Source organism: unidentified bacterial endosymbiont (genome assembly GCF_918797525.1).
Lineage (GTDB): Bacteria > Pseudomonadota > Gammaproteobacteria > Enterobacterales > Enterobacteriaceae > Enterobacter.
Genome location: NZ_OU963893.1, coordinates 574901 through 685653 on the forward strand (window position 1 = coordinate 574901; position 110753 = coordinate 685653).

The following is a 110753-nucleotide window of genomic DNA, read 5'->3' on the forward strand; positions in this document are numbered from 1 at the left end:
GAACGCGAACCGGACAGCGGTATTTATCTGCAACGCGGCTTAATCACCTTTGCGCTAGTATGGCTAATTGCCGGATGGTTTGACGTGTTTGGTATGTCTATCGCTAATGGTGCCCACGTTACCGGACTGGCCGTGGGACTGGCGATGGCCTTTGCCGACACGCTTCATGCGCGAAAACGAACATAATTCCAGGGATATTTCATGAAACAAACACAACGTCATGACGCCATTATCGAACTGGTAAAACAACAGGGATACGTGAGCACAGAAGAGCTGGTGGAGCAGTTTTCCGTCAGCCCGCAGACCATTCGTCGTGACCTGAACGACCTGGCCGATCAAAACCGTATTCTTCGCCACCACGGCGGGGCTGCGCTACCGTCCAGTTCGGTCAATACGCCCTGGCACGACCGCAAAGCGACGCAAACGGCAGAGAAAGAGCGCATCGCCCGTAAAGTGGCGAGCCAAATCCCGAACGGCGCGACGCTGTTTATTGATATCGGCACCACGCCAGAAGCGGTTGCCCACGCCTTGCTGAGCCACGAGAACCTGCGCGTGGTGACCAATAACCTGAACGTGGCTAATACTTTGATGCAGAAAGAAGATTTCCGCATCATCCTGGCAGGCGGGGAACTTCGCAGTCGCGACGGCGGGATTATGGGAGAAGCGACGCTCGATTTTATCTCTCAGTTCCGCCTTGATTTCGGCATCCTGGGGATCAGCGGTATCGATAGCGATGGCTCGCTGCTGGAGTTTGATTACCACGAGGTACGCACCAAGCGCGCGATTATTGAAAACTCGCGCCACGTAATGCTGGTGGTGGATCACTCCAAGTTTGGTCGTAACGCCATGGTGAATATGGGCAGCATTAGCCTGGTGGATGCGGTCTATACCGACGGGATGCCGCCTGCGGGGGTGTTGCAGGTGATTAAGGATAATAATCTGCAGTTAGAGTTGTGCTGAGAAGCCTTCAATCGTTCTGAAACAACGTTATTGCTTCTGTTTAAGCATTACTGGGGATCCCTCAGCCCTGTGGGAGAGGGAGAAAGGCCGAAAAAAACTACACCCCGTACCCCATCATCTTCAATAGCTGCTGCGCATGCTGCACCGCATCCTGGCGGTGCGCCACGCCCAGCTTCTGATACAGATTGCGAATGTGCGTTTTGATGGTGGTTGCCGCTACCGCCAGTTCGCCCGCAATTTGTTCATTACTGTAGCCTGAATAGATTAGCCCCAGTACCTGCCATTCACGCTGGGTGAGCGGGCTGGTGCGGATAAGTTCTGGCACTTCCGGGTGGTTTAGCAAACGTTCCACAAAGTTCTCGTCAAAATGGGCAAACTTGTGGCGATGATGCTGGTTAATTTCGCGCAGGATACGCTGGGCGCGATGCTGATCCAGCTCCGGCAATGTGTTGAGTTGAATCAACTGACGCAGCTGTTGCGCCATCCCTTCACCTTCAATCACAAAGTGGCTGATGAAACCGGTGCGGTTCGCCAGCTGTAGCGCTTCAAGCAAGACGCGCTGGGCATCATTTTTACGACCTGCCTGCCAGTAAAGCTGATTAAGCAGCAGCAGATTGCGGTTTAGATCGCTCATCAAACGCAGGCTACGGGCATTTTCATTCAGCTCTTCCAGTACGATTTCGGCAGGTTCAAATTCGCCGAGAAGGATCTGGACGCGGGCAATGTTACGCCACTGGCTTTGCAGGAAGTGGTTGTTAGCAAATTCAGGCTTTGGCGTGTGGCGCAGCCAGTTGGCAGCGGATTTTTTGTCGCCAGTCATCTGCCAGTAAATCACCCGTACTTTATCGGCGTTAGATACCCAGTCGCTATGGTATTGACCATTACCGAGCAGATTCTCCAGGCGGTTGAGGTGGTTACGGGCGTTATCGAGATCGCCGCGTGCCAGCGAGCACTGCACCAGCAGGGCCAGACATTGCAGTTGCTGCTGCGGCTGGAAGCCTGAGAGCACATCCACGCCCTGGCGAGCACAGCTCTCTGCCTCATCCAGGCGTGACCATGCCCACATAAGCTGGGCGCGAATACGCAACAGGAACTCGTGCATCGGCAACTGTTCCAGGTGCTGTTCACGAATAAGCTGGAAGGCTTTTTCCTGATTTTCCCATGCGGCCTGCAGGAACCCCTGAGCAAATAAAATTTCGCTTTGCTGGATAAGGCTCCATAACGCGTAATGCCAGACATCGTGACGGCGCGCCATCTGTTCCGTTTGCTGCATCAGAGAGAGTGAACGGATGAGGTCGCCTTTACAGTGCAGGACCTCACCGTGCACCGACGTTGCTACAATGCGGCTGTAGAAGTTGGCGAGCGGCAGCTCATCCAGCGCGACCATCGCCAGGCGCTCCGCCTCATCCGGGTCGCCATCGTTGATCGCCACCTGGGCGCGCAGCGCGTTAAACTCGCCGTGCAGAGTAGCGTCCATTTCGTTTTCCATCTCCTGCTCGGCCCGCGCCAGCAGGGTATTCACTTCGCTGTAGCGATGCTGGCTTTGCATCAGCCAGGCCTGCAGTAGCACAAGACGCGGATTCTCCAGCAGGCTCTCCCATGGCAGGGCTTTTAACGACTCTTCAAGCAGGGTCAGTTCGCTGTGGTTAAACAGGCCCCACGCGTGGTTGAGCAGAATATCGCGCAACATGCTGGCATCACCTGCGGCAAGCGCGTGGTGGATAGCCTCGCCTGGAAAGCCTTGCGCCATCCAGCTTTCGGCGGCGGCGCGGTGGATAGCCGGCAGTTCAACAGCCAGCTCCCACTGGCAACGCTGGCGCAGGAAGTTGCCAAACAGCGGGTGGTAGCTGAACCATTCTCCGGGATCGTCCATGCGCGTCAGGAACAGGCCCTGACGTTCAATCTCTTCAAGCTGGAGCTGACCATTTTCGCTGCCAGTGACGCGCACAATCAACGCGTCGTTCATGGACCGCAGTAGAGCGCTTTTCAGCAGGAAATTACGGGTGGCGGTATCGACGCTGTTCAGCACTTCATCCACAAGATAATCAGACAGATGGCTGGCATTGATCCCCGAAAGGCGGCGCGCAGACTGCTGTGTCGGGCTGTTATTTTGACGAGCGGACAGGGCGATAAGCTGGAGTGCAGTGGCCCAGCCCGCGACATCATCACACAGGCGGCTACTTTCGGATGCATCAATCGGCGAGTTCAGACGACAGTCAAAAAACTGTTTGGCTTCCTGATGGGTGAAGGCCAACTGTTGGCTGCCGACCTCCAGAAGCTGATCTCGCACGCGCAGGTTGGCGATGCCCAACTGCGGCAGGTTGCGCGAGAGCACCACCAGGGTCAGGTTTTCCGGCTGATGGCGCAGGAAAAATCGCATCGACTCGTGGATCACCGGGTTGGTGACCAGATGGTAATCATCGATCACGACGTAAAGCGGGCGATGCCATTCCGCCAGCTCAATAAATATCTGTGAGAAAAGGGAAGATAAACTGGCGTACTGGCGCTTTTGCGCCATTACCTCGCTGGCGACGCAGTGTCCGTTCGTTGCCTGTTGAATGGCGGCAACCAGATAGCTGGCAAAACGTTCTTGTTGATTATCGCCTTCATCAAGCGAATACCAGCCAAGATCGCTCTTTCCCGCAGCCCATTGCGAAATGAGCGTTGTTTTTCCATAGCCTGCCGGGCTCGTAACCAGCGCCAGTCGGAAATTATGCGCGCCGGAAAGTTTAGCCAACAGACGCTCGCGAACCACCGTGTGGTCAAGACGAACCGGACGACTTAATTTAGATGGAATCAACATAGTTTTCACTTCACTGTGGGGAACGAGAAAGTTATTTTTTTTGCGCTTCGTAATTAATAGATATAAGTTCGGCCAATGGAACAACTATTGCAAGTTATGTCGACGTTTAGTGGCTATGAATTTGCACTCTGTCACAAAACATTCCAATAAAAATGGAACTTATCAAAAATGGCCTGCACACCGCGTGGAAGCTGGCTTGTGTTCATTTAATGCGGTTTCGATAAAACTCGTTTCAGGAAGGTATAATGACGTCAGCGGTAATAAAGTTCAGGTAAAGTTTAGCGAGCGTAATACCCAGTAAGAAAGTACGTATCTGCAAAAATATTATTGTACGTAAGCAATTATGTCTGCGTGAAATCATAACCTGCGAAACGGCGTTTTCTTTTTTTGACATGCTCCCCGGTTATGTTTCTACCCTGAGAGCACACTCACCCTACGCTCTCAGAGTGTCCTTGATCACATTTTTATGCTCATCCTCGCTACTCCTCCCTGTCTAATCCCCTTCAGGATGAGGAAGAGGCGCAGTGAGCCAGGCACACTAGCGCCAACATGTTTTCTCTCTCTACAGGATGCCGATTCCCTATGTCACAGCCTACCTTCAATAAAGCTCAATTCCAGGCTGCCCTGACGCGTCAGTGGCAGCGTTTTGGCCTACATGCTGCAAACGAGATGACCCCGCACCAGTGGTGGCAGGCGGTGAGCGGCGCCCTTGCCGAGCAACTGAATGCTCAACCGGCGGCGAAGCCGGTTAAAGGCCAGCGCCACGTGAACTATATCTCAATGGAATTTCTGATGGGTCGTCTGACCGGCAATAACCTGCTGAACCTCGGCTGGTATCAGGACGTGGGTGAAGTACTCAAAGAACACGACGTCAACCTGACCGACCTGCTGGAAGAAGAGACTGATCCGGCGCTGGGGAACGGCGGTCTGGGACGCCTGGCGGCCTGTTTCCTTGATTCGATGGCAACGGTAGGTCAGCCGGCGATGGGCTATGGTCTGAACTATCAGTACGGTCTGTTCCGCCAGTCGTTCGCCAAGGGTCACCAGATGGAAGCGCCGGATGACTGGCAGCGTAATACCTACCCGTGGTTCCGCCACAATGCGCGACTGGATGTGCAGGTGGGTATCGGCGGGAAAGTGACTAAACAGGGGATTTGGGAGCCTGCGTTTACGATTATCGGTGAGGCATGGGATCTGCCGGTGCTGGGCTACCGTAACGGTGTGACGCAGCCGCTGCGTCTGTGGCAGGCGAAGCACGCCCATCCGTTCAACCTGACCAAATTTAACGACGGCGACTTCCTGCGCGCCGAGCAGCAGGGTATCGACGCCGAGAAGCTGACCAAAGTCCTGTACCCGAACGACAACCACCTGGCGGGTAAAAAACTGCGTTTGATGCAGCAATATTTCCAGTGCGCCTGCTCCGTGGCGGACATCCTGCGTCGCCATCATCTGGCAGGCCGCAAGCTGGCGCAACTGCCGGACTTCGAAGTCATTCAACTGAACGATACGCACCCAACGATTGCGATCCCGGAACTGCTACGCGTGCTGATTGACGAGCATCAGCTAAGCTGGGATGACGCGTGGGCGATAACCAGCCGCACCTTTGCCTACACCAATCATACTTTGATGCCGGAAGCGCTGGAGTGCTGGGATGAAAAGCTGGTGAAAACGCTGCTGCCGCGTCACATGCAGATAGTTAACAAGATTAACGACCTGTTCAAGGTGCTGGTAGAGAAAACCTGGCCGGGCGACAAAGCGGTCTGGGCGAAGCTGGCGGTTGTGCATGATAAACAGGTGCGCATGGCCAACATGTGCGTGGTGAGTGGCTTTGCGGTAAACGGTGTGGCGGCGCTGCACTCCGACCTGGTAGTGAAAGATCTGTTCCCGGAATATCACCAATTGTGGCCAACCAAATTCCACAACGTGACCAACGGCATCACGCCACGTCGCTGGATCAAGCAGTGCAACCCGCTGCTGGCCGGTCTGCTGGACAAGACGCTGAAGAAAGAGTGGGCTAACGATCTCGACCAGCTTATCAACCTGGAGAAACAGGCTGACAACGCCAAATTCCGTGAGCAGTATCGCGCTATTAAGCTGGAGAACAAAGTTCGCCTGGCGGCGTTCGTTAACGTGCGTACCGGGATTGAGATCAACCCAAATGCCATTTTCGACATCCAGATTAAACGTCTGCACGAATACAAACGTCAGCATCTGAACCTGCTGCACATTCTGGCGCTGTACAAAGAGATCCGCGAGAACCCGAACGCCGATCGTGTTCCGCGCGTGTTCCTGTTTGGCGCAAAGGCGGCGCCGGGCTACTACCTGGCGAAAAACATCATTCTTGCCATCAATAAGGTAGCCGCTGCGATCAACAACGATCCGAAAGTGGGCGATAAACTGAAGGTGGTATTCTTGCCGGACTACTGTGTCTCCGCCGCTGAGCTGTTGATCCCGGCGGCGGATATCTCCGAGCAGATCTCCACCGCAGGCAAAGAGGCTTCCGGCACCGGCAATATGAAGCTGGCGCTGAATGGCGCACTGACCGTCGGGACGCTGGACGGCGCCAACGTTGAGATAGCTGAAAAAGTGGGCGAAGAGAACATTTTTATCTTCGGCCATACTGTTGAAGAAGTGAAGGCCATCAAAGCCAAAGGTTACGATCCGGTGAAGTGGCGTAAAAAAGACAAAGTGCTGGATGCAGTACTGAAAGAGCTGGAAAGCGGTAAATACAGCGACGGTGACAAACACGCGTTCGACCAGATGCTGCACAGCATGGGCAAACAGGGCGGTGACCCGTATCTGGTGATGGCGGATTTTACTGCGTATGTCGAAGCGCAAAAGCAGGTCGATGTGCTGTACCGCGACCAGGATGCCTGGACCCGTGCATGCATCCTGAACACCGCGCGCTGCGGCATGTTCAGCTCTGATCGCTCAATTCGTGATTATCAGGCCCGTATTTGGCAGGCAAAACGCTAAGGAAGCGCGATGGAGAGTAAACGTCTGGACAGTGCCGCACAGGCGGCGGGAATTAGCCTCAGTTACATTAATGCTCACGGCAAGCCGCAATCTATTGGTGCGGACACCAAAAGACGTTTGCTGGATGCTATGCATAAATCCGTCGCGAAAGCGTCGGTTGCGCCGGTACCTAACGTTAAAATTTTTACCGCCGGCAAAAAAATGTCGCTGGCGGTCGAAGGACGGGGTGAGTTTAGCTGGTTGCTGACCACTGAAGAGGGACAGCAGCACAAAGGCCACGCGACCGGCGGCAAAGCCCTTAACCTTCCGGCAAAACTGCCGGAGGGCTACCACACCTTAACGCTTACCCAGGACGATCGGCGTTTTCACTGCCGGGTGATCGTCGCCCCCAAACGCTGCTATGAACCGCAGGCGTTGCTGGAAGGTAAAAAGCTGTGGGGTGCCTGCGTGCAGCTCTACACGCTGCGTTCCGACAGCAACTGGGGGATTGGCGATTTCGGCGATCTGAAAAAGATGCTCGCAGAGGTCGGCGAGCGCGGCGGGGCATTTATCGGCCTCAACCCGATCCACGCGCTTTATCCGGCGAACCCGGAAAGCGCCAGCCCGTACAGCCCGTCTTCCCGCCGCTGGCTTAACATCATTTATATTGACGTGAATGCGTTAGAGGATTTCAAAAACAGCAAAGAGGCGCAGGCGTGGTGGAAGCTGGAGACCACGCAGCAGATGCTGAAGCAGGCCCGGGATGCGGACTGGGTGGACTACTCCGCCGTCACGTCTTTGAAAATGGCCGCGCTGCGTCTGGCATGGAAAGGTTTTGCGAAGCGTAAAGACGAGCAGATGTCGGCCTTCCGCCAGTTTGTGACGCGGGAGGGCGAGAGCCTCTACTGGCAGGCGGCGTTCGATGCGCTGCATGCGTATCAGGTGAAAGAGGATGAAATGCGCTGGGGCTGGCCGGTATGGCCTCAGGGGTATCAATCCATTGATACCCCTGAGGTGAAAGCCTTCTGTAAGAAATATGCTGATGAAGTGAATTTTTACCTGTGGCTGCAGTGGCTGGCGTATAGCCAGTTCGCCGCCTGCTGGCAGGTGAGCCAGGGATATAACATGCCGATCGGCCTGTATCGCGATCTGGCCGTTGGGGTGGCGGAAGGGGGGGCGGAAACCTGGTGTGACCGCGAACTCTATTGCCTGAAAGCCTCCGTCGGCGCGCCGCCGGACATTCTCGGCCCGCTTGGTCAGAACTGGGGCTTACCGCCAATGGATCCGCACGTGATGGCGGCGCGCGGTTACGAGCCGTTTATCGACCTGCTGCGCGCTAACATGCAGAACTGCGGAGCGCTGCGTATCGACCACGTGATGTCCGTGCTGCGTCTGTGGTGGATCCCGTATGGCGAAACGGCAGATCATGGCGCTTACGTGCAGTATCCGGTCGACGATCTGCTGTCGATCCTGGCGCTTGAGAGTCAGCGTCATCAGTGCATGGTGATCGGGGAAGATCTCGGCACCGTGCCGGTTGAAATTGTCAGTAAATTGCGCGACAGCGGGGTTTACTCCTACAAAGTGCTCTATTTTGAAAGCGATCATGAGAAAACCTTCCGTGCGCCGAAAGCGTATCCGGAACAATCAATGGCTGTCGCGACGACGCATGACCTTCCTGTACTGCGTGGCTATTGGGAAAGCGGCGATCTGACGCTCGGTAAAACGCTGGGCCTGTACCCGGATGAAGAGATGCTGCGCGGCCTGTATCTCGATCGTGAGCTGGCGAAGCAGGGGCTGCTGGATGCATTGCACAAGCAGGGCTGCCTGCCTAAGCGTGCCGGGCGCAAGGCCTCGCTGATGTCGATGACCTCGACGCTTAACCGTGGCCTGCAGCGCTATATTGCCGACAGCAACAGCGCTCTGCTAGGCCTGCAGCCGGAAGACTGGATTGGTATGGCGGAACCGGTGAACATTCCGGGTACCAGTTATCAGTACAAAAACTGGCGTCGCAAGCTATCTACAACGCTTGAGAAGATGTTTGCCGATGTCGGGGTGAACAGACTGATTAAGGATTTGGATAAGCGCAGAAGGGCGGTAGGTAAGAAGCGGTAGTGTAGGGGCGCGATCGGTATCCTCTCCCCTATGGGGAGAGGGTGAAGGATCAAATAACCCTATCCAACAGCAGAACCCCGATCAGGCCGCACACCGAAATAATCGTTTCCAGCACTGACCAGGATTTAATAGTTTCACCGATAGTCAGGTTGAAGTACTCCTTGAACAGCCAGAAGCCCGGGTCGTTCACGTGAGAGAAAATCACGCTACCGGAACCTACGGCTATAACCATCAGCTCAGGGCTTACGCCTGTGGTGGCAATCAGCGGCGCAACGATACCACCGGCAGTGATGGCCGCTACGGTTGCTGAACCCAGCGCGATGCGCAGAACGGCAGTGATAGACCAGGCCATAAAGAGCGGAGAGAGATTGGTTTCATGCATCATCGCGGCAATATATTTATCTACGCCGCTATCGACCAGAACCTGCTTGAACGCACCGCCCCCGCCGATAATCAACAGCATCATGGCAATGATTTTAATGGAGGAGGTCAGGGTGTCGTTGATCTGATCCATGGAACGACCGCGGTTCAACCCAAAGGTAAACATCGCAATCAGTACCGCAATCAGCGTTGCCATGACCGGGTCACCCAGGAATTCGGCAACCGACAAGAACGAATGACCTTTCGGCAGTACCATCTCTGCGACAGCGCGCATCGCCATCAGGATCACCGGCACCAGTGAGGTCCAGACGCTGACGCCAAAGCCTGGCATCTCTTCCTCGGTGAAGGTTTTCGCACTGTACAGGCCTTCCGGGATTGGCTTATCAATACCTTTCAGGAAACGGGCAAATACCGGCCCTGCCAGAATGACGGTCGGGATCGCCAGAATCGTACCGAACAGCAGGGTTTTCCCCATATCGGCGTGGAAAATGGTGGCGATAGCCGTTGGGCCGGGATGCGGCGGCAGGAAGCCATGCGTCACGGACAGCGCTGCCGCCATCGGCACACCGACGAACAGCAGAGGAATGTTTGCCGCGGCGGCGATGGTGAACACCAGCGGCAGCATCAGCACGAAGCCAACTTCATAGAACAGCGCAAAACCGACGGTAAAGCCGGTTAATACGACCGCCCACTGAATATGTTCCTTACCGAATTTGGCAATCAGCGTGGTGGCAATGCGCTGTGCGCCACCGCAATCCGCCAGCATTTTGCCGAGCATAGCACCGAATCCCATGATCAATGCCAGGCTGCCGAGCGTACCGCCGACGCCCGCTTTTATGGAGCTAATAACCTTAACCAGCGGCATCCCTTGCATCAGACCGACTGCAAGTGCCACCAGAACCAGAGCGATAAACCCGTTCAGTTTGAACCGGATCATCAAGAGCAGTAATAACACAACACCGATAGCGACGATGACTAATGGCATGATTTACCTGACCTGTAAATTGTTATGGGTAACGTCATTGTTTCAACGACACATTCCGATTGTCCCAACTGGGAACAGAGCGTTAATGGCACTAATACTGTTGCCGGTGAAACCATTAAGTTTAGTTGGCTGTGATGAGGGGGTTTAGTGCCCACGAGAATGATACGGGTAACATGATGGGGATGAGAATCACCCTGGCGGGCAAAATTTGAATTATGAGAGGCAGGTCAACATCTGGAGGAGGGAATAAGGGATGGTCGGCCCGGTAAGCGAAGCGCCACCGGGCGATACCGTCGCTCTTAGTAGTAAGAGTGTTCGCCGCGCTGGTGTTCCGTCAGATCGCGAACGCCTTTCAGTTCCGGGAATTCGTTCAGCAGCTGCTTCTCGATCCCTTCTTTTAGGGTAACGTCGACCATGGAACAACCGTTACAGCCGCCGCCAAACTGCAGGATCGCCAGTCCATCTTCCGTAATTTCCATCAGCGAAACGCGACCGCCGTGGCCTGCCAGCTGTGGGTTAATCTGCGATTGTAGCAGGTACTCTACGCGTTCCATCAGCGGCGCATCATCAGACACTTTGCGCATTTTTGCATTTGGCGCTTTCAGCGTCAGCTGAGAACCCAGCTGGTCTGTGACAAAGTCGATTTCAGCATCATCGAGATACGGCGCGCTCAGCTCATCAACGTAAGCCGTGAGCTGTTCAAATTTTAGGGCAGTGTCAGTTTCTTCCACAGCGTCCGGAGGACAATAAGAGACACCACATTCTGCATTTGGCGTGCCTGGATTGATCACAAACACGCGGATCTGCGTCCCTTCTTCCTGATTTGCCAGCAGTTTGGCAAAGTGCGATTGTGCAGAATCGGAAATACGGATCATAGCTTTGGCCTAATAGTTGACTAAATTACCTGGGTATAATAATACGCCCATTGAAGAAGGGCTACAAGGTGCGGCACAGACACCATACCTGAACCGACGCGGCACCGTTTCGCAAAAGTAGTCGGGAAAGTTCAGCAACGGTACTGCCCGTGGTGACGACATCATCCACGATGGCGATATGGAGGCCGTTGACCGCTAATTCAAGGAGGAAGGCGTTTTTAAGGTTTCTTTTGCGCTGTCGGGCGCTGAGCTGATGCTGAATGGCGGTGGCCTGCACACGCTTTAACGCGAAGCCTGGGTAACGACAGCCCAGCCATCGGGCGAGCGGGCGGCACAGCAGATCGCTCTGGTTGTAGCCACGTCGCCAGTGACGGCGTTGGTATAGCGGCACGTTCATCACCATGTCGACTTTCGGCAGTGCCCGGGTGCGCCGCGCCCGTAAAACCGCCAGCAATAACAAGCGGGCAAGGGGCGGCGCCAGCGCGGTCTGGCCGGAAAATTTCAGTTTATGGATAAGGCCGCTTAGCGGCGGAATATAGTCATCCACGGCGACCAGGGCATTCCACGGCGGCGATTTTTTCAGGCAGCGGCCGCAAGGGATAACCCGATTGACCGCCGGTAAACCGCACTGCGGACACCCGGCGAGACGTCCGTCCAGCGAGCGTGTACAGACGGAACAAACCCCCCACCCGCTCAGCGCAAGTGGCATTCGGCATAGCCAGCACAAGCCAGGCACTGTTAGCATGTACAACCTCCATGTAAAAAAAGAGAACAATAGCTGATGAATATGCTGTGGTGGCAGACCGTAGGCACGGGAAATTGCCATCTTGTGCTGCTGCACGGATGGGGACTGAACGCCGAAGTGTGGAATTGCGTTAGTGAGGAACTCGCCTCGCATTTTACACTGCACCTGGTCGATTTACCGGGTTATGGCCGTAGCCGCGCTTTTGGCGCGATGTCGCTTGCTGAGATGGCGCGGCAGGTTCTTGACGCCGCACCGCAAAAAGCCATCTGGCTGGGCTGGAGCCTGGGCGGGCTGGTGGCGAGCCACATAGCGCGTAATAACCCCGAGCGCGTGCAGGCGCTGGTTACAGTGGCATCGTCCCCGTGTTTTAGTGCCCGGGACGCCTGGCCAGGCATTAAACCTGAGGTGCTGGCCGGGTTCCAGCAGCAGCTAAGTGAAGATTTTCAGCGGACGGTGGAGCGCTTTCTGGCTCTGCAGACGATGGGAACCGAAACCGCGCGCCAGGATGCGCGAACGCTCAAGCAAACCGTGCTTTCCGTGCCAATGCCGACGGTTGAGGTGCTTAACGGCGGCCTGGAAATCCTGAAAACGGCCGATATGCGCGCGCCGCTTGTTACGCTGCCTGTGCCGCACCTGCGTATTTATGGCTATCTCGACGGACTGGTCCCACGTAAGGTGGTTCCCCTGCTTGATGCGCTATGGCCAGCAAGTGAATCGCGGGTTTTCGCCAAAGCCGCCCACGCGCCGTTTATCTCCCATCCCCAAGAATTTTGCCCGGCGCTCATCGCGTTAAGTCAACGTCTGGACTGATTATTTTCCATCCAACCTGGAAAAAGTAACACGCCGCAACCATACTCCAGATATCGTTGCGGTTGTTCTGCCGACGATAATCAAAACAACAAACCTATGGAGAGTCAGGTTATGAAACTTGTTACAGGAATTGTCACTTCTCTGGTTATTGGGTCACTGTCTTTTGGGGTGTTTGCAGCTAAAGAGCTGGAAAAAGATAAAGTTAAAGAGATGAATCTGACCAAAGTGGGTGAGATCTCGACGTCAGACACCACCGCGCCGATGGACGCGCGTGAAGAACTTTCGAAGAAAGCCGATGAGCTGGGCGGAACATACTTCGTTGTGACCAGTGCTAATAAAGATTCGAAGAACGTGCGTGCAACGGCGGACGTCTATAAGTAACACGAAAAAGCCGGGCGACGATGTCCGGCTTTTTCAGCGAAGCGCCCACCACTCTCTGAGGCAGGCTTTTCCTTGCGGGCAGCGTCTACAACTGCCGGCGAGGCAGCCGTCCGCGTCTTCCTGAATACGCACGGCTTTTCCCATCGCTTCCAGTCTTGCCAGCATGGCATCGATCATCGGTTGCGGCGTATCCAGGCTGTGGCTTAGCTGTTTCGCTTCCATTCGCCCCTGTAACGCCAGTAAATCACGAACCTGAATCAACGATGCCATTGCGTACTCCTTAGTGACAGTCGCCGGTTTGGCTGCTGCAGCAGCAGGTGGCGGCGGTTTTGCGCGTCGCCAGCAGGTTAATATTCACGCGGCTACGCGCCCGGCGCAGCAGGCCAATTACAATCAGGTTGAACAGAATAACCGCCAGGATGCAGACCAGGCTGTAGCGCGGGTGCTGGCTGAAATTCGCCGCCTGATAAAAGACCGTCGACAGTGAGTACGCGATGTTCAACCCCCACAGGACAGAGAACCCCATCCAGCCGCGGCTCGACTCACGAGCAATTGCCCCCATCACCGAGATGCACGGAATATAGAGCAGCACGAAGATCAGGTAACTGTAGGCCGCAGACGCACTGCCAAATTTCTCGCTCATCACGCCCATCGCGCCGGTTGCCATCTCACCGTCGCCTTTGCTGGCTTCGATGGGGTTTGCCAGCACACTCAGGCTGAAGGTCTCTTTCAGGCTCTGCCAGGTCTCATCGACCGCGCCGAGCAGCTCGTCACCGAGATTAAATTCCGCCGGGTTGAAATCTTGCTCCTGAATATTCTCAGCGGTGTAGAGTGTGTTCAGGGTACCAACAACCACCTCTTTTGCCATTGCGCCGGTGAACAGGCCAACGGTCGCCTGCCAGTTGTCTTCATGCACGCCAATGGGTTTGAAAATCGGCGTGATGACGCGGCTGACAGAGGCGAGCGCAGAGTCGTTAATGCTATCTGCCGCCTGGCCGCTCAGGGTGAAACTGTTCAGCGCGCTCAGGAAGATACTCACGATAACAATGACTTTACCGGCACGCAGCACAAAGCCTTTCAGGCGCTGCCAGGTCTGGATCACCAGGCTTTTAAGATGCGGCACGTGATACACCGGCAGCTCCATCACGAACGGTGACGCTTCGCCGCGCATGATGGTGTACTTGAGCATCAGGCCGGTCAGGATCGCCATGACAATCCCCAGCACGTACAGCGAGAACACCGCCAGCGCGCCCTCCTGTCCAAAGAAGGCCGCCGCGAAGACGGCGAAAATAGCCAGACGTGCGCCGCAGGACATAAAGGGCGCCATCATAATGGTCATCAGACGTTCGCGCGGGGCATCCAGCGTACGTGCGCCCATCACCGAGGGCACGTTACAGCCAAAGCCCACAATCAGCGGCACGAAGGATTTGCCCGGCAGCCCCAGCGACTGCATCAGGCGGTCCATGACGAATGCCGCGCGCGCCATGTAGCCGGAATCCTCAAGGAAGGAGAGGAACAGGTACATCATGCCGATTTGCGGTACCAGCGGCAGTACGGTGTTGATACCGCCGCCAATCCCCTGGGCGAGAAAGATGGTCAGCCACGCCGGGAAGTGAAGGGTGTAACCAACCCACTGGATCCCGTGCACGAAAATTGCCACGGACCCGGCGTCGAAAACAGGCTGGAGCGCGCCGCCGATATTAATCGCGAGCAGGAACATCAGGTACATTACCAGTAAAAAGACCGGCAGACCGAGAGCGCGGCTGAGCACAATTTTATCCACGGCGGCGGTAAAACGGCTCGGCTCAGCCGTCAGGGCATTGCTGACCACGTCGCAAATCGCGGCGATGGATTGATAACGCGCATCGGCGATGTGCAGCGCCGGGTCATCAAGTTCATCACTCAGACGGGCCAGCGCGGCGTCGAGTTTATCTGCGGCATCGCCAGCATAGGCCCGGCTGTAAATATCGCCTTCCAGCATTTGCAGCCCAAGCCACTGTCGTTGTCTGGCGGGCATGCTGTGGTCCATCTCCTGGGCCAGTTTGTCGGCTTCACGCAGCAGCGGTTGAGCATAGTGCACCAGCTCAACGGGGACATTGCCTGCGTGGCGGTCAATGGCCAGCTTCAGGGAATCGATGCCGCGGGCACGGGTAGAGACCAGCGGAACCACCGGGCAGCCAAGTCGCGCGGAGAGGGCATCAATATCAATACGTAACTTTTGCTTTTCCGCGATGTCGAGCATGTTGAGCGCCACGATGCAGGGAATACCCAGTTCCAGCAATTGCAGCGTCAGATAAAGATTGCGCTCCAGATTAGAGGCATCCACCACGTTGATGAGCAAATCAGCATCACCGCTCAGAATGTAGTGGCAGGCAATCTGCTCATCAAGGGAGGTTTGTGACGAGATAGTGGTTAACGAATAGGTGCCGGGCAGATCAACCAGGGTGACCTGATTATCTGTTGTGGTGAACTGACCTTCTTTGCGTTCAACCGTCACGCCTGCCCAGTTACCGACGCGCTGTCGTGCACCCGTTAACTGATTAAATAGCGTGGTCTTGCCGGAATTAGGATTGCCAATTAAGCCAATAGTTAACTTTTTCATTATAGGGGACTCACTGAAGCCGCGGGCTTGTTATCGGGATAACGCTTCGACTTCTATTAAGGCGAGGTCTTTCTTACGCAGTACCAGATTGACGCGTCGGGTTTCGATATGAACAGGATCGCCCAGCGGTGCAACGCGCACCACCTGGAATGAAGAGCCGGGGAGCATGCCCAGCGACAGCAGCTTTTGCCGATAGGCCGGGCTAATTTCACGGGTAAAACCGGTAATTTTCCACGCACTGTCTGGAGTGAATTGCATAATGCCTGATTCCACGGGAGGTTAAATAATCTACACTATGATGATAATGAGAATAGTTTCTATCAGCAATGATAATACTGTGAAGGAATAGGGTTAAGGGTATTAATTTGCGGTTTTATTGATCTGGCTCAATGTTTGCAGAATTACCAGGAAACCAATAAAAAAGGTATTTGTTAATAGGATGATAAATAATGGTTTAAATATATGTATGCAATCGGTTTCATATTTTTGATCTCTTTCACCAGCACGTCGGCCCGGTAGGCGAAGCGCCACCGGGCCTGTTGCATCAGCGTTTTTTACCCATCGCCGCCGCCAGCGCATCCATCATCGCACTGTTGCCCGCCGGTTGAGTGTCACGCCCGAGTGGCTTCGCCGCTTTTGCAGCCGGACGCTGCTGCTCGCGGGCGCTGCCAGTGCCGCCACGACGCGCAGAGGTTTCACCCGGCTGCTCGTCCAGACGCATGGTCAGAGCGATACGTTTGCGCTGGAGATCCACGTCCAGCACTTTCACCTTCACGATATCGCCCGCTTTGACCACGGTATGCGGGTCTTCAACGAACTTATCGGCGAGGGATGAAATATGGACCAGCCCATCCTGATGAACGCCGATATCGACAAACGCGCCAAAGTTGGTGACGTTAGTGACCGCACCTTCCAGCACCATGCCTGGCAGCAGGTCGTTCAGGGTCTCAACGCCGTCGGCAAAGGTGGCGGTTTTAAACTCAGGACGTGGGTCGCGGCCCGGTTTTTCCAGCTCTTTGATGATGTCGCTCACCGTCGGTACGCCAAACTGTTCGTCGGTGAAATCCACCGCTTTCAGGTTGCGCAGGGCGCTGTTATCGCCCATCAGATCTTTTAGCGCCTGCCGGGTCGCGGCCAGGATACGTTCCACCACCGGGTAGGCTTCCGGGTGAACGGTTGAGGCATCTAGCGGGTTATCGCCGTGGTTGATACGCAGGAAGCCCGCGCACTGCTCAAATGCTTTCGGCCCCAGTCGGCTTACCTTCAGCAGTTGCTGACGGTTCTGGAACTGACCGTTTTCATCACGCCAGGAGACGATATTCTGCGCCATCATGCGGGTCAGACCCGCCACGCGCGTCAGCAGGGGAACGGAGGCGGTGTTCAAATCAACGCCGACGGCGTTCACGCAATCTTCCACTACCGCATCCAGTTTACGCGCCAGCTGAGTCTGGCTAACGTCGTGCTGATACTGGCCCACACCGATGGATTTCGGGTCGATTTTTACCAGCTCCGCCAGCGGATCCTGCAGACGACGGGCAATGGAAACCGCGCCGCGCAGAGAAACGTCCAGCTCCGGGAACTCCAGTGCGGCCAGCTCAGAGGCGGAGTATACGGATGCGCCCGCTTCACTGACGATCACTTTCTGGGCGGTCACTTTCGGGAACTGCTTTTGCACGTCGAGGTAGAAACGCTCGGTTTCACGGGACGCCGTACCGTTACCGATGGCGACCAGCTCCACGTTGTACTTCTCGCACAGTGCGGCAACTGCGACCGCGGCTTTCGCTGCCTGACCGGTATGCGGATAAATGGTGTCGGTGGCGACCAGCTTGCCGGTGCCATCAACCACCGCCACTTTCACGCCGGTACGCAGACCCGGATCAAGACCCATGGTCGCGCGCAGGCCTGCAGGGGCCGCCATCAGCAGGTCGTGCAGGTTGCGAGCGAATACATTAATTGCTTCATCTTCGGCGCGCTCGCGTACGGTGCCCATCAGCTCGGTTTCAAGGTGCATCAGCACTTTGATGCGCCAGGTCCAGCTCACTACGCCTTTACGCCAGCCGTCCGCCGGAGCGTTGTTCAGGCGAAGATTGAGGTGGTCAGCGATGATCTGCTCGCCGTGGCTCTCTTTCGGCGGCTCATCAAATTGCGGGTCGGCGTTCAGGGAGAGCTGCAGCACACCTTCGTTGCGCCCGCGGAACATCGCCAGCGCGCGGTGGGAAGGGGTGGTTGACATGGGTTCGTGGTGATCGAAGTAGTCGCGGAACTTCGCCCCCTCTTCCTCTTTGCCAGCCACCACGGTGGACACGATGTGCGCGTTCTTCCACAGATAATCACGCACTTTGGACAGCAGGGCGGCGTCTTCAGCGAAGCGCTCCATCAGGATGTAGCGTGCGCCATCCAGCGCGGCTTTGGTATCGGCCACGCCTTTGTCGGCGTCGATAAATTTCGCCGCTTCGGTTTCCGGGTCGTGTGACGGTTCATTCCACAGCCGGTCGGCCAGCGGCTCGAGGCCAGCTTCAATCGCAATCTGTCCGCGCGTGCGGCGCTTCGGTTTGTACGGGAGATAGAGATCTTCTAACTCGGTTTTGCTCAGGGTGCCGTTAATGGCATTTTCCAGCTCGCTGGTCAATTTGCCCTGTTCGCCGACGGATTTAAGGATCGCCTGGCGTCGGTCTTCCAGCTCGCGCAGGTAGCCGAGACGCGTCTCCAGGTTACGCAGCTGTGTGTCATCCAGACCGCCGGTGACTTCCTTACGATAACGTGCAATAAACGGCACGGTGTTCCCTTCATCAAGCAGGCGAACGGCAGCTTCTACCTGTTCGGCTCTGGCCTGAATATCACCCGCAATAATGCGGCAGAGCGAATCTTTCATCATGGCTTTTTCATCTTGTGGGTCAAAAAACAGGGGATAGTTATACGGGCTGACACGGCAAAATGCCAGCCACGGAGGGCGCTCTCGGACTATTTAACGTACGCGATCTCGTTCACATACCAGCTTGCTTCGCCGCCAGGGGTCTGCACGACGGCGAGATCACCGACCTCCTTTTTCAGCAGCGCGCGGGCCATGGGCGAATCGATAGAGATATAATCCTTACGACCGAAAATTTCATCGTAACCGACGATGCGAAAACGCAGGGTATTGCCGTCATCGTTTTCGATCTCGACCCACGCGCCGAAGAATACCTTCCCCTCCTGCTGGGGGGAGTAATCGACAATTTTAAGGTTTTCAAGGCACTTAGTCAGATAGCGAACCCGCCTGTCGATTTCGCGCAGCCGCTTTTTGTTGTACTGGTAGTCAGCGTTCTCGCTACGATCGCCGAGGCTCGCCGCCCAGGTGACTTTTTTAGTCACTTCCGGGCGCTCTTCGCGCCACAGGTAATCCATCTCTTGTTTAAGTTTATCGTACCCTTCGCGGGTGATCAGGGGCGTTTTCATGGTGCAGCCTTCAATGCCGGTTCTCTGTTTTGCGCACAATACGTACCCTGCAGTGTAACAGACAGGATTAATAATGATTTATGTGATGAAATAAGCAGATAAGCTGCTGTTAAATATGCTTTGTAACAATTTCGACTAGAATTTATACCAGAATTAGCTGGTCGAAAACGTGCACTTTTTTAGAATACGCTGTTACAAAGACTATCCGAACCTTTGGGAGTACACATAATGCAAGAGAACTACAAAATTCTGGTCGTGGATGACGACATGCGCCTGCGCGCGCTGCTGGAGCGTTATCTGACCGAGCAGGGCTTCCAGGTTCGTAGCGTGGCCAACGCTGAGCAGATGGATCGTCTGCTAACCCGTGAATCCTTCCACCTGATGGTGCTCGACCTGATGCTGCCAGGGGAAGACGGGCTTTCCATTTGCCGCCGTCTGCGCAGCCAAAGCAACCCTATGCCTATCATTATGGTCACGGCGAAAGGGGAAGAGGTTGACCGTATCGTCGGCCTCGAAATTGGCGCGGATGACTATATTCCAAAACCATTCAATCCACGTGAACTGCTGGCGCGTATTCGCGCTGTACTGCGTCGTCAGGCTAACGAACTGCCCGGCGCACCGTCGCAGGAAGAAGCCGTTATCGCATTCGGTAAGTTCAAGCTGAACCTCGGTACGCGCGAGATGTTCCGTGAAGATGAGCCAATGCCGCTCACCAGCGGCGAGTTTGCGGTACTGAAAGCGCTGGTGAGCCACCCCCGTGAGCCGCTCTCCCGTGATAAGCTGATGAACCTGGCGCGTGGTCGCGAATACTCCGCAATGGAACGTTCCATCGACGTGCAGATCTCACGCCTGCGCCGGATGGTGGAAGAAGACCCGGCGCATCCTCGTTATATCCAGACCGTCTGGGGTCTTGGCTACGTGTTTGTCCCGGACGGCGCTAAAGCATGAGGCGAATGCGCTTCTCACCGCGAAGCTCGTTTGCCCGCACCCTGCTATTGATCGTCACCTTGCTGTTCGTCAGCCTGGTGACGACCTACCTGGTGGTGCTCAACTTTGCGATCCTGCCGAGCCTCCAGCAGTTTAATAAGGTGCTGGCCTACGAAGTCCGTATGCTAATGACCGATAAACTGCAGCTGGAGGATGGCACGCAGCTGGTTGTGCCCCCTGCGTTTCGTCGTGAAATCTACCGTGAGTTGGGCATTTCGCTCTACTCAAATGAAGCGGCGGAAGATGCGGGCCTGCGCTGGGCACAGCACTATGAATTTCTCAGCCATCAGATGGCGCAGCAGCTTGGCGGCCCGACGGAAGTGCGCGTTGAGGTCAACAAAAGCTCGCCGGTCGTGTGGCTCAAAACCTGGCTGTCACCCAATATCTGGGTGCGTGTTCCGCTCACTGAAATTCATCAGGGCGACTTCTCGCCGTTGTTCCGTTACACCCTTGCTATCATGCTGCTGGCGATAGGGGGCGCGTGGCTGTTTATCCGCATACAGAACCGACCGCTGGTCGACCTGGAGCATGCTGCGCTGCAGGTTGGTAAAGGGATTATTCCGCCGCCGCTGCGCGAGTATGGCGCATCGGAAGTGCGTTCTGTGACGCGAGCCTTCAACCATATGGCGGCTGGCGTAAAACAGCTGGCCGATGACCGTACGCTACTGATGGCGGGCGTCAGTCATGACCTGCGCACCCCGCTGACGCGTATTCGCCTGGCTACGGAAATGATGGGCGAAGAGGAAGGCTACCTCGCCGAGTCCATTAACAAGGATATCGAAGAGTGTAACGCCATTATCGAGCAGTTCATTGATTACCTGCGCACCGGACAAGAGATGCCGATGGAGATGGCAGAGCTAAACGCGGTGCTGGGTGAAGTGGTGGCGGCGGAAAGCGGCTATGAGCGTGAAATTGAAACCGACCTTCAGGCTGGTGACATTCAGGTACGTATGCATCCTCTTTCGATTAAGCGTGCACTGGCTAACATGGTGGTCAACGCGGCGCGATACGGCAACGGTTGGATCAAAGTCAGCAGCGGCTCAGAGCTTAACCGCGCCTGGTTCCAGGTGGAAGATGATGGTCCGGGCATCAAGCCTGAGCAGCGTAAACATCTGTTCCAGCCGTTTGTGCGCGGCGACAGCGCCCGCAGCACCAGCGGAACCGGCTTAGGTCTGGCGATTGTGCAGCGTATTGTTGATAACCATAACGGATTGCTGGAGATTAGTACCAGTGAACGGGGAGGGTTATGCATTCGTGCGTGGTTGCCAGTACCGGTTACGCGGGGGCAGGTAAAAGAGGGTTAAAAAAGGGTGCGATCTGATGCCCTCACCCACGGGGAGAGGGAGCAAACACTAAAAATGGCAACTTTCGTTGCCTTTTTGTTTTTACCTACAGCTTAGGTCCCGCACTCACCAGCGCAGCCCCCGCCGGAGTATCGGTATACTTCTCGAAGTTTTCAATAAACAGCTTCGCCAGTGATTCCGCCTTCTCACGCCACTGCTCTGGTGAACCGTAGGTACTGCGTGGGTCAAGGATTCGGGTATCCACGCCCGGCAGCGCCGTTGGGATCGCCAGATCAAACATCGGCAGGGTAAAGGTTTCAGCGTTATCGAGAGAACCATCCAGAATGGCATCAATAATGGCGCGCGTATCCTGAATTGAGATGCGTTTGCCCGTTCCATTCCAGCCGGTGTTCACCAGGTACGCCTGCGCACCGGATGCCTGCATGCGTTTGACCAGCACTTCTGCGTACTGGGTCGGGTGCAGCGACAGGAACGCCGCGCCAAAACAGGCGGAGAAGGTTGGCGTTGGCTCTGTCACGCCGCGCTCGGTACCGGCCAGTTTGGCGGTAAAACCAGACAGGAAATGGTACTGCGTCTGGTTGGCGGTCAGACGAGAAACCGGTGGTAACACGCCGAACGCATCTGCGGTGAGGAAAATCACCTTCGTTGCATGACCCGCCTTCGACACCGGTTTAACGACATTATCGATGTGATAGATAGGGTAGGACACGCGAGTATTTTCGGTTTTGGACGCGTCGTCAAAGTCAATGGTACCATCGGCTCGCACGGTGACGTTTTCCAGCAGCGCATCGCGACGAATGGCGTGGAAGATATCCGGCTCTGCCTCTTCAGACAGACGAATCGTTTTCGCGTAGCAGCCACCTTCAAAGTTAAACACACCGTCATCATCCCAGCCGTGCTCGTCATCGCCAATCAAACGACGCTTAGGATCGGTAGAGAGGGTCGTTTTGCCGGTGCCGGAGAGGCCAAAGAATACCGCGACATCTCCTTTCTCACCGACATTGGCTGAACAGTGCATGGAGGCGATTCCGCGCAGCGGCAGCAGGTAGTTCATCACTGAGAACATCCCTTTCTTCATCTCGCCGCCGTACCAGGTGCCGCCAATAAGCTGGATACGCTCGGTCAGGTTGAAGGCAATGAAGTTTTCAGAGTTCATGCCCTGCTCTTTCCACTGTGGGTTAGTGCATTTCGCACCGTTCATCACGATGAAATCAAGGGTGAAATCCTGTAGCTCTTCGTCGGTGGGACGAATAAACATGTTTTTCACGAAATGCGCCTGCCAGGCCACTTCGGTGATAAAACGCACGGAAAGCCGGGTGTCGGCGTTAGCGCCACAGAACGCATCAATAATAAACAGGCGCTTGCCGGAGAGTTGGTGGGTAACGAGATCTTTCAGATGCTGCCAGGTGTCTGGGGAGAGCGGTTTGTTATCGTTCTTCCCTTTGCCCTTATCCGCCCACCACAGCGTATCGCGGGTAGTATCATCCCGGACGATATACTTATCCTTGGGCGAACGACCGGTAAAAATACCGGTATCAACGGCGATAGCACCAAGGTTTGTCAGCACACCGCGCTCGTAACCTTCCAGTGCTGGATTTAGCTCTTCCTGATACAACGTATCGTAATCGGGGTTATAGATGACATCCTGGGCGTCTTGAATACCATAAGCCTTGAGATCTTGCGGGGTTAAACCAGTAACACGCATATCACTGCTCCTTAGCCAATATGTACTGCCTGAAATTGTAGGGTTTTTCTGTGGTTGTTAACCGCGACGGGGCTCATAGATTTACGTATCTGGTCAAAACCCTTACTAACGGAAAACGCTGCAACTCCAGTCGCAGGGCAGACGGATTATCGCAGGATTCGTATTTTGGTTGGGGAAAATGTTCCTAAAAGGTTAAGGGTTGGTGAATTTAACCGAAGGAATGTGAATGTAATCGCATACATGTAAGAAAATTACGTAAGAGTTACATCATGAAAACGATTCAGCATGAACACCCTCTCCCCAAACGGGAAAGAGGGCAGGGTGAAGAGCACTATTTTAGTGAACCAGCGGATCCGCCGGCGAAGCGTTGTTACGGATCTCGGCGATATCCATCGAATTAAACACGTAATGTGTGCCGCAGTAGTCACAATGCATATCGATTTCGCCGTCTTCCGCCATGATGCTATCGATCTCTTCATCCGGCAGGGTTTTCAGCGCGCCAGCGCAACGCTCGCGGGAGCAGGTACACTTAAATTCCACCGCCTGTGGATCGTAAACCGTCACCTCTTCTTCATGATACAGGCGCCACAGCACATCGGTCGCGGAGAGGGTGAACAACTCTTCCGCTTTGATGGTTTCTGTCAGGGTCGCCAGGTGCTCGAAGTCGTTGGTCTGTGCGTCCTGCGCAGGCAGAACCTGCAGCAGCATACCGCCTGCAGCAGGCTGACCATCCACTTCACCAGTACGGATGAACAGGCGGGTTGGCAACTGCTCCGAACGCATAAAGTAATCTTCCAGGCAGGCCGCGAGGGTATCACCTTCAAGTCCGACAACACCCTGATAACGCTCACCTTCTTCTGGCGCAATGGTAATGACCAGATAACCATTACCGACCAGCGTTTTCAGGTCTGCGTTTTCAGGAATATCCCCCTGAACGCGCGCCACACCGCGCATCTGCTGTTGGTTATTACCGTTAATCACCGCCAGCGTCATGGGGCCATCACCCTGTAGCTGCACGGTGATATCTCCGGCAAATTTTAGCGTGGCGGTCAGCAGGCTGGTGGCAACCAGCAGTTCGCCCAACAGGTTTTTTACCGGCAGCGGGTAGTTGTGGTTATCCAGAATCTGTTTCCAGGTTTCGGAGACGGTGACCAGCTCGCCGCGCACGGCGAATTGTTCAAACAGATAGCGGTGTAATTGGTCGTGTTGGGCCATTTTAGTCTCTCGTGCAGGTGAGGTTACTCGGTCTCACCGTGTTTAAATTTCATCAGATCGCGGCGCTCTTTTTTATCCGGTCGCCGGTCCGGGTGTGGCATCGTCAGCGCGTTCATTTTGCGCGCCAGCGCGGTTTTTTCGCGCTTCTCAATGCTTTCGGCCGTCTCTTCATAAAGCAAAACGGCTTCGGTTGCGGGCCGCCGCTGTTCCGTTATGGCTTTCACCACCACCGTTTTTTCATCGTTGCCCTGACGCAGCGTGAGCGTGGCATTCAGTTCAACCAGCTTGCTCGGCTTACTGCGCTGGCCGTTGTAATGCACTTTTCCGCCGTCAACCATTTCACGGGCAAGGGCGCGCGTTTTATAAAAACGGGCTGCCCATAGCCATTTATCCAGTCTTACCCCATCAGCGGGTTTTTCTTTCATGGCGTCTCCTTCACGGTGAGTGAGGGGATCATCCGGCGATAGTCATTCAGCCCCGGATGACGCAGATAGCTTTTTTCAGCCAGGCCAGAATCGGGGTTGGTTACGCCCAGACAATAGCGAATGCCGAATGTCGCGGCGGCATCCAGGATCGCCTCGCTGTCATCAACAAATAACGTGCGCTCAGGCTGCAAATCGGTCTCTTTTGCCACCGCATGCCATAACCGCTGATCCTCTTTCGGATAACCAAATGTGTGGGTGGAAAGTAATAAATCAAGGTGTGAAGCGAGACCCGTATGTTCAAGCTTCACGGCCAAATTATGCGGATGCGCGTTCGTCAGTAAAATACGGCGCTTACCGCTCGCTTTCAGCGCGTCAAGGAAGGGCACGGTGTCCTCACGCAAGGCTGCACGCGATCCCTGGGCTGTCGTCATTGCACAAATATCCAAACTGAGGCGCTCGCTCCAGTAGTCCAGACAGTACCAGTTTAGCGTATGCTGCACAGCGCTATATTGCGAACGAATGAATTCCTGCGCTTCTGCCGGGGAGATACCCTGTTGTTCGCCATAAGTTTCCGGCACCAGTTTTTGCCAGAAATAGTTATCAAAGGCGAGATCGAGCAGCGTGCCGTCCATATCCAGCAGGACGGTATCGACCTCCTGCCAGGCGATATCAAGATGCATTAAAGGGGAACTCCAGCCAGAAGAAACGTGCGCGACAGGTTAGCACAACTTGTCGCGCAGTGGCGTTATCCGATCAGGCTCTCAGAGGAGGGGAGCAGTGCAGGGTTGAGGCTATTTTCATAATACTGCTGGATATCGGCCAGACGCGTGCGCGAACGCTGGTAGCGGCGCAGCGCCATAAACCCGTTCCAGAAAACACACACCACCATCGTAATCAGCAGCAGCGACGTCCCGATATAGCGCCATAAGCCTGCGCTATCGGGCATCCGGTGCAGGCCGATATGGCGCGTACCGTTGGCGTCGGTAAAGATACTGGTGACGATCCCTTCAGCACTGAACGGCGTCTGCATCAGCATCTGCGCCAGACGCTGGAACGCCCCCCATTGCTCCTGAGGCGGGTAGTCATACAGCGCAACCTGCGGATAAGGCTGATCGACCAGATCGCTTCCCTCATCGCTGACAATCACAAAACCGCCTGGCGCGGGGCTATTGAGCGCCTGCGCCGCGCGCGTCGTTTCACGCATCACAAAGGGGGCGGTAGACGTGGCAACCAGGTTATCCAGCGATTCGGCACTGACCGGACGCAGCAATACGTTAACGCCGTCCAGTCGTCCTGCTTCGGCACGTTTCACCAGCGCGTCCCAGTCTTTGCTGTTCCCGAGATTCACCAGCGCATTTTTAAGGCGTATGCATTCATCCTGGACAGAACACAGATCCTCTGTTTTCAGAACGATTTCACCAAAGTCATCCAGCAATACCATGCCCGATTTCTGAATAGCCGAGCGCAGGGCTGGGCTGACGCGTGAATCATCCTCTGTTTTCGGATGTAGCTGGCGGTTAACCGTCTGAGTCAAGGCTGTTGCTTTCGTCACGACCTCAGATTCCGGTAACGGCAGCGGCGGAGCATCATTCCAGATGATTTGCGAGCAGTCGAACGGCGTGAACGGGGAGTTCTGGCGCGTGTTCCAGGCTCCCGGAGTATGGATATTACACATTCCGCTGCCTTTCAGGCGTAACGTATCGCCGACGCGCACACCGGCCTCATCCAACTGCCTGACGCTGGTAGCTTCTATGGTTTGCGCCCCTTTTATCCACGAGAGGGTAAATTTTATGGGCATGTCCAGCGGCACAAAAAGCAGCAGCACGGCAAACACCAGCGCTGCGCCGCCGGCAATAACCGTACTGCGCAGCCAGTGCTGCAGGGGAAAATTTTTCACTTCGTCGTGCAGGGATAAATAACGCCCCTGACGCACAACGTGGCGGTCAAGGTAGATATCAATATCGGTTTTATGCCCTAAATCCTGGGTGATCCACGGCTGCCAGTGACGCGGATAGATGAGATCGATAATGCCGAGCGAGATATTGTTGATATGTTCCTGATCGTTCTCGCCGAACAAACCCCAGCGTTTTGGCGTTCCACGCAGGCAATGAATTTCACGTAGCGACGTTTTCGCCGGAGGCGCGAACAGCCCCCACAGACCGGCTGCCAGCAGCAGTACCGCCCCCCCCGCCAGCCAGGGAACAAATACTTCCGGCGTCAGCAGGCAGAAGAAAAAGAGCAGGAAGGCGGCGACGATCAGTACCGCTTCACGGATGCCGTCCGGGCGGCTCAGGGCATACTCTTCATGCGTCTCCTGGCGAATGTTGAGCAGTTCAATCTGTTCTGTCTCTTCACCGCGAATAGAGGCCTGAGCGGCGCTGGCGCGTTCCAGTGCGAAGCGTGGCGCTTCCTGTACATACTCATCCAGGGTATGGCCATTGAGCGAGATAACCAACGGTAATGCGTCGGTATGGATCAACTCAACGCTATTTTCGTCGTTGATGTACTGTTCCCAGAACGGCGGAAGATGCACTTCCGCAGAGTCGAGATAGTAACGCCATTTGTTGGGGTCATTGGTGGTGATGCCATAGCGGGTGATAGAGCGCGTCACGCAAAGTACGGTGTCGCTTTGCGCGTTCAGATTGAGCGACACCGGGGCAGCGCTGGCACCCGTTGGCCCTGGCGTTAGCTGGGAACGGTTGAGAGTTTCAAGATAGTGTTCAACGGTCGTGCGCTCTTCGGGCGTCAGCTTACGCGTAGTCGCACCCGCAAAGGCATTTAAAAAGGGCAGCCGATATCGCCGATGCAGGCGACGCCTGTATACCCACCATGCAACCAGCACGCCAGCCAGTGCAACAGCGAGAACAATCAAAATGGTGCTCATGCTTTCCCCATCTTACTTATCTTCTTACAGGTGTATACCCGTTATTATTCAGGTTGCCTGTGCGTTGGCGTCTTCGCCCACACCTGGTCGCGTAGGGTAAACGCTCCCGGGGAATCGCTGCGTCGCCGCGTTCATGCAACTCGACTATCCAGGGTAAAATCAGTAGCACCTTTAACATGAATGAGAGTCTGTGATTGGCTATCGGCAAATATGGAGTCGAACTTGAGCATTTTGAAGCGCATCCCAGTAACCGATGATGATAACAAAGCCTGTCGTGGCGCGATATCAGCAAATTCCTGGAAACTTTTCAACCTCTTGACTTTTCTTTTGAATTGAGTACTGAATCCTGATAAGTTGCATAAATGTAAATGCATAACGATTGACATTGCCGAAACCGTGCGGCATATCGCACAATGAAGCCAGTTCCCCCAGCAAAGACCCATCAAGATGAGCAAACCATTACAAAAACCCACCATTCTGAAGGTTGAAACCGTCGCGACATCGCGTCTGTTTAATGTCGAAAGTGTGGACCTGGAGTTCAGCAACGGTGTGCGTCGCGTTTATGAACGTATGCGCCCCTCTTCACGCGAGGCGGTGATGATTGTTCCCATTGTCGACGACCATCTGATTTTGATCCGTGAATATGCGGTGGGTATCGAGTCTTACGAACTTGGTTTTTCAAAGGGGCTTATCGACCCGGGTGAAACGGTCTTTGAGGCGGCAAACCGCGAGCTAAAAGAAGAGGTCGGGTTTGGCGCAAAGGAGCTGTCGTTCCTGAAAAAACTGAGCATGGCCCCGTCCTATTTTTCCAGCAAAATGAATATTGTGGTGGCCGAAGATCTCTATCCTGAATCGCTGGAAGGGGATGAGCCTGAACCCCTGCCGCAGGTGCGCTGGCCGCTGGCGCATCTGATGGATTTACTGGAAGACCCGGACTTTAACGAGGCGCGTAACGTGAGCGCCCTGTTCCTGGTGCGGGAGTGGTTGAAAGGGCAGGGAAGGTTGTAGCGATAAAAAAGCCGGGTGGCGGCTTCGCCTTACCCGGCCCGTGATTATGCCCGATTTTCACCGGGCATTTTTATCGTTAGAACAGCTCGTGCGTCTCGCCGTTATCAATAATTTCTGTACCCACTTCATGCACCGCCTGCGTGGTTGGCTGCGTGCCTTCAATGAAATACTCTTCACGGCTGTTACCCCCGCTGGCGAGCTGCCCGGTGCTACGGTCGATATTGACCGTAACAATGCCCGGCGGCGGCGTCAGTGGCTGCTCAGGGACACCGTCAAGAACCGATTTCATGTAAGCATCCCACGCGGGCTGTGCGCTCTTCGCGCCGCCTTCGTAACCGGAAATCTGATCTTTGATAGCGCCAGAGGCGGTTGTACGGCCCAAATTACGACGGTGATCGTCAAAGCCGATCCAGACTGACGTCACCACACCCGGGCCGTAACCGGAGAACCACGCATCTTTCGAACTGTTGGTTGTCCCGGTTTTACCGCCGATGTCACGACGCTGCAAATCACGCCCTGCTCGCCAGCCGGTACCTTGCCACCCCGGTTCACCAAAGATATTGCTGTTCAGCGCGCTCTTAATCAGGAATGCCAGCGGCGTGTTGATCACATGCGGAGCGTACTCCTGGGCGCCGCTCTGCGCCACCAGGGCCTGGTTAGCCTGTTCCAGCTGAGGCTGAGGCGCGACGATGTTTTTCTGCTCTGCGGAAAGGGCAACGTCTTCCATATCCCTGTTTTCAAGCACGTTAGATTTTTGCGTATCGCCGTAAATCACCGGAATATCGCACTCGGGGCAGGCAATTTTCGGGTTTGCTTCGAACAGAACACCGCCCTGGTCGTTTTCGATTTTACTGATGTAGTGCGGGTCAATCAGGAACCCGCCGTTGGCCATCACCGAGTATCCTCGCGCCACCTGAAGCGGCGTAAAGGAGGCGGAGCCTAACGCCAGCGATTCGGTGTGTACGATATTCTGCGCCGGGAAGCCGAAGCGCTGCAGATACTCTGCCGCATAGTCGACGCCCATCGCACGCATTGCACGCACCATCACCACGTTTTTAGACTGCCCCAGACCCTGACGAAGACGGATTGGACCTGCGTACTGTGCCGGAGAGTTCTTCGGCTGCCAGTCAGAACCCGCCCCCGCATCCCAGCGAGAGATAGGCACGTCATTGAGTATGCTGGCAAGGGTCAACCCTTTATCCATCGCGGCGGTGTACAGGAACGGTTTAATATTCGAGCCGACCTGTCGCAGCGCCTGAGTCGCGCGGTTAAACTTGCTCTGGTTGAAATCAAACCCCCCCACCAGCGCCATCACCGCGCCGTTTTGTGGGTTGATAGACACCAGCGCGGAGTTAACGTCGGGGACTTGCGCCAGCCACCAGGCATCATCCACCTTACGCACCCAGATTTGTTGTCCGGTCTGCACGACGTCGGTCACTTTACGCGGCGTTGGCCCTTGCAGGGTGTCTGAACGATACGGACGCGCCCAGCGCATTCCGTCCATGCCCAGGGATACCGAGGTTCCATCTGCCATTATCACTACGGCTTGCTGAGGATCGGCCTGGGTTACTGCCGCTGGCCGCATGGGACCATAGGTTGGCAACGATTTCAGCGAGCGGATGATTTTTTGGCTGTCCCATGCGCTTTCACCCACTTTCCACAGCACGTTTGACGGGCCGCGGTAGCCGTGACGCATATCGTAGTCCATCACGTTATTACGTACCGCCTCTTGTGCCGCCTGCTGCACCTTACGAGTGACGGTAGTGTAAACGCGATAACCATCTTCATAGGCGTTTTCACCGTAACGACCCACCATATCCTGGCGGACCATTTCCGTGAGATACGGTGCAGAGAAGGCGATTTCAGGCGCATGGTAATTCGCGTCGATGACATCGCTACGCGCCCTATCGAACTCGCTCTGGCTGATATAGCCTTCGCTCAGCATACGGGACAAAACAACATTACGGCGTGCTGTGGCGCGATCGAGCGAGAAGAGCGGGTTAAACGTGGATGGCGCTTTAGGCAGACCGGCAATGGTCGCCATTTCGCTCAGCGTCAACTGTTCGACAGGCTTACCGAAGTACACCTGTGCGGCAGCGCCTACGCCATAGGCGCGGTAGCCCAGATAGATCTTGTTGAGATACAGCTCCAGGATTTCATCTTTACTCAGTAACTGCTCAATGCGGATCGCGAGGAATACCTCTTTGATCTTACGCGTCAACGTCTTCTCAGGGCTGAGGAAGAAGTTACGCGCCAACTGCTGGGTAATGGTACTTGCTCCCTGAGAGGCGTGGCCCGAGAACAGCGCTACGCTTGCAGCACGGAAAATCCCCACCGGGTCGACACCGTGGTGCTCGTAAAAACGGCTGTCCTCGGTGGCGATAAAAGCTTTCACCATAACGGGCGGAACGTGTTCTAAGGTCAATGGGATACGGCGCTTTTCGCCATATTGCGCCATTAATTCGCCATCGGCGCTATAGACCTGCATAGGGATCTGGAGCCGCACATCACGAAGCGTGGCGACATCGGGTAGCTGTGGCTCGATATATTTGTACAAACCATAAATCGAGCCTGCTCCCAGCAGAATGCAACAGACTGCAAGGATTAATAAATACTTTACGAACTTCACCGGAGATTTCCCATTTGGTTTCACTTGGGCAGTTTCTAAACAATCGCGCGGTAGTATAAAGGCAAGCCTGAATCATTGATATAGCCGTCACTCTGACGGGCGATAAGGAGATCGTGAAGCATGGCTTTCAAAACATGGCAAACAGGTGTTCATATTCAACAAGATAAGGTTCTGATCGTTTCACTGGCGCGGGAAAAAAAGAGCTGGCGCTTATGCCGTTGGTGGGCTGTTCCCCTGGCGGAAGGCATTATCCGTGACGAGAAAATTTGTCAGCCAGAACGCCTGGTTGATGCCTTAGGCGACTGGCGAAGGAGATTGCCGCACCACCACCGGGTGTTTCTCTCTTTTCCTGCGGCGCGCACCCTGCAAAGAACCCTCCCTCGCCCCGCACTCGCGCTGCGCGACAGCGAGCAACTCACATGGCTAGGCGCGGCGCTCTCTCGTGAACTGGAGATGCCCGCGGATGCCCTGTGCTTCGATTACGCGCAGGACACCTTTAGCAACACATTTCATGTCACCGCCGCGCAAAACAAAGAGGTGGACGCGCTTTTAACGCTGGCGAAAACGCTGCGGTTGCGGCTGGCGACGATTACGCCGGATGCCGGGGCGTTGACCAATCTCCTTCCCGCGGTAGCGCCTGCGCAATGCGTTGCCTGGCGTGATGAGCACCAGTGGCTGTGGGCCATGCGACACCAGTGGGGGAGACGTTTTACCACCGAAGCGGAAACCGTCAATGAGCTGGCGGCTCTGCTGGCCCTTACGCCGGATGACATAGCCCTGTTCGATCGGCAGCGAAATCCGTGGGAAATAGTGGACCGCTGTCAGCCGCCGCTGCCTGAATGCGGGGCTGATTATACCGTCGCGCTGGCGCTGGCCATGAGCGAGGTGCCTGAATGAGCATGACAAATTTCATCCCATGGCGAAAGCAACGGCGCCTGCGCTGCCTGCGTTTTTGGGGAGTACTGTCTGGTGCGGCGCTGTTATTGCTGCTGACGGTGTTGGGGTTACTGAGGATGGACAATGCGCTAGAGCTGCGCGCCCGGCAAACACAGCAGGCGGGCGCGCAAACCGTGCAGAAGGTGCTGGTTGCCCGCCAGAAACAGGGAGCGCAAGCGCCGATACCCACGCATACGGCTTCACTGCAGGCATGGCAACCGGTACTGGAATCGCTATCAGCAACGATTCCGGCTCAGGCCTGGCTAACTGAGCTGCGCTATCAGCCCCCTTCGCTGATGGTTATTGGGTATGCCACGGCGCTTTCTGCTCTTTCAACCTTTCGTGATGCCCTCAGGGGCGTGACGGGGTTCACGCCCGGGCTTACCGGTGAACTTCAGCAGCTAAGCCCGGGGCGCTGGGCGTTCACTTTTCAGCTTCTGCAGCAGGAGTGACGCGTGGATACCCTGTTTGAGCGCTGGTGCGAAAGCCGCCTTGGGTGGCGCGTGCTCGGTTGGTGCCTCGGTGTTGTCATGCTGAGCATGATGTTATGGACAACGTTGCTAAGACCGGTACAAAAGCAGCGTACTGCACTGCAACTGCAACTGACCCGCACCGAAAGGTTCAATGCATCGTTATGGCCTGCCGCCAGTAAGGTTTTACCCCCGGCTATTACCCCCGTCCGGCTGGCGGTGCAACCTTTTTCCCCGCTGGATTTTCAGTCCAGCGATGCCCGGCTGGTTCAGTGGAAACCGCTTTCAAGCGGAGGAGAGCTAACGCTGGATGCTGACTGGCAGGCGGTCCCGGCTGTTTTTTCCCGATTAGCACAACGGAATGCGCGGGTGATGGCGTTCTCCCTTACACCCCAGGGCGCGAAGTTACGCCTGCGCGTTCAACTGGAGCAAGACCATGCGCAATAGCGTGCGATCCCTGCTGGTTTGCTCAGCGCTGTTAATGACCGGGATGCGCGATCCGTTTCATCCCCCTGCTGACCCCTGCGCCATTGAGGCTCTGTCGCAATGGCGCTATCGCGGCATGGTGGAGGGAGCCGGAAAGGTGGGGATTGTGCAGGATGGTCAAAAACGCTGGCATCGCCTGAAACAAGAGGATCGGCTGGCGGTGGGCTGGCGGGTCATGGCGATAAATGAAACGGAGCTGGTGGTTGATGTGGGTGAAACCTGTGAACCGCAACAATGGACGTGGCAACAAGAAGGAGCGAAGAAAAATGGGCGTAAGGATAATACTGGTGCTGGCGCTACTCAGCCCCCCGCTGTGGGCCGCCGCGCCGAAGCCGGTCACGCTGGTGGTGGATGATGTCCCGGTGGTTCAGGTGTTACAGGCGCTGGTGGCGCAGGAGAACCGTAATCTGGTGGTGTCGCCGGATGTGAGCGGCTCGCTGTCGCTCAACCTGACGCGTGTCCCGTGGCGGCAGGCGCTACAGACGGTTATCACCAGTGCCGGACTTATTCTGCGCGAAGATAAAGGCATTTTTTATGTCCATACCGCAGCCTGGCAACGTGAACAGCGGGAACGTCAGGAGCAAGAGCAGGCCCGGCGACAGCTTGACGCGCCGCTCATCTCTCACGCCATTTCCTTCGCTTATGCCGATGCCGGAGAGTTGCAAAAAGCAGCGGAAAAGCAGCTGAGCCCAAAGGGCAGTTTGTCTGTCGATAAACGGACCAACCGCCTGTTGGTGCGCGATAACCAGACGGCGTTGAATACACTTCAGCGCTGGGCCGCGCAAATGGATATTCCGGTTGAACAGGTTGAACTGGCGGCACATATTGTGACTATCACTGAAAAAAGCCTGCGCGAGCTGGGCGTGAAATGGAACCTCGCCGAAGCCACACAGGCGGGTAATATTGGACAGGTCACCACGCTCGGTGCCGACCTGTCCGTTGCTAACACCACCACGCATGTGGGTTTTAACATTGGGCGCATCAACGGCAGGCTGCTGGACCTTGAGCTCTCGGCGCTGGAGCAAAAGCAGCAGGTAGACATCATTGCCAGCCCCCGCCTGTTGGCCTCGCATATGCAGCCAGCCAGCATCAAGCAGGGCAGTGAAATCCCCTACCAGGTCTCCAGCGGTGAGAGCGGCGCGACGTCTGTTGAATTTAAAGAGGCAGTACTGGGGATGGAGGTGACCCCGGTTGTTTTGCCGGGCGGCCGCGTGCGTCTGAAATTACACATTAGCGAGAATATGCCCGGACAGGTGCTCCAGCAGGCCGACGGCGAAACCCTGGCTATCGATAAACAAGAGATAGAAACCCAGGTGGAGGTCAAAAGTGGAGAAACGCTGGCGTTGGGCGGGATCTTCTCGCAAAAGAACAAAACCGGCAGCGACAGCGTGCCGGGGCTGGGGAGAATCCCCTGGATTGGGCAACTTTTTCGCCATGACGGAAAAGATAACGAACGGCGTGAACTGGTGGTGTTTATTACGCCGCGTCTGGTCGGTATTCATTAAAGGTTAACGATCCCTGCTACGATTTTTCCTTCAGTTTGTTGCAGATGTTTGACGTGAGGCATGAATTAGCATACAAGGAGTACCGATTTGAGTTGGGCTGACGAACGTCTTATAACCTTACGCGTCTGGAATGGTGATTTAATCAGTTGCCAAACAAGCCGTAGTATTGAGATAATTTTTAGTCTGACTCTCGCTCAATTGCATATGAGGTTTCAGTTCATGTCCTGCTACGCTGGTGTCTGCGAAGCGGGGATTACCATTAACGAATAGTCTTAGTAGTACCGAAAAAATGGCAGAGAAACGCAATATCTTTCTGGTTGGGCCTATGGGTGCCGGCAAAAGCACTATTGGGCGTCAGTTAGCTCAACAACTCAATATGGAATTCTACGATTCTGATCAAGAGATTGAGAAACGAACCGGAGCTGATGTGGGCTGGGTCTTCGACGTTGAAGGCGAGGACGGTTTCCGTGATCGAGAAGAAAAAGTGATCAACGAACTCACGGAAAAACAGGGCATTGTGCTGGCAACTGGCGGCGGCTCTGTGAAATCTCGCGAAACCCGCAACCGTCTCTCCGCCCGTGGCGTAGTGGTCTATCTTGAGACGACCATTGAAAAACAGCTCGCACGCACGCAGCGCGATAAAAAGCGCCCGCTGCTGCAGGTTGAAACGCCGCCTCGCGAAGTCCTGGAAGCCCTGGCCGGTGAACGCAATCCTCTGTACGAAGAGATTGCTGATGTGACCATTCGTACCGACGATCAGAGCGCAAAAGTGGTTGCAAACCAGATTATTCATATGCTGGAAAGCAACTGATTCTGGCTTTATATACACTCGCCTGCGGGTAAAAGCATTTAAGGTGGATGTCGCGTCATGGAGAGGATTACAGTTACTCTCGGGGAACGTAGTTACCCTATCACCATCGCGGCTGGTTTGTTTAACGACCCAGCTTCCTTCTTACCACTGAAAGCGGGTGATCAGGCTATGCTGGTCACCAATGAGACGCTGGCTCCGCTTTATCTCGACCGTGTTCGTCTTCTGCTTGAGCAGATGGGCGTAAAAGTCGACAGTGTGATTCTGCCCGATGGCGAGCAGTATAAAAGCCTGACGGTACTGGATACCGTCTTTACCGCATTACTCCAAAAACCGCATGGTCGCGATACAACACTGCTTGCCCTTGGCGGCGGTGTGGTGGGCGATCTTACGGGGTTTGCTGCAGCAAGCTATCAACGTGGCGTACGTTTTATCCAAATTCCCACCACGTTGCTGTCGCAGGTCGACTCTTCTGTTGGCGGAAAAACGGCCGTCAATCATCCCCTTGGGAAAAACATGATTGGCGCGTTCTACCAGCCAGCATCGGTGGTAGTGGATCTCGACTGTCTCAACACCTTGCCAAAACGTGAGCTAGCTTCAGGCCTTGCTGAGGTGATCAAATACGGCATCATTCTTGATGGCGAGTTTTTTCACTGGCTGGAAGAGAATATTGATGCGCTGCTACGTCTTGACGGCCCTGCGCTGGCGTACTGCATTCGCCGTTGCTGTGAGCTGAAAGCGGAAGTTGTCGCCGCAGACGAGCGTGAAAGCGGCTTACGTGCTTTACTCAATCTGGGGCATACGTTTGGTCACGCCATCGAAGCCGAGATGGGCTACGGCAACTGGCTACATGGCGAAGCGGTGGCTGCCGGAATGGTTATGGCAGCGCGTGCGTCTGAACGGCTGGGACAGTTCACCTCTGAAGAGACAACGCGCATCACTGCCTTGCTTGAGCGTGCTGGCCTGCCGGTAGCAGGGCCGCAGGAGATGTCGGCAAACGCCTATTTACCCCACATGATGCGTGATAAAAAAGTATTAGCAGGCGAGATGCGTCTTGTGCTCCCGCTTGCAATAGGGAAAAGTGAAGTGCGCGGCGGAGTGCCGCACGATGTCGTTCTTGGCGCTATCGCTGACTGTCAGCGGGCGTAACAATTAGAAAGGTCAGGCCACTGTAACCCGTGGTCGTTTAGCTTCAGGCGAAATGCAAAGTCGTTAGCATAAGCCTTTGAGTGGGGTGTTAAATGGATGAATTCAAACCAGAAGACGAGCTGAAACCCGATTCCGGCGATCGTCGTACTGGTCGTTCTCGTCAATCTTCAGAACGTGATAACGAGCCGCAGATCAACTTCGATGATGTTGAACTGGAGGCAGACGATCGTCGCCCTGCACGCAGCCGCAACGCGCGTGATGAGCGAGAAGAAGAGGATTATGAGTCCGGAGACGATTCAATAGACGAAGAGCCTGTAGAGCGTCGCCCGCGTAAACGTAAAAAAGCCGTAGCGGCGAAACCGGCCTCCCGCCAGTACATCATGATGGGGCTGGGCGTGCTGGTACTGGTGCTGCTGATTGTCGGCATTGGTTCCGCGCTGAAAGCACCGTCAACGAATTCCACCGAGCAAAACCCTTCTGCCGGGAAGAGCATCAACCTTTCTGGTACCGATGCGGCCGATCAGGCGAATGGCGCACAGCCTGCGCCGGGTACGACCTCCGCTGAGCAGACCGTCGGCAACCCAACGACGCCTCAGGATGTCTCTCTGCCACCAGTCTCTGCCAACCCGGCTCAAAGCCAGCTACCTGTAACGCCAGAGGGCCAGCAGCGTATAGAGGTTCAGGGCGACCTGAATAATGTGCTGACCCAGCCGCAGAACCAGGAGCAGGTAAATAACGTCGTGGTTAACTCCACGCTGCCAACAGAACCTGCCACTGTCGCTCCGATTCGTGGCGGTAGCGCGCAACCGCAGGCTACAGCAACCGAAACCAAACCACGCCAGACGCAAACGACGCAGCGTCCGGAACGTAAGCAGGCGGTGATTGAGCCTAAGCGTGAAACCAAACCTCAGGCAGTGGTAAAAGCGCCTGAAGGGAAGGCGGCGACGCAACCGAAACGTACCGAAACGCCAGCGACCCAGACTGCGCCGAGAGCCACGGCGACCACTACGGCCCCGGCAGCGACAGCCGCCCCAGCGGCGAGTGCGTCCAGTGCAGCAGCAGGGAAAACGGCGGGTAACGTCGGTTCTCTGAAATCTGCGCCGTCCAGCAACTACACGCTGCAGCTGAGCAGTTCGTCTAACTATGACAACCTTAACGGTTGGGCGAAGAAATCGAACCTGAAAAACTATGTGGTGTATCAGACGACGCGTAACGGACAACCATGGTATGTGCTGGTGAGCGGTGTTTATGCTTCTAAAGATGAAGCGAAACGTGCCGTTGCAACACTGCCCGCCGACGTTCAGGCGAAGAACCCGTGGGCGAAGCCGATTCATCAGGTTCAGGCCGATCTGAAGTAATGTTTAAAGCGCAGGATGCTGTCGGAGCTTTCTCCACAGCCGGAGAAGGTGTAATCAGTTAGTCAGCATGAAAAAAAATCGCGCTTTTCTGAAATGGGCAGGGGGGAAATACCCCCTGCTTGATGATATTAAAAAGCACCTGCCGAAAGGCGAGTGTCTAATCGAGCCCTTTGTGGGGGCGGGTTCGGTATTCCTGAATACCGATTTTTCTCGTTATATTCTGGCGGATATCAACAGCGACCTTATTAGCCTTTATAACATCGTCAAGCTGCGTACCGACGAGTACGTTGATGAGGCGCGTAAGCTGTTTACGCCTGAAAATAACCAACCGGATGCTTACTACCAGTTCCGCGCTGAGTTTAATCAGAGCAAGGATCCGTTCCGCCGCGCGCTGTTGTTCCTCTATCTGAACCGTCATGGCTACAACGGCCTGTGCCGGTATAATCTGCGGGGAGAGTTTAACGTCCCCTTTGGCCGCTATAAGCGCCCGTATTTTCCGCTGGCCGAGCTGCATCACTTCGCGCAAAAAGCGCAGAATGCCGAGTTCCATTGCCTCTCCTATGAAGAGTGCATGGAGCAGGCAGACGCCACGTCGGTAGTCTACTGCGATCCGCCTTACGCGCCGCTTTCAGCGACGGCGAATTTTACCGCTTATCATACCAACAGCTTCACACCGGCCGAGCAGGCCCGTCTGGCTGAAATGGCAGAAAAACTGGTCAGTAAAAGAATTCCGGTGTTAATTTCGAATCACGATACCCCTGATACGCGCGAATGGTACAAAGCCGCGAAGCATTTTCAGGTCAAAGTGCGGCGTAGCATTAGCAGCAACGGCGGCACACGTAAAAAGGTGGACGAACTCCTGGCTCTTTATCGCCCCTGAGCCGTTTTGCCCGCCGGTACACACATTTCAAGGAGATGCGGATGAAACAGTTTTTGATTGCTCCCTCAATTCTGTCGGCCGATTTTGCTCGCCTCGGTGAGGATACCGCCAGCGTGCTGGCGGCTGGCGGAGATGTCGTCCATTTCGACGTTATGGATAACCACTACGTGCCCAACCTGACCATCGGGCCGATGGTGCTTAAGGCACTGCGTGATTACGGAATTAGCGCACCGATTGACGTCCATCTGATGGTGAAGCCGGTCGATCGCCTCGTGCCGGATTTTGCCGCCGCCGGCGCGAGCATCATTACCTTCCATCCGGAAGCCTCCGAACACGTTGACCGCACGCTGCAGCTTATCAAAGAGAATGGCTGTAAAGCGGGTCTGGTCTTCAACCCGGCAACATCGCTGAGCTATCTCGACTACGTGATGGATAAGCTTGACGTCATTTTGCTAATGTCCGTTAACCCGGGCTTTGGCGGTCAGGCATTCATCCCTCAGACGCTCGATAAACTGCGGGAAGTACGCCGCCGTATTGATGAATCTGGCTACGACATTCGTCTCGAAGTGGACGGCGGTGTGAAGGTGAGTAACATTGGTGAAATTGCCGCAGCGGGCGCGGATATGTTCGTTGCAGGCTCAGCCATCTTCAATCAACCAGACTACAAAACAGTTATTGATGAGATGCGCAGTGAACTGGCAAAGGTAAGTCATGGATAAATTTCAGGCAATCCGGGGGGTAGCATTTGACCTCGATGGCACGCTGGTCGACAGCGCGCCGGGCTTAAGCAGCGCCGTCGACCAGGCCCTGTATGCCCTTGAACTCCCCGTTGCGTGTGAAGAACGCGTTGTGACGTGGATTGGTAACGGCGCCGATGTTCTGATGGAACGCGCCCTGGCCTGGGCTCGTCAGGAACGTGCGTCACAACGTTCCGCGCAGGGTAAACCGAGCGTCGATCACGCCGATATCCCGCAGGAAGAGCAGCAGCGCGTTTTGCGTAAACTGTTTGATCGTTACTATGCAGAGACGGTGGAAGAGGGCAGTTTCCTGTTCCCGGACGTCGCACAAACGCTGAGCGTGCTTCATGCTAAAGGCATTCCGCTGGGGCTGGTGACCAATAAGCCGACGCCATTTGTCGCGCCGCTGCTTGAAACGCTGGGTATCGCGAAGTATTTCTCCGTGATTGTTGGCGGCGATGACGTGAAAAACAAAAAACCGCATCCGGAACCGCTTCTGCTGGTGGCAGGAAAATTATCCTTATCTCCTGCGGAGCTGCTCTTTGTGGGTGATTCACGCAATGATATTCTGGCTGCTAAAGCGGCGGGTTGTCCATGCGTTGGATTAACCTATGGCTACAACTACGGTGAAGCCATTACGCTCAGTGAGCCGGACGTTGTGTTCGACCACTTCAACGATTTGTTGCCCGCACTCGGGCTTTCGCACAGTGAATATCAGGAATTGAAAAATGACTAAGCCCATCGTTTTTAGTGGCGCACAGCCGTCAGGTGAATTGACCATTGGTAACTACATGGGTGCGTTGCGTCAGTGGGTCAGCATGCAGGATGACTACCATTGCATCTATTGCATTGTGGATCTCCATGCCATCACCGCGCGTCAGGATCCTGAGAAGTTGCGTAAAGCCACTCTGGATACGCTGGCGCTGTATCTGGCCTGCGGTATCGATCCTGAGAAAAGCACTATCTTTGTACAGTCTCATGTGCCGGAGCATGCACAGCTGGGCTGGGCGCTGAACTGCTATACCTATTTTGGTGAACTGAGCCGTATGACCCAGTTCAAGGATAAATCAGCCCGCTATTCTGAAAACATCAACGCCGGTCTGTTTGACTATCCGGTATTGATGGCGGCAGACATCCTGCTGTACCAGACTAATCAGGTTCCTGTGGGTGAAGACCAGAAGCAGCACCTGGAGCTGAGCCGCGATATCGCCCAGCGCTTTAACGCGATCTATGGCGAGGTGTTTAAAGTGCCAGAGCCGTTTATTCCGAAATCTGGCGCACGCGTGATGTCGCTGCTTGAGCCAACTAAAAAGATGTCCAAGTCTGACGATAACCGCAACAACGTTATCGGCCTGCTGGAAGATCCGAAATCGGTGGTCAAAAAGCTTAAGCGTGCGGTGACCGATTCCGATGAGCCGCCTGTTGTACGCTACGATGTGCAAAACAAAGCGGGCGTTTCCAACCTGCTGGATATCCTCGCTGGCGTGACCGGCCAGAGCATCTCTGAGCTGGAGCAGCACTTCGAAGGCAAGATGTACGGCCACCTGAAAGGCGAAGTGGCGGAAGCCGTTTCCGGTATGCTGACCGAGCTTCAGGCGCGCTACAACCGCTATCGCAACGACGAAGCTTTCCTGCAGAAGGTCATGAAAGAGGGGGCGGAAAAAGCCAGCGCACGCGCCTCTGAAACCCTGAAAGCGGTGTACGAAGCAATTGGGTTTGTTGCAAAGCCATAATGCACTTCCCTACAACAAAAAACCGGGGAACCCCGGTTTTTTTACACCTGAAAAACGCTCACTGCTCTGCTGCTGCTCCGCAACCACCGATGATCTTCGAAATGGAGATCGCCGGATGCAGCAGGTAATCATAGCTGCAGTTATTTTTGGTATTTTGAACGTGACCGGTGCAGGCCGTCAGAGTCGATAACAGGCCTACCAGAACGGCGGCTTTTGCCAGTTTGAACATACGCTATCCTTGTCATAAAACGAAATTGGGATGTAATACGCGAGAATAAATGGAAAAATTCCATTTCAGGGCAGTAGGTTAACGATGGCGGTAAGAGGGGAGTAGTCCGGTTACAGACTCCTCCCGGGAGGGCGGTTATGCGTTAGTAGCTGGAGAACCAGTTCAGTTTTTCACGCAGTTCAACCACGCGACCTACAACGATCAGCGTCGGGCTGTCGACCTGCTGCGCCAGTTCGCCTAACTGCGTCAGGACCCCGCTCACCACGCGCTGCTTAATGGACGTACCGTTCTCCACCAGCGCGACGGACATATCCTCATCCATGCCGTGCTCCAGCAGTTTCGCCTGGATTGTCGCGGCCTGGTTAAGCCCCATATAGAACACCAGCGTCTGCTTTTCGGCGGCGAGGTTGTGCCAGTCCAGTTCGCTGCCGGTCTTCAGGTGGCCCGTCACCAGACGCACGCTTTGGGCGTAATCGCGATGGGTCAATGGAATGCCAGAATAAGCGGAACAGCCGGACGCCGCGGTAATACCCGGCACCACAGAGAACGGAATACCCGCATTGCACAGGGTTTCCAGCTCTTCACCGCCGCGACCAAAGATAAACGGATCCCCGCCCTTCAGGCGCACCACGCGTTTCCCTTTTTGCGCTTCATGCAGCAGGATTTGGTTAATCTCTTCCTGCGGTACGCAGTGGTAGCCCGCGCGTTTGCCTACAAAGACGCGGTCTGCGTCGCGGCGCACGAGGTTCATGATGTCATCGGAGACCAGACGGTCATACACCACGATATCCGCCTGCTGGATCTGCTGCAGCCCTTTTAGCGTCAGTAATCCCGCATCGCCAGGCCCCGCGCCTACCAGCACCACTTCGCCACGGTTTTCCAGCGGTTCGGTGAGCAACTGCTCGGTCATCTCTTCAACCGCTTTGCTATCCTGATTCGCCAGCGATTGCGCCAGCCTGTCGTTCACGAAAAATTTCTCCCAGAAGCGACGGCGCTCGCCGACGGTGGCGAAGGTTTTTTTCACTCGAGAGCGCAGTTGGCCTGCATAGTGGGCAATCTGACCAAGATGCTGGGGCAGAACGGCTTCCAGTTTTTCACGCAGCAGACGAGCCAGAACGGGCGAGCGACCCCCGGACGATACCGCAATCATCAGCGGTGAACGGTCGATAATCGACGGCATGATAAAGCTGGCCTCTTTCGGCGCATCCACCACGTTGCAGAAAATACGCCGTGTCTCGCAGGCATCACTGACGCGCTGGTTTACCGCATCGTCATCGGTGGCGGCGATGGTGAGCCAGCAGGTATCCAGCAGCGATTCGGTAAATGCCCCCTGTACCAGCGTGAGCATCTCTTCCTGGGCCCAGACCTCAAACTGCGGGGCGAAGGCGAGGGCATTGACGGTGAGGCGGGCTCCCGCCTCCAGAAGCAGGCGTGCTTTACGTTCAGCCACATCGCCACCGCCCACCAGCAGGCAGTCGCGGTTGCGTAATTGACAAAAAATCGGCAGGTGATCCACGACATTACCTCACAGCATTGGTGGAGGGCTAAGAATTGACGTCAGGATAACAGCAGGGATCGCACAGAACATACGGTTTTTCCTGCCATTACCCATAAGGGGTCATAAGCCTTTCCTATAGGAAAGGCGGAGGGTTAGCCTTTCAACTGCACCTTACCGTCCTTCACGCGGACGTCGTAATGCTTCACAGAGTGGCTCTCATCTTCCATGCAGTGCCCGTCGCTTAAGCGAAAGCGCTGTTTTTTCAGCGGGCTGGCGACCCACAGTTCGCCCTGATGCTCCGCAATTAAGCCGCGGGAGAGTACGCTGGCCTCAAAGAACGGATCGATGTTACTGATGGCAAAGACCTGTTCGTCATCATGAGGACGGAAAATGGCAACCTGCCCGGCGCCCAGCAGAGCGCAGACGCCGGTTGCAGGCAGAATGTCGTGAATGTCGCAGATAGTGACCCACTGGCTCATACGTTTTCCTCCACCAGCGTCACTGGAATACGTTCGTAAGGCGTCGCTGGACGATGCTGTTCGCGCTCTGTCACCATCTGAACGTTCGGATCGCGCTGGGTGCTGTTGATAAAGTGCTTGAAGCGCGTCTGTGCGGCCGGGGTGTTCACGGTTTCGGTCCACTCGCAAATCACCGCCTCGCGCAGGCGTGCCATCTCGGCCTCGAGCTGTTGGTTCAGGCCCAGCGTGTCGTCAATGATGACCGACTTCAGGTAGTCGATACCCCCTTCCAGGTTATCGAGCCACGAGGCCGTACGGGTCAGCTTATCGGCGGTACGGATGTAGAACATCATAAAGCGGTCGAGGTAGTTCAGCAGGGTTTCGCGATCAAGATCCGCCGCCAGCAGGTCTGCATGGCGTGGTTTCATCCCGCCATTACCGCACACGTACAGGTTCCAGCCTTTCTCGGTCGCAATAATCCCCACGTCTTTCCCCTGCGCTTCCGCACATTCACGGGTACAGCCAGAAACGCCGAACTTCATTTTGTGCGGGGTGCGGATGCCCTTATAGCGGTTTTCCAGCTCAACGCCGAAGCCCACGCTATCGCCTACGCCATAGCGGCACCAGGTGCTGCCCACGCAGGTTTTCGCCATACGCAACGCTTTGGCATACGCATGGCCGGTTTCAAAGCCCGCTTCAATCAGTTGACGCCAGATGTCTGGCAGGTCGTCTTTCTGCGCACCAAACAGGCCAATGCGCTGGGAACCGGTGATTTTGGTATACAGATTGTATTCACGGGCGATACGGCCCACCGCGACCAGCCCTTCGGGGGTGATTTCACCACCGGCAGAGCGCGGGATAACCGAGTAGGTTCCGTCTTTCTGGATGTTCGCCAGGAAGTTATCGTTGGTGTCCTGCAGCGGCGTATGTTCTGGCTTAAGAACGTAGTCATTCCAGCAGGAGGCCAGCAGGGAGCCGACGGTCGGTTTACACACTTCGCAGCCGTAACCCTGGCCGTGTTTCGCCAGCAGTTCGTCGAAAGATTTTATGCCTTCCACGCGGAGCAAGTGGTACAACTCCTGGCGGGAGTAAGAGAAGTGCTCGCACAGGTTGTTGTTCACTTCAATGCCCTGCTTCGCCAGCTCGGCGTTTAGCACCTGAGTGACCAGTGGAATACAGCCCCCGCAGCCGGTACCGGCTTTGGTTTCGGCTTTCAGGGCCGCCACGGTGTGGCAACCTTTATTGATGGCAGAAATGAGCATGCCTTTGGTGACATCGAAGCAGGAGCAAATCTGCGCGCTCTCCGGCAACTTATCCACGCCAATGGACGGCTTGCCGCTGGAGGCGTGAGCGGGGAGGATCAGCGCGTCCGGGTTTTCCGGCAGTTCAATGGCGTTCAGCACCAGTTGCAGCAGGTTGCCGTAGTCGCTGGTGTCACCCACCAGAACCGCCCCGAGCAGGGTTTTATTATCCTGGCTTACGATCAGGCGCTTATAGACTTCTTTGTTTTCGTCGAGATAGACATAGCTGCGTGAGTTCGGGGTGCGGCCATGCGCATCGCCGATTCCGCCCACGTCCACGCCCAGCAGCTTCAGCCTGGCGCTCATGTCTGCGTCAGTGAAGGCGTTTTCGCGACCGAGGATATGGTCAACGGCGACCTGGGCCATTTTGTAGCCTGGCGCGACCAGACCATACACGCGGTTATTCCAGCTGGCGCATTCGCCGATGGCATAGATATCCGGGTCTGACGTCTGGCAGGCGTCGTTAATCATGATTCCGCCACGCTGCGCAACGGCCAGACCGCATTGGGTCGCTATTTTGTCGCGCGGACGAATGCCGGTAGAGAAGACGATAAAGTCCACTTCCAGCTCGCTGCCGTCGGCAAAGCGCATGGTTTTACGCGCTTCGGTACCTTCCTGAACGATCTCTTTGGTGTTTTTGCGGGTGTGAACTTTCACCCCCATGCTTTCGATTTTACGCCGCAGCTGATCGCCACCCATGTGGTCCAGCTGTTCGGCCATCAGCATCGGGGCAAATTCGATGACATGGGTTTCAACGCCGAGGTTTTTCAGCGCCCCGGCCGCTTCCAGACCCAGCAGGCCGCCGCCCACCACCGCGCCGCGCTTACTGCGTCGGGCACAGTTTTCGATGGCCTTCAGGTCTTCAATCGTGCGGTAAACGAAGCAATCCTGCGTTTCCGAGCCTTTAATTGGCGGGATCCACGGATAAGAGCCAGTCGCCATAATCAGTTTGTCGTAAAAAACCGTCCGTCCGGCGCTGGAGTGGATCACTTTTTCCTGACGGTTGATAGTGATAGCCCGTTCGCCCACCAGCACGTTTACGCCATGCTTCTCGTAGAATCCTTCACGCACCAGAGAAAGCTCTTCGGCGGTATGATGGGAGAAGTAGGAAGACAAGTGCACACGGTCGTACGCCATGCGGGGTTCTTCACAGAACACGGTAATATCGAAATGGGCGGCATCGGCCTTATCGAGAAGATCCTCAATAAAGCGATGTCCGACCATGCCGTTACCGATGATAGCGAGTCTGACTTTGCTCATTTTTGCCTCGATTTCTTTTTTATTACGTCCTACCTTATCGATTCAGCAACGTAGCTTATTGATGCAAATCAAATACGCTTTAGACTACCCCTTAGGTGGTAGATTACTGATTTATCAGGATTTTTATAAGTACTGGAAATCGCTGGCTTTTCCTCTTCGCCGGTTTTGTGTACAAATGAGCGTGCTAACGTGATGCGTGAGTGCGCCTGATTTTCAACTGTGTTTTCGGGAGAAAGGTATGTCTACCACACCGCTCTGGCTTGTCCAGAATGTTCGTTTACCGGGTCGGGAAGGGCGGTGGCAAATCGCCATTGAGGACGGTCGTTTTGGTAATATCACGCCAATGGACGCAACCCCAGCCGAGGTTCACGAGGTATTAAACGCCCGTGGAGGGCTGGCGATCCCCCCGTTCATTGAGCCGCATATCCACCTGGATACCACCCAGACGGCGGGCGAGCCGAACTGGAATCACTCCGGCACGCTGTTTGAAGGCATTGAGCGCTGGGCAGAGCGCAAGGCGCTGCTCAGCCATGAGGATGTGAAAGCCCGCGCATGGAAAACCCTGAAGTGGCAGATTGCGAACGGCGTCCAGTTTGTGCGTACCCACGTGGATGTCTCAGACCCGACCCTTACCGCTCTGAAAGCGATGCTTGAGGTGAAGCAAGAGGTCGCCCCTTGGGTCACGCTGCAAATCGTCGCTTTCCCGCAGGAAGGTATCCTCTCTTATCCCAACGGCGCGGCGCTGCTGGAAGAGGCTTTAACGCTGGGCGCCGATGTGGTCGGCGCGATCCCGCATTTTGAATTCACCCGCGAATACGGCGTGCAGTCGCTGCATATCGCCTTTGATCTGGCGAAGAAATATGACCTGCCGCTGGATATTCACTGCGATGAAATCGATGATGAACAGTCCCGATTTGTCGAGACGGTTGCCACCCTGGCGTATGAAGCCGGAATTGGCGCACGCGTGACGGCCAGCCACACCACCGCCATGCACTCCTATAACGGGGCATACACGTCACGGCTGTTCCGCCTGCTGAAGATGTCGGACATTAACGTCGTGGCTAACCCGCTGGTGAACATTCACCTGCAGGGGCGTTTTGACGACTATCCGAAGCGCCGCGGTATCACCCGGGTGAAAGAGCTACAGGAAGCCGGAATCAACGTCTGCTTTGGTCATGATGATGTGTTTGACCCGTGGTATCCGCTCGGCACTGGCAACATGCTGCAGGTGCTGCATATGGGGCTGCATGTCTGTCAGATGATGGGCTATGCGCAAATCGACAGTGGGCTGAATCTGATTACCCATAACAGTGCCCGAACCTTTGGCCTGCGTGATTACGGTATTGAGACGGGTAACCCGGCCAACCTGATTATTCTGCCGGCGGAGAGCGGATTTGAAGCGCTCCGCTGTCAGGTGCCAGTGCGCTGGTCGATTCGCCAGGGACGCATTATTGCTATCACGCAGCTGGCGCAGACATGGATCCAGATGGATAGCGGCGGAGAAGAGGTGAGCTTTGCCAGAAATAGCCCCTCTGCTGAGCGCAAAGGGGCATAAGGGATCAGTGAGATGACGCTGCTACGTTGTGCTGGCGGTGGCGGGTCATGAAGCCCAGAACGAAGCACATGATGAACACCCCGGCATACAGGACGTTAGCGGTATGCAGTGCAGCCAGCGGGCCGCTGTGCGCCACAATCGGGCCGGTGACGACGAAGGTCAACATGGTGCCGATGGTGCCGCAGGTCAGCACAACGTTAACCAGCTTCGGCGAGGCCACTTTAATCTGCAGAGAGCCGAGGGTAATAATTGAGGTATAAATTGCGCTGGAGAATAAGCCCAGGGTCAGAATGCGCTGCAAATCAAAGAAGCGCCTTTAAGGCGCTGAAAGCGGGCAGATAGTCGTCTCGAAAGTGATCCATTTATATCTTTTAGAGAAATAATAATGTTATTGCAGGTTTTTGTGTGATCGTCGTCACGCTATTGTGCGTGCTAACCAATCGTTTGCGCAGTAACAACTGTTTCAATTTCGTAAAATTAGGTAAAAGGCTGGTCTCCGTTCATACTGCTCTTTAGAATCAAGCCATTCGCTTTTTATACTGCGCTTTGTTAAGGAATTCTCATGCTCAAATCAACACTGGCGGCTGTCGCAGCTGTGTTTGCTCTTTCTGCCGTTTCCCCTGCTGCGCTGGCAGCAAAAGGAGATCCTCACGTCCTGCTGACCACCTCCGCCGGCAATATTGAGCTGGAACTGAACAGTCAAAAAGCTCCTGTTTCTGTGAAAAACTTCCTCGACTACGTGAACAGTGGCTTCTATAACAACACCACTTTCCACCGCGTTATCCCGGGCTTTATGGTGCAGGGCGGCGGTTTTAACGAGCAGATGCAGCAGAAACAGCCTAACCCGCCTATCAAAAACGAAGCAGATAACGGCCTGCTGAACAAGCGCGGCACGATTTCCATGGCGCGTACCGCAGATAAAGACAGCGCCACCAGCCAGTTCTTCCTCAATGTGGCCGATAACGCCTTCCTTGACCACGGTCAGCGCGACTTTGGTTACGCCGTGTTCGGTAAAATTGTGAAAGGCATGGACGTGGCCGATAAGATTTCTCAGGTGCCGACCCATGACGTCGGTCCATACCAGAATGTGCCGTCAAAACCGGTGGTTATCCTCTCCGCGAAAGTACTGCCGTAATCTCCTCCTGTACGGGCGCTTGTCGCCCGTATTGGTTAGCCCTCCCGGCGAAAGCGCGTTTTGCTGCTTATACTTGTGGCAAACGGACACATTCAGGGAGGCGTTAAGTGAAAAAACTCACCGACAAGCAAAAATCCCGTCTCTGGGAACAACAGCGTAACGTCAATTTTCAGGGCAGTTGTCTCCTTGAAAAAGGTCATGGCCCTGCAGAGCCACAGATTGATACGCTTGAACTTGGGCCTTCAGCGCCTGGGTTGCCCCATTTATGCTTTATTCATCGCCATCTTTTTCTCAGAGAGATGAAACAGGCAGGCGAGCTGCGTATCGACGATGTTTTCAAAGGTGACATCCTATTCTGCCATTTCGAGTACATCGAAAAGGCCGGTAATGACTTGATGGCGGCGCTGGAAAACGACAAGTATTTGGTGGGCCTGCAGAAAGAAGACTTTATAGAGAGAGTGAGCCATTACTACTGTGAAATTAACATGTTGCACCCTTTTGTCAGCGGTAATGGTATTGCGCAACGCGTTTTCTTTGAGCAGATGGCGATCCACGCAGGTTACGCGTTGAGCTGGAAAGATATCAACCCGGACGACTGGGCGGCGGCAAATCAGAGTGGGGCGACAGGGGATTTAACGGCGCTGAACACCCTCTTTGCCAAAGTAGTGAGCGATGCGCGGGAAACGGAGTAGAATAGGGCGGCCTTTTCTCCGGAGCCGCCATGATCCTGCTGATTGATAACTACGATTCCTTCACCTGGAACCTTTACCAGTACTTTTGTGAACTGGGGGCCGAGGTTGTCGTTCGCCGCAACGACGACATCAGCCTGGCCGACATTGAAACGCTGGCCCCGCAGAAAATTGTTATCTCGCCGGGGCCGTGTACGCCCTCAGAATCCGGCGTCTCTCTGGATGTCATCCGCCACTATGCCGGTAAGCTGCCTGTCCTGGGCGTCTGCCTGGGGCATCAGGCTATTGCGCAGGTCTTTGGTGCGACTATCGTGCGGGCGGCGAAAGTGATGCACGGTAAAACCTCCCCCGTTACGCACAACGGCGCTGGAGTATTTACCGGGCTAAATAACCCGTTAACCGTCACGCGTTATCACTCTCTGGTGATTGACCCCCTTACGTTGCCCACGTGCTTCGAAGTGACCGCCTGGAGCGACACCTGCGAGATCATGGGCATCCGCCACCGGGACTGGGATCTCGAAGGGGTGCAGTTTCACCCGGAAAGTATTCTGAGCGAACAGGGGCACCTGCTGCTGGCCAATTTCCTGAATCGCTGAATATCTATTGCCTTATTGTGATTTTTTATGCATATTTTGTGAGTATATTTTCACAACTGATGTGACATAAATGGATGGGCACCACATGGCAACTGAACAACCCGCAATTACCCGCGCGACATTCGATGAAGTGATCCTGCCGGTTTATGCACCGGCTGAGTTTATCCCGGTCAAAGGCAAAGGCAGCCGCGTCTGGGATCAGCAGGGGAAAGAGTATGTTGATTTCGCCGGCGGGATTGCGGTGACGGCGCTGGGCCATTGCCATCCTGCGCTGGTAAAGGCGTTGAAAACCCAGGGCGAAACCCTTTGGCACACCAGCAATGTCTTCACCAATGAACCGGCGCTGCGCCTGGGGCGTAAGATCATCGAGTCGACCTTCGCCGATCGCGTGCTGTTTATGAACTCTGGTACTGAAGCTAACGAAACCGCCTTCAAGCTGGCGCGCTTTTATGCGTCTACCCGTCACAGCCCGTATAAAACTAAAATTATCGCCTTCCATAACGCCTTCCACGGTCGTTCGCTATTTACCGTTTCCGTTGGCGGACAGCCAAAATACTCAGACGGATTTGGTCCAAAACCAGCGGATATTATTCACGTGCCGTTTAACGATCTGCATGCGGTGAAAGCGGTAATGGACGACCACACCTGCGCGGTGGTGGTTGAGCCTATTCAGGGTGAGGGCGGCGTCACGGCGGCTACCCCGGAATTCCTCAAAGGGCTGCGCGCGCTGTGTGATGAACATCAGGCGCTGCTGGTATTTGATGAAGTCCAGAGCGGAATGGGGCGTACTGGCGAACTCTTTGCCTATATGCACTACGGCGTGACGCCGGATATCCTCACCAGCGCGAAAGCGCTGGGCGGCGGCTTCCCGGTGAGTGCAGTGTTGACCACGCAGGATATCGCTTCTGCGTTTCACGTGGGTTCGCATGGTTCCACCTACGGTGGTAACCCGTTGGCCTGTGCCATCGCGGGTGCGGCATTCGATATCATCAATACGCCAGAGGTGCTGAGCGGTGTAAACGCAAAACGCGAGCTGTTCGTAAAGCATCTGCAGCAGATTGACGGCCAGTACGACGTGTTCAGCGAGATCCGCGGTATGGGTCTGCTCGTTGGCGCTGAGCTTAAACCCCAGTATAAAGGCCGCGCACGCGATTTCCTGCACGCGGCTGCCCACGAAGGGGTGATGGTGCTCAACGCCGGTCCGGACGTGATGCGCTTTGCGCCGTCGCTGGTGGTTGAAGAGAAAGATATTGAGGACGGGTTACACCGCTTTGCTGCGGCGGTCGGGAAAATCGTAAAAGGCTAGTACGCCGTTCGCTTCAGCCTGCGCGTTAACCAAATCCCGTGATGGGGGCGCTGACGCCATGCCACCGACGAAATGGTGTGCATGGTGTTCAGATGCCCCAGAATGCGCTGCAAATGCTGCTCAAGGGTGCTCATTGGCCCGTGGGTCAGCGTCTCCGGCGCTTCCAGAATGTTCGAATCGCCTGACTCGCCCGGCGCGTCGTACTCCAGACGCTGCTGACAGCGTTGCAACGCAATTTCACACGACTGCAAATAGCGCTGCGCCAGGTCCGGCGTCAGCATCGTGTGCTCACGCGCCAGCGTGGTCATGGCGTTAATATGCTCGACGATAAACTGGCTGTGCGTGACCCACAGCTTCATGTCTGCCAGATAGTGTGAGTTAAAGCCCGGCTCCTGCATTGCCTGATTAAGCGAGTTGAACAGGGCGTTGTGCGCCTGGTTGACCTTCATGCGCTGGTAGGCCAGCGGCGAGGGCTGCGGGTCGTCGCTCAGGATCAGGCGAATGGCCTGCTGATCGGCCTCCAGCGCGTCGTGGGCGTTCTGCCGCAGCAATCCGCTCTGCCACTGCGGCCATAGCCAGACCATGCCGCCAAAGGCGATCAGGCAGCCAATCAGCGTATCGACCAGGCGGGCAATGATTAACCGATCGGCGTTGAGCGTGAGCAACTGCAGGGTGTACACCGCCGTGACCGTAAAGCCGACCGTCGCCCAGCCGTAGTTTTTGCGGATAATGAGATAGCTCACCATAGTGATTGCCAGCATCCCGACCAGCGTATAGCCTTCCGGCACGTGGAAGTGCAGGGTGATGCCCGCAATAATGAGCCCGGCTAGCGTGCCGCCAGCCCGATGGAAAATGCGCACGCGCGTGGCGCCGTAGCCATTCTGGGTGACAAACAGCACGGTCATTAAAATCCAGTACGGTTTTGGCAGATGCAGTGCCATGCCCATCAGGCTGGCGATACTGAGCATCACGCTAATGCGCGCCGCGTTGCGCAGGGCCGCAGATTTCAACGACAAATAGCTTTTGAGTGCCTGAAGCAGCGGCAGACGTTTTTGCTTATCCGCCATCAGGTCCCGGGGGTAGAGCGGTCGCTGGGTGCGCAATACACGGGCGATACGGCTGAAGTGCCAGGCGGCAAACTGGCCGACCGGGTTATCCGCATGCTGGTGGGCGATTTTTTCGAGCGCGCCAAGCTGTTTATCCATGTTAAAACGCGTGGGGTAACGGTGATAGAGAATATCATCAGCCAGCACCCTCAGGCGTGCCGCCACGGTCTGCGCGTTCCAGCGTATCACCGCTTCCGCGTGGCTACGCTCAACCAGCTTTTGCACTTCCTGTGGGTGATGGAGGCTTACGGAGATATGCTCCTGCAGATCCAGCCCCACCTGGAAGATGCGCAGCAGCCGTTTGTAATCGTGGTTTTTATTGGCGGCGAGCATATGCAACTGCTGATAGCACTGGCTAATCAGGTCCACCACCTTTTGCTGGCGCGCCAGCAACGGCGGGAGCGATTTTTCCGGGTCAGTGTGCTGGGTGAGCAGGGTATATTTGGCTTCGCAATAGTCCGCAAGCTGCACGTAGAGCAGGCTCAGGGACTCACGCAACGGCTGCTCTCGCCACATCCGGAACCAGAACCAGTTAAACAGCCCGTACCATAGCGTACCGAGGGCGTAGATGAGCAGAGGCTCCCAGATAGGCATATTGCCCGCGAGACTCAGGGTAAAGATGGCTGCAATCAGCGAGGCGGGAAGCAGGCGGGCGTGCAGGGAGCTGATTTCGGCCGTCACGCCGAGCGTCATCGCCAGCACGGTCAATATCAGTGGTAGAGGAATATCACGGGCAAGCAACAGCTGCACGGCAAGGCTACAGCCTGCAAACAGGCAACCGCCTACGATCAGACGCTTAAAAAAGCGTTTGTGCGGCGTGTCCAGACCGGCAATGTTGCAGCAGGCAGGAACCAGAGAAAACAGCAGGCCTTGTTGTAGATGTCCGAAAATCAGACCCACAGCCACAGGAAGACACAACACCAGCGTTTGGCGCAGTGCGTAGTTAACTTCCGGGTGGTAGATTAGCCTGCGCCACATGGGAAATAGAGACAAAAACGGCGTGACACTTTGCGATGGCACGCCGTTTTGACCGGAATTAACGCGTACCGTAAACCACGATGGTTTTACCGTGGGCGGAGATCAGGTTCTGATCTTCAAGCATTTTCAGAATACGGCCCACTGTTTCGCGGGAGCAACCGACGATCTGACCAATTTCCTGGCGCGTAATTTTAATTTGCATGCCGTCAGGATGGGTCATTGCGTCTGGCTGTTTCGCCAGGTTCAGCAGGGTCTGCGCGATACGACCGGTAACGTCAAGGAAGGCGAGGTTGCCCACTTTTTCCGAGGTAACCTGCAGGCGACGCGCCATCTGCGAAGAAAGACGCATCAGGATGTCAGGGTTAACCTGAATCAACTGACGGAATTTCTTGTAAGAAATTTCAGCCACTTCACATGCTGTCTTAGCGCGAACCCAGGCGCTACGTTCCTGGCCCTCTTCAAACAGGCCCAGTTCGCCGATGAAATCGCCCTGGTTCAAATAAGAAAGGATCATCTCTTTCCCTTCTTCATCTTTAATCAGCACTGCCACCGAGCCTTTGACGATGTAATACAACGTTTCCGCTTTTTCACCCTGGTGAATCAGCGTGCTCTTCGATGGGTACTTATGAATGTGGCAATGAGACAAGAACCATTCGAGAGTAGGGTCTGTTTGCGGTTTGCCAAGCACCATGCGCTGTTATCCTCTGTTATAAGCTGTCACCAGAGCCATAAGATGCATCCAGACTCTGGGGTTGCAATCGAATTCTTACCCATACCCTGGGAAGTCGGCTGTCGTAAATGTTCGCAGCCAGTAAAGTTTGATGTCCTCTGCATACACGTGTAACGTCAATGTATTACTGTAGCATCCTGAGTGTTTTAGCATAGCTTTAGCTGCGTGTCTCCTGGTGTCTCGCTTCAGCATGATGCAGGTCGCCTTCCGTTGCGAGAATTGTAACGCGCGCGTAATCTGTCACTAAAAATGCAACGTTGGAGTTAATGTATATGCAAGCGCGTGTGAAATGGGTTGAAGGTTTAACGTTCCTCGGCGAGTCCTCTTCCGGACACCAGATTTTGATGGACGGTAACGCCGGGGACAAAGCGCCAAGCCCCATGGAAATGGTGCTGATGGCAGCGGGCGGATGCAGCGCGATTGACGTGGTGTCGATATTGCAAAAAGGGCGACACGACGTGACCGACTGCGAGGTGAAACTCACCTCAGAGCGTCGCGAAGACGCGCCGCGCCTGTTCACGCATATTAACCTGCACTTTATTGTCATCGGCAAAGAACTGAAAGACGCGGCGGTTTCACGCGCGGTGGATCTTTCTGCAAAGAAATACTGCTCTGTCGCGCTGATGCTGGAGAAAGCGGTAAACATCACGCATTCGTATGAAGTGATCGAGGCGTAACAGAATGGGGCATCGCGCGCGTTGATGCCCTCACCCCAAAGGCGCGAGGGAAATGTTTACGCGATCTGCTTGCCTTCCATCAACCGCTGCACCAGCGGCATCATGATTAACTCCATCGCCAGCCCCATTTTCCCGCCCGGCACCACCAGAGTATGCATATGCGAAATGAACGAGCCTTGCAACATCGCCAGCAGCCAGGGGTAATCTATGCCTTCCAGATTGCGGAAATGGATCACCACAAAGCTTTCGTCCAGCGATGGGATCGTTTTGGCCGCGAACGGGTTAGAGGTGTCAACCGTTGGCACGCGCTGGAAGTTGATGTGGGTGCGGGAAAACTGCGGCGTCAGGTAGTTAATGTAGTCTTCCATTGAGCGCACCACCGAATCCATCACCGCTTCACGCGAGTGACCACGCTCGCTAATGTCTCGCGTGAGCTTCTGGATCCACTCGAGGTTAACGATCGGCACCACGCCGACCAGCAGGTCCACGTGGCGCGCCACGTTGTGTTGCGGTGTTACTACGCCGCCGTGCAGCCCTTCGTAAAACAGCACGTCAGTGGGTTCTGGCAGCGGCTGCCAGGGGGTGAAAGTGCCGGGGACCTGGTTCCAGGGAACGGCTTCGTCATAGGTATGCAGATATTTGCGCGACTGCCCTTTACCGCTCTGACCATAGTCGGCGAAGGTTTGCTCCAGCAGGCCGAAGTCATTGGCCTCCGGGCCGAAATAGCTGATGTGCTTGCCCTGATCGCGCGCCTTACGGATGGCCATGTCCATTTCCGGGCGCGTGTAGCGATGAAAGCTATCGCCTTCTACCTCTGCCGCCCGTAAATTCAACTGGGTGAAAATCTTGCGAAAGGCGAGGCTGGTGGTGGTGGTTCCCGCACCACTTGAGCCTGTGACCGCAATAATCGGATGTCTGGCAGACATAGCAACTCCCTGACTGGAAAGGTTGACAGATCAGCCATGAAGCGCGTTGCGGGGCATGATATTGACCGTCTCATGCAATTCAGACCATACCAGCACCACGTCGCCGCTTTTGAGCTGGCGTTTTACATCGCTGACCTTCTGTTCAAGCGAACGTTCATGTTCACCATAATCGGTACCTTCGCGCAAGACAAAGCTTTCAATCAGATTGTCGAGCGTGTCGGGGGCAATATCCTGCCAGGGAATAATCATTTTACACCGTCCAGATAAGGGGTTAACCAGCCAGGGATACGCGTTTCCAGCCACATTTTAGGGCGACGCAGCGTGCCACCGACAAATCCCACGTGCCCGCCATGCTCGGTCAACTGATAATGGACGTTATCAGGCAAAAATTCCTGCGCCGGGATGGAGTGATGATCCATAAACGGATCATCTTTGGCGTGAATGATGAGCGTCGGCTGGGTGATCTTGCTGAGCAGCGGCATCGCGCTGCACTGACGATAGTAGTCAATGGCGTCGGCAAACCCATGAATTTTAGCGGTGATCAGGTCGTCGAACTCGCGAATGCGCCGCACCTTCTTCAACTGACGCAGGCTCACCGGTAACGTATCCGGGTAGGCTTTTAGCTTGCGGGCCGCGTTAGCTTTCAACAGGTTAAGCAGATAGCGCTGATAGACCCGGGAAAACCCTTTTTCCATATGATAGCTGCACTGCTCCAGCATGAAAGGCGCTGAGACGATAACTGCAGCATTCAACGGCACCGTATCACCCTCTTTCGCCAGCAGACAGGCCAGCATATTGCCGCCTAGCGAATAGCCGACGGCCGCCGTCGGCACGCTGCCGAAATTATCGCTCAGCCAGTGTAAAAACCAGGTGCCGTCTTCCGTTTCACCGGAATGGTAAATGCGTTTCTGGCGATTTGGCTCGCCGCTGCAGCCGCGAAAATGCATCACTACCCCGAGCCAGCCGCGTGCTTTAGCCGCCTGAATTAAGCCGTGGGCGTAGGGGCTATGCAGACTGCCTTCCAGACCATGAAACACCACCAGACGCGGCTTGTGTTTAGCCTGCTCCGGCTCTTCGCTCCAGGCGAGATCCAAAAAGTCACCGTCCGGCAAATCAAGCCGTTGCCAGTGTGGGGTGAACTGTACCTTGCGGCGGATCAGGCGCGGTAGCATGGTCTGCAGGTGGGGGTTAGCCACGCCGCGCATGGGCACAAACTCTGCGCTGTCTTCGACGGCAATATTGAAGTCTGATGGAATGATTTGGGTCATAACGCGATGTTAATTATTGTCACTTATTTACGATACTTTCCGAATTGTACCCCGTTTAGCCTGGTTTTCCGACACATGAACTGATCTCGATCACAAATCTTTACCTTGATTATTACTCTCAGGCTAATGGTTACGCTCTACGCTTAATTGATGCCTTTCTCACCAGAGCGCACACTTTACTCAGCGTTAAGCAAATCAAAATGATGTGCTGAATCAGGAGGTTAATAATGTTATCTGGGCAAACACCCACCCGGGAATGGAACACGCGACGCACCGAGAAAGCGCGTCGCCTGGCATCCGTACCGGTGCAGGGCAAGGTACTGCCAACCGGCGATCTTGTCGCCATGCTGGAAAAACTGATCGCACCAGGGGACAAAGTTGTTCTGGAAGGAAACAATCAAAAGCAGGCAGATTTTCTTTCCCGCTCACTTGCCGAAGTGAACCCGCAATTCGTGCACGACCTGCATATGATCATGCCAAGCGTGGGCCGCAGCGAGCATCTGGATATCTTTGAGAAAGGCATCGCCCGCAAGCTGGACTTTTCCTTCTCCGGAACCCAGAGCCTGCGTATTTCGCAGTTGCTGGAAGACGGCCAGCTCGAAATTGGCGCGATCCACACTTACATTGAGCTTTATTCCCGCCTGTATGTCGATCTTTCACCCAACGTGGCGCTGATTGCCGGTTTTAAAGCAGACCGCAAAGGCAATCTCTACACCGGGGCGAGTACTGAAGATACCCCGGCGCTGGTAGAGGCCGCCGCCTTCCACGACGGCATTGTCATCGCGCAGGTGAACGAGCTGGTGGACGACGAATGCGACCTGCCGCGCGTCGATATTCCGGGCTCCTGGGTAGACTACGTGGTGGTTGCGGACAAACCGTTCTTTATCGAACCGCTGTTCACCCGCGACCCGCGCCTGATTAAACAAGAACACATCCTGATGGCGATGATGGCCATCAAGGGCATCTATGCAGAACATCAGGTGCAGTCTCTCAACCACGGGATTGGCTTTAACACCGCGGCGATTGAGCTGCTCCTGCCGACCTACGGCGACCAGCTCGGCCTGAAAGGCAAAATCTGTAAACACTGGACGCTGAACCCGCATCCGACGCTCATTCCCGCTATCGAAAGCGGCTGGGTGGAAAGCGTGCACTGCTTCGGCGGCGAGTTGGGGATGGAAGAGTACATCCGCGCCCGTCCTGACGTGTTCTTCACCGGAGCCGACGGCTCTATGCGTTCCAACCGCGCGTTCTGCCAGCTGGCAGGCCAGTACGCGGTGGATATGTTTATCGGCTCTACGCTACAGGTTGATGGTTACGCTAACTCTTCAACCGTCACCCGCGGCCGCCTCTCCGGCTTCGGCGGTGCGCCAAACATGGGCCATGACCCGCACGGCCGACGCCATGCAACGCCCGCGTGGCTGAACATGATTACCGAGCCAGACCCGATGCAGCGCGGTAAAAAGCTGGTCGTGCAGATGGTAGAAACTTTCCAGGCGGGCGTGAAGCCGACCTTCGTGGAAAAACTCGATGCCGTCGAGGTAGCTAAAGCCTCCGGAATGCCGCTGGCGCCAGTCATGATTTACGGCGATGACGTCACCCACGTGCTGACCGAAGAGGGGATTGCCTACCTCTACCGGGCGAAAGATCTGGCAGAACGTCGCGCTATGGTCGCGGCCGTCGCAGGGATCACCGATATCGGTCTCGGGGTGGATGCCAAACGCGTGGCGGAACTGCGCCAGAGCGGTAAAGTGGTTTATCCGGAAGATATGGGCATTCGCCGTACCGATGCCACCCGCTCTCTGCTGGCGGCGGGCAGCGTGTCTGACCTGGTCGAATGGTCCGGCGGACTTTACAACCCACCAGCGAAATTCCGGAGCTGGTAATGAAACTTCTGCCCCAGATTCAGGTTGAAGGCGGTGCCGGGTGGCTGGCGCGAACCGCCACGCAGTGTCTGATTGACGAAGCACGATTAAGCCCGAAGCCCGGTCTGGTGGACAGTCGGGGGAACGGCGCACATCGCGATTTATCCCTGGCACTGATGGAGCGCTCCGCGCGTAGCCTGACGCCGACGTTTCAGGCCCTGGCGCAGCACAGCTGGCAGCGTCCGGCAGATATTTCGCTCAGGCAAACCGTAGGACGCCTTGGCCGCGATGGTGAGCAACAGATGATGGCGGCTACTGGCGGGGTGAACACCCATCGTGGCGCGATCTGGGCGCTGGGTCTGCTGGTGAGCGCGGTGGCGATGCTGGGCGGCGAGGCGAGTGCTACCGCCGTTGCGGGCACCGCGGCGCTTCTGGCAACGCTGCCGGACGACGCGGCACCGAAAGTGTTCAGCAAAGGGCTGCGCGCCACGCACCGTTACCGCGTGCCTGGCGCGCGGGAAGAGGCGCAGCAGGCGTTCCCGCACATTATGCAGCGTGGATTGCCACAGCTTCGCCTTAGCCGGTTGAACGGCAGCAGCGAAACGCACGCCCGACTCGACGCGCTGATGGCGATCATGACCTCGCTCACCGATACCTGCGTGCTGTCGCGCGCTGGCATGGAGGGGCTGGATGCCATGCAGAACGGCGCCCGCGAGGTACTGAACGTCGGAGGATGCGCAACGCTTGCAGGCCAACAGGCGCTGGCGAACTTAGACCGTCAAATGCTCACACTCAACGCCTCGCCGGGTGGTGCAGCCGACCTGCTTGCCGCCACGCTGTTTCTCGACCGCGTCGAAACGCCTTATTCAAAGCATTAAGAGGATGTTATGGAAAAAATCACATTGACCATGCCCGCCAGCCGCGCGTTAAGCGGCAGGGCGCTGGCAGGGGTTGTCGGCTCCGGGGATATGGAGGTGTTATTCGCCGCCGAACCGGGCCAGACCTTAACCGTTGATATCACCACTTCCGTCGACAACAGCCGTGGTCGTTGGGAAGCCTTGTTCACCCGCCTGCAAACGGTCAGCAGCCTGCCCGCAGGCAAACTGACCATCCACGACTTCGGCGCGACGCCGGGCGTGGCACGCATTCGTATCGAACAGGTTTTTGAGGGGGTGAGCCATGCGTGATGACAGCAGCTTTATTGAATTAAAAGCGCGCCAGCGCGCACAGGCGTTGCTGGACAACGGCAGCTACCGTGAATTGCTGGATCCGTTTGAAGGCATTATCTCTCCGTGGCTTGGGCCGCAGGGCATTGTCCCGCAGGCCGATGACGGCATGGTCGTCGCAAAAGGCACCATCAACGGTCAGCCTGCGGTCGTCGTCGCGATTGAAGGCGCGTTCCAGGGCGGCAGCATGGGCGAAGTGTCCGGTGCCAAAATGGCGGCGGCGCTGGAGCTGGCGGCGGAAGATAACCGCAACGGCATTCCGACTCAGGCGGTGCTGTGCCTTGAAACTGGCGGCGTACGTCTGCAGGAGGCCAACCTCGGCCTGGCAGCGATTGCCGATATTCACGCCGCGATTGTTGACCTGCGCCGCTACACGCCGGTTATCGGGATTGTGGCCGGCACCGTGGGCTGCTTCGGCGGGATGTCCATTGCGGCAGCGCTGTGCAGCTACCTGATTGTGACCCGTGAAGCGCGTCTGGGGCTCAACGGCCCGCAGGTTATCGAGCAGGAGGCGGGCATTGCAGAGTATGACTCTCGCGATCGTCCGTTTATCTGGAGCATGACCGGCGGCGAAGTGCGCTATCAAAGCGGCCTGGTGGATGCCCTTGTGGGTGACGGCGTGAACGCGGTGAAAGCGGCGATGAACGACGCGATTGCCAAAGGCGTGCCGGCGAAACACCGCACCGATAACTACGTCGATTACCTGAACCGTCTGACCCATTTTGACACCCGTAAACAGGCGGATGCAGAACAGATCAACGCGCTTTTTGCCCGGGAGGTGAAATGATGAGTAACGCAATAAGCCGTGGCGAGCTCTGGCTGAACATCCTCGCGCCGAATGCCAAACGTCTGGACGGATTATGCCCGTCCGTGCAGGCGGCAGACGCTGAGCTTAACGGTGAATCGGTACGTTTTGTGGCCATAGTGCCGGATGCCAACAACCACTTTCCGCGTGCGGCGCAAGGCGAAGTCGGCCTGCTGGAAGGCTGGACCCTGGCGAAAGTGGTTAGCGAAACGGTGGCTGCCGATGCAGATAAGTCCGTGAAGCGTCCGATTGTGGCGGTGATCGACGTCCCAAGCCAGGCCTATGGCCGTCGTGAAGAGGCGTTTGGTATTCATCAGGCGTTGGCTGGTGCGGCGGCGGCCTACGCCAACGCCCGTCTGGCCGGTCATCCAGTGATTGGTCTTATCGTCGGCAAGGCGATGTCCGGCGCGTTTCTGGCCCACGGCTACCAGGCCAACCGTCTGATCGCATTTAACGATACAGGCGTGCTGATCCACGCGATGGGTAAAGAGTCTGCGGCGCGCATTACGCTGCGCACCGTCGACGCGCTGGAAAAACTGGCGGCGACCATTCCGCCAATGGCGTATGACATCAGCAACTACGCCACCCTGGGGCTGCTTTCTGGCCTGCTGGATATCAGTAACCCGGATGCCCCATCCGATAACGATCTGGCGCAGGTGAAAACCACGCTGCAACAGGCCATCAATGACGCGCGTCAGGACACCACGTTGAAAAACCGTTTGGGTGCTGACAACCGCCGCAGTTCTGCTTTCGTACGCGAACGTATGCGAGCAAGCTGGTAAGTAAAAAAGAGACCTGCCGGATGCACAACCCCATGGGCGCGCCCGTCGCGCCCGCGTGGGAGCCTGCATCCAGAAAAATAATAATCATCGCGCCAGTGCTAAATCTTTTTTTACTACAGGTGATTTTATGACTTACGTAATTGTTCATGCTCTTGCACCGATTTTCGTGATTATGTTGCTGGGATTCTGGGCCGGTAAGGCGAAGATGGTTGATAACAAGAATGTCTCCTTGCTCAATATTTTCGTGATGGATTTTGCTTTGCCTGCCGCACTGTTCAGCGCCACCGTTCAGACGCCCTGGACCGGCATTGTGGCCCAGTCGCCGCTGATTCTGGTGCTGACGCTGGCGATGTGGGTAACCTATGCGGCCATCTACTTCCTCGCCACCAACGCCTTTAAGAAATCCGCGCAGGATGCGGCCGTGCTGACGCTGACCGTCGCCCTGCCAAACTATGCGGCGCTGGGGCTGCCGATTCTGGGCAGCGTGCTGGGGGAAAGCCCTTCCACCTCCTTGTCCGTGGCGGTCTCCATCGCCTGTGGTTCAGTCCTGATGACGCCGTTCTGCCTGCTGATCCTGGAACGTGAAAAAGCGCGTGCTGAGGGGAGCAATTCTGGCTCAACGCTTTCTATGCTGCCGGTGTTGATGTGGCGCTCCATTAAGAAACCGATTGTGATGGGCCCGCTGCTGGGGGTTATCCTGTCCGCCATTGGCATCAAAATGCCGGAGCTGGTCCTCGCGGCGATTAAACCGCTGGGGCTGTCGGCGACCGCTGCCGCGCTGTTCCTGACCGGGGTGATCCTCTCTGCCCGCAAGCTGCAGATCAACACCATGGTCATTACCTCGACCATTACCAAGCTGCTGATTCAGCCAGCGATCGCGTGGGGTATCGTTTTAATCTTCGGCCTGCACGGCTCCGTAGCGATCACTGCTATCCTGATGATTGCGCTTTCCGCGGGCTTCTTCGGCGTGGTATTTGGTAACCGCTTTGGCGTGCAGTCGCCGGATGCAGAAGCCGTGCTGCTGTTAAGCTCCGTACTGTGTATCCTGTCGCTGCCACTATTTATCTCGCTGACGTCAGGAATGTAATTATGACCCCAACATTACGCCCACACGATCTTATCTGGCTTAGCGCGCGCGATGCGCTGGAAGGCATCGCCGACTCCTGGGTGGAGGCGGTCTGGCATACCGGCCTACCGGTAGTGGTGCGGCGTGATGTTGATAACGAGGGCCGTATACCCGTTGGCGTGCGCGGCCTGCGCCGCGACCAGCGGGCGCCCGGGTGGGTCAAACCCGAAAGCATAATGCGCGTGGTTACGCCCGAATCACTGAGCGTAACGGCCGATCTGCTGCGCTCACCCTTTGTGTCTCTGCCACCCGTTCAGGTGGCGCTACAACTTTCTCAGCAGCCATGGCCGTGGAGATGGGGAATTACCGGGAGTACCGGCTACGCGCTGGCGACCGGCATTCCGGTGATGCACGCCGGGAGCGATCTCGACCTGCTGGTCCGCGCTCCACGGCCTCTCTCGCCGGAGAGCTTCGCGCTCTGGCAATCGCAGCTCTGCCACGCGCTGTGCCGGGCGGACACCCAAGTGGATACCCCGGAGGGGGGATTTGCGCTGGGGGAGTGGCTGCGCGATGGCAAAACGCTGCTGAAAACCCGCCACGGTCCACGCCTGGTGGCGGATCCGTGGCACAGGGAGGAGTGATGAAAATACTGTTTACCTTTCCGGGGCAGGGCACGCAGCGCGAAGGTATGCTGCACAACCTGCCGGGGACGGAACTGGCTCAGGCGCGTGAGGTGCTTGGCGCGGAGCTGGATCCGCTGGATAGCGCAGCCTCGTTAATCCACACCCGCGCGGTACAGCTTTCACTGCTGATTGCCGGTGTTGCCTGGGCGCGGGAGCTGGAACGCCACGGCGTGTCGCCGGACATTGTCAGCGGGCTGTCCATTGGCGCTTATCCGGCTGCCGTTATCGCCGGTGCGCTGGAATTTACCGACGCGCTGAAGCTGGTGGCGCTACGCGGCGATGTGATGGAGCAGGCATATCCACATGGCTATGGTCTGACGGCCATCATGGGCTTAACCCTGCCGCAGGTGGAAACGCTGATTAAAGGCACCGGAACCTACATTGCTAACCTGAACGCCGAAACGCAGATCGCGATCGCCGGAAGCGATGAGGGTATGGCGCGGGTTGCTCAGCGTGCGCTGGCAAAAGGCGCGAGCAAGGCCCATCGGCTGGCGGTGAGCGTGCCATCACACTGCGAACTGCTGGCGGAACCGGCACAAAAGCTGGTCGCGGCGTTTAAATCCGTCACGCTTTCTCGCCCACGCTGTGCGTATCTGAGCGGCAGTACCGGGCGCGTGCTCTGGCAGCCGGAAAAGATTGCCGACGATCTGGCGATGAATATGGCGCGCACGGTGCGCTGGCAGGAGGCGGTGATTTCCGCAAACGAGCGCGAAGCGCGGCTGGCGATCGAGATGCCGCCGGGCGGCGTACTGACCTGCCTGACGCGGCAGGCGGCGTGGGAAGGCGAGTCAATTTCGCTGGAGCGCAGTGGAGTGGATGTGGCGGTGCATCTGGCGAAGCGTCTCAGAAGGTAGTATTTTGCGCCAGGCTGCGTGCATACATCCGCCCTTCGGCGGCGAGTGCTCGCAGGCTCGGGTCCTGCTCGCGGTTGCGGGCAAAGACAATCGCGATCAACTGCTGCATCTGGTAAGGCTGCGCCAGCTTTAACAACTGCACCGAGTTCTCATACACTTTCTTCATCCTGCCCGGCATCAGCGTAAAGCCAACCCCCGCCTGTACCAGGCTCAGCATTGAGAAAATGTCGTTCACCCGGGTGACGATTTCCGGTTCAAACCCGGCGATATGGAAAGCCTCCTGAAAGCCGGCGTAGGTCGCGAACCCTTCCGCCAGGGCGACAAATTTTTGGTGTTTATAGTCGCGCAGGTCGGCAAGCTCGCGAGTATTCAGCGTGGCAGAGGCCGGTGCGGCAAGGAAAATGTCGTCATGGAAAAGGGGCAGCACTTCGAGGCTGTTGCGGTCGATGTCGCTTTCAGAGATAGAGATGATAATGGCATCCAGCGATCCTTCGTCCAGCTTATGCAGCAACATCTCGTTAGACCCCATCGTCAGATCCATCTCGAGATCGGGACGGCGCAGCTTCATGCCCATAATCAGTCGCGGCACGGTTTCCAGCGTCAGCGAGTAGAGCGTGCCTACGCGCAGTCTCCCCTGGCCAATCCCGGCAATTTTGCGCGACTCTTCTACACCGCGCGCCATTATCTGCACCACCTCCTGGCAATACTCCAGCAGCGTCCACGCGGAAGGTAGCGCAATCAGATTACGCCCTTTGTGGGTAAAGAGCGGGCAGCGCACGTTCTCTTCCAGCGTATGCAGCGCGCGGTGTACGCTGACGCCGCTCAGGCCCAGAGTTTCCGCAGTACGCGCGATATTGCCCTTCTCCATGAAGGTCATGAAGATGGTGAGTTTACGCAATGTAATATCGCTCGTGGTATCGAAACGCATACTTCTCCCGCGGTGTTAGTCTGCCTGCAGCATCGCTTCCAGCTGTTCCTGCGCGTCGAGCCAGGCCATTTCACACTCTTCCAGGCTGGATTTGGCTTTCGCCTGGGTTTGCAGGCAGTCGGTCAGTTCGGCTTTACGGCTTTGATCGTACAGTTCGCTGTCGCTCAGCTTTTCTTCAACGGTGGCGAGCGTGGCATTGAGTTTTTCCATCTCTTTTTCGAGACGGGCAATCTCTTTACGCAGCGGCTGCGTCTGCGTGCGCAGCTCCGCTTCACGACGCTTCTGGTCTTTACGCGACTGCGCACTGTTAGCGTTGTCTTTCGCCGACTCGTCCGGCTGGTTTTCCTGCTTTTGCACGTCCGTTAGCCACTGCTGATAATCTTCCAGATCGCCGTCGAATGGCTCAACTTTGCCGCCGTGGACCAGATAGAGATCATCGGTAGTGGAGCGGATCAGGTGGCGATCGTGCGAAACGACAACCAGCGCGCCTTCGAACTCAATCAACGCTTCGGTCAACGCCTGGCGCATATCGAGATCGAGGTGGTTTGTCGGTTCATCAAGCAGCAGCAGGTTCGGGCGTTGCCAGACGATCAGCGCCAGCACCAGGCGGGCTTTTTCGCCGCCGGAGAAACGTTCGGTATTTTGGGTGACATTATCACCCTGAAAGCCAAAGCCGCCGAGGTAGTCGCGCAGCTTCTGCTCCATCTCCTGCGGCGCCAGACGCGCCAGGTGCTGAATGGGTGACTCATCCGCGCGTAAAAATTCAAGCTGATGCTGGGCGAAGTAGCCTAACTTAATACCTTTAGCCAGACCGATTTCACCGCTGACCGGGTTTAGTTCGCCTGCCAGCAGTTTGATTAGCGTCGATTTACCGGCGCCGTTACGCCCCAGCAGTCCAATACGTGAACCCGGCACCAGGTTGAGCTTGATAGAGTCGAGAATGGTGCGATCGCCATACCCTGCACTGACCTTTTCCATTTTCAACAGCGGGTTCGGCAGGCTTTCCGGCTCGCGGAAGGCAAAGTGGAACGGGTTGTCCACGTGCGCCGGAGCAATCATCTCCATGCGTTCCAGCATCTTAATACGGCTCTGGGCCTGCTTCGCTTTCGACGCTTTAGCTTTAAAGCGGTCAACAAAGCTTTGCAGGTGCGCTACGCGCTGCTGCTGGCTTTCGTACATCGATTGCTGTTGCGCAAGGCGCGTCGCGCGCTGGCGTTCGAAAGAACTGTAATTGCCGGTGTACTCGAACATCGTTTGCTGTTCGATATGAATGATTTTATTCACCACCGGATCGAGGAAGTCGCGGTCGTGGGAAATCAGAATCAGAGTGCCCTGATAGCTCTTGAGCCACTTCTCCAGCCAAATAACCGCATCGAGGTCGAGGTGGTTGGTCGGTTCATCAAGCAGGAGTAAATCAGAGCGGCAGATAAGCGCCTGCGCCAGGTTAAGGCGCATACGCCAGCCGCCGGAGAAATCGCTCACCGGGCGGTCGAGTTGTTCGTTGCTAAAGCCCAGCCCGTGCAGCAGGCTGGAGGCGCGGGAACGAATGGTCCAGGCATCAATGGCGTCGAGCTTGCCGTGAATGGTAGCAATAGCATGACCATCGTTGCGTTCGTTCGCGGCGTTAAGTTCCGCTTCCAGTTTGCGGTATTCACGGTCGCCGTCGATAACATAGTCGAGCGCGGGCTCGCTCAGCGCCGGCGTCTCCTGATTTACCCATGCCAGTTGCCAGTTTCCGGGATACGTAAAGTTACCGCCATCAGCGCTAATCTCGTTTTTCAGCAGCGCCAGCAGGGTAGATTTACCGCAGCCGTTTTTGCCGACCAGTCCGACCTTTTGTCCTGGATTGATGGTGGCCGTGGCGTTATCCAGCAGCACGCGCACACCGCGACGAATTTGTAACGAGGAGAAAACAATCATAGAAGCGCCGTATGTTCCGACTATGTTAATTTGTCATTATGATAATGTAAGGTGTGGGCCATATTCCCCACCGGGCTGCCATGGTAGCCCAAAACGACAACAATACACAAAAACAGAACCGGGAGGGGAGCGATGTCCCAGACAGCGAAAGTGCTGCTGCTGTATGCCCATCCGGAATCTCAGGACTCGGTGGCGAACCGGGTGCTGCTTAAGCCGGCTACACAGCTCAATAATGTCACGGTGCACGACCTCTACGCGCACTATCCTGATTTCTTTATCGATATTCCTTATGAGCAGGAACTGCTGCGCCAGCATGAGGTGATTGTCTTCCAGCATCCGCTCTATACCTATAGCTGTCCGGCGCTGATGAAAGAGTGGCTGGATCGCGTGCTGAGCCGGGGCTTTTCCAGTGGGGTGGGAGGCAACCATCTGGCGGGAAAGTACTGGCGTAGCGTGATCACCACCGGGGAGCCGGAAAGCGCTTACCGGCACGACGGGCTGAACCGTTATCCAATGAGCGATATTCTGCGGCCCTTTGAGCTGACGGCGGCGATGTGCCGTATGCAGTGGATGAGCCCGATTATTGTCTACTGGGCGCGTCGTCAGCGGCCTGAAGCGCTGGCAAGCCATGCCAGAGACTATGGTGAATGGCTGGCGTCACCCGTCCAGACGGGGGGGCGCTAATGGAAGGATCGAATTTACTGCTGGCAGGCGTGCTGTTTTTGTTTGCTGCGGTCGTGGCCGTGCCGCTGGCCGCCCGCGTTGGTATCGGTGCCGTGCTGGGTTACCTGCTGGCAGGGATCGCCATTGGCCCCTGGGGGCTGGGGTTCATCAGCGATGTGGATGAAATTCTCCACTTCTCTGAGCTGGGCGTGGTGTTCCTGATGTTCATCATCGGGCTTGAGCTGAATCCCTCCAAACTGTGGCAACTTCGGCGCTCGATATTTGGCGTGGGCGCCGCGCAGGTGCTGTTCAGTGCCGCTATCCTGGCCGGGCTATTAATGCTGACCCATTTTTCGTGGCAGGCGGCGGTGATCGGCGGTATTGGCCTGGCAATGTCCTCGACGGCGATGGCGCTACAGTTGATGCGCGACAAAGGGATGAACCGCAACGAGGCAGGCCAACTGGGCTTTTCGGTGCTGCTGTTTCAGGATTTAGCGGTGATCCCGGCGCTGGCGCTGGTACCGCTGCTGGCCGGTTCTGGCGACGACCATTTCGACTGGTTGAAAATCGCCATGAAGGTGCTGGCGTTCGCAGGCATGCTGATTGGCGGACGTTTTTTACTGCGCCCGGTGTTCCGCTTTATTGCCGCATCCGGCGTGCGCGAGGTGTTCACCGCCGCGACGCTGCTGCTGGTGTTAGGCTCGGCGTTGTTTATGGATGCGCTGGGGCTGTCGATGGCGTTGGGCACGTTTATCGCCGGGATCCTGCTGGCCGAGAGCGAGTATCGCCATGAGCTGGAGATTGCCATCGATCCGTTCAAAGGGTTGCTGTTAGGGCTGTTCTTTATCTCGGTGGGGATGGCGCTTAATTTAGGTGTGCTCTATACCCATCTGCTGTGGGTTGTGGTGAGCGTCGCCGTGCTGGTGGCGGTAAAAATGCTGGTTCTCTATGCGCTGGCGCGAATTTACGGGCTGCGCAGTTCGGAACGAATGCAGTTCGCCAGCGTGCTGAGCCAGGGGGGCGAGTTTGCCTTTGTATTGTTTTCTACTGCATCGTCCCAGAAGCTCTTCAAAGACGACCAGATGGCGCTGCTGCTGGTGACGGTAACACTGTCGATGATGACCACGCCGTTGCTGATAAAACGGGTGGACAAGCTGCTGTCGCGTCGGTTAAACCCGACAGGCGATGAAGATGAAAAACCGTGGGTAGATGATGATAATCCTCAGGTGATTATCGTCGGCTTTGGCCGTTTCGGACAGGTCATCGGGCGTTTGCTGATGGCGAACAAGATGCGCATCACGGTGCTGGAACGGGACATTAGCGCGGTTAACCTGATGCGTAAATATGGCTATAAGGTTTACTACGGCGACGCCACGCAGCTTGAACTGCTGCGCTCAGCCGGCGCGCAGGCCGCTGAATCCATCGTTATCACCTGCAACGATCCGGAAGATACAATGAAGCTGGTGGAATTGTGTCAGCAGCATTTCCCGCATTTGCATATTCTGGCGCGCGCGCGCGGACGTGTTGAAGCTCACGAACTTTTGCAGGCGGGTGTGAAACACTTCTCGCGTGAGACATTTTCCAGTGCGCTGGAGCTTGGGCGTAAAGCGCTGGTTTCACTGGGTATGCATCCTCATCAGGCCCAGCGTGCCCAGATGCACTTCCGACGGCTGGATATGCGGATGCTGCGTGAACTGATGCCGGTACATTCTGATACAGCGCAGATCTCCCGCGTACGGGAAGCGCGTCGCGAGCTGGAGGAGATTTTCCAGCGCGAGATGCAACAGGAACGACGCCAGATGGACGGCTGGGATGAATTTGAATAAAGGGTAACGAAAAATGGCTGTACGTAAACGCTTTATCGCGGGTGCAAAGTGCCCGAGCTGCCAGGCGCAAGACACGTTGGCGATGTGGCGTGAGAATAATATTGATGTTGTTGAATGTGTTAAGTGCGGCCACCAGATGCGTGAGGCCGATAAAGAAGCCCGCGATCACGTTCGCAAAGAAGAGCAAGTGATCGGCATTTTTCATCCGGACTAGCGATATGCGCTGAGTTTTTTTAAGCTTAAGGGTACACGGGTGCGGATTTCCGCTACAATCTGCGCCAGCAATTTTCCCACGCTCAGGAGATATCATGAAAGTAGCAAAAGACCTGGTGGTCAGCCTGGCCTATCAGGTACGTACAGAAGACGGTGTGTTGGTTGATGAGTCTCCGGTGAGTGCGCCGCTGGACTACCTGCATGGTCACGGCTCCCTGATTTCCGGCCTGGAAACTGCGCTGGAAGGTCATGACGTTGGCGACAAATTTGACGTTGCCGTAGGCGCAAACGACGCTTACGGTCAGTATGATGACAACCTGGTGCAGCGCGTTCCTAAAGACGTGTTCATGGGCGTTGACGAGCTGCAGGTTGGCATGCGCTTCCTGGCGGAAACTGACCAGGGTCCAGTACCGGTTGAAATCACTGAAGTTGAAGACGACCACGTAGTGGTTGACGGCAACCACATGCTGGCTGGCCAGAATCTGAAATTCAATGTAGAAGTTATTGCGATCCGCGAAGCAACTGAAGAAGAGCTGGCCCACGGTCACGTTCACGGTGCAAACGGGCACGACCATGACCACGATCACGACCATGATGGCTGCTGCGGTGGCCACGATCACGACCACGGTAAAGGTGGTTGCGGCAACGGCGGCTGTGGCTGCCACTAATTCCGCAACGCGGAAAATAAAAAAGCGGGAGACCCCGCTTTTTTTACGCCTCAATAATGAGGTGGTGGCGTCTCTTCGGACTGGGAGGCAATGTGCGATGACTGTGTGGCTTTCACTTTTTCCGTGAGCAGACGCAGTAAATCGCGTAGCTTTGCCATTTCAAGCTCATGCGCGGTCACGGTCTGGTTAAGCTCTTCGATGGTGATGTCCTGAAAAGCCAGACGGCTTTCCAGCTCGGCCAGTCTCTCTTCTATCATTTTGTCCTTCATCATTCACCTCGTCTATTTGACATTCGCCATAATGGGCCAGCGGCGCCGAAGTTTAACTGAGTTTATCCTCAAGTGCAGTATTCATCCCTGTGCGGGGAAACTTATTTAAACAAAAATAGTCTGAAAAGAGTCGAGAATAGGGAGAGTCTGTCTGTAGATTTCTTCCACAACGTTTTATAGTACGTAACTCATTTACGTTTAACTCTGGGGTGAGAGTCCCCAGGCCCTGGAGATATGGATGAAATCACTGTTTAAAGTAACGCTGCTGGCGACGACGATGGCTGTCGCACTCAATGCACCGCTGTCTTTCGCCGCTGACGCTGCTGCGAAGCCTGCTGCGGCTGCAGACAGCAAAGCGGCGTTCAAAAATGACGACCAAAAATCTGCCTATGCGCTTGGCGCATCATTAGGTCGTTACATGGAAAACTCTCTGAAAGAACAAGAGAAACTGGGCATTAAACTGGATAAAGCTCAGCTGATCGCGGGTGTTCAGGATGCGTTTGCAGATAAGAGCAAACTGTCTGACCAGGAGATCGAGCAGACTTTGCAGGCGTTTGAAGCGCGCGTGAAGAGCGCTGCTCAGACCAAAATGGAAGCTGATGCCAAAGACAACGAAGCGAAAGGCAAAGCCTACCGCGATACCTTTGCTAAAGAGAAGGGCGTAAAAACCTCCTCCACTGGCCTGGTGTACAAAGTTGAGAAACAAGGTACCGGCGCCGCGCCAAAAGACAGCGACACTGTCGTGGTTAACTACAAAGGTACGCTTATCGATGGTAAAGAGTTCGATAACTCTTACACCCGCGGTGAGCCTCTCTCCTTCCGTCTGGACGGCGTGATCCCAGGCTGGACTGAAGGCCTGAAGAACATCAAAAAAGGCGGTAAAATCAAGCTGGTCATTCCACCAGACCTGGCTTACGGCAAAACCGGCGTTCCGGGTATCCCTGCTAACTCTACGCTGGTCTTTGACGTAGAACTGCTGGATATCAAACCGGCACCGAAAGCGGATGCGAAAGCAGACGCACCGGCTGACCCTAAAGCCGCTGCTGCTAAGAAGTAATGTTCTAAACGCCGCCGCCATTAAGGCGGCGGTTTTTTTTTATTGTGGGGCAGATATAATTAACACTGGAAGCGCCATACACGCTGTATTAATTTAGTTGTCCGTGTAGATAATGAGCCTGCCCTGAAAACGTAACGACAGGCTCCTGAAAAGGAGTGTTTTTTTCATGTCCAGGTCGCTTTTAACCAACGAAACCAGTGAGCTTGATTTACTGGATCAACGTCCTTTTGACCAGACCGACTTCGATATTCTGAAATCCTACGAAGCGGTGGTGGACGGGTTAGCGATGCTCATTGGGTCCCACTGCGAAATCGTATTGCACTCCCTGCAGGATCTGAAGTGTTCGGCCATCCGTATTGCGAATGGAGAACATACAGGCCGTAAAATTGGTTCGCCAATTACCGACCTTGCATTGCGTATGCTGCATGACATGACCGGCGCAGACAGCAGCGTCTCTAAATGCTATTTCACACGCGCCAAAAGCGGCGTGCTGATGAAATCCGAAACTATCGCGATTCGAAATCGCGAGCACCGTGTGATCGGGTTGCTGTGCATCAACATGAATCTTGATGTGCCTTTCTCGCAAATCATGAGCACCTTTATCCCACCCGAAACCCCGGACGTTGGCTCTTCCGTAAACTTTGCCTCCTCTGTTGAAGATCTTGTGACCCAGACGCTTGAGTACACGATCGAAGAAGTGAATGCCGACCGCAACGTTTCCAATAACGCTAAAAACCGCCAGATTGTGCTCAACCTCTACGAGAAAGGGATTTTTGATATCAAAGATGCCATCAACCAGGTGGCTGACCGGTTGAATATCTCTAAGCACACGGTTTACCTCTACATTCGCCAGTTCAAAAGCGGTGATTTTATGGGGCAAGACAAGTAATGCGTTTTGCGTTGATGGTAACAGGCCCGGCTTACGGCACACAGCAGGCCAGCAGTGCGCTGCAGTTTGCGCATGCGTTGCTCGACGCCGGACATGAACTGATGAGCGTTTTCTTCTATCGGGAAGGGGTGTATAACGCGAACCAGTTTACCTCGCCTGCGAGTGATGAGTTTGACATTGTCCGCGCCTGGCAGGCATTAAACGAGAAACAGGGCGTAGAGTTACACATTTGTGTGGCTGCGGCGCTGCGGCGCGGCGTGACGGATTCGACTGAAGCCGCGCGTCTCGGCCTGCCGGGGGCAAACCTGCAATCCGGTTTTTCGTTAAGTGGCCTGGGCGCACTGGCACAGGCTGCGCTGACCTGCGACAGAGTGGTACAATTTTGATGAAACGTGTGGCGTTTGTTTTTTCCTCCGCCCCGCACGGTAGCACATCGGGCAGAGAAGGGCTGGATGCATTGCTCGCGATGTCCGCATTCACCGACGATATCGGCGTTTTCTTTTTAGGGGATGGAGTATTTCAGCTCCTGACCGGGCAGCAACCGCAAGCCGTCCTCGCACGTGACTATATTGCTACTTTCAAAGTGTTACCGCTTTATGACATTGAAACCTTCTATGTGTGCGCCGACTCTCTGGCCGCGCGCGGGTTACATGATAAGACGCCTTTCGTGCTGGATGCGACAATCCTCGCCTCAGGCGCGCTGCGCGAGCAACTCTCTCACTATGATACTGTTCTGACTTTCTGAGGCTGTCATGCTCCATATTCTGAGCCGTTCACCGTGGCAATGTGATATCGATGCGTTAGTGAGTATGCTACGCGAAGGTGATGATTTGCTGCTGATTGAGGATGGCGTGCTGGCTGCGCTTGAAGGCAGTCGCTTCGTTGAAATTCTCAATAATGCCCCCATTACTGTCCTGGCGCTGAAAGACGATCTGGATGCGCGGGGATTGATTGGTCAAATTTCAGCCAAAATTGACGCGGTTGGCTATACTGATTTCGTCAATCTTACTGTGAGACAGGCCAGTCAAATGAACTGGTGATTTGAGATCGCTGTATATTTCTTGACACCTTTTCGACGTGGCCCTAAAATTTCGCGTCCTCATATTGTATGAGGTCGATTTATTACGTGTTTACGAAGCAAAAGCTAAAACCAGGAGCTATTTAATGGCAACAGTTAACCAGCTGGTACGCAAACCACGCGCACGCAAAGTTGCAAAGAGCAACGTGCCTGCGCTGGAAGCCTGCCCGCAGAAACGTGGCGTATGTACGCGTGTATATACCACCACTCCTAAGAAACCAAACTCCGCACTGCGTAAAGTATGCCGTGTGCGTTTGACTAACGGTTTTGAAGTGACTTCCTATATCGGTGGTGAAGGTCACAACCTGCAGGAGCACTCCGTGATCCTGATCCGTGGCGGTCGTGTTAAAGACCTTCCGGGTGTTCGTTACCACACCGTTCGTGGTGCGCTTGACTGCTCTGGTGTTAAAGACCGTAAGCAGGCTCGCTCCAAGTACGGCGTGAAGCGTCCTAAGGCTTAATGGTTCTCCGTTAAGTAAGGCCAAACTGATTTATCTTAATGTCACACTAAACTCTTTGAGTTTTGGACAATCCTGAATTAACAACGGAGTATTCCCATGCCACGTCGTCGCGTCATTGGTCAGCGTAAAATCCTTCCAGATCCGAAATTCGGATCAGAACTGCTGGCAAAATTTGTCAATATCCTGATGGTAGATGGTAAAAAATCTACTGCAGAAGCAATCGTATACAGCGCGCTTGAGACCCTGGCTCAGCGTTCTGGTAAAAATGAACTGGAAGCTTTCGAAGTCGCTCTCGACAACGTTCGCCCAACTGTAGAAGTTAAGTCCCGCCGCGTTGGTGGTTCTACTTATCAGGTTCCAGTTGAAGTTCGTCCGGTTCGTCGTAATGCCCTGGCAATGCGTTGGATCGTTGAAGCTGCTCGTAAACGCGGTGATAAATCCATGGCTCTGCGTCTGGCGAACGAACTTTCTGATGCTGCAGACAACAAAGGTACTGCAGTTAAGAAACGTGAAGACGTTCACCGTATGGCAGAAGCCAACAAGGCGTTCGCACACTACCGTTGGTAATCCCTTCGGAGTCATAGTCACCAGACGGGCGCTTCAGCGAAGCTGCCCGTTCTGGGTTACTTAACTGAACGCCTAAGATATAAACGAGGAATCAAATGGCTCGTACAACACCCATCGCACGCTATCGTAACATCGGTATCAGTGCGCACATCGACGCCGGTAAAACCACCACTACCGAACGTATTCTGTTCTACACCGGTGTAAACCATAAAATCGGTGAAGTTCATGACGGCGCAGCCACCATGGACTGGATGGAGCAGGAGCAGGAGCGTGGTATTACTATCACCTCCGCAGCAACTACTGCATTCTGGTCAGGCATGGCTAAGCAGTATGAACCGCATCGCGTTAACATCATCGACACCCCGGGGCACGTTGACTTCACCATCGAAGTTGAACGTTCCATGCGTGTTCTTGACGGCGCGGTAATGGTTTATTGCGCAGTTGGTGGTGTTCAGCCACAGTCTGAAACCGTATGGCGTCAGGCGAACAAATATAAAGTTCCACGCATCGCGTTCGTTAACAAAATGGACCGTATGGGTGCTAACTTCCTGAAAGTTGTTGGCCAGATCAAAACCCGTCTCGGCGCGAACCCTGTTCCGCTGCAGCTGGCAATTGGTGCTGAAGAAGGTTTCACCGGTGTTGTTGACCTGGTGAAAATGAAAGCCATCAACTGGAATGAAGAAGACGCAGGCGTTACCTTCACCTACGAAGATATCCCAGCAGACATGCAGGACCTGGCCGACGAATGGCACCAGAACCTGATTGAGTCCGCAGCGGAAGCTTCAGAAGAGCTGATGGAAAAATACCTGGGTGGTGAAGAACTGACTGAAGACGAGATCAAGAAAGCTCTGCGTCAGCGTGTTCTGAACAACGAAATCATCCTGGTAACCTGTGGTTCTGCATTCAAGAACAAAGGTGTACAGGCGATGCTGGATGCGGTAATTGATTACCTGCCATCCCCGGTTGACGTTCCTGCGATCAACGGCATCCTGGACGACGGTAAAGATACGCCGGCTGAGCGTCACGCAAGCGACGAAGAGCCGTTCTCTGCTCTGGCGTTCAAAATTGCTACCGACCCATTCGTGGGTAACCTGACCTTCTTCCGCGTTTACTCTGGTGTGGTTAACTCCGGTGACACCATCCTGAACTCCGTGAAAGCGGCGCGTGAACGTTTTGGCCGTATCGTACAGATGCACGCTAACAAACGTGAAGAGATCAAAGAAGTTCGTGCGGGCGACATCGCTGCAGCTATCGGTCTGAAAGACGTGACTACCGGTGACACCCTGTGTGACCAGGATCACCCGATCATTCTGGAGCGTATGGAATTCCCAGAGCCGGTAATCTCTATCGCCGTTGAACCAAAAACCAAAGCTGACCAGGAAAAAATGGGTCTTGCTCTGGGCCGTCTGGCTAAAGAAGACCCATCATTCCGCGTATGGACTGATGAAGAATCTAACCAGACCATCATCGCTGGTATGGGTGAACTGCACCTGGACATCATCGTTGACCGTATGAAGCGTGAATTCAACGTTGAAGCTAACGTGGGCAAACCTCAGGTTGCTTACCGCGAAGCGATTCGTACCAAAGTTACCGATGTTGAAGGTAAACACGCTAAGCAGTCTGGTGGTCGTGGTCAGTATGGTCACGTTGTGATCGACATGTACCCACTGGAGCCGGGCTCTAACCCTAAAGGTTACGAGTTCATCAACGACATCAAAGGTGGTGTAATTCCTGGTGAATACATCCCTGCCGTTGACAAAGGTATCCAGGAGCAGCTGAAAGCGGGTCCTCTGGCTGGTTATCCGGTTGTTGACATGGGTGTTCGTCTGCACTTCGGTTCTTACCACGACGTTGACTCCTCTGAACTGGCGTTTAAACTGGCTGCGTCTCTTGCCTTTAAAGAAGGCTTTAAGAAAGCAAAACCAGTTCTGCTTGAGCCAATCATGAAGGTTGAAGTAGAAACTCCTGAAGAGAACACCGGTGACGTTATCGGAGACTTGAGCCGTCGTCGCGGTATGCTGCGTGGTCAGGAATCCGAAGTAACTGGCGTTAAGATCCACGCTGAAGTTCCGCTGTCTGAAATGTTCGGATATGCAACTCAGCTGCGTTCTCTGACCAAAGGCCGTGCATCATACACCATGGAATTCCTGAAGTATGATGATGCGCCTAACAACGTTGCTCAGGCCGTTATCGAAGCCCGTGGTAAATAAGCCACAGGATTAAAACCTAAGTCCCGTGCTCTCTCCAAAGGGGAGAGCACTATAGTAAGGAATATAGCCGTGTCTAAAGAAAAATTTGAACGTACAAAACCGCACGTCAACGTTGGTACTATCGGCCACGTTGACCATGGTAAAACTACCCTGACCGCTGCAATCACTACCGTTCTGGCAAAAACCTACGGTGGTTCTGCTCGTGCATTCGATCAGATCGATAACGCACCAGAAGAAAAAGCGCGTGGTATCACCATCAACACGTCTCACGTTGAATATGACACCCCGACTCGCCACTACGCACACGTAGACTGCCCAGGCCACGCCGACTATGTTAAAAACATGATCACCGGTGCTGCGCAGATGGACGGCGCGATCCTGGTTGTTGCTGCGACTGACGGCCCTATGCCTCAGACGCGTGAGCACATCCTGCTGGGTCGTCAGGTAGGCGTTCCTTACATCATCGTGTTCCTGAACAAGTGCGACATGGTTGATGACGAAGAGCTGCTGGAACTGGTAGAGATGGAAGTGCGTGAACTGCTGTCTCAGTACGATTTCCCAGGCGATGATACCCCAATCATCCGTGGTTCTGCGCTGAAAGCGCTGGAAGGCGAAGCAGAGTGGGAAGCGAAAATCGTTGAGCTGGCTGGCTTCCTGGATTCTTACATCCCAGAACCAGAGCGTGCGATTGACAAGCCATTCCTGCTGCCAATCGAAGACGTATTCTCCATCTCCGGTCGTGGTACCGTTGTGACCGGTCGTGTTGAGCGCGGTATCGTTAAAGTTGGCGAAGAAGTTGAAATCGTTGGTATCAAAGAGACTGTTAAGTCTACCTGTACTGGCGTTGAAATGTTCCGCAAACTGCTGGACGAAGGCCGTGCTGGTGAGAACGTAGGTGTTCTGCTGCGTGGTATCAAACGTGAAGAAATCGAACGTGGTCAGGTTCTGGCTAAGCCAGGCTCAATCAAGCCGCACACTAAGTTCGAATCTGAAGTTTATATCCTGTCTAAAGACGAAGGCGGCCGTCATACTCCGTTCTTCAAAGGCTACCGTCCACAGTTCTACTTCCGTACAACTGACGTGACCGGAACCATCGAACTGCCAGAAGGCGTTGAGATGGTAATGCCAGGCGACAACATCAAGATGGTTGTGACGCTGATCCACCCAATCGCGATGGACGACGGTCTGCGTTTCGCAATCCGTGAAGGCGGCCGTACCGTTGGCGCGGGCGTTGTTGCTAAAGTTCTCGGCTAATTAAACGTTTTAATTAATGTGTAGCCTCATAAACCCCGAATATATTTCGGGGTTTTTTATTTCAATAAATAATGAATATATTCCGAAAATAATACATCTCCAACTGGTATGATGAGTTTGTTTATTTCTTAAAGCCTCGTTTTGCAATGCAATTTATTTGAATCTATGTCCTTTAGTAATTACCTTGTTCGGTATTACATGTATGTGTAATAACCTAACGGATATCAACTACAGGAATGTTGAAAATGAAATTGAATCTTGCAACAAAAGCTTTATTTTGCATGGGGCTGACTTGTGCTGCATTACCCGCATTTGCTCTGGAAGCATGGAGTGGTCAGGAAGGCGGCAGTTCCTATGAAGTTATTTTTGATAGCGGTGTTTATACTAATGCCTGGTGGGTCGGTGCAACAGACTGCCCGGGCAATGCGGGTGCTGACGAGGCTAATAACCCATGGCGTTATGAACGTGCTGCTACCGCCGCTGAAATGACCAAATATGGTAATCCAACGACCTGTGAAACAAGCGGTGGTGAAGTAACCTATCCTGATTACAACAATAGTGCCGCCTATAAGAAAGGCGATATTGTCACCTATAATAAAGCAACCTATAAATCCTCTGTAGACCAAAGCGCATATGGCTTTACTCCGGGCCAGGAAAATCCATGGGAAGCGTATGCGCCTGTTGCACAGTGGTCATCTGGTACCACCTATAATAAAGGCGATAAAGTTCAGAAAAACGGGCAGGAATATGAAGCGCTGTTTTATACCGTAGGGGACGACCCTTCTATCGCTGGAAACCAAAACCCGACCGGTACTAACGGCCGTCCATGGAAGCCACTGGGTGATGTTGTTTCTTACACTCAGGACCAGTTGAACAAAGCGCCAGAATATAGTTCCTCGACTCTGTACGAAAACGGTACTCTCATTCGCTATAACGGTGCTAACTACGTCTCGCAGTCTAAAGTGCAGAAAGTTTCTCCTTCTGATACCAACCCATGGCGTATCTTCATCGACTGGACTGGCACAAAAGAAAAAGTCGGTACGCCAAAATCTGCGTGGCCTGCGCACGTTTATGCGCCATATGTAGACTTTACCTTGAACTCACAGCCGGATCTGGCAAGCCTTGCACAGAACCAGGGCGTTACTCACTTCACCATGGCCTTTATGGTGAGCAAGGATGCAGACACCTGTCTCCCAACCTGGGGCACGGCTTATGATGTTAACAACTACGCGCAGTACAGCAAGATCAAAGCACTGCGTGAAGCGGGCGGCGACGTAATGGTATCCATCGGCGGCGCGAACAACTCTCCGCTGGCAGCATCCTGTAAGAATGTGAACGATCTGAAGCAGCACTATTATGACATCGTGGATAATCTTAACCTGAACGTACTGGACTTCGATATCGAAGGCACCTGGGTTGCGGATCACGAATCCATTAATCGTCGTAACGAAGCGGTGAAAGCTGTTCAGGACACCTGGAAATCAGAAGGCCGTAGCGTCGGTATCTGGTATACGCTGCCAATTCTGCCAACGGGCTTAACTGCTGAAGGCTTGTATGTGCTCGAAGACGCAAAAGCTAAAGGTGTTGAACTGGCGGGTGTTAACGTAATGGCAATGGACTACGGCAACAGTATCTGTCAGTCAGACGGTACGGAAGGCCAGAACATCCATGGCAAATGTGCAACTTCCGCAATCGAAAACCTGTTCAGCCAGCTGAAGCAGATCTTCACCGATAAGAGCGATGCTGAAATCAATGCGATGATGGGTACTACCCCAATGATCGGCTACAACGATGTTCAGGGTGAAGTGTTCTATATGTCGGATGCGAAACTGGTGATGCAGGATGCAACAGACCGCGGTCTGGGCATGATCGGTGTCTGGTCAATGATGCGCGATCAGCCGGGCGTTGCTAAGCAGGTTTCTCCTGAGCACAGTGGTTTGACTGCTCAGCAGGCACCGCAGTATGCGTTTAGTGAAGTGTTTGCGCCATTTACCCGTGATGATGATAGTACTCCAGTAACTCCAGCAGAAGCCAATCTGAAGGACTTCGGTGTATACGTCGAAGACGGTACTGTCTGGACAAAGTTGACCCTGACACGTAGTGCGCATGAAGCACGTAACATGAACTACACCATCCAGGTTAACGGTAAGTATTACTCTAAGAGCCAGTCCAATAGTTGCTACGACTATGGCAAAAAGACTTCCAATGTAGAACAAGATACCGTCACCTGCTCTTGGGGGATCCCGCTGAATGTTGGCGACGAGCTATATCTTTATAACTATTCAAACGGCGTCACTACTCCGCTGAATACGATTAAGGTTACTCAGGATCTTTTGGCTGGCAAGACCAGCATGCGTCCAGAGGTATCTGCTGAGCTGAAAGCGTTCAAAGTGGTTAATGTTTCAGGAGTTGATAAACTGGAAATGACGTTGACTAGCGATGCGCACAAGGCTTCGAATAAAAACTACAGTATTCGCGTTAATGGCAATTACGTAGGTAAGAGCCAGAATAATCATATCGTCAATGGTAGTAAAACGGTTGATAGCACTAATAATACTGTTACTGGACAATGGTCTCCAACCCTGAAAGCGGGTGATGTGGTTGATCTCTATCGTTTTAGTAATTCGGTGCAAACGCCTATTACGAAAGTGACGTTAACGGCCGATATGCTTGCAAATGGAGCTTCTTTGGTTAAATAACGCTTTTGAGTGTACTGGATAAGTAAAAGGTGAAGTTCGTTTGAACTTCACCTTTTTTTATTTCCCTAAAAACAGCGTTAACTCTTATTTTCATTTCATAGCTACAGGGACAACTGCAATAAAGAGAAGCACGCTGTGTTTGTATTGGTAGGGTGATATAACTGATTGAAATTAAAGTCAAATCCACCATGGTTATGGCGTATGAGATTTTCTTTTTCAATTAGCTTGAATTGAGAACAATAATCATTTATCTTAACGATGCTAATGGTTCGGGAGTGCATATGTACATTTGTTTATGTAACGGTATCAGCGATAAAAAGATACGTCAGGCAGTCCGTCAGTTTCATCCACAATCTTTTCAGCAGCTTCGCAAGTTTATTCCCGTTGGAAATCAATGTGGTAAATGTATTCGTGCCGCGCGGGAGGTTATGCAGGATGAGTTAATGCAAATGCCGGAATTTAAAGAGATCGCCTGAGTTACACTGTTTTTTTTGACATCCTTGTCGCCCGTTCTACGCTTCAATGAATGGAAGCGGAGGGACTATATAATGAAAGGTGATGTTAAAATCATAAGTTATCTCAATAAATTATTGGGAAATGAGCTTGTCGCAATAAACCAGTATTTTCTCCATGCGAGAATGTTCAAAAACTGGGGCCTCAAACGTCTGAATGACGTTGAATATCATGAATCTATCGATGAGATGAAGCACGCTGATAAGTATATTGAGCGTATTCTCTTTCTGGAAGGGCTACCTAATCTGCAGGATCTTGGCAAACTTGGCATCGGCGAAGATGTTGAGGAGATGCTGCGTTCCGATCTGAGGCTCGAACTGGAAGGGGCAAAAGATCTGCGTGAAGCTATCGCCTATGCTGATAGTGTTCACGATTATGTCAGTCGTGACATGATGATTGAGATCCTTGCCGATGAGGAAGGCCATATCGACTGGCTGGAGACCGAACTCGATCTTATTGATAAGCTCGGTATCCAGAACTACCTGCAGGCGCAAATTCGCGACGAAGGGTAGCTATCACAGAGTATACCAGCAGAAGTAACCCCAGCTACATAATGCCAGCGCCGGACCGAAAGGGACGGCGCCATTAAGGCGTTTGTTTTTCAGCCAAAGTACCAGCCCATAAATAACGCCCAGTACTGATGCAGCGTAAAGAATGACCGGCACACTGTGCCATCCGGTCCATGCGCCCGCCGCTGCCAGCAATTTGAAATCGCCAAAGCCTATTCCTTCTTTATGCCAAATTATCTGGACGAACCAGTAAATTAGCCACAAAATGAGGTAGCCAGCGACCGCGCCCAGTATGGCGTCTTCACAAGGAATGGTTTCATAAAAGACGTTAAAAAGCAGCCCAATCCAGAGTAGGGGTAAGGTGAGCTTGTCGGGCAACAAAAAGTGCTGTGAATCAATGACGCTCAGCGCAAGGGCAAACCAGAAATACAGAAAAAGCGCCAGTGCCAGTGCGGGTGATTCAGGATGAAGGGAATAGCAAAACATGGCCATTAACCCACAGCCGATTTCCAGCAAAAGATAGCGCCACGAGACGGGATGTGCGCAATGGCGACACTTCCCCTTCAGGCGTAACCAGCTAAATAATGGAATATTGTCGTACCATGCCAGCGGCGTGCGACACTGACAGCAGTGGGAAGCCGGCAGCCAGAGATTAAAATCACAAGACGCTTCATCAGATGTGTTTTGGTGTAGCACCATCAACGGAAGCCGCCAGGTGACCATTCCCATGGTGCTGCCCGCCACCAGACCGATGATGAGGAACAGTACGGTCACCGCGCTATCCATTCTTTTTCACCTCAATGACCAGACGTGTTAGCGTGATATTTTCAGCCGACTTTTTACTGGCATGGAATTCCAGCGCCGTAATACGCAGCCCATGATCAATCTGGATAGCGTCCAGCCAGCGCATGAAGTTTTCCATTTTGATGTCATCAGCATTGACCTCAATGTCGCCAGCATTCACCTGCTGGATCGTTGCGTCTAAACCCGCTTTTTTCAGGCTGCTGTTGATGAGATCTGCGGGTTTTCCGGCGGTTCTTTTTTCTGGCAGCAGACCGGCGGCGGCAACCTGTTTACCCAACCACTCTCCGTCGCTGCGTAACTTTTGACAACGGGACTGCAGCGTATCAATCGTCTGATCAAGCGGGCGATAGAGGCCAAACCAGAAAAGAACAATCAGGCTTAATATGCCTGAGAGGATGATGATCCGTTGTTCATGGGGAGGCTTTTGCCTGAATATGTTCAGCACATGGTTAATCATTTTTTATTATCCACATCCCCTGTTCATGTTTGTCGACCGTTAATACCAACCCTAATGTGTTCTCTTTAATAAACTGCTGTATTTGGTCCCCGTCGCTGGCAAAAAGAAAAAGTCGAAAGGATTTTTTTTGCGGGTCGTAGCTCATTCCCTCGAGCGCTATGTCGGGAAAACGCGTCAGGCTTGATTGCAGACGCAGCATAAGCGTTGACGGGGCCGGTGAGCGCTGCTGTAGCTGTTTTGGCAGGTAGGCCCGCAGGTTATTGCTATGCCGGTTTTCGGGAATATAGCGCTGCCATTGATGGGACAGGTTGTCCTTGAGCTGTGCTTCTATCTCGTGTAGCCGCCAATAACTGGCGGCCTGCACAAGCAACGCGACACCCGCGGCCAAGGCAATACCGCAAGCTGCGGCGAGCTTAAGGCGCGCAGCCCAGGCGGAAACCGCGGCCGGTGGACGGAGGTTGTCATGCAGAAGCGTCGTCGTATCTGCACCCGGATAAAGGGTCATGATGTGGCATTCTGGTTTCGCTATCGTATTCGGGTACGGGATCGGAAGAACACCATAGCGGGTTAGCTGCTGAGGAGGACAATGCGTCAGCACGTGAACAAGCCAGCTTTCTGTCAGCCGAGAGACGTTGCCATTTTGTGTTCTGAGGAGCCAGGCGTCGTGGTCTTTGAGTACTGTCCAACCGTCTTCTGCTGCTGGCAAACAGAGCACATCCAGCGTGGCTTTTGCTATGGTCAGACCGCAAGACGCCAGTGTACCAAGCTCCCCCTTAAGCCACACCTTGTCGATACCGGCGACCACGAGGCTTGTTCCTGCCTGGAAAAGTAGCGTCCAGTGCAGTGAGGGGGCGTTTTCATCCAGCGTTTCATCGGCAAGCCAGTGCAGCTTGCGATCGGTCAGTTCGTAATGTTCGTCGGGGATCTCAAGCGTTCTGCATATCGCTTTTTCGACAGGAATGAGTACATGCGTTTGCCGGGCGGCAGGATGAACAGCCAGTTCAGAGAGTTGCTCCCGTGGCAGCTGTTGTATGTCGCCACATTGGCTACCGTCAACGATGGCCCATTCCACAGGTGTCTGCGGCTGGCTTCCCAGACGAATGAGTAGCGTTTCTGCACAAGGCACCGTTTTATTCTTCATGTTCGCCATCCGTAAGCTGGCGCAAATAGATCCCAATGGTTTTCTTCTTGTCATCATAATAAAAAAATGTTCGCATACCTGAAGTCAGCTCCCCTTCACGTACGGTAGTGGTCGTCACAAAATAGTGGCTAGTGATGGTCAGATACTTTTTAAGCGAGTCCACTCGCTCTTTGGCAGCGCTATAATCTTGCTGCGCCTGATAGATAAAGGCATCGACCGTTTTCCATCCCTCCTGGGGACGTTTTTTGATTAAGGCTTTGGCATCCGATGTGCTGATATCATTGAGAAAAAGTGCGGCTAGCAGCGGGGCCTTATCCTCCGTTAACGTATTGATATTAATGATTAAGTCGCTGCTGAAGGCTGTACACACAAATGGCGTCAGTTTTCGATAAATAGCCTCTGTCACTCCTCTTAATGTGCGTATTTCGGCGGGTAAAAAGAGCATCTGATTCGCGGTCAGAAGTGCAATATTGTTTTGATGGTAATACTCGTCTTCAGCTCCTTTCGTGCGCGGTGAGCTGTCGCCGTCAATGTTATCCGCCACGGACTGGGTTATCTCATCAGCACGACCTTTTTCGATTCCGAGTTTATCCAGCAGCGCTTCAAACACGCTGATTTCATAGGGCAGTGTCGCCATCAGGTCAACGGGGGTACTCTCCAGCGCGTTCAGATTAAAGCAGTTTTGCAGATCGTCGGTACGCCAGCTGACTCTTGTGTTTTCACCCGGCTCGGCCTCACCCGATAAACGCTCCTCATCGTGTTTTAATACCCCGGCGGTGGCTTCCCCTTCGGCATAGAGCAGGGCGTATTTTGCCTGTATAAAGTCGCTGGTTCGCCTGCTGCGCTGAAGCTGGGTTTGAAAGCTCACCGTCATTTCAGCCGCCAGAGCGGCCATCAGTGCCAGAATCATGAGCACAATAAGCAATGCGGCTCCTTTCTGCGCCTTCATTTGCTTGCCTCGGTGCGTTGAGCCGTTTGTTGTTTCTCAGGGATCCAACCAGGAAGAATAAACAGGCGGCGGAGGGTTTCCTTGTTTTTTTGCTCAAGCGTAATGGCAACCGTCGTAGATATGCTGTTGCCTTCTGCCAGCGCCATCGCTGCGGAAAAATGGGTAATGCCGGACAGCAACGCACGCGGAGCCTGGTCCTCTTTATTATCTGGAGCGTATTTCACCGCGCGGTATAACGTTTCATCCTGCACATACCAGTGCACCGTGGCGAGCACGTACGCCGCGTCAAAAGGCCGGGTGGCATCCCGTAGCTGTGTTGTGAAGATGACGTCATCTGATCTACTCGTAAACGTCTGTTGAGTTTGACGATTCTTTCGCGGAACATATTGCATTAGGTCATTTTCAAGCAGTAGCAGGGTGTACTGTAACGCATGAAAGTTCTCTGCTATCTTTTGGGCGCGTTGGTGTTGCTCCGATGCCTGGGAAAACACCATTGAGGCCAGAAAGCTGAGCGTCGAGAATATGGCGACGGCCAGCATGACTTCCAGAAGCGTGAAACCGCGCTGCCTGCTATTCATCCTTTTCCTCTTTATCCTCAGATACCGGGACCCATGCATCAAGGGTCACCGACCTCCCCCCCGGTGATTGCACGCGGATTTGGTTACTTGTTAAGGACGACGAGGATTGCGGCGTACTGGTAAGTTGCCAGGAGAAGGCCTGATTCAACTGTGTTGCCTGTCCCGACTTGATTGCACTCTGCTCGCACCAGGCTGTAATCAACTGGTTATCCGCAACCCAAAGCGCCAGCATCTCTTGTCTCAGGGTGTCCAGAGCCGTAAGCTGCCACTGCATACTGCTGACCAACCCTGTGACTGCAGTAGCAAAAATCACCAATGCCAGTAATACCTCAAGCAGAAGCATGCCTTGCTGTCTCACTCCGCCTCCTTAAGCTGGGTTATATCCAGCGGCAGTGAGCCGAAGCACCGCACTCTAAGGATTTTTTCGCCCCTCTCATTTCTGAAAAGCAGGGAAAACGGCGTTATCTGACCATCGGGCAGAATGACAATTTGCGGCGTAGCATCTTTCGTTGAAGGCGTCAGCTCGGGACGAACAGGTCCTTCCCATTCACCCTGCAGCGGTAAGCTGTCGTGCTCCGGCACGGCTTCCCACTGCCAGCCGCCACGCGCGTTTTTCTGTGGAAGGTGAAGTAACCAACCCTCTTCAGATAGCTGCAGAGCAGCAGCGTGTTTTTCAAGCAGCGCAAGGTCAGTCGCATATTCAACCGTCTGCCGGAATGTGTCGACGTGCTGGCGTAGCTTTCCCGCGGCGCTTAGACGATCGCTTTGCATCGCCGTAACGCTACCGCTGCAGTGGCGAGAATGACCATCACCAGCATCACTTCCAGCAATGTGAATCCTTTCTGATGAACCATGATTAGCGTTCTTTTTTATCATTATCCCAGTTGGTTACGTCGTCTGACGTACCCACTTCGCCATCAGGACCGGCAGAGCTGATATCGATTGCACTGTGCTCACCAGGGCTTACCAGGATGTACTCATTGCCCCATGGGTCTGCGGGCAGGCGCCGTATATAGCCATCTGCATTGTAATTTTCTGCCAGAGGTGAAAGCGTCGGGGCTTCTATAAGCGCTTCCATACCTTGCTCTGTCGTGGGGTAGCGATGGTTATCCAGCTTGAACATATCAAGGGCGTTTTCGAGGGCGACAATGTCAGTAACGGCTTTTTGACGGTCGGCACGATCTTTGTTGCCCATCAGATTCGGTACGACCAGGCTCGCCAGTACGCCCAGAATCACGATGACCACCATGAGTTCCATCAACGTAAAACCGCGCTGCATGTTTACTTTGCGTCTATCCATAACGTTTCCTTAGTTCATCAATGAGTTAAGTTGTAAAATCGGTTGCATGACCGCCACGACAATAAACAGGACGATAGCGGCCATGACGACAATCAGCGCGGGTTCAAAAATCGCCAGCGTCATCGTGATACGGTTTTGTAACTGCACTTCCTGGTTATCCGTCGCCCGCTGCATGAGCTCTCCGAGCTGACCGCTTTTTTCTCCCGAGGCAATCATGTAGAGCATCATGGGGGGGAATATTTGGGTTTTTTCAAGCGACTGGCTGACGCTGTTTCCCTGCCGTACGCTTTCCGCAGCTTCGCTGAGCCGTTGACGTATCTCCTGATTGGTAACCCCTTCTGCCGATAGCGTCATTCCCTGCAGTAGCGGAACGCCGCTGACGTTGAGAATACTGAGCGCGCGTAAGTAACGAGCACTGTCTATCGCGCAAAGCAAGGGGGCGGTAAATCGCATGTGAATTAACTGTCGGTGGAAGCGATGCCGGTTTCCTTCCCGCTTCAGCCAGTACGAGAACAGCCCCCCTCCGGCAACGACGAGGAGCACTATCCACGGGCTGTATGACGACAAAAAGTGGCTGATGGCAAGTAATGTCCGTGTGGTCAGCGGTAGCGCATGTTTGAGATGAATAAACTGTGCGGCGACTTTAGGCACCACGGCGGTAAGCAATATCACCACCACCAGAATCGCTACCGTGGTGAGTAAAGATGGATAAATTAACGCCTGCATAAGCTTGCTACGCATTCGTTGGCGGGCTTCATTGAAATCAGCCAGCCTTTCAAGCACGGCCCCGGGCTGTCCTACAGTTTCACCCGCTTTTACCAGTGTGCAGTAGACGGTATCAAACAGGCGAGGGTGCTGTTGCATCGCGGCGGAAAGGGACTGCCCTTCAAGTACAGACTGGCGAAGCGTACCGATAATACCGACAATATTTTTGCTCTCTTTTTGTTGCTGAATTGCTGCGAGCGCTTCATCCAGCGGCAGTGCCGCTGCCATCAGAGTCGCGAGTTGACGGGTAAAAAGCGTCAGCTCGGCGTGACTCACTCGTACTGGAAAGAGCTGTAGCTTTACCCTGTTCCGTTGCTGTTTAATTGACTCCGGTAGCAGCGACTTGCTCCTGAGCTGCGCGACCATATCCCGTTCGCTTTCGGCATCGCTTACACCGGTATGACGATTGCCTTTTTCATCAGTGGCTACCCAGCGAAATTTCATTCACTTTCCTCCGCCGACGCTTGCTCTTCTGACGTTACACGCAATACCTCTTCCAGTGAGGTCAGTCCTTGCGCTGCAGCACGCAGGCCATTTGCCAGTAAGCTGCGGTGGTTCTGGCGCTGGAGCTGGACGAGCTGTTGCTCATTGATCTCTGCATGCACGGCTTCGCGTATGTCAGGCGTCATAACTAATAGCTCATGAATTGCCAGACGCCCCTGATAGCCGCTCTGCCGGCAGGCATTACAGCCGCTAGCCTGCCAGAGCTGAGAAGCGTCAACGCCCTGCGCCAGCAATAATTGCTGCTGTTGAGAGGTGACCGGATGAGGTGATTTGCACTGCTGACAGAGACGTCTTACCAGGCGTTGGGCAATTACGCCAACCAGCGAGGACGAGAGCAGGAAGGATTCTGTACCCATATCACGCAGGCGGGTAACGGCGCCGCTGGCGCTGTTGGTGTGTAGAGTGGAAAGGACCAGGTGCCCCGTCAGGGAGGCCTGTACGGCAATTTGAGCCGTTTCGGCATCGCGGATTTCGCCTACCATCACCACATCAGGATCCTGGCGTAATATCGCGCGCAGCCCACGGGCAAATGACATATCCACGCGTGTATTGACCTGCGTCTGGCCGATGCCTTCTAACTCGTACTCAATCGGATCTTCTACGGTGAGAACGTTACGCTCAGGGCTATTGAGCGCGGAAAGAAGGGCGTACAGAGTGGTGCTTTTCCCGGAACCCGTGGGACCCGTGACCAGAATAATGCCGTGAGGCAGGGCAATAAGCCGCTTTAGATCGCGAATGTCTTCCACAGACATATCCAGCTTGTCGAGCGACAGCCGCAGGCTGGTTTTATCCAGCAGACGTAACACAACCCGTTCACCGTGCTGAGAAGGCAGAGTAGAAACGCGCACATCGACGTTTCGATTACCTATCTTTAAGGTGATACGACCGTCCTGCGGCAGCCGCTTTTCGGCAATATCCAGCCTGGCCATAATTTTGATGCGAGAGATGAACAACGCGGCCAGCTTTTTATTTGGCTGGACGACCGGGCGCAATACGCCGTCCACCCGGAAGCGGATGCTCATCGTTTTTTCAAACACTTCGATATGAATATCGGAGGCATGCTCCTTAAGCGCTTCGCTGAGTACGGCGTTAATGAGCCTGATAACGGGCGCATCTGATTGCTCGTTAAGCAGATCTTCATTTGTCGGGATCTCATCGGAGAGGGCGCTGAGATCGTCCGAGTTATTAATATCTTCCGCAATGAGCTGGGCCGTGCCGCTATTTTGCTGGTAAAGATGCTCCAGCTTTTCCGTAAACTGCTGAGGGGTGAGTTGGGTAAAGCGAGTGCAGTCGGGAGCCACGGATGCTACCTCGAGCAGATCCTCAAGCGTAGCACCCGCCGTGTAGAACAGCTCCTGCTGATGAGCGGCAATGTTTATGCGCTGCGCTTTTTTCCATGCGTACAGATTCATTTCGTACGCTCTTCCCTGAAAGGATTTTTGGCGGCTGGTACGGTTGGAGGGTTGTCAAACGCGCGCTCGTCCAGCTCATCTATACCATCGACATGAATCAGTTTACCGCTCTGTTTATTGCTTCTCTCCTTCTGCATATCCCTGTAACCATTATATTTATCCCGTGAGAGTGAACGGTAAATTTCGTCGTCTCTGATTATGGTTGGACGGATGAAGACCATCAGATTGCGTTTGCTTTTTTCATTATAGGTGTAGCGGAAGAGCTGCCCGATCAAAGGGATATCACCCAACAGAGGAACCTTTGAGACCTCCTGTTTACTGGTATCATCCATCAAACCGCCCAGCACTACGGTTTCGCCGCTTTTGACCAGAACCGCGTTCTGCACGGTGCGGGTGTTAAAGGTCGGACCAAGTGATGAAGAGGTTGTCGAGGAGTCGACGCTGGAAACCTCTTGTTCGATCTCCATCAAAACAGAGTCGCCCTCGTTGATTTGAGGCGTTACCTTCAGCTTTGTCCCAACAGTTTTACGCTCGACGGTGTTGTAAATGTTATCGCCCGAGGTGGTTTGCGAGCCTGAGAGTACGGGAACGTCCTGACCAACGTTGAACGAGGCTTCTTTGTTATCGAGCGTCACGATGCTCGGGGTGGAAAGGATATCGTTTTTATTGTCGGTATTAAGCGCGGTCAGGAGAACTCCCCAGTCGCCGTTGAAAAAGCCAGCCGCGAGACCGCTGTAGTTACTGAAGAGATTGTAAGCCGGGTTGTCGCTGGTCATGCCACCCTGAGCCTTATATTCTTTGATACCCTGCGCCGCGTTAAATATCGGCAAGCCGGTTTTGGTAAACTGTTGTCCACCAACGTTTTTGTTTGCCCACTGAACGCCCAGATTAAGACCTTTACCGTCCTGAACTTCCACGATAATCGCTTCAACAAGCACCTGGGCTCGTCGAATATCCAGTTTTGCAATAACATCTCCCAACTGTTGCAGGATCCCCTGATCGGCGGTGACCACCAGAGAGTTGGTCTGTTCATCTGCAGTAATTGAAATACCGTTACCGCTGCTGCTGCTGGTGGTGGCTTTGGCTGTACCGCCTTTCTCATCCTGTAACTTTTGCGTGACGCCAGTCAGGACCTCGACAAGCTTGTCAGCCTTGGCGTATTTCAAATACCAGACACGGGTGTTGCCTTGCCCCTGATCCTGCGTATCAAGGCGCGAAATAAGCTGCATAACCCGTGCACGTGCACGATCCGAACCGCTGACGATAAGAGCGTTCGTTCTTTTGTCGGCAACGATGCGCGTCTGGAGGGTGGCTGGTTTCGCCTCTTTTCCGCTTTCTCGCGACAGGTCAGTAAGCACATCGGCCAGATCGGTGGCTGAAGCGTACTTCAAAGGGATGATTTGCTCTTTTTCATCCCCCATCACATCGACGCGCTTAATCACCTCAAGCAGCCGGTTTACGGTTGATGCCTTACCGGTAATGATCAATGCGTTTGAAGGTTCATAGTGCACGACGTTACCCACGCCGCCGCCATCAAGCATCTGGCGCAGCAGAGGAGACAAGGCGCGGGCGGGGACGTTTTCCAGCGAAACGATACGGGTAACCAGTTCATCACCCCTGCCAGGTTTGGCGCCTGTAGAAAGTCTTCCAGGTAAGGTCTTAGCCTTTTCGGAGCGCACAACTTTCAGCAAGCCATTATCGAGACTGATGAGTGAGAAACCATACAGATCCAGTACGCTCAGGAAAAACTGATAATATTCTTCTTCATCAAACGTATCAGCGCTTCTGACGGAGATAGTCGCCTTCACGTCTGGATCAATCAGAATGGTCTTGCCTGTATTCTGCCCCACAATATTGACGAATGTTTCTATGTCAGCGCCATTAAAGTTAGCAGTGTAATCCGCTGATAATGCGGGCTTACAGGTGACAATTAGCAGTAATGCCAGCGAGATAGCTTTCAGACGCTGGCCTCGAAAAATCCCTTCCATTTAGTTTTCCTTTCCGTCCTGGAATTGGTGAACTGAAACATTAATTACTCGTGGTGATGCATTTCTTAATAGGGTGAGCTGGGCCATCTGAAGATGCTTAAGCATCTCCTGCGCTTTCTCAATATTGGCCTGCTGCGTTAACGAAACGTTATTTATCTTAATAGCGACGTCTCCCGGCTCAAGAGACGCTCGAGAAAACAATGTTGCCTTATTACGGGGTAGCAGGCGTAAACCGCGCAAGGCATTTTTATCGAATACCGGGTTGGTCTCAATAAAATCAGATAACGCTGCAGTTGCCTGATGCGTCTCCTGATTAGCGCTCACCGATGACGCTATCAAATCGTCCAGTAATGTAAGCTGCTGAGTATGTCCCTCTGATGAGAAGATCACCTTGTTCTTTGTGATGTCTGCTATCCGCACATTGCTGGACGATTTCAGACGATCGTTGATGGCATAACTACTCTGTTGACCATCTTCATCAAGAATTGCACGTGAAACTAATCTATCCGTACTATGAATAATTCCGTACAGATGAACCCCGGATAAGACATCCTCTTTTGGCGTTAATGTTGTCATTTCAGACGTTTCTGTTGCCACGGATGACAAATTCCATTTATATATTCCGCTCGTTTTATTCACCTTGCTTATAATATCAGTGTGTTCACGCAATGCGCTATTTTCAACCCACAGAGCATATCCGCTGTGTATGGTTATCAGAATGCATATAACGCTCGCCAATGTAATTAGCAGGTAAAATGCATTATAAAGTAACGGGCTTTTTAATGTGAGGGGCACAGTATTCATACATTCATTATTAAGAACGACTAAAAAGTCAGGCTATATCTTGTTAATGCTTGCGATAATATAATTGGCCTCTCGTAAGCAGCAAGTAGTTTGCGACCATATGGCTTTATTTTAGGAATAGATTAATTTTTGAGGTCAATACGCATGCTCAAGGATGAACCGATAGATTTTAATACTACCCGGCACGAACGGATGTTTGAGAGTCTTCTTACGACGCTTACGTATGAACACTGGGTGGTACTGCAGGGAGAGAAAGGCAGTGGGAAAAGTACGCTGGTGCGCGGCATGCTCGCCGCCTGGCCACATCGGGTCATTACGATCTGTCCGGTTAATAGCAAGGGTTATCGGTGGGAATTAACTGTCATTGCTGATACTCAGGATGCGGGTAATTTAACCGGACGCTCGTTTGCCTTAGCTTCACTCTGGCCTGAGCTACTGCATGCTTTGGAAGTGATGCCAGGAAGACTGCCGTTGTTTGTTCTGGAAGATGGGCATCGGTTAACTAAAAACCTTATGGCTACGGTAAACGCATTCACGGCGCTAATGCCAACGGCCCGTTTATTGCTAACTGGCAGGTTTACCCGCTGCCAGCAACGCCAGCTACGCATGAATCATCCTGTTTGGTTCGATATCGCCTCCGCTAACCTTAAAGACTTTCGACAAGTGATGGCTTCCCATGCTGGCGTGGATCTCGCTTGTGGAAATCCGTTTCCCGATACGTTCATCCGGAAGATTATGAAGCGCAGCCGGGGCGATTTACGCTTAGCGGCCCGTGCGGGACGTTTTTTCTATAAGAGATATGAGGAGTGCGACGAGCCGCATGCGCTTATCTCGCATTCTCAACAACACGACGCATTACGCCTGCTGCCATCGCCTCGACGCAGGGGGCTGTTGTGTATGGCGTTGATTGTTACCGCCGCAATATGGGGAAGCGCTGGCGGGTATTTCTCTCAACCGTTGTCCCGCTGGTTACCTTCTCCCGAAACGCTGCTACCCACATCACCCGCTGTTAAGGACGCGCCGTCTCTTGTTTCGCACAGAATGTCTTCTAATGAATCGCTCGCGTTGCTGTATAGCGTCTGGGGTTATGAGGTGGACAAGAGTGAAGCCTGGTGCGACCAGGCATACCGTGCAGGCATGGCGTGCGTGTCAGGTAAGGAAAATCTGGCATCCCTGATGGCTCAAAGCCTGCCATGGATTGCCACTCTGGAAATCGATAACGCCAGCATTCCGGTTGTTATCATCGGAGAAGGAGAGGGGGCAATCATCGCATTGTCTGCGGGTAAAACCTGGCTCCTGGATAAAGCCTGGTTCAGTAATGTATGGAAGGGAAGCTATACGCTGATGTGGAAGCCATCACCCGATGGCAACGCGAGTATCACAAAGAAAAGCAGCATCGATGATGTCGCGTGGCTCGATACAATGCTGAGCCGTGTGTTGAACGTTGAGGCAGAAAATACAGGCGAGTGGAGTCCAATGCTAACTGAGAAGATCCGCCAGTTTCAGACGCAAAACAACATTAAGGCCGATGGCGTAATGGGCAAGGTCACTCTTATCCGGCTGTGGCAAGTGCTGGGTGAAAGTCCAAAGCTGACGCATGAAGGAGCGAAGGTATGAGCCTGAACCAGGACAGTTACCATAATGAGGAAAATAGCTTTATCCACCCGGAAATGCCGACGTCGAATTGGCGGCGAGCTCACATTGCAGTGTGTTGGCTGGTCTATAGTGCTGCCCTGGCGGTGTTAGGCTATTACGTACACGGCCGCTTTGCCGTGAATGTGCGTCCTGAATCTGTGGCCCAGAACTACCGTCTCTCAGACGCGCACTATATATATAAGAAACAACCTTTGCCGTTACCAGAGGATAGTACGGAAGAGATGAGTACGGATGAGGGCGACATTGAGCAGCAGCCCGCGACGGAGGAACCTGCTGAAGATATCGATCTTAAAGCCAGGGTGAAGCAGGCGATGGCTGAACTCGACCAGCAATGAAAGAAGCAACAAAAGGTGGGTCATTATCGACACACCTGGCTTGCATTAAGTCTGGAAATACGTATAATGCGCGGGCTTGTCGTAATCGACGGCTGGTTCAATCTGAACCGGGGTAACTCATTTTGTTGCTCAACAATGCCCCCAATTGGGGGGCTACGTAAGAACGGTTACACTCTCCCATCAATCGTAATGGGTTTGAGTAGTGATCATTTTCGTTTATAAAATAATTGGAGCTCTGGTCTCATGCAGAACCAAAGAATCCGTATCCGCCTGAAAGCGTTTGATCATCGTCTGATCGATCAATCAACCGCGGAAATCGTCGAGACTGCTAAGCGCACTGGTGCGCAAGTCCGTGGTCCGATCCCGCTGCCGACCCGCAAAGAGCGCTTTACCGTTCTGATCTCTCCGCACGTTAACAAAGACGCGCGCGATCAGTACGAAATTCGCACTCACAAGCGTCTGGTTGACATCGTTGAGCCAACTGAAAAAACCGTTGATGCTCTGATGCGTCTGGACCTGGCTGCCGGTGTAGACGTGCAGATCAGCCTGGGTTAATCAGGTCATCGAGCGATTGAGAGGTTGATACAATGATTGGTTTAGTCGGTAAAAAAGTGGGTATGACCCGCATCTTCACTGAAGATGGCGTATCTATCCCAGTAACCGTAATCGAAGTTGAAGCAAACCGCGTTACTCAGGTTAAAGATCTGGCTAACGATGGCTACCGCGCTGTTCAGGTTACCACTGGTGCTAAAAAAGCTAGCCGTGTGACCAAACCAGAAGCGGGCCACTTCGCTAAAGCTGGCGTAGAAGCTGGCCGTGGTCTGTGGGAATTCCGTCTTGCTGAAGGCGAAGAGTTCACCGTAGGTCAGGACATTAGCGTTGAACTGTTTGCTGAAGTTAAAAAAGTTGACGTAACCGGTACCTCTAAAGGTAAAGGTTTTGCTGGTACCGTTAAGCGCTGGAATTTCCGTACCCAAGACGCTACGCACGGTAACTCCTTGTCTCACCGCGTTCCGGGTTCTATCGGTCAGAACCAGACTCCGGGCAAAGTGTTCAAAGGCAAGAAAATGGCAGGTCAGCTGGGTAACGAACGTGTGACCGTTCAGAGCCTGGACGTAGTACGTGTTGACGCTGAGCGCAACCTGCTGCTGGTTAAAGGTGCAGTTCCGGGTGCAACCGGTAGCGACCTGATCGTTAAACCAGCTGTGAAGGCGTAAGGGGATAGCAATGGAATTAGTATTGAAAGACGCGCAGAGCGCGCTGACTGTTTCCGAAACTACCTTCGGTCGTGATTTCAACGAAGCGCTGGTTCACCAGGTTGTTGTTGCTTATGCAGCTGGTGCTCGTCAGGGCACTCGTGCTCAGAAGACTCGTGCTGAAGTAACTGGTTCCGGTAAAAAACCGTGGCGCCAGAAAGGTACCGGCCGTGCGCGTTCAGGTTCTATCAAGAGCCCGATCTGGCGTTCAGGTGGCGTGACCTTTGCTGCACGTCCGCAGGACCACAGTCAAAAAGTTAATAAAAAGATGTACCGCGGCGCGCTGAAAAGCATCCTGTCCGAACTGGTACGTCAGGATCGTCTGATCGTTGTCGAATCATTCTCTGTTGAAGCGCCTAAAACTAAGCTGCTGGCACAGAAACTGAAAGACATGGCTCTGGAAGATGTGCTGATCATCACCGGTGAGCTGGACGAGAACCTGTTCCTCGCTGCACGTAACCTGCACAAGGTTGACGTACGTGATGCGACTGGTATCGACCCGGTTAGCCTGATCGCCTTCGACAAAGTCGTAATGACTGCTGATGCTGTTAAGCAAGTTGAGGAGATGCTGGCATGATTCGTGAAGAACGTCTGCTGAAGGTGCTTCGTGCACCGCACGTTTCTGAAAAAGCGTCTGCTGCGATGGAAAAAACTAACACCATCGTTCTCAAAGTTGCTAAAGACGCGACCAAAGCAGAAATCAAAGCTGCTGTGCAGAAACTGTTTGAAGTCGAAGTCGAAGTCGTTAACACCCTGGTTGTTAAAGGGAAAGTTAAACGTCAAGGACAGCGTATCGGTCGTCGTAGCGACTGGAAAAAAGCTTACGTCACCCTTAAAGAAGGCCAGAATCTGGACTTCGTTGGCGGCGCTGAGTAAGTCGGAGGAGTAATACAATGGCAGTTGTTAAATGTAAACCGACATCTCCGGGTCGTCGCCACGTTGTTAAAGTGGTCAACCCTGAGCTGCACAAGGGCAAACCTTTTGCTCCGTTGCTGGAAAAAAACAGCAAATCCGGTGGTCGTAACAACAATGGCCGTATCACCACTCGTCACATCGGTGGTGGCCACAAGCAGGCTTATCGTATTGTTGACTTCAAACGCAACAAAGACGGTATCCCAGCAGTTGTTGAGCGTCTTGAGTACGATCCGAACCGTTCCGCGAACATCGCGCTGGTTCTGTACAAAGATGGCGAACGCCGTTACATTCTGGCCCCTAAAGGCCTGAAAGCTGGCGACCAGATTCAGTCTGGCGTTGATGCTGCAATCAAAGCAGGTAACACCCTGCCGATGCGCAATATCCCGGTTGGTTCTACCGTTCATAACGTAGAAATGAAACCAGGTAAAGGCGGTCAGCTGGCGCGTTCCGCAGGTACTTACGTTCAGATCGTTGCTCGTGATGGTGCTTATGTCACCCTGCGTCTGCGTTCTGGTGAAATGCGTAAAGTCGAAGCAGACTGCCGCGCTACTCTGGGCGAAGTTGGCAATGCTGAGCATATGCTGCGCGTTCTGGGTAAAGCAGGTGCTGCACGCTGGCGTGGTATTCGTCCTACCGTTCGCGGTACTGCGATGAACCCAGTCGATCACCCACATGGTGGTGGTGAAGGTCGTAACTTTGGTAAGCACCCGGTATCTCCGTGGGGCCTCCAGACCAAAGGTAAGAAGACCCGCAGCAACAAGCGTACTGATAAATTTATCGTACGTCGCCGTAGCAAATAATTTTAGAGGATAAGCCATGCCACGTTCTCTCAAGAAAGGTCCTTTTATTGACCTGCACTTGCTGAAGAAGGTAGAGAAAGCGGTGGAAAGCGGAGACAAGAAGCCCCTGCGCACTTGGTCCCGTCGTTCAACGATCTTTCCTAACATGATCGGTTTGACCATCGCTGTCCATAATGGTCGTCAGCACGTTCCAGTCTTTGTTACCGACGAAATGGTCGGTCACAAACTGGGTGAATTCGCACCGACTCGTACTTATCGCGGCCACGCTGCTGATAAAAAAGCGAAGAAGAAATAAGGTAGGAGGAAGAGATGGAAACTTTAGCTCAACATCGCCATGCTCGTTCTTCTGCTCAGAAGGTTCGCCTTGTTGCTGACCTGATTCGCGGTAAGAAAGTGTCGCAGGCCCTGGACATCCTGACCTATACCAACAAGAAAGCTGCGGTATTGGTCAAGAAAGTACTGGAATCTGCCATTGCTAATGCTGAACACAACGATGGCGCTGACATCGACGATCTGAAAGTTGCGAAAATTTTCGTAGATGAAGGCCCAAGCATGAAGCGCATTATGCCGCGTGCGAAAGGTCGTGCAGATCGCATCCTGAAGCGCACCAGCCACATTACTGTGGTTGTGTCCGATCGCTGAGACTCTGGAGACTAGCAATGGGTCAGAAAGTACATCCTAATGGTATTCGCCTGGGTATTGTAAAACCATGGAACTCAACCTGGTTTGCGAACACCAAAGAATTCGCTGACAACCTGGACAGCGATTTTAAAGTACGTCAGTACCTGACTAAGGAACTGGCTAAAGCGTCTGTATCTCGTATCGTTATCGAGCGTCCAGCTAAGAGCATCCGTGTGACCATTCACACTGCTCGCCCTGGCATCGTTATCGGTAAGAAAGGCGAAGACGTAGAAAAACTGCGCAAGGTCGTAGCGGATATCGCTGGCGTTCCTGCACAGATCAATATCGCTGAAGTTCGTAAGCCTGAACTGGACGCAAAATTGGTTGCTGACAGCATCACTTCTCAGCTGGAACGTCGTGTTATGTTCCGCCGTGCGATGAAGCGTGCTGTACAGAACGCAATGCGTCTGGGCGCTAAAGGTATCAAAGTTGAAGTTAGCGGCCGTCTGGGCGGCGCGGAAATCGCACGTACCGAATGGTACCGTGAAGGTCGCGTACCGCTGCACACTCTGCGTGCTGACATTGACTACAACACCTCTGAAGCGCACACCACTTACGGTGTAATCGGCGTTAAGGTATGGATCTTCAAAGGTGAGATCCTGGGTGGTATGGCTGCTGTTGAACAACCGGAAAAACCGGCTGCGCAACCTAAAAAGCAGCAGCGTAAAGGCCGTAAATAAGGAGCGTCGCTGATGTTACAACCAAAGCGTACAAAATTCCGTAAAGTGCACAAAGGCCGCAACCGTGGTCTGGCGCAGGGTACGGATGTTAGCTTCGGCACTTTCGGTCTGAAAGCTGTTGGCCGTGGTCGTCTGACTGCACGTCAGATCGAAGCAGCACGTCGTGCAATGACCCGTGCAGTTAAGCGTCAAGGTAAGATCTGGATCCGTGTATTCCCGGACAAACCGATCACCGAGAAGCCGCTGGAAGTTCGTATGGGTAAAGGTAAAGGTAACGTGGAGTACTGGGTTGCCTTGATCCAACCGGGTAAAGTCCTTTATGAAATGGACGGTGTTCCGGAAGAGCTGGCCCGTGAAGCCTTCGGCCTGGCAGCAGCGAAACTGCCTATCAAAACCACCTTTGTAACTAAGACGGTGATGTAATGAAAGCACAAGAGCTGCGTGAAAAAAGCGTTGAAGAGCTGAACGCTGAGCTGCTGAACCTGCTGCGTGAGCAGTTCAACCTGCGTATGCAGGCTGCAAGTGGCCAGCTGCAACAGACTCACCTGCTGAAGCAAGTGCGTCGCAATGTTGCACGCGTTAAGACTTTACTGACTCAGAAGGCGGGTGCGTAATGACCGATAAAATCCGTACTCTGCAAGGTCGTGTTGTTAGCGACAAAATGGAGAAATCCATCGTTGTCGCTATCGAACGTATTGTGAAACACCCGATCTACGGTAAATTCATCAAGCGTACGACCAAACTGCACGTACATGACGAGAACAACGAATGTGGTATCGGCGACAAGGTTGAAATCCGTGAATGCCGTCCACTGTCTAAGACTAAGTCCTGGACGCTGGTTCGCGTTGTAGAGAAAGCGGTTCTGTAATAGAGTACGCTCTCAATACGAATAAACGGCTCAGCGATGAGCCGTTTATTTTTTCTACCCATATTGTAGAAGCGGTGTTATAATGCCGCGCCCTCGATATGGGGCTTTTTAATGGCTCTGATTTTAGAGTCTCAGGTAGTAGTTGACATTAGCGGAGCACTGAAATGATCCAAGAACAGACTATGCTGAACGTCGCCGACAACTCCGGTGCACGTCGCGTAATGTGTATCAAGGTTCTGGGTGGCTCGCACCGTCGCTACGCAGGCGTAGGCGACATCATCAAGATCACCATCAAGGAAGCAATTCCACGTGGTAAGGTCAAAAAAGGTGATGTGCTGAAAGCGGTAGTGGTGCGCACCAGGAAGGGTGTTCGTCGCCCTGACGGTTCTGTCATTCGCTTCGATGGTAATGCATGCGTTATTTTAAACAATAACAGCGAGCAGCCTATCGGCACGCGTATCTTTGGGCCGGTAACTCGTGAACTTCGTACTGAAAAGTTCATGAAAATTATCTCTCTGGCACCAGAAGTACTCTAAGGAGCGAATCATGGCAGCGAAAATCCGTCGTGATGACGAAGTTATCGTGTTAACCGGTAAAGATAAAGGTAAACGCGGTAAAGTAAAAAATGTTCTGTCTTCCGGCAAACTCGTCGTTGAAGGTATCAACCTGGTTAAGAAACATCAGAAGCCGGTTCCGGCCCTGAACCAACCAGGTGGCATCGTTGAAAAAGAAGCTGCTATTCAGGTTTCTAACGTTGCTCTTTTCAATGCGGCTACCGGCAAGGCTGACCGTGTAGGCTTTAGATTCGAAGACGGCAAAAAAGTCCGTTTCTTCAAATCTACTAGCGAAACTATCAAGTAATTTGGAGTAGTACGATGGCGAAACTGCATGATTACTACAAAGACGAAGTAGTTAACAAACTCATGACTGAGTTTAGCTACAATTCTGTCATGCAAGTCCCTCGGGTCGAGAAGATCACCCTGAACATGGGTGTTGGTGAAGCGATCGCTGACAAGAAACTGCTGGACAACGCAGCAGCGGATCTGACAGCAATCTCCGGTCAAAAGCCGTTGATCACCAAAGCACGCAAATCAGTTGCAGGCTTCAAAATCCGTCAGGGCTATCCGATCGGCTGTAAAGTAACTCTGCGTGGCGAACGCATGTGGGAGTTCCTTGAGCGCCTGATCACTATTGCTGTTCCACGTATCCGTGACTTCCGTGGCTTGTCCGCTAAGTCTTTCGACGGTCGTGGTAACTACAGCATGGGTGTCCGTGAGCAGATCATCTTCCCAGAAATCGATTACGATAAAGTCGATCGCGTACGTGGTTTGGATATTACCATTACCACTACTGCGAAATCTGATGAAGAAGGCCGTGCTCTGCTGGCTGCCTTTGACTTCCCGTTCCGCAAGTAAGGTAGGGTTACTGAATGGCTAAGCAATCAATGAAAGCACGCGAAGTAAAGCGCGTAGCTTTAGCTGATAAATTCTTCGCTAAACGCGCTGAACTGAAAGCGATCATTTCTGATGTGAACGCTTCCGACGAAGATCGTTGGAATGCTGTTCTCAAGCTGCAGTCTCTGCCGCGTGATTCCAGCCCGTCTCGTCAGCGTAACCGCTGTCGTCAAACAGGTCGTCCACATGGTTATGTGGGCAAGTTTGGGTTGAGCCGTATCAAACTGCGTGAAGCCGCCATGCGCGGTGAAGTACCAGGCTTGAAAAAGGCTAGCTGGTAATTACCAATTGAATCACGGGAGTAAAGACAGATGAGCATGCAAGATCCGATCGCGGATATGCTGACCCGTATCCGTAACGGTCAGGCCGCGAACAAAGTTGCGGTCACCATGCCTTCCGCCAAGCTGAAAGTGGCAATTGCCAACGTGCTGAAGGAAGAAGGTTTTATCGAAGATTTTAAAGTTGAAGGCGACACCAAGCCGGAACTGGAACTTACTCTCAAGTATTTCCAGGGTAAAGCTGTTGTAGAAAGCATTCAGCGTGTCAGCCGCCCAGGTCTGCGCATCTATAAGAAAAAAGATGAGCTGCCGAAAGTTATGGCTGGCCTTGGTATCGCAGTTGTTTCTACCTCTAAAGGTGTTATGACTGATCGTGCAGCGCGCCAGGCTGGTCTTGGTGGCGAAATTATCTGCTACGTAGCCTAATCGGAGGAAAGAATGTCTCGTGTTGCTAAAGCACCGGTCGTTATTCCTGCCGGCGTTGATGTAAAAATCGACGGACAGGTTATTACGATCAAAGGTAAAAACGGCGAGCTGACTCGTACTCTCAACAATGCTGTTGAAGTTAAACATGCAGATAATGCTCTGACCTTCGGTCCACGTGATGGTTTCGTGGATGGATGGGCTCAGGCTGGTACCGCGCGTGCCCTGCTGAACTCAATGGTTGTTGGTGTTACCGAAGGCTTCACTAAAAAGCTTCAGCTGGTTGGTGTAGGTTATCGTGCAGCGATCAAAGGGAATGCAGTAGGTCTGTCTCTGGGCTTCTCACACCCTGTTGAGCATCCGCTGCCGGCCGGTATCACTGCAGAATGTCCGACTCAAACTGAAATCGTGCTGAAAGGCGCTGATAAACAGCTGATCGGTCAGGTAGCAGCAGATCTGCGCGCCTACCGTCGTCCTGAGCCATATAAAGGCAAGGGTGTTCGTTACGCCGACGAAGTCGTGCGTACCAAAGAGGCTAAGAAGAAGTAAGGTAACACTATGGATAAGAAATCTGCTCGTATCCGTCGTGCGACCCGCGCACGCCGCAAGCTCAAAGAGCTGGGTGCAACTCGCCTGGTGGTACATCGTACCCCGCGTCATATTTACGCACAGGTTATTGCACCGAACGGTTCTGAAGTTCTGGTAGCTGCTTCTACTGTAGAAAAAGCTATCTCAGAACAGTTGAAGTATACCGGTAACAAAGACGCCGCTGCAGCTGTAGGTAAAGCTGTTGCAGAACGCGCTCTGGAAAAAGGCATCAACAATGTTTCCTTTGACCGTTCCGGGTTCCAATATCATGGTCGTGTCCAGGCACTGGCAGATGCTGCCCGTGAAGCTGGCCTTCAGTTCTAAGGTAGAGGTGTAAGATGGCACACATCGAAAAACAGGCTGGCGAACTGCAGGAAAAGCTGATCGCGGTTAACCGCGTATCTAAAACCGTAAAAGGTGGTCGTATTTTCTCCTTCACAGCTCTGACTGTTGTTGGCGATGGTAACGGTCGCGTTGGTTTTGGTTACGGTAAAGCGCGTGAAGTTCCAGCAGCGATCCAGAAAGCGATGGAAAAAGCTCGTCGCAATATGATTAATGTCGCGCTGAACAACGGTACCCTGCAACACCCAGTTAAAGGTGTTCACACGGGTTCTCGTGTATTCATGCAGCCAGCTTCCGAAGGTACCGGTATCATCGCCGGTGGTGCAATGCGCGCCGTTCTGGAAGTTGCTGGAGTTCATAACGTTCTGGCTAAAGCATATGGTTCCACCAACCCGATCAACGTGGTTCGTGCAACTATTGACGGCCTGGAAAATATGAATTCTCCAGAAATGGTCGCTGCCAAGCGTGGTAAATCCGTTGAAGAAATTCTGGGGTAATTGACCATGGCAAAGACTATTAAAATCACTCAAACCCGCAGTGCAATCGGTCGTCTGCCGAAACACAAGGCAACGCTGCTTGGCCTGGGTCTGCGTCGTATTGGTCATACCGTTGAGCGCGAGGATACTCCTGCTGTTCGTGGTATGGTCAACGCGGTTTACTTCATGGTTAAAGTTGAGGAGTAAGAGATGCGTTTAAATACTCTGTCTCCGGCCGAAGGCTCTAAAAAGGCGGGTAAACGCCTGGGTCGTGGTATCGGTTCTGGCCTCGGTAAAACCGGTGGTCGTGGTCACAAAGGTCAGAACTCTCGTTCTGGCGGTGGCGTACGTCGCGGTTTCGAGGGTGGTCAGATGCCACTGTACCGTCGTCTGCCGAAGTTCGGCTTCACCTCTCGCAAAGCAGCAATCACAGCGGAAGTCCGTCTGTCTGACCTGGCGAAAGTTGAAGGCGGCGTTGTAGACCTGAATACGCTGAAAGCAGCAAATATTATCGGTATCCAGATCGAGTTCGCGAAAGTGATCCTGGCTGGTGAAGTTTCTACTCCGGTAACTGTTCGTGGCCTGCGTGTTACTAAAGGTGCTCGTGCTGCTATCGAAGCTGCTGGCGGTAAAATTGAGGAATAAGTAGCAGATGGCTAAGCAACCGGGATTAGATTTTCAAAGTGCCAAAGGTGGATTTGGCGAGCTGAAACGCAGACTGCTGTTTGTAATCGGCGCGCTGATTGTGTTCCGTATTGGCTCTTTTATTCCGATCCCTGGTATCGATGCCGCTGTACTTGCCAAACTGCTTGAGCAACAGCGAGGCACTATCATTGAAATGTTCAACATGTTCTCTGGTGGTGCTCTCAGCCGTGCTTCAATCTTTGCTCTGGGTATTATGCCGTACATTTCGGCATCCATTATTATCCAGCTGCTAACGGTCGTTCATCCGGCCCTGGCAGAGCTGAAGAAAGAAGGGGAGTCTGGACGTCGCAAGATTAGTCAGTACACCCGTTACGGCACTCTGGTGCTGGCAATATTCCAGTCGATCGGTATTGCTACCGGTCTTCCGAATATGCCTGGTATGCAGGGTCTGGTATTAAACCCGGGCTTTGCATTCTATTTCACCGCTGTTGTTAGTCTGGTCACAGGGACGATGTTCCTGATGTGGCTCGGCGAACAGATCACTGAACGAGGTATCGGTAACGGTATCTCAATCATTATCTTCGCCGGTATTGTTGCGGGCCTCCCGCCAGCCATCGCCCATACTATTGAGCAAGCGCGTCAAGGCGACCTGCACTTCCTCCTGTTGCTGTTGGTTGCAGTATTAGTATTTGCAGTGACGTTCTTTGTTGTTTTCGTGGAACGTGGTCAACGCCGCATTGTGGTGAACTACGCTAAGCGTCAGCAAGGTCGTCGTGTCTATGCTGCACAGAGCACACATTTACCGCTGAAAGTGAATATGGCGGGGGTTATCCCGGCTATCTTCGCTTCCAGTATTATTCTGTTCCCTGCGACCATCGCATCATGGTTCGGGGGCGGAACGGGTTGGAACTGGCTGACAACAATTTCGCTGTATTTGCAGCCTGGGCAACCACTTTATGTGTTACTCTATGCGTCTGCGATCATCTTCTTCTGTTTCTTCTACACGGCGTTGGTCTTCAACCCGCGTGAAACAGCAGATAACCTGAAGAAGTCCGGTGCATTTGTACCAGGAATTCGTCCGGGAGAGCAAACGGCGAAGTATATCGATAAAGTAATGACTCGCCTGACTTTAGTTGGTGCGCTTTATATTACTTTTATCTGCCTGATCCCGGAGTTCATGCGTGATGCAATGAAAGTACCGTTCTACTTCGGTGGGACCTCACTGCTTATCGTTGTTGTCGTGATTATGGACTTTATGGCTCAAGTGCAAACTCTGATGATGTCCAGTCAGTACGAGTCTGCATTGAAGAAGGCGAACCTGAAAGGCTACGGCCGCTAATAGGTCGTCTGAGAAGTTACGGAGAGTAAAAATGAAAGTTCGTGCTTCCGTCAAGAAATTATGCCGTAACTGCAAAATCGTTAAGCGTGATGGTGTCATCCGTGTGATTTGCAGTGCCGAGCCGAAGCATAAACAGCGTCAAGGCTGATTATTTCGCATATTTTTCTTGCAAAGTTGGGTTGAGCTGGCTAGATTAGCCAGCCAATCTTTTGTATGTCTGTACGTTTCCATTTGAGTATCCTGAAAACGGGCTTTTCAGCATGGTGCGTACATATTAAATAGTAGGAGTGCATAGTGGCCCGTATAGCAGGCATTAACATTCCTGATCAGAAACATGCCGTGATCGCATTAACTTCGATCTATGGCGTCGGCAAGACCCGTTCAAAAGCCATTCTGGCTGCAGCGGGTATCGCTGAAGATGTTAAGATCAGTGAGCTGTCTGAAGAACAAATCGACACGCTGCGTGACGAAGTTGCCAAATTTGTCGTTGAAGGTGATCTGCGCCGTGAAATCAGCATGAGCATCAAGCGCCTGATGGATCTTGGTTGCTATCGCGGTTTGCGTCATCGTCGTGGTCTGCCAGTGCGCGGACAGCGTACGAAGACCAACGCACGTACCCGTAAGGGTCCGCGCAAACCGATCAAGAAATAATCGGGGTGATTGAATAATGGCAAAGGCACCAGTTCGTGCACGTAAACGTGTAAGAAAACAAGTCTCTGACGGCGTGGCTCATATCCATGCTTCTTTCAACAACACCATCGTTACTATTACCGATCGTCAGGGTAACGCATTGGGTTGGGCAACAGCCGGTGGTTCCGGTTTCCGTGGTTCACGCAAATCAACTCCGTTCGCAGCTCAGGTTGCAGCAGAGCGTTGCGCTGAAGCCGTAAAAGAATACGGCATCAAGAATCTGGAAGTTATGGTTAAAGGTCCGGGTCCGGGTCGTGAATCTACTGTTCGCGCTCTGAACGCCGCTGGTTTCCGCATCACGAATATTACTGATGTGACTCCGATCCCTCATAACGGTTGTCGTCCGCCGAAAAAACGTCGCGTATAACGCTCGTTTTTTAGGTTAGTTGGAGATAGAAAATGGCAAGATATTTGGGTCCTAAGCTCAAGCTGAGCCGTCGTGAGGGCACCGACTTATTCCTTAAGTCTGGCGTTCGCGCGATCGATACCAAGTGTAAAATTGAACAAGCTCCTGGCCAGCACGGTGCGCGTAAACCGCGTCTGTCTGACTATGGTGTGCAGTTGCGTGAAAAGCAAAAAGTTCGCCGTATGTACGGTGTGCTGGAGCGTCAGTTCCGTAACTACTATAAAGAAGCAGCACGTCTGAAAGGCAACACAGGTGAAAACCTGCTGGCTCTGCTGGAAGGTCGTCTGGACAACGTTGTATACCGTATGGGCTTCGGCGCTACTCGTGCTGAATCACGTCAGCTGGTTAGCCACAAAGCAATCATGGTAAACGGTCGTGTTGTTAACATCGCTTCTTATCAGGTTAAAGCGAATGACGTTGTTAGCATTCGTGAGAAAGCGAAAAAGCAATCTCGCGTGAAGGCCGCTCTGGAGCTGGCTGAGCAGCGTGAAAAGCCAACCTGGCTGGAAGTTGATGCTGGCAAGATGGAAGGTACGTTCAAGCGTCAGCCGGAACGTTCTGATCTGTCTGCGGACATTAACGAACACCTGATCGTCGAGCTTTACTCCAAGTAAAGCTTAGTACCAAAGAGAGGACACAATGCAGGGTTCTGTGACAGAGTTTCTAAAACCGCGCCTGGTAGATATCGAGCAACTGAGTTCGACGCACGCCAAGGTGACCCTTGAGCCTTTAGAGCGTGGCTTTGGCCATACTCTGGGTAACGCACTGCGCCGTATTCTGCTCTCATCGATGCCGGGTTGCGCGGTGACCGAGGTTGAGATTGATGGTGTACTTCATGAGTACAGCACCAAAGAAGGCGTTCAGGAAGATATCCTTGAAATCCTGCTCAACCTGAAAGGGCTGGCGGTGAGAGTTCAGGGTAAAGATGAAGTTATTCTTACTCTGAATAAATCTGGCATTGGCCCTGTGACTGCAGCCGACATCACCCACGACGGTGATGTTGAAATCGTCAAGCCGCAGCACGTGATCTGCCACCTGACCGATGAGAACGCAGCTATTAGCATGCGTATCAAAGTTCAGCGCGGTCGTGGTTATGTGCCGGCTTCTGCCCGAATTCATTCGGAAGAAGATGAGCGCCCAATCGGCCGTCTGCTGGTCGACGCATGCTATAGCCCTGTAGAGCGTATTGCCTACAATGTTGAAGCAGCGCGTGTAGAACAGCGTACCGACCTGGACAAGCTGGTCATCGAAATGGAAACCAATGGCACAATCGATCCTGAAGAGGCGATTCGTCGTGCGGCAACCATCCTGGCAGAGCAACTGGAAGCTTTCGTTGACTTACGTGATGTACGTCAGCCGGAAGTGAAAGAAGAGAAACCAGAATTCGATCCGATCCTGCTGCGCCCTGTTGACGATCTCGAATTGACTGTCCGCTCTGCTAACTGCCTTAAGGCAGAAGCTATCCACTATATCGGTGATCTGGTACAGCGTACCGAGGTTGAGTTGCTGAAAACGCCGAACCTGGGTAAAAAATCTCTTACCGAGATTAAAGACGTGCTGGCTTCACGTGGTCTGTCTCTGGGCATGCGCCTGGAAAACTGGCCACCGGCTAGCATTGCTGACGAGTAACCGGATCACAGGTTAAGGTTTTACTGAGAAGGATAAGGTCATGCGCCATCGTAAGAGTGGTCGTCAACTGAACCGCAACAGCAGCCATCGCCAGGCTATGTTCCGCAATATGGCAGGTTCACTGGTTCGTCATGAGATCATCAAGACGACCCTGCCTAAAGCGAAAGAGCTGCGTCGCGTAGTTGAGCCGCTGATTACTCTTGCCAAGACTGACAGCGTTGCTAATCGTCGTCTGGCATTCGCCCGTACTCGTGATAACGAGATCGTGGCAAAACTGTTTAACGAACTGGGTCCGCGTTTTGCGAGCCGTGCCGGTGGTTACACTCGTATTCTGAAGTGTGGCTTCCGTGCAGGCGACAACGCTCCGATGGCTTACATCGAGCTGGTTGATCGTTCAGAATCTAAAGCAGAAGCTGCTGCAGAGTAATCTGCAGTAACGTAAAAAAACCCGCTCCGGCGGGTTTTTTTATATCCGTAAAATCCCCACTTATCTACAATGACGCTATCTATTCTGTTCAGTATCTGGAGTTCATCATGTGGTTGCTCGATCAGTGGGCAGAACGTCATATCAGCGATGCCCAAAGAAAAGGCGAATTCGATAATCTTCCGGGAAGTGGCGAGCCGCTAGCGCTGGATGATGATTCACACGTCGCGCCTGAATTACGCTCTGGTTACCGCTTGCTCAAGAACGCGGGATGTTTACCTCCCGAGCTTCAACAGCGCAAAGAGGCTTTTGAGCTTGCTGACCTGCTCAAAGGCATTCGCAAGGACGATCCCCGACACAGCGAGTTCACCCGCCGACTGGCATTGATTGAACTGAAGCTCCGCCAGGCGGGTATGAACACTGACTTTTTGCATGGAGAATATTGTGAAAAATTAATGTACAGAGTGCAACAGGAGTAGTTATGTTCCGAATTGGTGAACTTGCAAAGCTCGCTAACGTAACCCCGGATACCATCCGTTACTACGAAAAGCAGCAGATGATTGATCATGAAGTTCGGACTGAGGGGGGGTTCCGCCTCTATACCGAAAATGATCTTCAGCGTTTGCGATTCATCCGCTATGCCCGGCAACTCGGGTTTACTCTGGATTCGATCCGCGAACTGTTGTCGATCCGCATCGATCCTGAGCATCACACCTGCCAGGAATCCAAAAGTATCGTTCAGGCCCGGCTGGATGAAGTTGAAGCGCGTATTCAGGAACTGCAGACGATGCAGCGTTCTCTGCAAAGGTTAAATGATGCCTGCTGCGGTACTTCCCACAGCAGTCTATATTGCTCAATTCTTGAAGCCCTGGAACAGGGTGCCAGCGGAGAGGGACGAGGTTATTGATTTTTGATTCGACCGGGTCTAGACTCCGTTCCATATAAACCTTACTCAGGAGAAACCATGAGTCGCTATCAGCATACAAAGGGACAGATCAAGGACAACGCCATTGAAGCTTTACTTCATGACCCGCTTTTCAGACAGCGCATCGAGAAGAGTAAAAAAGGGAAAGGAAGTTATCTGCGTAAAGAAAAACATGCGAAACGGGTGGACCGGGAGGCCAGTGGCAAGCAAGCGAATCGCTTTTTTACCACTGGCCTTTCTGCTTTTTTCGGCTGTTAAGAACGATTATTCTGCTCTTTTAACAGATCGCGAATTTCAGTCAGCAAAACTTCTTCTTTCGTTGGTGCAGGTGGTGCCGCTGCGGGTTCTTCTTTTTTACGGTTAAGCTTATTGATAAGCTTGATGGCCATAAAGATGGCGAATGCTACGATCACGAAATCAAAAATATTCTGAATAAATATACCATAGTGCATAACGACGGCAGGAATATCTCCCTGAGCCTCTCGCAGCGTTACGGCGAACTGTCTGAAATCAACCCCCCCAATTAGCAGCCCCAGCGGTGGCATAATAATGTCGGCAACCAATGATGAAACGATCTTGCCGAACGCTGCACCAATAATGACACCTACCGCCAAATCCACTACATTTCCGCGCATCGCAAATTCGCGAAATTCTTTAATAAAACTCATTATGTTCTCCTTGTACCAGCTGACGATAATAAGTTTAACAAATGATCAGCTAATTGCCATTGGGGATAAATATTCGTTTTCGAAAACAAAAAACTTATAAAATAAAAGGTTAATGACAGGGAGCTCCTTCATGAGCACCCGAATCATCAAAGGAAGAAAGGACTAGGCTGGAACAAACGTTCGACATCGGTAATAAACTTTTTATCAGTAAGGAACATAATAACGTGGTCGCCTTGCTCGATGCGTAAATTATCGTTGGCGATTATGACATCGTTCCCACGGACTACGGCACCAATAATCGTGCCCGGCGGCAACTTAATTTCGTCGATGGAGCGGCCGACAACGCGAGACGTAGTTTCATCACCGTGCGCGACGGCTTCAATGGCTTCAGCGACACCACGACGAAGTGAGGAGACGCCGACAATATCCGCTTTGCGAACATGACTAAGCAGCGCAGAAATCGTCGCTTGCTGTGGCGAAATAGCGATATCAATAACGCTTCCCTGAACAAGATCAACATAAGCACGGCGCTGAATAAGCACCATCACCTTTTTCGCCCCCATGCGTTTAGCGAGCATGGCCGACATAATATTTGC

Annotated in this window: 126 protein-coding genes and 1 pseudogene (2 of these 127 running past the window's edge); 84 read left to right on the top strand and 43 right to left on the bottom strand. The window is 53.8% G+C overall.

Features of this window, described 5'->3' with window-relative positions; all coding sequences use genetic code 11:
• Window positions 1–186 carry the final stretch of a rhomboid family intramembrane serine protease GlpG gene (gene glpG, locus NL510_RS02625; protein ID WP_253381373.1) on the top strand. 645 nt of this gene lie to the left of the window's left edge, so 186 of the gene's 831 nt are visible here — the last part of the coding sequence; its start codon lies beyond the left edge, outside the window; its stop codon occupies window positions 184–186.
• Window positions 187–201: 15 nt separating this feature from the next.
• Window positions 202–960, top strand: coding sequence for a DeoR/GlpR family transcriptional regulator (locus NL510_RS02630; RefSeq protein WP_253381375.1), 759 nt, complete (start codon window positions 202–204; stop codon window positions 958–960).
• Between the two features lie 97 nt (window positions 961–1057).
• Here NL510_RS02630 and malT read toward each other — a convergent pair whose 3' ends face one another.
• Window positions 1058–3763 carry an HTH-type transcriptional regulator MalT gene (gene malT / locus NL510_RS02635; RefSeq protein ID WP_253381377.1) on the bottom strand — a complete coding sequence of 902 codons (2706 nt, stop codon included), beginning with the start codon at window positions 3761–3763 and terminating at the stop codon, window positions 1058–1060.
• A gap of 582 nt (window positions 3764–4345) precedes the next feature.
• Here malT and malP point away from each other — a divergent pair.
• A complete protein-coding gene (gene malP, locus NL510_RS02640) occupies window positions 4346–6739 on the top strand; it encodes a maltodextrin phosphorylase (RefSeq protein WP_253381379.1) in 2394 nt (797 codons plus the stop codon).
• Window positions 6740–6748: 9 nt separating this feature from the next.
• The gene (gene malQ, locus NL510_RS02645; RefSeq protein ID WP_253381381.1) at window positions 6749–8830 is read left to right on the top strand and encodes a 4-alpha-glucanotransferase; all 2082 of its coding nucleotides are present in this window, start codon (window positions 6749–6751) and stop codon (window positions 8828–8830) included.
• A gap of 49 nt (window positions 8831–8879) precedes the next feature.
• Here malQ and gntT read toward each other — a convergent pair whose 3' ends face one another.
• The 3 genes from gntT to gntX form a co-directional block, all read right to left on the bottom strand.
• Window positions 8880–10196: a gluconate transporter gene (gntT, locus tag NL510_RS02650; protein ID WP_253381383.1), complete on the bottom strand. Its 1317-nt coding sequence runs from the start codon at window positions 10194–10196 to the stop codon at window positions 8880–8882.
• A 299-nt stretch (window positions 10197–10495) separates the two neighbouring features.
• On the bottom strand, window positions 10496–11071 hold the full coding sequence (gene nfuA, locus NL510_RS02655; protein ID WP_253381384.1) for a Fe-S biogenesis protein NfuA: 576 nt from the start codon (window positions 11069–11071) through the stop codon (window positions 10496–10498).
• A gap of 61 nt (window positions 11072–11132) precedes the next feature.
• Complete coding sequence (gene gntX / locus NL510_RS02660) at window positions 11133–11816, bottom strand: DNA utilization protein GntX (protein WP_253381386.1); 684 nt, start codon at window positions 11814–11816, stop codon at window positions 11133–11135.
• Window positions 11817–11852: 36 nt separating this feature from the next.
• Here gntX and bioH point away from each other — a divergent pair, with 36 nt between their 5' ends.
• Both bioH and NL510_RS02670 read left to right on the top strand, forming a co-directional pair.
• Window positions 11853–12626 (top strand): pimeloyl-ACP methyl ester esterase BioH, encoded by a 774-nt coding sequence (gene bioH / locus NL510_RS02665; RefSeq protein ID WP_253381388.1) that lies wholly within the window; start codon window positions 11853–11855, stop codon window positions 12624–12626.
• A gap of 111 nt (window positions 12627–12737) precedes the next feature.
• Window positions 12738–13007 carry a YdgH/BhsA/McbA-like domain containing protein gene (locus tag NL510_RS02670; protein WP_253381390.1) on the top strand — a complete coding sequence of 90 codons (270 nt, stop codon included), beginning with the start codon at window positions 12738–12740 and terminating at the stop codon, window positions 13005–13007.
• A 33-nt stretch (window positions 13008–13040) separates the two neighbouring features.
• On the opposite strand, the gene feoC is transcribed toward NL510_RS02670, so the two are convergent.
• The 5 genes from feoC to greB form a co-directional block, all read right to left on the bottom strand.
• Window positions 13041–13277 (bottom strand): [Fe-S]-dependent transcriptional repressor FeoC, encoded by a 237-nt coding sequence (feoC, locus tag NL510_RS02675; protein WP_253381392.1) that lies wholly within the window; start codon window positions 13275–13277, stop codon window positions 13041–13043.
• Between the two features lie 10 nt (window positions 13278–13287).
• Window positions 13288–15609, bottom strand: coding sequence for a Fe(2+) transporter permease subunit FeoB (feoB, locus tag NL510_RS02680; protein WP_253381394.1), 2322 nt, complete (start codon window positions 15607–15609; stop codon window positions 13288–13290).
• 30 nt (window positions 15610–15639) lie between these two features.
• A complete protein-coding gene (feoA, locus tag NL510_RS02685; protein ID WP_008503050.1) occupies window positions 15640–15867 on the bottom strand; it encodes a ferrous iron transporter A in 228 nt (75 codons plus the stop codon).
• A gap of 286 nt (window positions 15868–16153) precedes the next feature.
• Window positions 16154–18484 carry a Tex family protein gene (locus NL510_RS02690; protein WP_253381396.1) on the bottom strand — a complete coding sequence of 777 codons (2331 nt, stop codon included), beginning with the start codon at window positions 18482–18484 and terminating at the stop codon, window positions 16154–16156.
• An 86-nt stretch (window positions 18485–18570) separates the two neighbouring features.
• Window positions 18571–19044 (bottom strand): transcription elongation factor GreB, encoded by a 474-nt coding sequence (greB, locus tag NL510_RS02695; RefSeq protein WP_253381398.1) that lies wholly within the window; start codon window positions 19042–19044, stop codon window positions 18571–18573.
• 228 nt (window positions 19045–19272) lie between these two features.
• On the opposite strand from greB, the gene ompR reads away from it, so the two are divergent.
• Both ompR and envZ read left to right on the top strand, forming a co-directional pair.
• Window positions 19273–19992, top strand: a complete 720-nt coding sequence (gene ompR / locus NL510_RS02700) for an osmolarity response regulator transcription factor OmpR (RefSeq protein ID WP_006177890.1) — start codon at window positions 19273–19275, stop codon at window positions 19990–19992.
• Window positions 19989–21335 (top strand): two-component system sensor histidine kinase EnvZ, encoded by a 1347-nt coding sequence (envZ, locus tag NL510_RS02705; RefSeq protein WP_253381400.1) that lies wholly within the window; start codon window positions 19989–19991, stop codon window positions 21333–21335. The genes ompR and envZ overlap by 4 nt, the downstream gene beginning before the upstream one ends.
• A gap of 85 nt (window positions 21336–21420) precedes the next feature.
• Here the strand turns inward: envZ and pckA are convergent, their stop codons facing one another.
• The 5 genes from pckA to NL510_RS02730 form a co-directional block, all read right to left on the bottom strand.
• Entirely contained in the window at window positions 21421–23040 is a 1620-nt protein-coding gene (gene pckA / locus NL510_RS02710) for a phosphoenolpyruvate carboxykinase (ATP) (RefSeq protein WP_253381403.1), read from the bottom strand.
• Between the two features lie 336 nt (window positions 23041–23376).
• The gene (hslO, locus tag NL510_RS02715; RefSeq protein ID WP_253381405.1) at window positions 23377–24255 is read right to left on the bottom strand and encodes an Hsp33 family molecular chaperone HslO; all 879 of its coding nucleotides are present in this window, start codon (window positions 24253–24255) and stop codon (window positions 23377–23379) included.
• Window positions 24256–24278: 23 nt separating this feature from the next.
• Window positions 24279–24680, bottom strand: a complete 402-nt coding sequence (hslR, locus tag NL510_RS02720; RefSeq protein WP_112011779.1) for a ribosome-associated heat shock protein Hsp15 — start codon at window positions 24678–24680, stop codon at window positions 24279–24281.
• Entirely contained in the window at window positions 24677–25360 is a 684-nt protein-coding gene (gene yrfG, locus NL510_RS02725) for a GMP/IMP nucleotidase (protein WP_253381408.1), read from the bottom strand. The genes hslR and yrfG overlap by 4 nt, the downstream gene beginning before the upstream one ends.
• A gap of 65 nt (window positions 25361–25425) precedes the next feature.
• Window positions 25426–27564, bottom strand: a complete 2139-nt coding sequence (locus NL510_RS02730) for an intracellular growth attenuator family protein (RefSeq protein ID WP_253381410.1) — start codon at window positions 27562–27564, stop codon at window positions 25426–25428.
• Window positions 27565–28011: 447 nt separating this feature from the next.
• Between NL510_RS02730 and nudE the strand changes: the two genes are divergently transcribed.
• Window positions 28012–28572: an ADP compounds hydrolase NudE gene (gene nudE / locus NL510_RS02735; protein ID WP_253381412.1), complete on the top strand. Its 561-nt coding sequence runs from the start codon at window positions 28012–28014 to the stop codon at window positions 28570–28572.
• 76 nt (window positions 28573–28648) lie between these two features.
• On the opposite strand, the gene mrcA is transcribed toward nudE, so the two are convergent.
• A complete protein-coding gene (gene mrcA / locus NL510_RS02740) occupies window positions 28649–31201 on the bottom strand; it encodes a peptidoglycan glycosyltransferase/peptidoglycan DD-transpeptidase MrcA (protein WP_253381414.1) in 2553 nt (850 codons plus the stop codon).
• 120 nt (window positions 31202–31321) lie between these two features.
• Between mrcA and NL510_RS02745 the strand changes: the two genes are divergently transcribed.
• The 12 genes from NL510_RS02745 to trpS all read left to right on the top strand — a co-directional run bounded on the left by NL510_RS02745 (window position 31322) and on the right by trpS (window position 41263).
• On the top strand, window positions 31322–32098 hold the full coding sequence (locus NL510_RS02745; protein WP_253381416.1) for a type IV pilus biogenesis protein PilM: 777 nt from the start codon (window positions 31322–31324) through the stop codon (window positions 32096–32098).
• The gene (locus tag NL510_RS02750) at window positions 32095–32589 is read left to right on the top strand and encodes a PilN domain-containing protein (RefSeq protein ID WP_253381418.1); all 495 of its coding nucleotides are present in this window, start codon (window positions 32095–32097) and stop codon (window positions 32587–32589) included. The genes NL510_RS02745 and NL510_RS02750 overlap by 4 nt, the downstream gene beginning before the upstream one ends.
• Window positions 32590–32592: 3 nt before the next feature.
• On the top strand, window positions 32593–33054 hold the full coding sequence (locus NL510_RS02755; RefSeq protein ID WP_253381420.1) for a HofO family protein: 462 nt from the start codon (window positions 32593–32595) through the stop codon (window positions 33052–33054).
• On the top strand, window positions 33044–33448 hold the full coding sequence (locus NL510_RS02760; RefSeq protein ID WP_253381422.1) for a HofP DNA utilization family protein: 405 nt from the start codon (window positions 33044–33046) through the stop codon (window positions 33446–33448). Before NL510_RS02755 ends, NL510_RS02760 begins: the two co-directional genes overlap by 11 nt.
• The gene (hofQ, locus tag NL510_RS02765; protein ID WP_253381424.1) at window positions 33360–34598 is read left to right on the top strand and encodes a DNA uptake porin HofQ; all 1239 of its coding nucleotides are present in this window, start codon (window positions 33360–33362) and stop codon (window positions 34596–34598) included. The genes NL510_RS02760 and hofQ overlap by 89 nt, the downstream gene beginning before the upstream one ends.
• 289 nt (window positions 34599–34887) lie before the next feature.
• On the top strand, window positions 34888–35409 hold the full coding sequence (gene aroK, locus NL510_RS02770) for a shikimate kinase AroK (protein ID WP_064327732.1): 522 nt from the start codon (window positions 34888–34890) through the stop codon (window positions 35407–35409).
• Window positions 35410–35466: 57 nt separating this feature from the next.
• Window positions 35467–36555: a 3-dehydroquinate synthase gene (gene aroB, locus NL510_RS02775; protein ID WP_253381426.1), complete on the top strand. Its 1089-nt coding sequence runs from the start codon at window positions 35467–35469 to the stop codon at window positions 36553–36555.
• 92 nt (window positions 36556–36647) lie between these two features.
• Window positions 36648–37913, top strand: a complete 1266-nt coding sequence (gene damX, locus NL510_RS02780) for a cell division protein DamX (RefSeq protein WP_253381428.1) — start codon at window positions 36648–36650, stop codon at window positions 37911–37913.
• A 67-nt stretch (window positions 37914–37980) separates the two neighbouring features.
• On the top strand, window positions 37981–38793 hold the full coding sequence (dam, locus tag NL510_RS02785) for an adenine-specific DNA-methyltransferase (protein WP_253381430.1): 813 nt from the start codon (window positions 37981–37983) through the stop codon (window positions 38791–38793).
• A gap of 41 nt (window positions 38794–38834) precedes the next feature.
• Window positions 38835–39512, top strand: a complete 678-nt coding sequence (gene rpe / locus NL510_RS02790) for a ribulose-phosphate 3-epimerase (protein ID WP_253381432.1) — start codon at window positions 38835–38837, stop codon at window positions 39510–39512.
• Window positions 39505–40266, top strand: coding sequence for a phosphoglycolate phosphatase (gph, locus tag NL510_RS02795; protein ID WP_253381434.1), 762 nt, complete (start codon window positions 39505–39507; stop codon window positions 40264–40266). The genes rpe and gph overlap by 8 nt, the downstream gene beginning before the upstream one ends.
• On the top strand, window positions 40259–41263 hold the full coding sequence (gene trpS, locus NL510_RS02800; RefSeq protein ID WP_253381436.1) for a tryptophan--tRNA ligase: 1005 nt from the start codon (window positions 40259–40261) through the stop codon (window positions 41261–41263). The genes gph and trpS overlap by 8 nt, the downstream gene beginning before the upstream one ends.
• A gap of 58 nt (window positions 41264–41321) precedes the next feature.
• Here the strand turns inward: trpS and NL510_RS02805 are convergent, their stop codons facing one another.
• The 4 genes from NL510_RS02805 to nirB form a co-directional block, all read right to left on the bottom strand.
• On the bottom strand, window positions 41322–41492 hold the full coding sequence (locus NL510_RS02805) for a YhfL family protein (protein WP_253381438.1): 171 nt from the start codon (window positions 41490–41492) through the stop codon (window positions 41322–41324).
• Between the two features lie 142 nt (window positions 41493–41634).
• The gene (cysG, locus tag NL510_RS02810) at window positions 41635–43008 is read right to left on the bottom strand and encodes a siroheme synthase CysG (RefSeq protein WP_253381440.1); all 1374 of its coding nucleotides are present in this window, start codon (window positions 43006–43008) and stop codon (window positions 41635–41637) included.
• A gap of 134 nt (window positions 43009–43142) precedes the next feature.
• A complete protein-coding gene (gene nirD / locus NL510_RS02815) occupies window positions 43143–43469 on the bottom strand; it encodes a nitrite reductase small subunit NirD (protein WP_253381441.1) in 327 nt (108 codons plus the stop codon).
• The gene (gene nirB / locus NL510_RS02820) at window positions 43466–46009 is read right to left on the bottom strand and encodes a nitrite reductase large subunit NirB (protein ID WP_253381444.1); all 2544 of its coding nucleotides are present in this window, start codon (window positions 46007–46009) and stop codon (window positions 43466–43468) included. Before nirB ends, nirD begins: the two co-directional genes overlap by 4 nt.
• 238 nt (window positions 46010–46247) lie before the next feature.
• Here nirB and NL510_RS02825 point away from each other — a divergent pair, with 238 nt between their 5' ends.
• Window positions 46248–47564, top strand: a complete 1317-nt coding sequence (locus NL510_RS02825; protein ID WP_253381446.1) for a cytosine deaminase — start codon at window positions 46248–46250, stop codon at window positions 47562–47564.
• A 4-nt stretch (window positions 47565–47568) separates the two neighbouring features.
• On the opposite strand, the pseudogene NL510_RS02830 reads toward NL510_RS02825, so the two are convergent.
• Window positions 47569–47856, bottom strand: a pseudogene (locus NL510_RS02830) (MFS transporter TsgA); the annotation flags it as partial.
• Between the two features lie 270 nt (window positions 47857–48126).
• On the opposite strand from NL510_RS02830, the gene ppiA reads away from it, so the two are divergent.
• The 4 genes from ppiA to argD all read left to right on the top strand — a co-directional run bounded on the left by ppiA (window position 48127) and on the right by argD (window position 51290).
• Window positions 48127–48699 carry a peptidylprolyl isomerase A gene (gene ppiA / locus NL510_RS02835; protein WP_023309471.1) on the top strand — a complete coding sequence of 191 codons (573 nt, stop codon included), beginning with the start codon at window positions 48127–48129 and terminating at the stop codon, window positions 48697–48699.
• 107 nt (window positions 48700–48806) lie between these two features.
• Window positions 48807–49391 carry a putative adenosine monophosphate-protein transferase Fic gene (locus NL510_RS02840; protein ID WP_253381448.1) on the top strand — a complete coding sequence of 195 codons (585 nt, stop codon included), beginning with the start codon at window positions 48807–48809 and terminating at the stop codon, window positions 49389–49391.
• A gap of 29 nt (window positions 49392–49420) precedes the next feature.
• Window positions 49421–49984, top strand: coding sequence for an aminodeoxychorismate synthase component 2 (pabA, locus tag NL510_RS02845; protein ID WP_253381450.1), 564 nt, complete (start codon window positions 49421–49423; stop codon window positions 49982–49984).
• Window positions 49985–50069: 85 nt separating this feature from the next.
• Window positions 50070–51290, top strand: a complete 1221-nt coding sequence (argD, locus tag NL510_RS02850) for a bifunctional acetylornithine/succinyldiaminopimelate transaminase (protein ID WP_253381452.1) — start codon at window positions 50070–50072, stop codon at window positions 51288–51290.
• On the opposite strand, the gene NL510_RS02855 is transcribed toward argD, so the two are convergent.
• Both NL510_RS02855 and crp read right to left on the bottom strand, forming a co-directional pair.
• On the bottom strand, window positions 51287–53374 hold the full coding sequence (locus NL510_RS02855) for a YccS/YhfK family putative transporter (RefSeq protein ID WP_253384723.1): 2088 nt from the start codon (window positions 53372–53374) through the stop codon (window positions 51287–51289). The genes argD and NL510_RS02855 overlap by 4 nt on opposite strands.
• A gap of 58 nt (window positions 53375–53432) precedes the next feature.
• Window positions 53433–54065, bottom strand: coding sequence for a cAMP-activated global transcriptional regulator CRP (gene crp, locus NL510_RS02860; RefSeq protein WP_000242758.1), 633 nt, complete (start codon window positions 54063–54065; stop codon window positions 53433–53435).
• A gap of 311 nt (window positions 54066–54376) precedes the next feature.
• Between crp and NL510_RS02865 the strand changes: the two genes are divergently transcribed.
• Window positions 54377–54781, top strand: a complete 405-nt coding sequence (locus NL510_RS02865) for an OsmC family protein (RefSeq protein ID WP_253381454.1) — start codon at window positions 54377–54379, stop codon at window positions 54779–54781.
• 56 nt (window positions 54782–54837) lie between these two features.
• Here the strand turns inward: NL510_RS02865 and NL510_RS02870 are convergent, their stop codons facing one another.
• From NL510_RS02870 to NL510_RS02880, 3 genes are read right to left on the bottom strand one after another with little or no spacing between them, the layout of a single operon-like run.
• A complete protein-coding gene (locus NL510_RS02870) occupies window positions 54838–55707 on the bottom strand; it encodes a phosphoribulokinase (RefSeq protein ID WP_253381456.1) in 870 nt (289 codons plus the stop codon).
• A 30-nt stretch (window positions 55708–55737) separates the two neighbouring features.
• On the bottom strand, window positions 55738–55956 hold the full coding sequence (locus NL510_RS02875; protein WP_253381458.1) for a YheU family protein: 219 nt from the start codon (window positions 55954–55956) through the stop codon (window positions 55738–55740).
• The gene (locus NL510_RS02880; RefSeq protein WP_253381461.1) at window positions 55953–56975 is read right to left on the bottom strand and encodes a hydrolase; all 1023 of its coding nucleotides are present in this window, start codon (window positions 56973–56975) and stop codon (window positions 55953–55955) included. Before NL510_RS02880 ends, NL510_RS02875 begins: the two co-directional genes overlap by 4 nt.
• A gap of 227 nt (window positions 56976–57202) precedes the next feature.
• Between NL510_RS02880 and mdcA the strand changes: the two genes are divergently transcribed.
• The 8 genes from mdcA to mdcH all read left to right on the top strand — a co-directional run bounded on the left by mdcA (window position 57203) and on the right by mdcH (window position 64253).
• Window positions 57203–58858: a malonate decarboxylase subunit alpha gene (mdcA, locus tag NL510_RS02885; protein WP_253381463.1), complete on the top strand. Its 1656-nt coding sequence runs from the start codon at window positions 57203–57205 to the stop codon at window positions 58856–58858.
• A complete protein-coding gene (locus NL510_RS02890) occupies window positions 58858–59715 on the top strand; it encodes a triphosphoribosyl-dephospho-CoA synthase (protein ID WP_253381465.1) in 858 nt (285 codons plus the stop codon). Before mdcA ends, NL510_RS02890 begins: the two co-directional genes overlap by 1 nt.
• 9 nt (window positions 59716–59724) lie before the next feature.
• Window positions 59725–60024: a malonate decarboxylase acyl carrier protein gene (gene mdcC / locus NL510_RS02895; protein ID WP_253381467.1), complete on the top strand. Its 300-nt coding sequence runs from the start codon at window positions 59725–59727 to the stop codon at window positions 60022–60024.
• Window positions 60017–60850: a biotin-independent malonate decarboxylase subunit beta gene (locus tag NL510_RS02900; protein WP_253381469.1), complete on the top strand. Its 834-nt coding sequence runs from the start codon at window positions 60017–60019 to the stop codon at window positions 60848–60850. The genes mdcC and NL510_RS02900 overlap by 8 nt, the downstream gene beginning before the upstream one ends.
• Window positions 60850–61650 (top strand): biotin-independent malonate decarboxylase subunit gamma, encoded by an 801-nt coding sequence (mdcE, locus tag NL510_RS02905; protein ID WP_253384725.1) that lies wholly within the window; start codon window positions 60850–60852, stop codon window positions 61648–61650. The genes NL510_RS02900 and mdcE overlap by 1 nt, the downstream gene beginning before the upstream one ends.
• Before the next feature lie 127 nt (window positions 61651–61777).
• On the top strand, window positions 61778–62737 hold the full coding sequence (locus tag NL510_RS02910; RefSeq protein ID WP_253381471.1) for an AEC family transporter: 960 nt from the start codon (window positions 61778–61780) through the stop codon (window positions 62735–62737).
• A 2-nt stretch (window positions 62738–62739) separates the two neighbouring features.
• Window positions 62740–63357 (top strand): malonate decarboxylase holo-ACP synthase, encoded by a 618-nt coding sequence (locus tag NL510_RS02915; protein ID WP_253381473.1) that lies wholly within the window; start codon window positions 62740–62742, stop codon window positions 63355–63357.
• Complete coding sequence (gene mdcH, locus NL510_RS02920) at window positions 63357–64253, top strand: malonate decarboxylase subunit epsilon (RefSeq protein ID WP_253381475.1); 897 nt, start codon at window positions 63357–63359, stop codon at window positions 64251–64253. Before NL510_RS02915 ends, mdcH begins: the two co-directional genes overlap by 1 nt.
• On the opposite strand, the gene NL510_RS02925 is transcribed toward mdcH, so the two are convergent.
• Together NL510_RS02925 and NL510_RS02930 are read right to left on the bottom strand one after the other, a co-directional pair.
• Complete coding sequence (locus tag NL510_RS02925) at window positions 64243–65181, bottom strand: LysR family transcriptional regulator (RefSeq protein ID WP_253381477.1); 939 nt, start codon at window positions 65179–65181, stop codon at window positions 64243–64245. The genes mdcH and NL510_RS02925 overlap by 11 nt on opposite strands.
• Before the next feature lie 15 nt (window positions 65182–65196).
• On the bottom strand, window positions 65197–67101 hold the full coding sequence (locus NL510_RS02930; RefSeq protein WP_253381479.1) for an ABC transporter ATP-binding protein: 1905 nt from the start codon (window positions 67099–67101) through the stop codon (window positions 65197–65199).
• 132 nt (window positions 67102–67233) lie between these two features.
• Between NL510_RS02930 and kefG the strand changes: the two genes are divergently transcribed.
• The 4 genes from kefG (at window position 67234) to slyD (ending at window position 70471) form a co-directional block, all read left to right on the top strand.
• Window positions 67234–67785 (top strand): glutathione-regulated potassium-efflux system ancillary protein KefG, encoded by a 552-nt coding sequence (gene kefG, locus NL510_RS02935; protein WP_253381481.1) that lies wholly within the window; start codon window positions 67234–67236, stop codon window positions 67783–67785.
• On the top strand, window positions 67785–69590 hold the full coding sequence (kefB, locus tag NL510_RS02940; RefSeq protein ID WP_253381483.1) for a glutathione-regulated potassium-efflux system protein KefB: 1806 nt from the start codon (window positions 67785–67787) through the stop codon (window positions 69588–69590). Before kefG ends, kefB begins: the two co-directional genes overlap by 1 nt.
• Before the next feature lie 13 nt (window positions 69591–69603).
• Window positions 69604–69804 (top strand): YheV family putative zinc ribbon protein, encoded by a 201-nt coding sequence (locus NL510_RS02945; RefSeq protein ID WP_013099038.1) that lies wholly within the window; start codon window positions 69604–69606, stop codon window positions 69802–69804.
• Between the two features lie 94 nt (window positions 69805–69898).
• Window positions 69899–70471 carry a peptidylprolyl isomerase gene (slyD, locus tag NL510_RS02950; RefSeq protein ID WP_253381485.1) on the top strand — a complete coding sequence of 191 codons (573 nt, stop codon included), beginning with the start codon at window positions 69899–69901 and terminating at the stop codon, window positions 70469–70471.
• 50 nt (window positions 70472–70521) lie between these two features.
• On the opposite strand, the gene NL510_RS02955 is transcribed toward slyD, so the two are convergent.
• Complete coding sequence (locus NL510_RS02955; RefSeq protein ID WP_253384728.1) at window positions 70522–70740, bottom strand: protein SlyX; 219 nt, start codon at window positions 70738–70740, stop codon at window positions 70522–70524.
• A 238-nt stretch (window positions 70741–70978) separates the two neighbouring features.
• Between NL510_RS02955 and fkpA the strand changes: the two genes are divergently transcribed.
• The 12 genes from fkpA to bfr all read left to right on the top strand — a co-directional run bounded on the left by fkpA (window position 70979) and on the right by bfr (window position 81980).
• A complete protein-coding gene (gene fkpA, locus NL510_RS02960; RefSeq protein ID WP_253381487.1) occupies window positions 70979–71797 on the top strand; it encodes an FKBP-type peptidyl-prolyl cis-trans isomerase in 819 nt (272 codons plus the stop codon).
• 166 nt (window positions 71798–71963) lie between these two features.
• Window positions 71964–72686: a helix-turn-helix transcriptional regulator gene (locus NL510_RS02965; RefSeq protein ID WP_253381489.1), complete on the top strand. Its 723-nt coding sequence runs from the start codon at window positions 71964–71966 to the stop codon at window positions 72684–72686.
• Window positions 72686–73072: a sulfurtransferase complex subunit TusD gene (tusD, locus tag NL510_RS02970; RefSeq protein ID WP_253381491.1), complete on the top strand. Its 387-nt coding sequence runs from the start codon at window positions 72686–72688 to the stop codon at window positions 73070–73072. The genes NL510_RS02965 and tusD overlap by 1 nt, the downstream gene beginning before the upstream one ends.
• Entirely contained in the window at window positions 73072–73431 is a 360-nt protein-coding gene (gene tusC / locus NL510_RS02975) for a sulfurtransferase complex subunit TusC (protein ID WP_253381494.1), read from the top strand. Before tusD ends, tusC begins: the two co-directional genes overlap by 1 nt.
• Window positions 73432–73438: 7 nt before the next feature.
• Window positions 73439–73726 carry a sulfurtransferase complex subunit TusB gene (gene tusB / locus NL510_RS02980; RefSeq protein ID WP_253381496.1) on the top strand — a complete coding sequence of 96 codons (288 nt, stop codon included), beginning with the start codon at window positions 73439–73441 and terminating at the stop codon, window positions 73724–73726.
• 124 nt (window positions 73727–73850) lie between these two features.
• Window positions 73851–74225 carry a 30S ribosomal protein S12 gene (rpsL, locus tag NL510_RS02985; protein WP_000246815.1) on the top strand — a complete coding sequence of 125 codons (375 nt, stop codon included), beginning with the start codon at window positions 73851–73853 and terminating at the stop codon, window positions 74223–74225.
• Between the two features lie 96 nt (window positions 74226–74321).
• Window positions 74322–74792 carry a 30S ribosomal protein S7 gene (gene rpsG, locus NL510_RS02990; protein ID WP_004106370.1) on the top strand — a complete coding sequence of 157 codons (471 nt, stop codon included), beginning with the start codon at window positions 74322–74324 and terminating at the stop codon, window positions 74790–74792.
• A 95-nt stretch (window positions 74793–74887) separates the two neighbouring features.
• Window positions 74888–77002: an elongation factor G gene (fusA, locus tag NL510_RS02995; protein ID WP_253381498.1), complete on the top strand. Its 2115-nt coding sequence runs from the start codon at window positions 74888–74890 to the stop codon at window positions 77000–77002.
• A gap of 69 nt (window positions 77003–77071) precedes the next feature.
• On the top strand, window positions 77072–78256 hold the full coding sequence (gene tuf / locus NL510_RS03000; protein ID WP_243544814.1) for an elongation factor Tu: 1185 nt from the start codon (window positions 77072–77074) through the stop codon (window positions 78254–78256).
• Window positions 78257–78501: 245 nt separating this feature from the next.
• Window positions 78502–80955 carry a glycosyl hydrolase family 18 protein gene (locus tag NL510_RS03005; RefSeq protein WP_366518909.1) on the top strand — a complete coding sequence of 818 codons (2454 nt, stop codon included), beginning with the start codon at window positions 78502–78504 and terminating at the stop codon, window positions 80953–80955.
• Window positions 80956–81236: 281 nt separating this feature from the next.
• On the top strand, window positions 81237–81431 hold the full coding sequence (bfd, locus tag NL510_RS03010; RefSeq protein WP_253381500.1) for a bacterioferritin-associated ferredoxin: 195 nt from the start codon (window positions 81237–81239) through the stop codon (window positions 81429–81431).
• A gap of 72 nt (window positions 81432–81503) precedes the next feature.
• The gene (gene bfr, locus NL510_RS03015) at window positions 81504–81980 is read left to right on the top strand and encodes a bacterioferritin (protein WP_253381503.1); all 477 of its coding nucleotides are present in this window, start codon (window positions 81504–81506) and stop codon (window positions 81978–81980) included.
• A gap of 3 nt (window positions 81981–81983) precedes the next feature.
• Here bfr and NL510_RS03020 read toward each other — a convergent pair whose 3' ends face one another.
• Genes NL510_RS03020 through gspC form a run of 13 tightly spaced genes read right to left on the bottom strand, consistent with a single transcriptional unit; the run spans window position 81984 to window position 92679 of the window.
• Window positions 81984–82763, bottom strand: a complete 780-nt coding sequence (locus NL510_RS03020) for a prepilin peptidase (protein ID WP_253381505.1) — start codon at window positions 82761–82763, stop codon at window positions 81984–81986.
• Window positions 82756–83238 carry a type II secretion system protein M gene (locus NL510_RS03025; protein ID WP_253381507.1) on the bottom strand — a complete coding sequence of 161 codons (483 nt, stop codon included), beginning with the start codon at window positions 83236–83238 and terminating at the stop codon, window positions 82756–82758. The genes NL510_RS03020 and NL510_RS03025 overlap by 8 nt, the downstream gene beginning before the upstream one ends.
• The gene (gene gspL / locus NL510_RS03030) at window positions 83231–84379 is read right to left on the bottom strand and encodes a type II secretion system protein GspL (RefSeq protein WP_253381509.1); all 1149 of its coding nucleotides are present in this window, start codon (window positions 84377–84379) and stop codon (window positions 83231–83233) included. Before gspL ends, NL510_RS03025 begins: the two co-directional genes overlap by 8 nt.
• Complete coding sequence (gspK, locus tag NL510_RS03035) at window positions 84369–85328, bottom strand: type II secretion system minor pseudopilin GspK (RefSeq protein WP_253381511.1); 960 nt, start codon at window positions 85326–85328, stop codon at window positions 84369–84371. The genes gspL and gspK overlap by 11 nt, the downstream gene beginning before the upstream one ends.
• Window positions 85325–85906 carry a PulJ/GspJ family protein gene (locus NL510_RS03040; RefSeq protein WP_253381513.1) on the bottom strand — a complete coding sequence of 194 codons (582 nt, stop codon included), beginning with the start codon at window positions 85904–85906 and terminating at the stop codon, window positions 85325–85327. Before NL510_RS03040 ends, gspK begins: the two co-directional genes overlap by 4 nt.
• The gene (gene gspI / locus NL510_RS03045) at window positions 85899–86264 is read right to left on the bottom strand and encodes a type II secretion system minor pseudopilin GspI (RefSeq protein ID WP_253381515.1); all 366 of its coding nucleotides are present in this window, start codon (window positions 86262–86264) and stop codon (window positions 85899–85901) included. Before gspI ends, NL510_RS03040 begins: the two co-directional genes overlap by 8 nt.
• Window positions 86261–86677: a GspH/FimT family pseudopilin gene (locus tag NL510_RS03050; RefSeq protein ID WP_253381517.1), complete on the bottom strand. Its 417-nt coding sequence runs from the start codon at window positions 86675–86677 to the stop codon at window positions 86261–86263. Before NL510_RS03050 ends, gspI begins: the two co-directional genes overlap by 4 nt.
• Window positions 86659–86760, bottom strand: coding sequence for a prepilin-type N-terminal cleavage/methylation domain-containing protein (locus NL510_RS03055; protein ID WP_253381519.1), 102 nt, complete (start codon window positions 86758–86760; stop codon window positions 86659–86661). The genes NL510_RS03050 and NL510_RS03055 overlap by 19 nt, the downstream gene beginning before the upstream one ends.
• A gap of 2 nt (window positions 86761–86762) precedes the next feature.
• A complete protein-coding gene (gspG, locus tag NL510_RS03060) occupies window positions 86763–87206 on the bottom strand; it encodes a type II secretion system major pseudopilin GspG (RefSeq protein ID WP_253381521.1) in 444 nt (147 codons plus the stop codon).
• Window positions 87207–87215: 9 nt separating this feature from the next.
• Window positions 87216–88415, bottom strand: coding sequence for a type II secretion system inner membrane protein GspF (gspF, locus tag NL510_RS03065; protein ID WP_253381523.1), 1200 nt, complete (start codon window positions 88413–88415; stop codon window positions 87216–87218).
• Window positions 88412–89887, bottom strand: a complete 1476-nt coding sequence (gene gspE / locus NL510_RS03070; protein WP_253381525.1) for a type II secretion system ATPase GspE — start codon at window positions 89885–89887, stop codon at window positions 88412–88414. Before gspE ends, gspF begins: the two co-directional genes overlap by 4 nt.
• Window positions 89884–91875 carry a type II secretion system secretin GspD gene (gene gspD / locus NL510_RS03075; RefSeq protein WP_253381527.1) on the bottom strand — a complete coding sequence of 664 codons (1992 nt, stop codon included), beginning with the start codon at window positions 91873–91875 and terminating at the stop codon, window positions 89884–89886. Before gspD ends, gspE begins: the two co-directional genes overlap by 4 nt.
• Window positions 91876–92679 (bottom strand): type II secretion system protein GspC, encoded by an 804-nt coding sequence (gene gspC, locus NL510_RS03080; protein ID WP_253381529.1) that lies wholly within the window; start codon window positions 92677–92679, stop codon window positions 91876–91878. It abuts the gene before it with no gap.
• Window positions 92680–92823: 144 nt separating this feature from the next.
• Between gspC and NL510_RS03085 the strand changes: the two genes are divergently transcribed.
• The 33 genes from NL510_RS03085 (at window position 92824) to NL510_RS03245 (ending at window position 109747) form a co-directional block, all read left to right on the top strand.
• The gene (locus NL510_RS03085) at window positions 92824–94296 is read left to right on the top strand and encodes an ExeA family protein (protein ID WP_253381531.1); all 1473 of its coding nucleotides are present in this window, start codon (window positions 92824–92826) and stop codon (window positions 94294–94296) included.
• Complete coding sequence (locus tag NL510_RS03090) at window positions 94293–94670, top strand: type II secretion system protein GspB, cryptic system variant (protein WP_253381533.1); 378 nt, start codon at window positions 94293–94295, stop codon at window positions 94668–94670. The genes NL510_RS03085 and NL510_RS03090 overlap by 4 nt, the downstream gene beginning before the upstream one ends.
• A 243-nt stretch (window positions 94671–94913) precedes the next feature.
• A complete protein-coding gene (gene rpsJ, locus NL510_RS03095) occupies window positions 94914–95225 on the top strand; it encodes a 30S ribosomal protein S10 (RefSeq protein ID WP_001181005.1) in 312 nt (103 codons plus the stop codon).
• A 32-nt stretch (window positions 95226–95257) separates the two neighbouring features.
• A complete protein-coding gene (rplC, locus tag NL510_RS03100; RefSeq protein ID WP_034461783.1) occupies window positions 95258–95887 on the top strand; it encodes a 50S ribosomal protein L3 in 630 nt (209 codons plus the stop codon).
• Between the two features lie 10 nt (window positions 95888–95897).
• Window positions 95898–96503 carry a 50S ribosomal protein L4 gene (gene rplD, locus NL510_RS03105; RefSeq protein WP_003031119.1) on the top strand — a complete coding sequence of 202 codons (606 nt, stop codon included), beginning with the start codon at window positions 95898–95900 and terminating at the stop codon, window positions 96501–96503.
• On the top strand, window positions 96500–96802 hold the full coding sequence (rplW, locus tag NL510_RS03110) for a 50S ribosomal protein L23 (RefSeq protein WP_097164996.1): 303 nt from the start codon (window positions 96500–96502) through the stop codon (window positions 96800–96802). The genes rplD and rplW overlap by 4 nt, the downstream gene beginning before the upstream one ends.
• 17 nt (window positions 96803–96819) lie before the next feature.
• Window positions 96820–97641: a 50S ribosomal protein L2 gene (gene rplB, locus NL510_RS03115; protein WP_041142969.1), complete on the top strand. Its 822-nt coding sequence runs from the start codon at window positions 96820–96822 to the stop codon at window positions 97639–97641.
• A 16-nt stretch (window positions 97642–97657) separates the two neighbouring features.
• Window positions 97658–97936: a 30S ribosomal protein S19 gene (rpsS, locus tag NL510_RS03120; RefSeq protein ID WP_001138117.1), complete on the top strand. Its 279-nt coding sequence runs from the start codon at window positions 97658–97660 to the stop codon at window positions 97934–97936.
• Between the two features lie 14 nt (window positions 97937–97950).
• Window positions 97951–98283, top strand: a complete 333-nt coding sequence (gene rplV, locus NL510_RS03125) for a 50S ribosomal protein L22 (protein ID WP_002919773.1) — start codon at window positions 97951–97953, stop codon at window positions 98281–98283.
• A 17-nt stretch (window positions 98284–98300) separates the two neighbouring features.
• Entirely contained in the window at window positions 98301–99002 is a 702-nt protein-coding gene (gene rpsC / locus NL510_RS03130) for a 30S ribosomal protein S3 (RefSeq protein WP_000529945.1), read from the top strand.
• 12 nt (window positions 99003–99014) lie between these two features.
• The gene (gene rplP, locus NL510_RS03135) at window positions 99015–99425 is read left to right on the top strand and encodes a 50S ribosomal protein L16 (protein ID WP_002919759.1); all 411 of its coding nucleotides are present in this window, start codon (window positions 99015–99017) and stop codon (window positions 99423–99425) included.
• Window positions 99425–99616, top strand: a complete 192-nt coding sequence (gene rpmC, locus NL510_RS03140; RefSeq protein ID WP_253381535.1) for a 50S ribosomal protein L29 — start codon at window positions 99425–99427, stop codon at window positions 99614–99616. The genes rplP and rpmC overlap by 1 nt, the downstream gene beginning before the upstream one ends.
• Complete coding sequence (rpsQ, locus tag NL510_RS03145) at window positions 99616–99870, top strand: 30S ribosomal protein S17 (protein WP_008503489.1); 255 nt, start codon at window positions 99616–99618, stop codon at window positions 99868–99870. Before rpmC ends, rpsQ begins: the two co-directional genes overlap by 1 nt.
• A gap of 164 nt (window positions 99871–100034) precedes the next feature.
• Entirely contained in the window at window positions 100035–100406 is a 372-nt protein-coding gene (gene rplN, locus NL510_RS03150; protein WP_004160583.1) for a 50S ribosomal protein L14, read from the top strand.
• A 10-nt stretch (window positions 100407–100416) separates the two neighbouring features.
• Window positions 100417–100731 (top strand): 50S ribosomal protein L24, encoded by a 315-nt coding sequence (rplX, locus tag NL510_RS03155; protein ID WP_006178919.1) that lies wholly within the window; start codon window positions 100417–100419, stop codon window positions 100729–100731.
• 14 nt (window positions 100732–100745) lie between these two features.
• Window positions 100746–101285 carry a 50S ribosomal protein L5 gene (gene rplE / locus NL510_RS03160; RefSeq protein ID WP_022649589.1) on the top strand — a complete coding sequence of 180 codons (540 nt, stop codon included), beginning with the start codon at window positions 100746–100748 and terminating at the stop codon, window positions 101283–101285.
• Between the two features lie 14 nt (window positions 101286–101299).
• The gene (gene rpsN, locus NL510_RS03165; RefSeq protein WP_003863291.1) at window positions 101300–101605 is read left to right on the top strand and encodes a 30S ribosomal protein S14; all 306 of its coding nucleotides are present in this window, start codon (window positions 101300–101302) and stop codon (window positions 101603–101605) included.
• 30 nt (window positions 101606–101635) lie between these two features.
• Window positions 101636–102028, top strand: a complete 393-nt coding sequence (gene rpsH / locus NL510_RS03170; protein WP_006178918.1) for a 30S ribosomal protein S8 — start codon at window positions 101636–101638, stop codon at window positions 102026–102028.
• Between the two features lie 12 nt (window positions 102029–102040).
• Window positions 102041–102574: a 50S ribosomal protein L6 gene (rplF, locus tag NL510_RS03175; RefSeq protein WP_006178917.1), complete on the top strand. Its 534-nt coding sequence runs from the start codon at window positions 102041–102043 to the stop codon at window positions 102572–102574.
• Window positions 102575–102583: 9 nt separating this feature from the next.
• Complete coding sequence (gene rplR, locus NL510_RS03180; protein ID WP_227171104.1) at window positions 102584–102937, top strand: 50S ribosomal protein L18; 354 nt, start codon at window positions 102584–102586, stop codon at window positions 102935–102937.
• A 14-nt stretch (window positions 102938–102951) separates the two neighbouring features.
• Window positions 102952–103452, top strand: coding sequence for a 30S ribosomal protein S5 (rpsE, locus tag NL510_RS03185; RefSeq protein ID WP_003863299.1), 501 nt, complete (start codon window positions 102952–102954; stop codon window positions 103450–103452).
• Between the two features lie 6 nt (window positions 103453–103458).
• Window positions 103459–103638: a 50S ribosomal protein L30 gene (gene rpmD / locus NL510_RS03190; RefSeq protein ID WP_003863301.1), complete on the top strand. Its 180-nt coding sequence runs from the start codon at window positions 103459–103461 to the stop codon at window positions 103636–103638.
• Between the two features lie 3 nt (window positions 103639–103641).
• Window positions 103642–104076 carry a 50S ribosomal protein L15 gene (gene rplO, locus NL510_RS03195; RefSeq protein WP_013099022.1) on the top strand — a complete coding sequence of 145 codons (435 nt, stop codon included), beginning with the start codon at window positions 103642–103644 and terminating at the stop codon, window positions 104074–104076.
• A gap of 7 nt (window positions 104077–104083) precedes the next feature.
• Window positions 104084–105415: a preprotein translocase subunit SecY gene (secY, locus tag NL510_RS03200; protein WP_003863305.1), complete on the top strand. Its 1332-nt coding sequence runs from the start codon at window positions 104084–104086 to the stop codon at window positions 105413–105415.
• A 31-nt stretch (window positions 105416–105446) separates the two neighbouring features.
• Window positions 105447–105563, top strand: a complete 117-nt coding sequence (gene rpmJ, locus NL510_RS03205) for a 50S ribosomal protein L36 (RefSeq protein WP_000868187.1) — start codon at window positions 105447–105449, stop codon at window positions 105561–105563.
• 146 nt (window positions 105564–105709) lie between these two features.
• Window positions 105710–106066, top strand: coding sequence for a 30S ribosomal protein S13 (gene rpsM, locus NL510_RS03210; protein ID WP_003863308.1), 357 nt, complete (start codon window positions 105710–105712; stop codon window positions 106064–106066).
• Window positions 106067–106082: 16 nt separating this feature from the next.
• Complete coding sequence (rpsK, locus tag NL510_RS03215) at window positions 106083–106472, top strand: 30S ribosomal protein S11 (protein ID WP_003863312.1); 390 nt, start codon at window positions 106083–106085, stop codon at window positions 106470–106472.
• Between the two features lie 32 nt (window positions 106473–106504).
• Complete coding sequence (gene rpsD / locus NL510_RS03220; RefSeq protein ID WP_004868345.1) at window positions 106505–107125, top strand: 30S ribosomal protein S4; 621 nt, start codon at window positions 106505–106507, stop codon at window positions 107123–107125.
• A gap of 25 nt (window positions 107126–107150) precedes the next feature.
• Entirely contained in the window at window positions 107151–108140 is a 990-nt protein-coding gene (locus NL510_RS03225) for a DNA-directed RNA polymerase subunit alpha (protein WP_062779420.1), read from the top strand.
• A 40-nt stretch (window positions 108141–108180) separates the two neighbouring features.
• Window positions 108181–108567 carry a 50S ribosomal protein L17 gene (gene rplQ, locus NL510_RS03230; protein WP_001216372.1) on the top strand — a complete coding sequence of 129 codons (387 nt, stop codon included), beginning with the start codon at window positions 108181–108183 and terminating at the stop codon, window positions 108565–108567.
• A 107-nt stretch (window positions 108568–108674) separates the two neighbouring features.
• Window positions 108675–109043: a DnaJ family domain-containing protein gene (locus NL510_RS03235; protein ID WP_253381537.1), complete on the top strand. Its 369-nt coding sequence runs from the start codon at window positions 108675–108677 to the stop codon at window positions 109041–109043.
• 2 nt (window positions 109044–109045) lie between these two features.
• Window positions 109046–109471: a Zn(2+)-responsive transcriptional regulator gene (gene zntR / locus NL510_RS03240; RefSeq protein ID WP_253381539.1), complete on the top strand. Its 426-nt coding sequence runs from the start codon at window positions 109046–109048 to the stop codon at window positions 109469–109471.
• Window positions 109472–109528: 57 nt separating this feature from the next.
• A complete protein-coding gene (locus NL510_RS03245) occupies window positions 109529–109747 on the top strand; it encodes an alternative ribosome-rescue factor A (RefSeq protein WP_253381541.1) in 219 nt (72 codons plus the stop codon).
• Here NL510_RS03245 and mscL read toward each other — a convergent pair.
• Together mscL and trkA are read right to left on the bottom strand one after the other, a co-directional pair.
• On the bottom strand, window positions 109744–110157 hold the full coding sequence (gene mscL, locus NL510_RS03250; protein WP_253381542.1) for a large-conductance mechanosensitive channel protein MscL: 414 nt from the start codon (window positions 110155–110157) through the stop codon (window positions 109744–109746). The two genes, NL510_RS03245 and mscL, sit on opposite strands and share 4 nt — an antisense overlap.
• Before the next feature lie 146 nt (window positions 110158–110303).
• On the bottom strand, window positions 110304–110753 hold the final stretch of the coding sequence (trkA, locus tag NL510_RS03255; protein WP_253381544.1) for a Trk system potassium transporter TrkA. 927 nt of this gene lie beyond the right edge of the window; 450 of the gene's 1377 nt are visible here — the last part of the coding sequence; the start codon falls outside the window, past its right edge; its stop codon occupies window positions 110304–110306.

What these genes read in the sequence shown, in the direction of transcription:
- NL510_RS02630 (WP_253381375.1), top strand. Translation starts at nt 202, where the DNA reads ATGAAACAAACACAACGTCATGACGCCATTATCGAACTGGTAAAACAA.
- malT (WP_253381377.1), bottom strand. Translation starts at nt 3,763, where the DNA reads ATGTTGATTCCATCTAAATTAAGTCGTCCGGTTCGTCTTGACCACACG.
- malP (WP_253381379.1), top strand. Translation starts at nt 4,346, where the DNA reads ATGTCACAGCCTACCTTCAATAAAGCTCAATTCCAGGCTGCCCTGACG.
- malQ (WP_253381381.1), top strand. Translation starts at nt 6,749, where the DNA reads ATGGAGAGTAAACGTCTGGACAGTGCCGCACAGGCGGCGGGAATTAGC.
- gntT (WP_253381383.1), bottom strand. Translation starts at nt 10,196, where the DNA reads ATGCCATTAGTCATCGTCGCTATCGGTGTTGTGTTATTACTGCTCTTG.
- nfuA (WP_253381384.1), bottom strand. Translation starts at nt 11,071, where the DNA reads ATGATCCGTATTTCCGATTCTGCACAATCGCACTTTGCCAAACTGCTG.
- gntX (WP_253381386.1), bottom strand. Translation starts at nt 11,816, where the DNA reads ATGCTAACAGTGCCTGGCTTGTGCTGGCTATGCCGAATGCCACTTGCG.
- bioH (WP_253381388.1), top strand. Translation starts at nt 11,853, where the DNA reads ATGAATATGCTGTGGTGGCAGACCGTAGGCACGGGAAATTGCCATCTT.
- NL510_RS02670 (WP_253381390.1), top strand. Translation starts at nt 12,738, where the DNA reads ATGAAACTTGTTACAGGAATTGTCACTTCTCTGGTTATTGGGTCACTG.
- feoC (WP_253381392.1), bottom strand. Translation starts at nt 13,277, where the DNA reads ATGGCATCGTTGATTCAGGTTCGTGATTTACTGGCGTTACAGGGGCGA.
- feoB (WP_253381394.1), bottom strand. Translation starts at nt 15,609, where the DNA reads ATGAAAAAGTTAACTATTGGCTTAATTGGCAATCCTAATTCCGGCAAG.
- feoA (WP_008503050.1), bottom strand. Translation starts at nt 15,867, where the DNA reads ATGCAATTCACTCCAGACAGTGCGTGGAAAATTACCGGTTTTACCCGT.
- NL510_RS02690 (WP_253381396.1), bottom strand. Translation starts at nt 18,484, where the DNA reads ATGATGAAAGATTCGCTCTGCCGCATTATTGCGGGTGATATTCAGGCC.
- greB (WP_253381398.1), bottom strand. Translation starts at nt 19,044, where the DNA reads ATGAAAACGCCCCTGATCACCCGCGAAGGGTACGATAAACTTAAACAA.
- ompR (WP_006177890.1), top strand. Translation starts at nt 19,273, where the DNA reads ATGCAAGAGAACTACAAAATTCTGGTCGTGGATGACGACATGCGCCTG.
- envZ (WP_253381400.1), top strand. Translation starts at nt 19,989, where the DNA reads ATGAGGCGAATGCGCTTCTCACCGCGAAGCTCGTTTGCCCGCACCCTG.
- pckA (WP_253381403.1), bottom strand. Translation starts at nt 23,040, where the DNA reads ATGCGTGTTACTGGTTTAACCCCGCAAGATCTCAAGGCTTATGGTATT.
- hslO (WP_253381405.1), bottom strand. Translation starts at nt 24,255, where the DNA reads ATGGCCCAACACGACCAATTACACCGCTATCTGTTTGAACAATTCGCC.
- hslR (WP_112011779.1), bottom strand. Translation starts at nt 24,680, where the DNA reads ATGAAAGAAAAACCCGCTGATGGGGTAAGACTGGATAAATGGCTATGG.
- yrfG (WP_253381408.1), bottom strand. Translation starts at nt 25,360, where the DNA reads ATGCATCTTGATATCGCCTGGCAGGAGGTCGATACCGTCCTGCTGGAT.
- NL510_RS02730 (WP_253381410.1), bottom strand. Translation starts at nt 27,564, where the DNA reads ATGAGCACCATTTTGATTGTTCTCGCTGTTGCACTGGCTGGCGTGCTG.
- nudE (WP_253381412.1), top strand. Translation starts at nt 28,012, where the DNA reads ATGAGCAAACCATTACAAAAACCCACCATTCTGAAGGTTGAAACCGTC.
- NL510_RS02745 (WP_253381416.1), top strand. Translation starts at nt 31,322, where the DNA reads ATGGCTTTCAAAACATGGCAAACAGGTGTTCATATTCAACAAGATAAG.
- NL510_RS02750 (WP_253381418.1), top strand. Translation starts at nt 32,095, where the DNA reads ATGAGCATGACAAATTTCATCCCATGGCGAAAGCAACGGCGCCTGCGC.
- NL510_RS02760 (WP_253381422.1), top strand. Translation starts at nt 33,044, where the DNA reads ATGCGCAATAGCGTGCGATCCCTGCTGGTTTGCTCAGCGCTGTTAATG.
- hofQ (WP_253381424.1), top strand. Translation starts at nt 33,360, where the DNA reads ATGGGCGTAAGGATAATACTGGTGCTGGCGCTACTCAGCCCCCCGCTG.
- aroK (WP_064327732.1), top strand. Translation starts at nt 34,888, where the DNA reads ATGGCAGAGAAACGCAATATCTTTCTGGTTGGGCCTATGGGTGCCGGC.
- aroB (WP_253381426.1), top strand. Translation starts at nt 35,467, where the DNA reads ATGGAGAGGATTACAGTTACTCTCGGGGAACGTAGTTACCCTATCACC.
- damX (WP_253381428.1), top strand. Translation starts at nt 36,648, where the DNA reads ATGGATGAATTCAAACCAGAAGACGAGCTGAAACCCGATTCCGGCGAT.
- dam (WP_253381430.1), top strand. Translation starts at nt 37,981, where the DNA reads ATGAAAAAAAATCGCGCTTTTCTGAAATGGGCAGGGGGGAAATACCCC.
- rpe (WP_253381432.1), top strand. Translation starts at nt 38,835, where the DNA reads ATGAAACAGTTTTTGATTGCTCCCTCAATTCTGTCGGCCGATTTTGCT.
- gph (WP_253381434.1), top strand. Translation starts at nt 39,505, where the DNA reads ATGGATAAATTTCAGGCAATCCGGGGGGTAGCATTTGACCTCGATGGC.
- trpS (WP_253381436.1), top strand. Translation starts at nt 40,259, where the DNA reads ATGACTAAGCCCATCGTTTTTAGTGGCGCACAGCCGTCAGGTGAATTG.
- NL510_RS02805 (WP_253381438.1), bottom strand. Translation starts at nt 41,492, where the DNA reads ATGTTCAAACTGGCAAAAGCCGCCGTTCTGGTAGGCCTGTTATCGACT.
- nirD (WP_253381441.1), bottom strand. Translation starts at nt 43,469, where the DNA reads ATGAGCCAGTGGGTCACTATCTGCGACATTCACGACATTCTGCCTGCA.
- nirB (WP_253381444.1), bottom strand. Translation starts at nt 46,009, where the DNA reads ATGAGCAAAGTCAGACTCGCTATCATCGGTAACGGCATGGTCGGACAT.
- NL510_RS02825 (WP_253381446.1), top strand. Translation starts at nt 46,248, where the DNA reads ATGTCTACCACACCGCTCTGGCTTGTCCAGAATGTTCGTTTACCGGGT.
- ppiA (WP_023309471.1), top strand. Translation starts at nt 48,127, where the DNA reads ATGCTCAAATCAACACTGGCGGCTGTCGCAGCTGTGTTTGCTCTTTCT.
- pabA (WP_253381450.1), top strand. Translation starts at nt 49,421, where the DNA reads ATGATCCTGCTGATTGATAACTACGATTCCTTCACCTGGAACCTTTAC.
- argD (WP_253381452.1), top strand. Translation starts at nt 50,070, where the DNA reads ATGGCAACTGAACAACCCGCAATTACCCGCGCGACATTCGATGAAGTG.
- NL510_RS02855 (WP_253384723.1), bottom strand. Translation starts at nt 53,374, where the DNA reads ATGTGGCGCAGGCTAATCTACCACCCGGAAGTTAACTACGCACTGCGC.
- crp (WP_000242758.1), bottom strand. Translation starts at nt 54,065, where the DNA reads ATGGTGCTTGGCAAACCGCAAACAGACCCTACTCTCGAATGGTTCTTG.
- NL510_RS02865 (WP_253381454.1), top strand. Translation starts at nt 54,377, where the DNA reads ATGCAAGCGCGTGTGAAATGGGTTGAAGGTTTAACGTTCCTCGGCGAG.
- NL510_RS02870 (WP_253381456.1), bottom strand. Translation starts at nt 55,707, where the DNA reads ATGTCTGCCAGACATCCGATTATTGCGGTCACAGGCTCAAGTGGTGCG.
- NL510_RS02875 (WP_253381458.1), bottom strand. Translation starts at nt 55,956, where the DNA reads ATGATTATTCCCTGGCAGGATATTGCCCCCGACACGCTCGACAATCTG.
- NL510_RS02880 (WP_253381461.1), bottom strand. Translation starts at nt 56,975, where the DNA reads ATGACCCAAATCATTCCATCAGACTTCAATATTGCCGTCGAAGACAGC.
- mdcA (WP_253381463.1), top strand. Translation starts at nt 57,203, where the DNA reads ATGTTATCTGGGCAAACACCCACCCGGGAATGGAACACGCGACGCACC.
- NL510_RS02890 (WP_253381465.1), top strand. Translation starts at nt 58,858, where the DNA reads ATGAAACTTCTGCCCCAGATTCAGGTTGAAGGCGGTGCCGGGTGGCTG.
- mdcC (WP_253381467.1), top strand. Translation starts at nt 59,725, where the DNA reads ATGGAAAAAATCACATTGACCATGCCCGCCAGCCGCGCGTTAAGCGGC.
- NL510_RS02900 (WP_253381469.1), top strand. Translation starts at nt 60,017, where the DNA reads ATGCGTGATGACAGCAGCTTTATTGAATTAAAAGCGCGCCAGCGCGCA.
- mdcE (WP_253384725.1), top strand. Translation starts at nt 60,850, where the DNA reads ATGAGTAACGCAATAAGCCGTGGCGAGCTCTGGCTGAACATCCTCGCG.
- NL510_RS02910 (WP_253381471.1), top strand. Translation starts at nt 61,778, where the DNA reads ATGACTTACGTAATTGTTCATGCTCTTGCACCGATTTTCGTGATTATG.
- NL510_RS02915 (WP_253381473.1), top strand. Translation starts at nt 62,740, where the DNA reads ATGACCCCAACATTACGCCCACACGATCTTATCTGGCTTAGCGCGCGC.
- mdcH (WP_253381475.1), top strand. Translation starts at nt 63,357, where the DNA reads ATGAAAATACTGTTTACCTTTCCGGGGCAGGGCACGCAGCGCGAAGGT.
- NL510_RS02925 (WP_253381477.1), bottom strand. Translation starts at nt 65,181, where the DNA reads ATGCGTTTCGATACCACGAGCGATATTACATTGCGTAAACTCACCATC.
- NL510_RS02930 (WP_253381479.1), bottom strand. Translation starts at nt 67,101, where the DNA reads ATGATTGTTTTCTCCTCGTTACAAATTCGTCGCGGTGTGCGCGTGCTG.
- kefG (WP_253381481.1), top strand. Translation starts at nt 67,234, where the DNA reads ATGTCCCAGACAGCGAAAGTGCTGCTGCTGTATGCCCATCCGGAATCT.
- kefB (WP_253381483.1), top strand. Translation starts at nt 67,785, where the DNA reads ATGGAAGGATCGAATTTACTGCTGGCAGGCGTGCTGTTTTTGTTTGCT.
- NL510_RS02945 (WP_013099038.1), top strand. Translation starts at nt 69,604, where the DNA reads ATGGCTGTACGTAAACGCTTTATCGCGGGTGCAAAGTGCCCGAGCTGC.
- slyD (WP_253381485.1), top strand. Translation starts at nt 69,899, where the DNA reads ATGAAAGTAGCAAAAGACCTGGTGGTCAGCCTGGCCTATCAGGTACGT.
- NL510_RS02955 (WP_253384728.1), bottom strand. Translation starts at nt 70,740, where the DNA reads ATGAAGGACAAAATGATAGAAGAGAGACTGGCCGAGCTGGAAAGCCGT.
- fkpA (WP_253381487.1), top strand. Translation starts at nt 70,979, where the DNA reads ATGAAATCACTGTTTAAAGTAACGCTGCTGGCGACGACGATGGCTGTC.
- NL510_RS02965 (WP_253381489.1), top strand. Translation starts at nt 71,964, where the DNA reads ATGTCCAGGTCGCTTTTAACCAACGAAACCAGTGAGCTTGATTTACTG.
- tusD (WP_253381491.1), top strand. Translation starts at nt 72,686, where the DNA reads ATGCGTTTTGCGTTGATGGTAACAGGCCCGGCTTACGGCACACAGCAG.
- tusC (WP_253381494.1), top strand. Translation starts at nt 73,072, where the DNA reads ATGAAACGTGTGGCGTTTGTTTTTTCCTCCGCCCCGCACGGTAGCACA.
- tusB (WP_253381496.1), top strand. Translation starts at nt 73,439, where the DNA reads ATGCTCCATATTCTGAGCCGTTCACCGTGGCAATGTGATATCGATGCG.
- rpsL (WP_000246815.1), top strand. Translation starts at nt 73,851, where the DNA reads ATGGCAACAGTTAACCAGCTGGTACGCAAACCACGCGCACGCAAAGTT.
- rpsG (WP_004106370.1), top strand. Translation starts at nt 74,322, where the DNA reads ATGCCACGTCGTCGCGTCATTGGTCAGCGTAAAATCCTTCCAGATCCG.
- fusA (WP_253381498.1), top strand. Translation starts at nt 74,888, where the DNA reads ATGGCTCGTACAACACCCATCGCACGCTATCGTAACATCGGTATCAGT.
- NL510_RS03005 (WP_366518909.1), top strand. Translation starts at nt 78,502, where the DNA reads ATGAAATTGAATCTTGCAACAAAAGCTTTATTTTGCATGGGGCTGACT.
- bfd (WP_253381500.1), top strand. Translation starts at nt 81,237, where the DNA reads ATGTACATTTGTTTATGTAACGGTATCAGCGATAAAAAGATACGTCAG.
- bfr (WP_253381503.1), top strand. Translation starts at nt 81,504, where the DNA reads ATGAAAGGTGATGTTAAAATCATAAGTTATCTCAATAAATTATTGGGA.
- NL510_RS03020 (WP_253381505.1), bottom strand. Translation starts at nt 82,763, where the DNA reads ATGGATAGCGCGGTGACCGTACTGTTCCTCATCATCGGTCTGGTGGCG.
- NL510_RS03025 (WP_253381507.1), bottom strand. Translation starts at nt 83,238, where the DNA reads ATGATTAACCATGTGCTGAACATATTCAGGCAAAAGCCTCCCCATGAA.
- gspL (WP_253381509.1), bottom strand. Translation starts at nt 84,379, where the DNA reads ATGAAGAATAAAACGGTGCCTTGTGCAGAAACGCTACTCATTCGTCTG.
- gspK (WP_253381511.1), bottom strand. Translation starts at nt 85,328, where the DNA reads ATGAAGGCGCAGAAAGGAGCCGCATTGCTTATTGTGCTCATGATTCTG.
- NL510_RS03040 (WP_253381513.1), bottom strand. Translation starts at nt 85,906, where the DNA reads ATGAATAGCAGGCAGCGCGGTTTCACGCTTCTGGAAGTCATGCTGGCC.
- NL510_RS03050 (WP_253381517.1), bottom strand. Translation starts at nt 86,677, where the DNA reads ATGCAAAGCGATCGTCTAAGCGCCGCGGGAAAGCTACGCCAGCACGTC.
- NL510_RS03055 (WP_253381519.1), bottom strand. Translation starts at nt 86,760, where the DNA reads ATGGTTCATCAGAAAGGATTCACATTGCTGGAAGTGATGCTGGTGATG.
- gspG (WP_253381521.1), bottom strand. Translation starts at nt 87,206, where the DNA reads ATGGATAGACGCAAAGTAAACATGCAGCGCGGTTTTACGTTGATGGAA.
- gspF (WP_253381523.1), bottom strand. Translation starts at nt 88,415, where the DNA reads ATGAAATTTCGCTGGGTAGCCACTGATGAAAAAGGCAATCGTCATACC.
- gspE (WP_253381525.1), bottom strand. Translation starts at nt 89,887, where the DNA reads ATGAATCTGTACGCATGGAAAAAAGCGCAGCGCATAAACATTGCCGCT.
- gspD (WP_253381527.1), bottom strand. Translation starts at nt 91,875, where the DNA reads ATGGAAGGGATTTTTCGAGGCCAGCGTCTGAAAGCTATCTCGCTGGCA.
- gspC (WP_253381529.1), bottom strand. Translation starts at nt 92,679, where the DNA reads ATGAATACTGTGCCCCTCACATTAAAAAGCCCGTTACTTTATAATGCA.
- NL510_RS03085 (WP_253381531.1), top strand. Translation starts at nt 92,824, where the DNA reads ATGCTCAAGGATGAACCGATAGATTTTAATACTACCCGGCACGAACGG.
- NL510_RS03090 (WP_253381533.1), top strand. Translation starts at nt 94,293, where the DNA reads ATGAGCCTGAACCAGGACAGTTACCATAATGAGGAAAATAGCTTTATC.
- rpsJ (WP_001181005.1), top strand. Translation starts at nt 94,914, where the DNA reads ATGCAGAACCAAAGAATCCGTATCCGCCTGAAAGCGTTTGATCATCGT.
- rplC (WP_034461783.1), top strand. Translation starts at nt 95,258, where the DNA reads ATGATTGGTTTAGTCGGTAAAAAAGTGGGTATGACCCGCATCTTCACT.
- rplD (WP_003031119.1), top strand. Translation starts at nt 95,898, where the DNA reads ATGGAATTAGTATTGAAAGACGCGCAGAGCGCGCTGACTGTTTCCGAA.
- rplW (WP_097164996.1), top strand. Translation starts at nt 96,500, where the DNA reads ATGATTCGTGAAGAACGTCTGCTGAAGGTGCTTCGTGCACCGCACGTT.
- rplB (WP_041142969.1), top strand. Translation starts at nt 96,820, where the DNA reads ATGGCAGTTGTTAAATGTAAACCGACATCTCCGGGTCGTCGCCACGTT.
- rpsS (WP_001138117.1), top strand. Translation starts at nt 97,658, where the DNA reads ATGCCACGTTCTCTCAAGAAAGGTCCTTTTATTGACCTGCACTTGCTG.
- rplV (WP_002919773.1), top strand. Translation starts at nt 97,951, where the DNA reads ATGGAAACTTTAGCTCAACATCGCCATGCTCGTTCTTCTGCTCAGAAG.
- rpsC (WP_000529945.1), top strand. Translation starts at nt 98,301, where the DNA reads ATGGGTCAGAAAGTACATCCTAATGGTATTCGCCTGGGTATTGTAAAA.
- rplP (WP_002919759.1), top strand. Translation starts at nt 99,015, where the DNA reads ATGTTACAACCAAAGCGTACAAAATTCCGTAAAGTGCACAAAGGCCGC.
- rpmC (WP_253381535.1), top strand. Translation starts at nt 99,425, where the DNA reads ATGAAAGCACAAGAGCTGCGTGAAAAAAGCGTTGAAGAGCTGAACGCT.
- rpsQ (WP_008503489.1), top strand. Translation starts at nt 99,616, where the DNA reads ATGACCGATAAAATCCGTACTCTGCAAGGTCGTGTTGTTAGCGACAAA.
- rplN (WP_004160583.1), top strand. Translation starts at nt 100,035, where the DNA reads ATGATCCAAGAACAGACTATGCTGAACGTCGCCGACAACTCCGGTGCA.
- rplX (WP_006178919.1), top strand. Translation starts at nt 100,417, where the DNA reads ATGGCAGCGAAAATCCGTCGTGATGACGAAGTTATCGTGTTAACCGGT.
- rplE (WP_022649589.1), top strand. Translation starts at nt 100,746, where the DNA reads ATGGCGAAACTGCATGATTACTACAAAGACGAAGTAGTTAACAAACTC.
- rpsN (WP_003863291.1), top strand. Translation starts at nt 101,300, where the DNA reads ATGGCTAAGCAATCAATGAAAGCACGCGAAGTAAAGCGCGTAGCTTTA.
- rpsH (WP_006178918.1), top strand. Translation starts at nt 101,636, where the DNA reads ATGAGCATGCAAGATCCGATCGCGGATATGCTGACCCGTATCCGTAAC.
- rplF (WP_006178917.1), top strand. Translation starts at nt 102,041, where the DNA reads ATGTCTCGTGTTGCTAAAGCACCGGTCGTTATTCCTGCCGGCGTTGAT.
- rplR (WP_227171104.1), top strand. Translation starts at nt 102,584, where the DNA reads ATGGATAAGAAATCTGCTCGTATCCGTCGTGCGACCCGCGCACGCCGC.
- rpsE (WP_003863299.1), top strand. Translation starts at nt 102,952, where the DNA reads ATGGCACACATCGAAAAACAGGCTGGCGAACTGCAGGAAAAGCTGATC.
- rpmD (WP_003863301.1), top strand. Translation starts at nt 103,459, where the DNA reads ATGGCAAAGACTATTAAAATCACTCAAACCCGCAGTGCAATCGGTCGT.
- rplO (WP_013099022.1), top strand. Translation starts at nt 103,642, where the DNA reads ATGCGTTTAAATACTCTGTCTCCGGCCGAAGGCTCTAAAAAGGCGGGT.
- secY (WP_003863305.1), top strand. Translation starts at nt 104,084, where the DNA reads ATGGCTAAGCAACCGGGATTAGATTTTCAAAGTGCCAAAGGTGGATTT.
- rpmJ (WP_000868187.1), top strand. Translation starts at nt 105,447, where the DNA reads ATGAAAGTTCGTGCTTCCGTCAAGAAATTATGCCGTAACTGCAAAATC.
- rpsK (WP_003863312.1), top strand. Translation starts at nt 106,083, where the DNA reads ATGGCAAAGGCACCAGTTCGTGCACGTAAACGTGTAAGAAAACAAGTC.
- rpsD (WP_004868345.1), top strand. Translation starts at nt 106,505, where the DNA reads ATGGCAAGATATTTGGGTCCTAAGCTCAAGCTGAGCCGTCGTGAGGGC.
- NL510_RS03225 (WP_062779420.1), top strand. Translation starts at nt 107,151, where the DNA reads ATGCAGGGTTCTGTGACAGAGTTTCTAAAACCGCGCCTGGTAGATATC.
- rplQ (WP_001216372.1), top strand. Translation starts at nt 108,181, where the DNA reads ATGCGCCATCGTAAGAGTGGTCGTCAACTGAACCGCAACAGCAGCCAT.
- NL510_RS03235 (WP_253381537.1), top strand. Translation starts at nt 108,675, where the DNA reads ATGTGGTTGCTCGATCAGTGGGCAGAACGTCATATCAGCGATGCCCAA.
- zntR (WP_253381539.1), top strand. Translation starts at nt 109,046, where the DNA reads ATGTTCCGAATTGGTGAACTTGCAAAGCTCGCTAACGTAACCCCGGAT.
- NL510_RS03245 (WP_253381541.1), top strand. Translation starts at nt 109,529, where the DNA reads ATGAGTCGCTATCAGCATACAAAGGGACAGATCAAGGACAACGCCATT.
- mscL (WP_253381542.1), bottom strand. Translation starts at nt 110,157, where the DNA reads ATGAGTTTTATTAAAGAATTTCGCGAATTTGCGATGCGCGGAAATGTA.